Here is a 112,693-nt window from a genome sequence, read left to right as displayed (position 1 = left end):
TACCGCGGTGAGGTCAATCAGGATCTGCTCGTCGTCACCGTCACCTTCGCCGGTGCGGTTGTCACCCAGGTGCTTGACGGAGCCGTCCTTGGCTTCGAGCTGGTTGTAAAAGATGAAGTCGTCATTGGAGCGGACTTTGCCGTTGTGCCCAATCAGCAGGGCAGAGGCGTCCAGGTCAAACGCCTCACCGCTGGTGGTGCGGGGATCCCAACCAAGCCCCACCACAGCCTTGGTCAAGCCGGGATCCGCCTTGGTCAACGAAAGGTTGTTGCCCTTGGAAAGTGTCAAAGATGCCATTGAAACTGAACTCCTTAATGCGAAGTTGGTGAACTAAACGAACCGTTGGCGAAACCCTACAGGGTTGCTGCTGCAGGCTGTACCAGGTCCATGACGGTGCGGCCATTGGCGCGTTCGCCCAAGGCTGTGAACTTCCAGCCGGCATCTTCGCGGGAAACCTTGGCCATGATCATGGCAGTGTGGGTGCCGGCGTCGGTGAGCTGGAAGCGGGCCACTTCGGGGGAGCCGGGAGTTGAATCATCCACGAGGCGGCAGAAGGCGTTGGCAACGGTGTCGAAGGTCTGTCGGCTGTAGCTGCTGATGACAAAGACTATCTGGGCCACGGCGGGGGAAACCTTGGAGAGGTCCACGAGAATGACCTCATCATCACCGTCACCCTCGCCAGTAAGGTTGTCACCGGTGTGCTGGGTGGAGCCGTCCTTGCTTTTCAACTGGTTAAAGAACACATTGTCCAGGGCCTTGCCGGAGGCATCAAAGAAGATTGCCGAAGCGTCGAGATCCACTTCGGCTTCCTTCTTCAAGCCGCCAAAGAAACCACGCTTGGTGGGGGCTGCCGAATCCCAGCCCAGTCCCATGCGCACCCGGGTCAGGGCAGCGCCGTCGTTTTTCTTCAATGAAAGGGCCTGGCCCTTTTGCAAACTAAGTCCCATAGCGTTCTTCTCCTTTGAGGTTGTGCGGGTTTAAGTGGATGGGTTTGCTGGTTGGGGAATTGCGCCGCCCAAGCCCAGCTTTAGCGGGTGGAAGTCTGGAATTCGCGGGAAGGCCGTGAGGGCCTGCAATCCGCGCAGTAAATGGGCAACCGTCAGCGCCAGTGCGTTGATCCCCGGGGACCAATCAAATGTCTTCATGAACACGCGCTGACAAGCTCCTCATGAGGCCCCCGGTGCTTGGCGCCCGGATGGCATGGACGATGGTACTGCGGCCGCACGCGGCCCGTCGGCTCACGCGTGGATCGAACAATCCCAATTATCTCTGGTGAGCCTACATATTCCTAATGGTTGACGGGCCCAACAAGTTCCCGCAGCTTGGCCTGAGCTGTATCAGGGGTACGTGATTGTTACGGGCAAAAGCCCGATATAACACCGGCTTCAGGCACAGGCAGTAAGGTCATGCCCATTGCTGTCCATGCCGCTGGGGTGCCTGCCTGGATTCCTCGGACCGAAGTTGTTGAAAGTTTGGCTGAACTAAGGAGTTGGGGACTTGAGTGCTATTTTGCTGGACGCCAAAGGGCAGCGGCGGCTGAACATTTTGCTGCAGTGGGCGGAAGCAACTGCCCTTGCTGGACACCAGGTGCCTGAAGAAAACCATTTGGTGATGATTGCCCATACCAAGGTGGTCTCCGTTGACGGGGACGGGGAAACAGTGGTCCAAATGTGGGCGCCCACCATTGAATGGATGTTGAAGCAGGCAGCTTTTGGGGTTGTTGAACCATTTTTGCAGTTGCCTGATGAATTGCAGCTGCCCGTGGGCTACGTGCCCGTGCCGGTTGAAATGGGTGCCATGGAGGAACCGGTGCCGCCGGCGGCAGCCCCTGGGGCGGAGTTGGCTGCGGAAGAGGTCATTCTGCCCGATCCTCCCCTGAAAATATCTCCCAAGGCCGCCGTTTCCAGAACCCCCAAGTGGGAAACCGCCGCCATGGAGCAAGTGCAGGGAACCATCAAACGGTGCATTAAGCCCTTGGAGTCTTTGCGGGCCCGGGACGCCAATGAGGGCGACACCCGTATGGTGGTGACGGATCTGTTGTGTGAAGGCTTGGACTATGACAAGTTCAAGGATCTCACCACCGAGTACATGGTGAAGCAGGACTTTGCGGACTACGGGGTGCGCATTGACAAGCAGATGGTGGCCTTTATTGAGGTCAAGCGCATCAGCCAAAAACTCAATGAACGTCACTTGCGCCAAGTCCTCATGTATGCGGTCAATGAGGGTGTGGAGTGGATGGTTTTGACCAATGGTGCCGTCTGGCAGGCCTACCACCTCACCGGCGGGCTTCCCGTGGTGGTGGATCTTGCCTTTGAAGTCGACCTCTTGGGGCCAGCCAGCCTGGCTGAAAAGACCGAGCTGATGTTCCTGTTGCACAAGGAAGCTCTCAAACGCCGAAGGATTGACGACGTCTGGCGCCATCGCGCGGCCACGGAACCGGGAGCGCTGCTGGATGTAATCCTCTCCGAACCGGTCCTCGACCAGCTCCGCAGGGAGGTGCGGCGTCGAACCGGCATTGCCACCACCGCGGAATCCCTGAGCGAGGTGATCCGCACCGAAATTGTGGACCCCAAATTGATAGCCAGGCTGTTCAAGGTCTCCGAGGCTGCCAAACGCTGAGCAGCGGAGCGCCAACTTACCGGACAGGAATGCAAAAAAGCAGCACAAATGGACAAGTTAGGGTGTGGTCAGTCCACAGCTGGACATTTTTGTCCTACAGTGAGATTCATGAAAATCGCGATCTTTGCCACCTGCATTGTGGATGCCATGTATCCGCGCACCGCACGCGCCACTGTCACGCTGCTGGAACGCCTGGGGCACGAGGTGGTTTTCCCTGCTGGGCAGGCGTGCTGCGGACAAATGCACGTCAATTCCGGTTACTTCAAGGAAGCCCACGCAGTGGTGGCAAACCACGTACGCGCCTTTGACACCGACGATTACGATGTGGCCGTGGCACCCTCCGGCTCCTGCGTTGCCAGCGTGAAGCACCAGCATGAGCTCGTGGCCCGGCGCTGCGGCGATGCGGCGCTCGAGGCCAGGGCCGCCGTGGTGGGCGCCAAGACATACGAACTTTCGCAGCTGCTGACGGACGTCCTGGGCGTGACCAACGCGGCTGAACAGCTGGGCTCATATTTTCCGCACAAGGTCACCTACCATCCAAGCTGCCACGGCATGAGGTTGCTGAAATTGCAGGACCGGCAGTTGAATCTGCTCAAAAGTGTGGACGGCATTGAGATGGTGGAGCTGCCCGAAGCGGATCAATGCTGCGGTTTTGGTGGAACCTTTTCCATGAAGAACGCCGATGTGTCCAGTGCCATGAATGCTGACAAGGCAGCCAACATTTGTGGCACGGGGGCGCAGTTGTGTGCTGGTGGTGACGCCAGTTGCCTCCTGCACATTGGTGGCGGGCTTTCACGCCAAGGCAGCAATGTGGGCACGCTGCACTTTGCAGAAATTTTGGCCAGCACGCTGGAGAACCCCGTCACGGTCACCGGCGGGATCAAATTGGCAGGGAGCAAGCGATGAGCAACACTTTTCTGGGCATGCCCGCATTGCCTGTTTATGGTCATGGCAACCTCAACGCCACCGAAGCCTTTCCCAAGGCCGCGCACCGCGAGCTCGGCAATGCGCAGTTGCGGGCCAATCTGGGGCACGCCACCCACACCATCCGCGACAAGCGCCTGAAAGTGGTGGCCGAACTTCCCGACTGGGAGGACATGCGGGATGCCGGCAGCGCCATCAAGGATGCCACAATGGCCAATTTGCCGGCCTTGTTGGAGCAGTTTGAGGCGAACTTCACTGCCCGCGGCGGCATCATCCACTGGGCCCGGGATGCACAGGAAGCCAATGAGATTGTCACGGCGTTGATTCGTGAAACCGGGGAGACCGAGGTGGTCAAGGTCAAATCCATGGCCACCCAGGAAATTGGTTTGAACGAATATCTTCAAGAGCAGGGCATTGCTGCCTACGAGACCGACCTGGCAGAACTGATTGTGCAGCTTGACCATGACAAGCCAAGCCACATCCTGGTCCCGGCCATTCACAAAAACCGCAGCCAGGTCCGGGAGATCTTCCTGCGGGAGATGCCCGTGGTGGACCCGGACTTGACGGACGAACCCGCCCGCCTGGCTGAAGCCGCCAGGACTCATCTGCGCAAAAAGTTCCTCACGGCCAAGGTGGCTGTTTCGGGGGCCAATTTCGGTCTGGCGGACACGGGCACGCTGACAGTGGTGGAATCCGAGGGAAACGGCCGGATGTGCCTGACCCTGCCGGAAACCCTGATCACTGTCATGGGCATTGAAAAGTTGTTGCCCTCCTGGAGTGATTTGGAGGTATTCATGCAGCTGCTGCCACGATCCTCCACGGGCGAGCGCATGAACCCCTACACCTCGCTGTGGACAGGGGTGACCCCCGGAGACGGGCCGCAGCAAGTGCACTTGGTGCTGTTGGATAATGGCCGCACGGCGGCGCTCTCGGACCAATATGGCCGCACCGCGCTGAATTGCATTCGCTGCTCGGCATGCATGAACGTTTGCCCCGTCTATGAACGCACCGGCGGGCACGCCTACGGTTCCACCTATCCCGGGCCCATTGGCGCCATCCTCTCGCCCCTCATGACAGGCATCAAGAGTGAAGAAAACAATTCCCTGCCGTACGCATCCTCACTGTGCGGGGCGTGTTTTGACGCCTGCCCGGTGAAGATCAACATTCCTGAAATCCTGGTGCACCTGCGCGGGGAGGACGTGGATTCCAAACGGGCGAAGCTGAAGGTGCCCAGCCAAATGGATTTGATGATGAAAGCGGCCGAGTGGGCGTTTTCCAGCGGCACCACCTTGGGGCTGCTGGAGAAGGGCTTGCCCCTGGGGACACTGGCTGCAGGACGGGACAAGATCATTAAGAAACTCCCCGGTATTGCCGGTGGCTGGACGCAAAGCCGTGACATTCCGGCCCCGCCCACGCAGTCCTTTAGACATTGGTGGGACAAGGAGCATGGGAAAGGCGCCGGCGCCGTCGCTGAAAAGGCCGCCCGTGGCGGGGAAGGGGAGCAGGCATGAGCGCGCGCGAGGACATCATGAACAGGATTAAATCCGCCTTGAGTGACGCACCCCAGGCGCCCATGGTGCCGCGGGCATACCGGCGCAGCTCCACCATGACGGCGCAGCAACGCCTCGAGCAACTGGTGGACCGCCTGGTGGATTACAAGGCCAATGTGTTCCTCACGCCCACGGCGGAGGCGGGCGCGCGGGTGGCGCAGCTGCTGGCGGGAAGTTCGGCCGTGGTGGTCCCGCACGGTCTGCCCCAGGAATGGCTCAACGCCCTACACGACGCCGGCACCCCCGCCGTGCACGTCGACTCACCCGAACGGCCCCTGTCAGTCGCCGAGCTCGACGCCGTGGATGCCGTAGTGACGGGGGCGGCCACGGCGGTCTCGGAAACCGGCACCATCATGTTGGACGGCAGTGCCGGCCAAGGGCGGCGGGTCATCTCGCTCGTACCGGACAGGCATATTTGCCTTTTGCGGGCCGCAGACATTGTGGAGGTCCTGCCCGAGGCCATTGCCCGTCTGGAGCCCACGCGCCCGCAAACATGGATCAGTGGGCCCAGTGCAACCAGCGACATTGAACTGGAACGTGTTGAAGGGGTGCATGGTCCGCGGACCTTGGACGTCATCATTCTTCTCTGAGGCCGCTGCGCGCCGGTAATCGGGCAGGTAATCGGGCCGGCGCGGAGGCGGGCCTCGACAGCTTCGTTTTCCGGTGGCAGCATGGCCGTCATGGAAACTTGGGAAGTGCTCAGTGATGCCTTTGGCCGGATCGAGACAGTGGTTTCGGGGGTATTGGAAGGTTTGGAGCTGGACAAGGTGAATTGGCGCCCCGGCGGGGAGGGCAACTCCATTGCCTGGCTGCTGTGGCACCTGGCCAGGATCCAGGATGAACAAATTGCGGAAGTTGCCGGCATAGACGGCATTTGGAGCGCGGCCGGTTACGCGCCGAGGTTTGCCTTTGCCTTGGATGAGAAAGATACCGGTTACGGGCACTCCCCGCAGCAGGTGGACGCGGTTCAGCTGAAGGGTCTGGACCTGCTGCGCCAATATCACGAAGCAGTGCTGGCGCAGAGTCTTGGCTTTCTTCGGGGCCTGGACAATGTGGAACTCGACAAAATTGTTGATGACCACTGGGACCCGCCCGTGACCTTGGGGGTGCGGCTGGTCAGCATTGTGGATGATTGCCTGCAGCATGCCGGGCAGGCCGCCTACATCAAGGGGCTCGCTGACGGGCTGTGGCGCAAATAAGGGCGTCTTTCCCACGTGTGCCGGTGCCCTTACAAATTCCGGCGATACTCCCTAGACTGACTGGAATCCGTCGCCGCCAGGCAAGTTTGCATCAGCTTGTTCGATTTCCAACCATGGCAGGGCAGGCATCGGCGTCGAATTGATTTCTCGTTGCACCGGAAGGCCTCATCGGATGCCTTTCAAACTAACTTAGAGAAAGAGCGCACTCCATGTCAGGAAACAAAGCTGTTGCCTACAAGAGCCCCGGGGTTGTCGAAGTCATTGACATCGACTACCCCACCTTTGAACTGAAGGACGGGCCGGGGGTCCACCCCTCCAATGTGGGGCGGAAGGTGCCCCACGGTGTCATCCTTAAGACTGTTGCGACCAACATTTGCGGGTCCGACCAGCACATGGTGCGCGGACGCACCACCGCGCCGTCGGATCTGGTCCTGGGGCATGAGATCACCGGCGAGGTGGTGGAGGTGGGACCTGACGTTGAATTCATCAAGGTGGGGGACATCTGCTCGGTCCCCTTCAACATCTCCTGTGGACGCTGCCGCAACTGCAAGGAACGCAAAACGGGCATTTGCCTGAACGTGAACCCGGCCGGCTATGGCAGCGCCTACGGCTATGTGGACATGGGCGGTTGGGTGGGTGGCCAGGCCGAGTATGTGCTGGTGCCCTACGCCGACTGGAACCTGCTGAAGTTTCCGGACCGGGACCAGGCGCTGGAAAAGATCATGGACCTGACCATGCTCTCTGACATCTTCCCCACCGGATTCCATGGCGCCGTCTCCGCCGGGGTCACCGTGGGCTCCACCGTGTACATTGCCGGGGCAGGTCCGGTGGGCCTGGCAGCGGCGACGTCGGCCCAATTGCTTGGCGCCGCCGTGGTCATTGTCGGTGACATGAACGCGGAGCGGCTCGTGCAGGCACGCAGCTTTGGTTGTGAAACCATTGATTTGACCCAGGGCGGCCCGGGCGAACAAATTGAGCAGATTCTTGGCTCCCCCACCGTGGACAGTGCTGTGGATGCCGTTGGTTTTGAAGCCCGCGGGCATGGTTCGGACGCCGGAGAAGCGCCGGCGACGGTGTTGAACTCCCTGATGGACGTCACGAATGCCGGTGGTTCCCTGGGAATCATTGGCCTCTATGTGACAGGCGATCCCGGCGCGTCCGATGAAGCGGCCAAGAAGGGGGCGCTCTCGCTGAGCCTGGGCACCGGTTGGGCGAAGTCGCTGGCGTTCACCACCGGCCAGTGCCCCGTCATGAAGTACCACCGGGGCTTGATGATGTCGATCCTGCATGACAAGGTCTCCATCGCCAAGAATGTCAACGCCCAGGCCATCTCCCTGGTCGACGCGCCCCGCGGCTATGCCGAGTTCGACGCCGGTGCGGCCACCAAGTATGTCCTGAACCCCAACGGTTATTTGAACTAGCCACAGATGCCGCGGGCGCCTGCGCCCTTGCTGGAGGAGTCCTTCGTTTCTCGCGAGGGGCTCCTCTGTGCTGTGCGGTGCTGTGCTGCCTTGCCCGCTGTTGTGCAAGTCCTGATCCACCCGCCAGTGCCGGCGCTGCTGCCGAGAAACCATCGGACCTGTCCAAAGGACTCGTATCAGTAGTACCCAAGGTCACGATTAGATAACGGTACTATCGGGGCTGACCGCGCGGGTGTGCACTTTAGAGGTCAGGAGAAGCTCCCAGCCCGGGAGCTTACCAAAGGAGATATCATGCAAGGAAGAACATTGCTGGTAGCTGGAACCATGGTCGCGGCCATGCTGGTTCCGGTGACGGCGGCGTCTGCCGTCGATGACATCAACACCGACAGCTTGCGCAAGGCAGTCACCGTCGGCGGCATCATGTCGCATGAGCGCGTGCTGCAGCGCATTGCCAACAACAATGACGGAACGCGTGCGTCGGGAACACCGGGTGACGCGGCATCCGCCGACTATGTCAAGAAAACCCTGAAGAAGGCCGGCTACAAGGTCACGGAACAAAAGTTTGACTTTCCTTTCTATCAGGAAGTCACCCCGGCGACCCTAAGCCAAGTATCACCCACACCCACCCCCTATGAAGTGGCCTCCCTGGAGTACTCCGGCAGCGGAAGCGTGACTGGCCAGGTGGTCCCCACCACGAACGTTGTGATTCCAGCAACGCCGGAGCCGAGCTCGGCGTCGGGCTGTGCAGTCACGGACTTCGTTCCCGCCTCCGCAAGCGAGCCGCAGGTGGCTTTGATCCAGCGTGGCACGTGCACTTTCGAAATCAAGGTGGCCAATGCCATTGCGGCCGGGTATGACGCGGCAGTGGTCTTCAATGAAGGTAACCCGGGGCGGACGGAGCTGCTCACCTCGGTCACCCTTGGTACCCCGGTATCCATTCCCGTGGTGGGTGTCAGCTATGCCGATGGCGTTGCACTTTACGAGGCCTCCCAGCTGGGTTCCGTCACCGTCGCGGTCAGCACCGACATCATTGTTGAAACACGCACCACCACGAACGTCATTGCGGATTCCCCGAAGGGCAACCGCGACAAGACAGTTGTTGTTGGCGCGCATTTGGACTCGGTGCTTGACGGGGCCGGAATCAACGACAACGGCAGTGGCACGAGCGTGATCCTGGAGACCGCCGTCCAAATGTCAAAGTTGAAGGCCAAGCCGCGGCAGATGGTGCGCTTTGCCTTCTGGGGTGCTGAAGAGTCAGGGCTCCTGGGATCAACGCACTACGTGAATAGCCTCAGCGACCAGAAGCTGGCAGCCATCTACGCGAACTTGAACTTCGACATGTTGGGTTCAACGAACTACGTGAGGTTCGTGTATGACGGCGACGGCTCGGCTGATCCCGACGGCCTGACAGGGCCTCCCGGGTCTGCCCAGATCGAATCGGTGTTCAATGACTACTTCGCCGGTAAGGGCCTGGCAAGCGCACCGACTGCCTTTGACGGCCGTTCCGATTATGGGCCGTTCATTGCCGCCGGCATCCCGGCGGGCGGGTTGTTCAGTGGTGCCGAAGGCGTCAAGACCGCTGAGGAAGCGGCCCTTTTTGGCGGGATAGCCGGGGCGCCGTATGATCCGTGCTACCACCAAGGCTGTGACACGGTGAACAATTTGAGCACGGCGGCCCTGAATGAGTTGGGGGATGCCGCAGCCCATGCGGTGATGACCATGGCCATGAGCAAGTCCGGGTTCTTCGAAGACGGCAGCAGGAGGGCACCACAGCCTGAACTTTCCGTCGAGGACTTCCCCTACTGGGGCAGCCACCAGGTCCGCTAGAGGACCACAGGGATCCGGTCCGCCAATGGCACAGCGGACCGGATTCCTGCTTCTGCTATTTTTCCCAGGGCGCCTTGAAGGGGTAGTACTTCTCCAAAAAATCCGTCACTTGCTCGCGGCGTTGCTCGGCCGTGGCGTCGCCCGTGCTGCCGTCATTGAGGCAAATGAAATCAGCGTTGCGCAGGGCCAAAATCCGCGGCAGGTCAGCCAGGCCGGAGGTGGCGGCAGTGTCCACATAGATGCCCCTGCCGTCCTTGTGGGCGACGGCCCGGCCCGTCAACAGCGCGTAATAGTGGTACAGGGAGTTGGTGACGGAAATGTTCTCCGCGGCCCGGAAGGTGCTCGCTGCGGTGGCTGCAAATTCGGCGGGAAATTCCTGGTTCAGCTCCGCCAGCACCGATCTGCGAAGCGGAGCCGCATTGTGCTCCAAATGGTGGGTTGTGAAGGCGCCAAAGCGTTCCCAGAGCAGCCGCCGGTTGACCCTGGCCGAGTTCTCAAAGCCGCTGCGGGCGGCCTCGCTTTCACCCAGGCCAATGCGGGTGGGGGACAGCACGAAGCGGGTGATGCCACCGGCTGTGAAGAACAGGTCGGGGGAGACGGGCCGGCCAAAAAACATGTCGTCATTGGAATACAGGAAGTATTCCGACAATCCCTCAATATGATGCAGCTGGGATTCCACGGCCATGGAGTTGTGGGTGGGCAAAACCGCGGGATCGGCAAAATGATCCTTGCTGCGAACCAGCGTCACCTTGGGGTGTTCGGCGAGCCACGCCGGCGCCGGGGAATCGGTGGCAATGAAGATCCGCCTTACCCAGGGGGCGAACATGTGCACCGAGCGCAGCGCGTATTTAAGCTCCTCAATCTGGCGGTAGCGCGCTTCATGCCTGTCACCTTCACCTAGCACGGCCCCGGCCTCCAAGGCGCTGCGCGCCTCCTGGTAGCCGGCAGTGCTGCCATCAACCCAGGAGAAGACCATGTCAATGTCGAATCGGACGTCGAAGACGTGGTCAATGAACATGTTTTCAATGGTGGGCCAGCTGGCTCCATACAGGTCAATGGAGCTGCGGGTGGCATCGCGGTATTCCATGGTGCGCCGCGTCAGGGAGTTTTCCACCGGGAGGCGGATGTGGGCGGGGGTGAACTCCCAAAATTCCAGCTGCACCCCCCAATTTGAACCGTAGAACAGGCCGCCCACGGGCTCGACGCGGGGCCGGAACAAACGCACGATCCGGGTCGCGGCAGAGGCGGCCAGGACGCCGTCGGCCACCAGCACCGTTGACTTCTTCGTGTCAACACTGCGTGCATAGAAGGGCTCATTGGCGCAGGCCGTGGCCAAAGCCGCTTCCAAGCTTGGGCGCAGGGAAAGGTCAAGGGCCAGCACCGGGCGCTGGTCATTGCCGCGCACCAAAAGAAATTCAATGCCATGTTCATCAAGGACCTGGCGGACAAAAAGAAGATCAGCCACCATGGCTTCATGGGGTGTGAGGCCGTTTCCGCCGGCCGCGCCATTGAGCAGGGCCAGCCGGCCCCGGCGCACGGCCACATCCCCCCGTGTGGCAATGCGGTCGGCCGGGTCGTTGACGGTGGGGTCGGCGGCGAAGGATGAGGTGATCATGGCAGGCTCCTAAGAATGGCGGTGAAACCAGTCCCGAGCCTACAGCGCTAGGGGCGTTCGACCCCGACATTGCCCTTGGGCGCGCGCCTGCGGTGAAAAATCAATGCCACGGCAATGCCGGCAAGCCAAAAGTCCTTGGCTAGGGCAGTCCCATCGGCAGTGGGGCGGATGCCGTCAGGCTCCGTCATGCCGGGAGTCTTCAGGTAGGTGGCAATGAGACCCCCTGAGAAGGCGGCCAGGGCCAGGCCGGCAAGTCTGCTTGACACCACCGGCGTCAACAGTGCGGCACCAATTCCCATTTCGGCGAAGCTCAGGTACTTCCCAAACTGCTGCGGCGTCAGGGTGCCCACCGGCGGAATGGCGCCGCTGGCCATGCCCTGCAGCCCCGAAGCCTGTTCAACGGGCAGGGAAAGCTTGTTGATTCCGGAATTGAGAATGAAGGCTCCGGACACGAGGCGAAGTGCGGCATTGCTGATGCTAAATCCCATGGCGTGCTCCTGTGAGGGTTGGCGGCTCTGTTGCAGCCAGCCTAGACGCCGCCACCACCTCTTTGCCAGGCCCCCGTGGCACAACCGCGGCCATGCCGGACACCAGCGCCCGCAGTCCCAGATCAAAAGCGGCGTCGGCATCACTGCGCGCCACGGCAGTGCCGTCCCGGGGGCGGGTCCCCGCGGCCGGTCCTTGCCGGGCGGCTCCGCGCCGGGCCACGGCGGCAGAAAAGTGCGGAGATTCCAAGGCCATGGATCCGGCGTCGAATATGTCCGCCGGGGCATTGACGTCGTAGGCGGAACCGTAAATGAAGGACTCCAGGGCAACCACGGCATCAATGATGGACTCCGGTGGCCAGCCGGCATCCTGAAATCCCTGTGTGACTGCCTCGTACATGGTGATGGTGGCCGGCGCGTTGGTGACAGGCAACAGCGCGATGACGGGGATCAGGGGCACATGCGCGGCAAAAACATTCCGGTACGAGTATGCCCAGTCAACCACCGCCTCCGCCCATGGCTTGCTGGCAAAGCCTGAAACGTCCACGCGCCCCATCAAATGGTCCTCCACCAGCAGCAGGACATCCTGTTTGGAGCGCACGTGGTTGTACAGCGCCGACGGCGCAACGTTCAATGATTTGGCCAGGGCCGCCATGGTCAACCCCTGATATCCCTGGGCGCCGACAAGCTTTAAGGCAGCCTTGGTGATGCCGCTTGAACTGAGCACTGCGCGCACGGGGCGTCCTGCCCGGCGTCGTCCCCGCGTCTCCTGCGATGACGGTTCTTCCACAGCCGCTGCTCCTTCCGGCATTGACGGGCACAAAACTTCTTGGGCATCCATCTTTACGATTCTAGTGACATGGATTACCCTCTAGTATAAATGAATGACATTCATTTAGTGATGTTTGTAACCCCGTATTGCAGGAGAAAAGACCATGACAGTTGACGCAGCCTCCACACTTGAACGTGATGTGGTCATTATTGGGGCAGGCCCCTCAGGACTGAGCGCCGCGCGTGAATTAAAAAAGGCCGGGTTGAGCGTAGCCGTGGTGGAAGCACGCGGCAGGGTGGGTGGCCGCACCTGGTCCGACACCATTGATGGCGCCTGGCTGGAAATTGGCGGCCAATGGGTTTCCCCCGACCAAACCGCACTCATTGCCTTGCTGGCGGAGTTGGGCATTGACACCTACCCGCGCTACCGCGAAGGGGACAGCGTCTACATTGCTCCGGACGGCACCCGGACCCGCTATACCGGCGAAATGTTCCCCGTCAGTGCTGAAACTGAGGCGGCCATGAACAAGCTCATCGCCGTTTTGGACGAACTGGCCGCACTCATGGACCCCGCCAAACCTTGGGATCATCCGCAGGCCCGCGAACTGGACATTATCTCCTTTCACCACTGGCTGCGGGCGCAAAGCGACAATGAAGAGGCCTGCAACAACATTGGATTGTTTATTGCCGGCGGCATGCTGACCAAACCCGCCCACGCGTTCTCGGCCCTTCAGGCAGTGTTTATGGCCTCCTCCGCCGGATCGTTCAGCAACCTGGTGGATGACAACTTCATCCTCGACAAGCGCGTCAAGGGAGGCATGCAGGGCGTGTCCCTGGCCATGGCTGCTGAACTGGGCGGGGACGTGATCCTCAATTCACCGGCGCGCACTGTGCGCTGGCAGGACAACGGTGACGGCTACCTTGCCACGGTGGTTTCCGACGCCGCAACGGTGACGGCAAAGCGCGTGGTGATGGCGGTTCCCCCCAATCTGTACAGCCGCGTCTCCTTCGATCCGCCCCTGCCCCGCCGCCAACACCAGATGCATCAACATCAGTCGCTGGGTCTGGTCATCAAGGTGCATGCCGTGTATGAGACGCCGTTCTGGCGCGGGGAAGGTTTGTCCGGAACAGGCTTCAGTGCCGCGTCGTTGGTCCAGGAGGTCTATGACAACACCAACTTTGGTGATGACCGCGGCACCTTGGTGGCCTTTATCTCCGACGAAAAGGCCGATTACGCCTTTTCGCTTTCCCCCGAGCAACGCCAGCGGGAAGTCACCGCGTCCCTGGCGGAGTTCCTGGGCGAGGCCGCCAAGGAGCCCGTGGTCTATTACGAGTCTGACTGGGGCTCGGAGGAATGGACCCGCGGTGCCTACGCGGCCAGCTATGACCTGGGCGGCCTGCACCGCTACGGCCCCGATCAGCTCACGCCGGTGGGACCCATTCACTGGTCCTGTTCCGACCTGGCGGCCGAGGGCTACCAGCATGTCGATGGGGCGGTGCGCATGGGGCAAAGCACTGCCAAGCAGCTCATTGCCGAGCTGCTGCCGGGCCACCCGTAGAGCTTTCAGCAACAGCACAGTGAAGTCCTGAAGGAGGACCCATGCGGTACGTAGTTGGATACGCGGCCACGGCACGTGGCGTTGATGCCGTCCATTTGGCAGTGGCATTGGCCCGCAGGCAGGGTGCCACCTTGGATTTGGTCATGGTGATGCCGGAGGATTCGCCCTATAACGGGGTCTATCCGCCCGTATCCGGCTTTGGTGACATTCTGACCCAGCAGGTCTCGCAGTGGCTTGATGAGGGGCTGGCGCTTATTCCCGGCGATGTGCAGGCGCAGGCGCACATCAGGCGCGGCGAATCCGAGGCGGAGGCGCTGATGCAGGCTGTGCAGGAGCTGGGTGCTGAATTGCTGGTCATTGGTGCCAGCAGTACAGGACTGTTCAAGCGGTTCTCCGTCGGCTCGGTGGCCAGCTCCCTGCTGCATGCCGCGCCGGTCCCCGTGGTGCTGGCCCCGGCCGGATACAGCCGCACGGAGCCGATCGTCCGCATTACCTGCGCGCTGGGCACGCGGGAAGGGGCGGTGGATGTCCTGGACTTCGCCCTGGGCATGGTCCAGGTGCGCGATGTGCCACTGCGTCTGTTGTCCCTGGTGGCTCTGGGTTCCGGGGATTCCACAGCCGACGTCGAACAGGCGCGGGTACATCTGAATGCAATTGCGGAGTCCATTCCAGGGCACCGCACCCAGGAACTGGAGCATTCGGATGTAGAGGTTCTGGTGGGGCATGGCCGCAGCATTGAAGACGCCGTGGACGAGCTCGACTGGGACAACGGCGAAATCCTGCTTATTGGATCCAGCCGCCTGGCGCAAAACAAGTCAATCTTCCTAGGTGCCACTGCGAACCGCATATTGCGGGCGCTGCCGGTTCCCATGATCGTGGTGCCGCGCAACCATCCATCAGGAACCCCGGTGTCTGCACCCACCGTCCATCAGTCTGACAATCCGGAGACAGCGAAATGAGCACAACAAAAGCCGCCAGCAATGGCTTAAGCGAAAAGGGCCTGAAGGCTGGCTCCGTGGGACTCATTGGCGCGGTGGTCATTGGCGTCTCCTGCATTGCACCCGCGTACACCCTGACCGCAGCACTGGGACCTACGGTTTCCGAGGTGGGGGTGCACCTGCCGGCCATTTTTCTCGTGGGATTCATCCCAATGCTCCTGGTGGCCTTGGGTTACCGGGAACTGAACAACGCCATGCCCGACGCCGGCACCTCCTTCACCTGGGCAACGCGCGCCTTCGGTCCCTGGCTGGGTTGGATGGGCGGGTGGGGGCTCATTGCGGCCACCATCATTGTGCTGTCCAACCTGGCTGCCGTGGCAGTGGACTTCTTTTACCTCATGCTGGCCCAGGTTTTTTCCAATGATTCCCTGGCGGATTTGACCACTGTGCTGCCGTTGAACATTGCCACGACCCTGGTCTTCATTGCCGGCGCGTGCTGGATTTCCTACCGGGGAATGGAAACCACCAAGTCCTTCCAGTACATCCTGGTGGCCTTCCAGCTGTTGGTCCTGGGCTGGTTCGCCGTGGCGGCCTTTGCCCATGTGGCCAACGGCACAGCCTTTGACGCCACCACCATTTCCCCCGACTGGTTCAATCCTTTCGCGGTGGAATCCTTCTCACAGTTTGCCGCAGGCGTTTCCCTCTCCATCTTTATTTTTTGGGGCTGGGACGTGACGCTGACCATGAACGAGGAGACAAAAAATCCGGAGAAGACCCCGGGCCGCGCGGCCACCGTCACGGTGGTGGTGATCATGGTCATTTACATGACAGTCTCGCTGGCGACGCTGGCCTTCGCAGGCATTGGCACCGAGGGCCTGGGTGCCGGCAACCCGGAGAACCAGGGCAGCATTTTTGCCGTCTTGGCCGGCCCGGTCATGGGGCCGTTCGCCATTTTGATGTCCCTGGCCATACTCAGCTCATCGGCGGCATCACTGCAGTCAACCTTCGTCTCTCCGGCACGGACCCTGCTGTCCATGGGCCACTATCGGGCCTTGCCGAAGAGTTTTGGAAAAATCAGTCCTGCGCACAAATCGCCCGGGTACGCCACTGTTGCAGCAGCAATTGCCGCCGCCGCCTTCTATGTCATCACACGCGTACTGTCCGAGAATGCCTTGTGGGACACCATTACGGCGCTGGGTCTGATGATTTGCTTCTACTACGGAGTCACGGCCCTGGCATGCGTCTGGTATTTCCGGGCCGAGGCTTTTAGGGGCGCACGGAGCTTCTTCTTCAAATTCCTGGCACCCCTCCTTGGCGGGGTGATCCTGCTGGTCATGTTCTTCAAAACGGCCTACGACTCCATGGACCCCGAGTATGGTTCCGGTTCCAGCATTGGCGGGCTGGGCCTGGTGTTCATTCTGGGTTGCGGCGTCCTTGCCCTGGGTTTGGTGCTGATGTTGGTCATGTACAAGCTGCGCCCGGAATTTTTCAAGGGTGAAGTCCTGGGCCGCGGCAGCCAGGCATACAACCCTTAAGAAAAAAACCCCCAAACTCAATCAGCGATTGAGTTTGGGGGTTTGTGCTGCGCCGGAAGAAGGATCAACTCTTGGGGCGGCGGGCAGCCTCACGCTCCTTGGCCAGCTTGGCTTCGGCACGGGCCTTGGCATGGACTGCGCGCTCCTCCACCAGCCAGGCAGGGGGAGCCTGCAGCAGTGCCGTGATGTCCGCCGTCGTCAGGGCCTGACTAATGTTGGAGCGGTTGAGGCCGCCAATGGAAATGTTCAGTTTTTGGGCAACGACCTGGCGGGGGTGCGGGCCATTGCGGCGAAGTTCGGACAACCATTCCGGCGGGTTGTCCTGCAGAACCTTAAACTCTTCCCGGCTGATGGCGTTGTCTTGAAATTCCGCAGGGGCTGCCGGCAGGTGAATGCCCAGCTTCTTCGCCGCGGTGGCGGGCTTCATGGCTTGGGGGGAAGGAACAATGTTCATGTATCCAGAGTACCGGTGGTGAAGCGGTAGTTTAGTTGAAAACCTTGCGTTAGGGTTGGCAAGTGCTTGAATCCCGCGAACTTAAAGTGACCTTTGTGCCGGGCGTTACCCCCGGAAAGTGGATCCACCGCTGGCAGGAGCGCATGCCGGACGTGCCGCTTGAGGCCAAGCCGGTTTCCGTGGACCATCAGCTCGACGCCGTTCGTGCGGGTGAGGCCGATATGGCGTTCGTGCGGCTGCCCGTGGACAAAACCGGTTTGCACGTCATTGAGCTCTACAGGGAACTCTCCGTTGTGGTGGCCCCCAAGGACCACCCCATTGCTGCCTTTGACGAACTCGATGTCAGTGATTTGGCAGATGAATACCTGCTCGCGGACCCCGAGGAGTTCCCGCAGTGGCGCGATGTTTCCACTGAAATAGCCGCCGGCAACCGCAAGCCCTTGCCGCCCATGGCCTCCTTGGACGAGGCGCTGGACCTGGTGGAGGCCGGGCTGGGAATTTTGATCCTGCCCATGTCAGTGGCGCGCCTGCTGAGCCGGAAGACCCTGCGCTCGCGGTTGCTGCACGGCGTGCCCGAGAGCAGTGTGGGCCTGGCCTGGGTGGATCATCTGCAGCCGCTGGCACTAAGTGACGAGGCTGTGATTCAGGAATTCATTGGCGTGGTGCGTGGCCGCAGTGCCCAATCCTCCCGCCAGCCCTCCGTCCAGGCAAAGCAGGATGCGGCACCAAAGAAAGGCGCTAAAACGTCCAAGGGTGCGGCGACGGCCAACGGCAAGGCTGCAAAAGGCAAGCCTGCGGGACCGAACCTTCGTGGCGGTGGCCGTCCCGGTGGCAAGGCCCGGGCGCAAAAGCGCGGACGGCGCTAACGGCCCGTCAGGCTGCCTGAAGATCCCGAAGCGGCAGCGGTCCCGGACGCAAAAACCGACCCGCAGCGGCGGCCCAAGGCCTGTGCTGCGGGTCGGTCCAGGGGCTTTGGGGCCCATGCCGCCGGGGGAATTATGCGGAGGCGTTTTCCTGCTGGGTCTTCTGGCGGGTGACGAGCACCTTGACGTCGTTCAAGTCAGCGACCACGCGGTTGAGCTGCTGCTTGGACTGCGGCCACTGTGAACCCTTGAAACGCTTGGCGTCGGGGCCTTCCCAGCGGACGGACTGAGCCTTGGAGTCCAGGGTGCCCATGGCCGACTGGATCTGGTCGATTGCCGTGGCAATCTTTGAAATCAGTTCTGCCATGTCCTGGGGATCGCTGCCGAGCATTGCCATGGTGCACTTCCTTTACTAAGAGGTTGGTTGCGGCCTGCGCCGCGGTGGTGTTGCGCCTGTGCCGGGGATGTCCGGTTCAGCGATTACTAAGAATCTATCCCAGCACGGCAATTGACGTCGATGGGCTGCGCTCCCCATGCAGCCCTCCCCATGCGCAGCCCGGCCACTGTCAAGTCATTGACACCCCATGGGTGCCATGCCATATTGGCTGAAAATGGCTTGGTGCGTCCGGGCTGGACGCGAACTCGAGGGGGAGGCCCGCGTGAAAGCAACAATGTGGGAAGTTGAGGCGTTTGATTACCACACGGCCGGGGAGCCATTCCGGATAGTTCCGGCGCTTCCCATCCTTATTGCAGGCCAAACCGTCAGGGAGCGCCGTGCACAGGCCATGACCGGGGACGCTGACACGATCCGGAAGCTGCTGGTCAACGAACCGCGCGGACACGCTGACATGTATGGCGGCTTTGTGGTGCCACCTGATGACGCCGGAGCCCACTTTGGTGCCTTGTTTTGGCACCGTGAAGGATTTTCCACGGTATGCGGCCACGGCACCATGGCTCTTGGCGCCTGGGCAGTACGCAGTGGATTGGTGAGGGCGCCGGATGATGGTGAAACCGACATTGTCATTGACATCCCTTCGGGCCGGGTCACCGCGCGGGTCACCATGGCCCAGGGAAAAGTGCACCAGGTGGCGTTCCACAGCGTCCCCTCCCACGTGGTGGCGCGGGACGTCAAAGTAAAGACAGCGGATTTTGGAACATTACGGGTGGATCTGGCCTGGAGCGGGGCCCTGTACGCCTCCTTGCCAGCATCAGCTGCAGGACTGGAGGTGACGCCGTCGAACTTGGCCAAGGTGGTGGCGGCGGGGCATCAGGTCTCCGCCGCCCTCAACGGCCATCCGGCAGCCATTGATCCGTCAGGAACCGGCTTGGAAAGCGTCTTTGGCACCATTTTTCATGAACCGGTCGATGCTCCCGGCGTTGGCCTGGTGCAGCGCAATGTCAGCGTTTTTGCTGATGGTCAAGTGGCCAGGTCACCCAGCGGTTCTGGTACGGCGGCTCGGGTGGCACTGCTCCGCGAGGCGGGGGAACTGGCCGACGGCGAGGTGCTGGAAAACTATTCCATCATTGATTCGCGTTTTACCGCACGTGTGGTGGAAACAACGGATGCCACCCCGGGCGGCGTCATTGTGGAAGTCAGCGGACAATCATTTCCCGTGGGGGAGGGCAAATTCACGCTTGATTTAGAGGACGAAATGGGGGTGGGATTCGTGTTGCGGTGACACAATGGCCCTGATTTAAAGGAAAAGCTGGGATTATAACTATATGAAGAAATCCAAAACCGCATTTGCCTCGGTACTCGGGGGCAATCAATTGGCGGACCGGATTTCTGTTTTGAAGTTGGGGCCTTCGCCCTTTCCCCTGTGGATCTCCATACTCATTGCAGTATTTATCACTGTCTCTGCCGTGGACGATGTGCGGCTGTTTACTACCCCGGACAGAGCCCAATACTGGCTGGCCATAAGCTGCACCGTGGCGTATTGGCTGCTTTGGTTGGCGCTGGCCTTCCGGCCAAAACTGGCAGCTCCCATGTTCATTGTCATGTTGGCGACCATGCTGCCGCAGGAGGAGCTGGGCGGACCCATCATATTTTCCTATGGAGCGATAGCTGTCAGCGCCTATCGCGTCTCGACCCGCAACCTGGCAGTCATGGTGGGTGGGTTCCTGATTTGGCAGCTTATGTGGATTCCCTTGGTGTCCGGACTGGGCTCGGCCCAGCTGTGGGCATACTTTCCCCTGACCCTGCTGATCACCACGCCGGGTCTGGCCATTAAGGTACTGCATGATCGCGCTGTCAGGGTGGAGGAAATACAACGGCTGGTGGAGCGGAACGCGGCCCAGGCAGCCGCCGAACAACGCGCTGAACTGGCCCGGGAACTGCATGACGTGGTCACCCACGGCCTGACGATGATTGCCGTGCAGGCCAACGTGGGAAGGATTACCGCCGACAGCGGCGCGCAGGACCACGCCTTGGCAGAAATTGGGGCCATGGCGCGCAGTTCGCTGGATGATTTGCGGCGCTTGCTCAAGACCATGCGGGCAGAGGAAGTCGCGGCGTATGCGGCCCCGGCATTGGCAGGCAGCGTCCAGCCCAGCCCCGCCACCATTGATCTGGCGCAGAGTGTGGCGAACACCCAGCGCCGGCTCAGCGGCTTGGGATGCCCCACCACTGTCTCCACCTCAGGCAACCTCGACGCCACACCTAATGGACTCCGGTCCACCTTGCAGCGCCTGTTGCAGGAGGGTTCCACCAATGTGGTGAAGCATTCAGGGGCGAACACGCAGTGTGAGATCTCACTGGACGTCTCCGGGCACAACATTGAACTTGTCATCAAGAACCTCATGACCCCGGGCAAGCCCCGTCTGCCTGTCTCAGGAACGGGTCTGGCGGGATTGAGGGAACGCGTGTCCCGGTTGGGGGGCACGCTGGACGCCGGCCCCAGGAATGGCTGGTGGTGCGTGCGCGCTGTGCTGCCCTTCAAGGAGAGGGAACGCCTGCCCTGAACTGTCCTTAGGGACAGACCTTGGAGGAAATGCCCTGAAATCGCTGTCCCTTTGACTAGACCCTGCCCCCGTGCATTGAATGAAAACCAGTGGATGCGTAGCGTCATAAGTGCCGGAAAAGTCTCCTGCCGCTGTATCAGCGGGAACTTACGGCCCCATTCCTAACTACGGAGAACGCCATGAACGCCAAAAACCCTTCTGCACTAAGCTGCAGGGCAGCTGCGCGCCGCCCAGCGGGCATTTGGCCTTCCGGATCCGCCGCCGCTACTGGAAAGTAATTGGCAGACGGACAGTCAAGGCGTTTGCCGTGGCCCAGGGACTTTTAAATTCCTCCTGCTCGCCTCAATACGTAGACTAGCCGCATGGCCTTAAGTGTGACGGATACCGAACAAATCAATGTGGTGATCGTGGACGATGAGAAGTTCGTCCGCGGGGCACTGCGGACATATCTGTCGCAAACCCAAGACGTGGTGGTGATTGCCGAGGGGGAAAACGGCCAAGAGGCCATTGACCTGGTGCGGCAACACCGGCCGGATGTACTGATCATTGATGTGCAAATGCCTGTCATGGATGGTGTGGCCGCCATTCGGCATATTGTGGCTGAATTCCCCGAAACACGGATTTTAGTTGTCACCGGGCACATATCCGATGTGTACTTAAAGGCTGCCCTGATTGCCGGGGCCAGCGGCTACGTGGTCAAGGACGCAGAGCCTGGACGCATAGTGACGGCGGTACGTGAGGTCAATGCCGGCGACTGTCCCATTGACCCTGCCGTGGCACACCTGCTGGTGGCAGACATTCGAGGCAGCCGCCCGGCGGCTGGCCCGGACACCACCACGGAACTCTCCGAGCGGGAGGAAAACGTGCTGAAGCTGCTGTGCGAGGGGCTCAGCAACAGTGAAATAGCCGCAGCCTTATTCCTGTCCGAATCCACTGTGAAATATCATTTGGTGCGTCTGGGCCGAAAATTCAATACCCGGGACCGCCTGCAGCTGGTGGTTACCGCGTTGCGCTCGGGTCTTGTATAAGCCATTGGGCAGCCAAACATGGCCCAAAGTTCATGTATCCGGTGCATTTGTTGGCCTGGGCACCCTAAACTGGGCAGTAACCAAATCTTGGTTATCCTTACCATTTTCTCGAAAGGAACAAACATGAAGTTCCCCCTCGCGTCCACAGGTGCAGCAGCGGTGCTGGCAGCAGGTCTTATTCTGGCTCCGGGACTTTCCCCGGCCCAAGCCAGCGACGGCATTGCCCCCGCAACCAGCAGTAGTGCAAACAGCTTGATGGGCTCCGGGTCCGTGGCCACCACCTATGGAATATTCCACCTGCCGTGCACCATTTTTGGCATCCGTTTCTGCTGAAAATTTTAGCTTCAAATTATAATTGGGGATTGTAATGCTTCGGGTGCCTGCAATGCTGCAGGCACCCGAAGGCTTTAAGCCCCTAGAATCCCTGCGCCTTGCGGTAGCGCTGCATTTGCTGGTGCCGCCGGATCAAGCTGTCGCGTCGGGGGGTCTGCTCCGCCCCCGGTTCTTCAGCCGTAACGTCTATGTGGCGCTCGCCAAACTGCCAGAGTAATAAATCGTCCAGCAGGCGGTCAGGCCCAGGGGAGTACCTGTGATCCAAGGCTTTGCGAACATTGGAAATGATCTCCGGTTGCAGCAGCGCCGCCAAATCCACTGTTTTCCCCAAATTGTGGGCCGCCACCAGCTCAGCCGCCCAGCCCCAATCGTCGTCGGACTTTCTGTCCACATGCGGCAACAGTGTCTGCCAGACTGCCTTGATGCGGTTGGGCGTGAGGGAAACATTGCCCTCGCCGTCAATGTCCCAATAGCTGGTGACTGTCTCATAACGGTCATGAAGTTCCGAGAACGCCGATTCCACCGTCTCCAACATGGCCGCCGTGGCGGTGAACTGCCTGTCAAAGTAGGGGCTCCAAGCGCGGGGGTCTTGTGACTTAAAGCGGATGTCGTGCTCAATCTCGCTCCACGCATGGGCAAAAATGGTCCGGATCTGGCATTCAAAAAAGTAACTGCCATTGTGGCGCGACTCCGGGTCCAGCGTTTCCTGATAATTGCGGACCACGTCATTTTGAATGGCCCGCAAAATCAAGTGCCGGCTTGAATACCCATAGGTGCCGGACTCGATGGAACCTATGTCCTTCTCAGTGTCGCCACGGCAGTCAAAGATGCTCCGCTGGCGCTTGATGAGGTTGGCCGCCTGCGCATTTTCACCGGGCAAGGTGGTGATGACACGGACACCCACCATATCTGTCAGATTTTTCATGGGTTCGGGAAACTGCAGACTGACGGTGCCGTCAGGTTCCGGTGCCATGCGGGAAGCCTTTTCCCGGAATGAATCCACTGATTTGGTGCGGCTGGTGACAAAGAGGGGAACGTCGTCCGCAGTGGAGAGGACGTCGCGGATCAGCGCCTCCATTTCCGCCGTCACCTTTTCCAGGGCCGGCCGTGCCCGCTCGTATTCCGCCACCGAGGCGTTGACGGCCGGCCGCAGCGAATCCTCGAGACGTTCCCAATTGCTACTCATGTCTTGAGCTTAAACGTCCGGCTGGCACCCAGGCGAACCACTTCGCTCCAGGGAGAAAATTTCTTCACGGGGTGTTGGGGCGGCTGCAACTGACTGGCCACGTAGGCTGGTGCCATGTTGACAGTTATTGGTGAAGCCCTGGTGGATGAAGTGGTGCGCGCAGGCCAAAATCCCGTGCCGCATGTAGGTGGCAGTCCCTTGAACGTGGCAGTCGGTTTGGCCAGGCTGGGGCACCCGGTGCAGTTTCTGGGCCGTTATGGCCACGATGCCTACGGGGAGCTGGTGGCTGAACATTTGCGCAGCAACTCCGTGATGGTTCCGCTTGCGGCCGATGAAATGCCCACCTCCGTGGCACGGGCAAATCTGCAAAGCGACGGTTCCGCCCGCTATGAATTTTCCCTTGACTGGGAACTGCCGCAACTTCACAGCCCTCTGGAGTCCAGCTTTGCGCCGCTGGCTGCAAGCACCTTGTTGCACACCGGGTCCATTGCCGCCATGTTGGACCCTGGTGCGGAGCAGGTCTTGGCAACGGTCACGGCCGCGCACCCCCGGGCCACCATTTCCTATGACCCCAATTGCCGCCCAAGCATTATTGCCGACGCCACTTATGCCCGCGCGCAGGCCGAGAAATTTGTGCGCCTGGCCGACGTCGTCAAGGCTTCCGATGAGGACTTGAGCTGGCTGTACCCAGGGGTGGACCCACAGGATTCGGCCCGCCGCTGGCTGGGGTTGGCCGGTGCCTCGGGGCCAGCCCTGGTGGTGGTGACCATGGGAGGGTCAGGTGCATGGGCGGTGTGCGCCGCCGGCGAGGTTTCCTGCAAGGTGCCCCCGGTTGCCGTTGTGGACACCGTGGGTGCGGGGGACTCCTTCATGGCAGCCCTGTTGTCAGCCATTGTGGACCGCGAACTTGATGGCGCTCAACGCCGCCCCCAGTTGCGGGCCATCGGCACCCAGGAGCTCTCCCGGGTCCTTGCCCATGCGGCCCAGGCTGCGGCCGTTACGGTCTCCCGCGCCGGTGCCAACCCGCCGAGCCGGGCCGAACTGCAGGACTGACCGCCGGGCAGCGCCGCCCGGAAGGCCCGGGCGGTCAAAGTGCATTCCAGCCCCTCATGAAAGGACGCGCATGTTCAACTACGATCCCTACTCCTTCCTGACCCCGGTTCCAGCTTTTACGGTGACCAGTGAATCCTTCGCGGACGGTGCCGTTTTGGCGCCGGCGCAGGTGCATGCGGGTGTGCACCCCGACGGCAGGGACCTGTCCCCGCAACTGTCGTGGACTGGATTCCCGGCGGCGACACGCAGTTTTGCCGTGACCATGTTTGACCCCGATGCCCCCACTGCCAGTGGTTTTTGGCATTGGGCAGTGGCGGACCTTTCAGTGGACGTCACTTCCCTCCCGGAAGGGGCCGGATCCGGCGATTCCCCCAAGCTTCCGGCCGGTGCCTTGGCACTAAAGAACGACGGCGGGTCCCCGGCGTACTCGGGCTCCGCGCCGCCCGAGGGGCATGGGCCGCACCGCTACATGGTGGTGGTGCATGCCGTGGACGTGGCGAAGCTTGATTTGGGCGACGACGCGACGCCGGCCACCTTGGGCTTCAATCTCCACTTCCACACACTGGCCCGTGCCCGACTCACCGGGCTCTACCAGGTGTAACCGAGGTGCAGGAAGTTGGATAGCCTTGGGTATGCGTCTAATTGCCAGCGATATTGACGGAACCATTTTAGGTCACGACGGAAAAATCAGTGCCCGCACCGTGAGGGCCTTTGCAGCAGCCGCCGAGGCCGGCATCGACATAGTTTTTGTCACAGGCCGGCCGCCGCGGTGGTTGGCGCCCATCAGGGAACAAATTGGGCACTTGGGCACCGTTATCTGTTCCAACGGTGCCCTCACCTATGATTTGGCCGAGGAAAAGGTCATTGATTCCCAGGTCCTTGGCTGGGACACCGTAAACAGCGTGCGCAGCATCATCATGGGCATTGCGCAGGAACCGTACTTTGCGCTGGAGTCATTGACGGGCTTTCATGTGGAGGAGGGTTTTCTCCGCGGCCAGGTGGTGGCCCGGGGGGTGGTCCCCGTCGATGCGTTGACCCCGGACATGGCCCAGGCCGGCATAGTCAAAATGCTTGCGGTGCTTCATGCCGGAACCGCCGACGAGTTCATGAAGCTGGTGGCACCGGCGGTTTCATCCCTCATCACAGTCACGCACTCCGCTCCCGAGCTGGCCCTGCTGGAAATGGGTCCGCTGGGCGTTAACAAGGCGGTGACCTTGGCCAGGTACGCTGCAGCACGGGGAATTGACGCGGCAGACGTGGTGGCTTTCGGTGACATGCCCAATGACATTGAAATGCTCGGCTGGGCTGGTGCCGGATACGCCATGGCCAGCGGGCATCCCGGTGCCATTGCCGCCGCCGCGCTTCAGGCGCCGCGCTTCGAGGATGACGGCGTGGCGCAGGTCATTGAAGCCCGACTCGGCGCCGCTGGGTAGAGCAAGTTGCGGCCCTACTTGGATGCCGGCGCCCCGCTGGCAATTGCGCATCGCGGGTTTTCCCGGCATGGATTGGAAAATTCCCTTGCAGCCTTTCAGGCGGCGCTGGATTTGGGCTTCAGCTACCTGGAAACCGATCTCACCACCACCGCCGACGGCGTCACCTTGGCATTTCACGACCCCACCCTGGACAGGACCACCGACCAAACAGGTGTCATAGCCCAGCTGCCCTATGCCAAGGTCAGGCTGGCACGCATTGGTGGCCGGACGCCCATAGCGACTTTGCAGGAACTGCTCACGGCACTGCCAGGCACGCACTTCAATCTCGATGTCAAGGATGCAGCGTCCGTGGGACCGCTGGTGGAACTGGTCGAAAAACTCCAATTGCACGATCGAATCTGCGTGACCTCCTTCTCGGAACGCCGCCGTCGTCAGGTATTGGCCCTGCTGAGCCGCCCCGTCAGCAGCTCGCCGGGAAGAGTGCTGCTGATGGCATACTTTCTGACCTCGCCCTGGTTGCCGCGGTTCCTGATGCGGGCCCTGATGCGCAGCGTTGATGTGTTGCAAACCCCGCCCAGTTACCTGGGACTGCGGCTGGCAACTGCAAAAAACGTTGACCGGGCGCACTCGTTGGGCCTGCACGTGCACGTCTGGACCATTGACGACCCTGCCCACATGCATGCCTTGTTCGACATGGGTGTGGACGGAATCATGAGCGACCGCGCGGATCTTTTGGCGGACGTCATGATGCAACGTGGATACTGGGATGGCCAATAGTGTGGGCGGACAATGGCAGGATGGATCCATGCGCATCTTGATTGCTCCAGATAAGTTCAAGGGAACCCTGAGCGGTTCCGAAGCCGCCGCTGCCATGGCCGAGGGCGCCCTGCGGGTCTATCCCGATGCCGTGGTGACGGCAGTGCCCATAGCCGACGGCGGTGAGGGCACCGTCGAGGCGGCCGTGGCGGCGGGCTTCGAGGAACATTTCAGCTCCGTGGTGGGCCCCATTCTGCAGCCCGCAGGGGCCGTCTGGGCCTTTGCTGAAAAGAGCCGCACGGCAGTCATTGAATCGGCCCAGGCGAGCGGCACGCTCCTTTGCCCAGCCACCGTGGAAAACGCCCTGCGGGCGCATTCCTATGGCACCGGCCAGCTCGTCGCTGCAGCCCTGGATGCCGGGGCGCGGGAAATCATCATTGGCCTGGGGGGATCGGCCATGACCGACGCCGGAACCGGGGCCCTGCGCGCCCTGGGTTTGAAATTGCTGGACGCCGCCGGAAACCTGGTCCCCTTGGGCGGAGGGTCGCTGATTGACGTGGTGGCCGTGGACGCCACCGGCCTGGATCCGCGGCTGGCAACTGTCAAGATCCGCCTGGCCCTGGATGTGGACAACCCCCTTTACGGTTACAACGGGGCTGCGCACATCTTTGCTGCACAGAAGGGCGCCGATGCGGACGCCATTGAACTTTTGGATGCGGGCCTGCGCAATTATTCCTCGGTGGTGCGTGAGGCCACTGGCGTGGACCCGGACGTGCCGGGCGCGGGCGCTGCCGGCGGTTTCCCGGCATCCTTTTTGGCCTTTGCGCAGGCCACCACTGAGAGGGGCTTTGACTTGGTGGCCGGACTCGTTGGTTTGGACGCGCAGCTGGAACACAGTGACCTTGTCATCACCGGTGAGGGTTCCATGGACGCCCAGTCCCTGTCCGGGAAGGGGCCCATTGGCGTGGCGGATGCGGCGCACGCGAAGGGGATTCCCGTGGTGGTGGTTGCCGGCCGGATTTCAGTAACGCCCGAGCAGTTGGCCGCCCATGGCGTGGTGGCGGCTGTAAGCCTCTTGGAGCTGGCCGGATCCGTCGAGGCGGCCACGGCGGAGGCAGCCCTGCACCTCACCCGGGCCACCTCGGAGGCCTTGAACGGCTTTTGATTCCGCGCTATTTGGCCAAGGTTGCCGTGGCCGGATCGGTGTCGGGCGTCAGCGGATCCTCGGCCGTGCCGCGCCACCGGGCAAGGGCGCTCATGCCGTGGTAGGTAATCAGGGCCGCAGCGGTGCCCAGTGCGATGCCTTCAAAGGTGAGGCTGCCAAGGGTCCAGGTGAAGTTCGCGATGCCCACAATGAGGGCCACGGCGGCGGTGGTGAGGTTGATGTTGTTGGAGAAGCTGACCTTGTTCTGGACCCAGATCCGCACCCCCAAGATCCCTATCATGCCGTAAAGCAGGGTGGCCGCACCGCCCAAAACGCCCGCCGGAACCGTGGCAATCAATTCGCCAAATTTGGGGGAGAAGCTCAATAGCAGGGCTGCAATGCCGGCAACCCAGTAGGCGGCCGTGGAATACACCTTGGTGGCGGCCATGACACCAATGTTTTCCGCATAGGTGGTGGTTCCCGAACCGCCACCAAAACCGGCCAAGGTGGTGGCAACGCCGTCGGCCATGATGGCACGGCCTGCGTAGGAGTCAAGATTCTCACCCGTCATCAATGCCACTGATTTCACGTGGCCAATGTTTTCGGCAAGCAGCACCAGGACCACGGGAATGAACAATCCCAGCACGGCCAAATGAAATGTTGGTGTTTGGAACTGGGGCAGCCCAAGCCAGGGTGCGGCGTCGATCTTGGAGAAGTCCACCTCATTGCTCACCACAGCCACGCCGTATCCCACCAGGACGCCCACCAAAATGGCCAGGCGGCCCAGAATGCCGCGGAAGAGCACGCTCACCAGGATGATTGTCAGCAAGGTGATGAGGGCAGTCACGGGTGCCAGTTCAAAGTTGCTCCGTGCCGAGGGTGCCAGGTTCAGCCCGATCAGGGCCACAATGGTTCCGGTGACCGGGGCTGGCATCAGGCGGTTGATCCAGGAGGAGCCAAATTTTTGCACAATCAGGCCCAGGATTGCCAGCGTCAAACCCGCAATCACCACCCCACCCAATGCGCCGCTGACGCCGTACTGCTGCTGGGAGGCCATGATGGGGGCAATGAAGGCGAAGCTGGATCCCAGGTAGCTGGGGACGCGGCCCCGGGTCAGAATTAAAAAGAAGAGGGTGCCAATGCCGGAAAAGAACAAGGTGGTGGCCGGGGGCATGCCCGTAATGAGGGGAACCAGAAAGGTTGCCCCAAACATGGCCACCACATGCTGGAGTCCAATGCCAATGGTGCGCGGCCAGCTCAACCGTTCATCGGGAGTGACCACCTGCCCCGGCGCAACTGACCTTCCATCGCCATGGAGCCGCCATGTAGTGCCCAACAAATTCATTTGCTTCTCCCGTGCTCGTGCCGCACCTGTGCGCGGCCCGCAGAACAGAATATCCCAGTGTGGCCGCAGGCGGGATTTGGGCCGTCCTAAGGGTGGTGCAGGTGCCCTTCATTGGCTAGCAGCACCACGCCCAGCAGGTCATTGAGCGCATGGGCCAGGGCCGGGTGTGCCAGTTCATACCGGGAACGCCTGCCCTCCTGCACTGCCACTGCAAGTCCGCAGTCACGCAGGCAGCTTAGGTGGTTGGAGATGCTTTGGCGTGAAACGCCCAGCTGACCGGCCAGCTCGGCAGGATAGTTCGGCTCCCGGGCCAAACTCATGAGGATTCCGGCGCGGGTGGGATCGGAAAGGGCATAGCCAAATCTTGCCAGGACCGCTGCGTTGCCAATGCGTTTCATTCTCAATACAATACATCATTGGATGTATTCAGTTATGGCTGTACCATGGGGGAATGTCCGGCCACCACCACACCCATGCCCCCGCGGATCCCTCCGCCAAGAGCCACAAGGGCCGCATAGCCATTGCCCTGGGCATCACCCTGGCGGTTTTTGTCTTTCAAATCATTGGATCCGTGATAACCGGTTCGCTGGCCCTGTTGTTTGATTCCGCGCACGTCCTGACCGACGCCGGCGGCCTGGCCATGGCCCTGTTGGCCGCGCGGCTCGTGGAACGGCCAGCCAGCAGCAGACGTACCTGGGGCTTTGCCCGTGCCGAAGTTCTCGCCGCCACGGCCCAGGCCGCCGTGTTGCTCGCCGTGGGGCTGGTGGTTCTGGTGGAAGGACTTCAAAGGCTGTTTGAACCCAGTTACATTGCCTCCCAGGAAATGATCGTCTTTGGCGCCATTGGGCTCTTGGGCAACCTTGTTTCCATGGCGGTGCTCCTGGGCGGACGGCACATGAACTTCAATATGCGCGCCGCATTCCTGGAAGTGGTCAATGATGCGCTGGGCTCGGTGGCCGTCATTGCAGCAGCGGTGATCATTGCACTCACAGGCTGGATGCAGGCCGATGCGCTGGTGGCACTGCTGATTGGGGCCTTGATCCTGCCCCGTGCCTTGAAGCTGTTGCTGGAAACCATCAACGTGCTCCTGGAGTCAACGCCCTCCGGACTGGACCTGGACAAGGTGCGCGAGCATATACTCCGTCTCGATCACGTCCAGGGTGTCCATGACCTCCACGCAAGCCAAATCGCCACTGGCCTGCCCATCCTGTCCGCCCACGTGGTGCTGGACGAGGAGTGCTTCCATGACGGTCATGTGCCCCAAATCCTCGATGCCCTGCAAAGCTGTGTGGCAGGACACTTTGACGTCAGTGTGGAGCACTCCACCTTCCAGCTGGAAACCGCGGTGCACGCCGAGCACGAACTCGGCGCGCACCACTGACCCCTAGCTGATCACACCGTCCACCAGTGCTTTGGCCTCGGCTTGAACCTGTGCCAGGTGCTCCTGTCCCTTGAAGGACTCGGCATAGATTTTGTACACGTCCTCAGTGCCGGAGGGGCGGGCGGCAAACCAGGCGCTTTCCGTGGTGACCTTCAAGCCACCAATGGCAGCACCGTTGCCCGGGGCCTCCGTGAGCTTGGCGGTGATGGGTTCGCCGGCCAGCGTGGTGGCCGTGACGTCGGCTGCCGAGAGCCTGCCCAGGGCCGCCTTCTGCTCACGGGTGGCGGCGGCGTCAATCCGGGCATAGGCCGGTGCGCCAAAACGGTCGGTCAATTCGCCGTAAAGAATTGACGGGGACTTGCCGGTCACTGCAGTGATTTCCGAGGCCAGCAGGGCCAACAAAATGCCGTCCTTGTCGGTGGTCCACACCGAACCGTCCTTCTTGACAAAGGAGGCCCCGGCGGATTCCTCCCCGCCAAACACGCCCTCGCCGGAGAGCAGGCCCGGGACAAACCACTTGAAGCCAACAGGCACCTCCACCAATTTACGGCCCAGATCAGCAGCCACACGATCAATGATGGAGGACGAAACCAAGGTTTTGCCGACCCCGGCCGTGGTGGGCCACTGGGTGCGGTGCGTGTAGAGATACTGGATGGCCACCGCCAAATAGTGGTTGGGATTCATCAACCCAGCATCGGGGGTGACAATGCCGTGCCTGTCCGCGTCGGCGTCGTTTCCGGTGGCAATGTCAAAAGGGGCGCCCGCGGCGAGCTTGTTGATGAGCGAGGCCATGGCTGACGGCGACGAGCAGTCCATGCGGATTTTCTCGTCCCAATCCAAGGTCATGAAAGCCCATTGCGGATCGACCGTGGGATTGACCACCGTCAGATCCAAATGGTGGCGCTCGCCAATTTCACCCCAGTAATCCACCGCTGCCCCGCCCATGGGGTCCGCACCAATGCGCACCCCTGCGGCACGGATGGCATCAAGGTCAAGCACCGAGGGCAGGTCATCGACGTAGCCGGAGAGGAAGTCATGTTTGCCTGTGGTGGCGGCGGCCATGGCTTCGGTCAGGGGCACGCGCCGGACTCCCCGCAGGCCGTCCGCCAGAAGGTCATTGGCGCGGTTGGCAATCCAGGCCGTGGCATCGGAATCGGCCGGGCCTCCGTGCGGGGGGTTGTATTTAAAGCCCCCGTCGCCGGGAGGGTTGTGTGAGGGGGTGACCACAATGCCATCGGCAAGGCCCTCCGTGCGGCCCCTGTTGTGGCGCAATATGGCGTGCGAGAGCGCGGGGGTCGGCGTGTAGCCGTGGCGTGCGTCAATGCGGACCTCAACACCGTTGCCGGCCAAGACTTCCAAGGCAGTGTTTTGGGCCGGCTCGCTCAGGGCATGCGTGTCCTTGCCCATGAAGAGGGGACCTGTGAACCCCTGCCCTGTGCGGTATTCCACAATGGCTTGGGTGATCGCGGCAATATGTCCCTCATTGAAGGAGGCCTGCAAGGAACTGCCGCGGTGCCCGGAGGTGCCAAAGGCCACGCGCTGGGCAGGGTCACTAAGGTCGGGAACCAGATCATAGTACGCATCCAGCAATGCGGAGAGGTCAACAAGGTCTTGGGGAAGGGCAGTTGTGCCCGCGCGGCTAGCCATGTCTCCAGCATGCCAGAGCCAGCCCCTCTTGGCATCAAGTGACCATCCTGTGGTCCGGGTCGGAAGCTGCGCCGGGCAGGCCCGTGCCCCACTGCAGGGATCGGCCCTGGACTACCATGGAGACCAAGATCAGCTCCCATCCCCGCCCTGGGCGGGGCAGCAAATCAAGCAGGAGAAACAGTGTCAAATCAACCGAACCACCAGCCCTCCTCCAGCGGTGGGGATCCGGATCAAATTCCCGCCGGTTACTACGCCCCGCCCGTGCCGCCGTATCAGGCTCCAGTTGCCCCCGCGACCTATCCGGAAACGCAGGCGCAGCAGCCTGCACCCTATGAGCAATACCCGCCCGCCCATGGCCAACAGCAATTTCAAAACTCCCAGACCCAGCAATACCCTGCCGGCATGCCCTACCCCAGTGGACAGTCCCACTCCGGCCCCGCGCCGCGCGGATTGAGCCTGAGCAGCATGATCATTGGCTTGGCCTCCCTGGTGCTGGGCTTCGGGTTCTTCATTGTTCCGCAGATAGTGGGCATTGTGCTGGGACACATGGGCCTGGGCAGGGAACAGCCGCAGGGCAAGGGCTTTGCCATCACCGGCCTTGTGACCAACTACGCGGCACTGCTCCTTTGCGGTGGGCTGTACCTGCTCTTGTTCATCGGGATCTTTGTCCGCTGACACTGCAAAACGGCACCCCAGCCGAGGCTCAAAGCCTTGGCTGGGGTGCCGTCGTCGTCCGGGAAGCTGTTACATGACTCCGGCCATGAGCTTCTTGATGGGCGCCTTGCACACGAACAAGGCCACACCGAACACGATTGAGACCAGGCCAATGACCAAAAAGTACGGGGTTTCATTGCTGGGGTCGTACCACTGGGCGAGGACACCCGACATGGCGGTTCCCAGTGAAACGGACAGGAAGAACAACGCCACCATTTGAGTCTGGAAGGCCGCCGGAGCCAATTTGGTGGCCAGGGACAGGCCCACGGGGGAGAGCATGAGCTCAGCGACCGTGAACAGCAGCAGGATGAACACGATCGCCAACAGGGGAACCATGGCCATGCCGGCGAACGGGATGAACGTCAGGTACGCCAGGCCCATGACCACCAGTGCCACGGAGAACTTCACGGGAGTTCCAGGCTGGCGGCTTCCCCACTTGGTCCACAGCGCGGCAAAGACGCCGGCGAGCACAATGATGAACACCGGGTTGATGGAGGTCACCCAGCTCGGGGGCATCTCCCAGCCAAAGATGCTGCGGTCCAGGCGGGTATCCGCATACAGGGCAATCACCGTGAACTGCTGCTGGAACAGCGACCAGAAAACCGCGCTGGCCAAAAACAGCGGCATGAAGGAGTAGACGCGGCTGCGTTCGGGAACGGTCAGGGTCTTGTTGCGCAAAATGACTGCAAAATAGCCCACCGTGGCAACAATGACCACGGCAACAATGATCCACTTGAGGTTCTCGGCCGTAATCAGCTTCAAAACCACGGCAGCGACGATCAAAACCACGGCGCCAACGGCCACACCGCCAAAGCGGCCGTACTGGGCCTTGGGCAGGGGGTTGGGAATTGCATGCGCGGAAGCCGGCAGGTTTTTGCGGGTCAGTCCGTACTGCACCAAACCCAGCCCCATGCCCACGGCAGCGGCGGCAAAGCCAATATGGAAACCCCAGGTGACCTGCAGCCAGCCGGTCACCAGCGGTCCAATCAGTCCACCAATGTTGATGCCCATGTAAAAGATGGAGAAACCGGCGTCGCGGCGGTTGTCATCCGTGGCGTACAAGGTGCCCACCAGGGAGGTGGCATTGGCCTTCAGCCCGCCTGAACCAACACCAATGAGGATCAGGCCCGTGGCCAAACCAGCGGACCCGGGAAGCAGTGCCAGGGACAAATGGCCGGCCATGATCAGGATGGCACTGTAGAAGAGCACCTTCTCCGAACCCATGAGACGGTCGGCAACCCAGGCGCCCAGGATCGTGGACAGGTAGACGCCACCGCCGTACGCGCCCACAATGCCCAGAGCCGTGCCTTGGTCAATGCCAAGCCCACCATCCGTGACCGTGTAGTACATGTAGTAGGCAAGGATCCCCTGCATGCCGTAAAAGGAGAACCTCTCCCACAGCTCAACGCTGAAGAGGTTCAGCAGCATCTTGGGCTGTCCAAAGAATGAAGTGTCGCGGGCGCTGGGGGGAGCCGTGGCCGGGCTGGCGGGGCTGTTTTGTGAACTCACACGAATAATTTTGTCACTTGCTTCACAGATCGTCACATTTGGCTGTTTTCTGCCCACAATTTGGAACTCCGGCTTTGGCATGGTTGCTCCACCCGTCCGTCCGCCCGGGCCGCCCGCCGGATAGGCTTGCCTGCGTACCGCTTTCATTGTTCCAAGGAGAAAAACATGTCAGACATCATGAACGTCACGGTGGATCAACTCGGCGCCGATGCCGTGATTTTGGACGTCAGGGAAGACTACGAATGGGAAGCGGGGCATGTGGATGGGGCCGTGCACATTCCCTTGGACCAGTTGCCGGCCCGCTTGGAGGAGCTGGACCCTGACACGGACCTGCATGTCATCTGCCGCACCGGGGGCCGTTCCTTCCGCGCCACCACCTGGTTGAACGAAAACGGATACAGTGCCTTCAATGTCATTGGTGGCATGGGTGCGTGGTTTGAGGCGGGCAAAAGCATGGTTTCAACCACTCAAGAGACCCCCCGCGTGCTATAGCTCCCTCCCGCCCAGCTCAAGCAAACCAGAAAGCCCCCCCATGACTTCCGTGCCCCAAACGCCCACCTTGCCGCTGACCTTTCTCGGCCCGGAGGGCACCTTCACTGAATCGGCGTTGCTGCAGGTGCCAAATGCCCGCAACATGCCGCGCATACCGGCCACCAATACGGCTGCGGCATTGCACATGGTGCGCTCGGGGGAGGCAGCCGCCGCCATGCTGCCCATAGAAAATTCCATTGAAGGTGGCGTCCCGGCAACCCTGGATGCCATCTCCAATGGCATTGAACTGCGGATCCTGCATGAGGTGGTGGTGCCTGTGAGTTTTGTGCTGCTGGCGCCGGCGGGAACCTCTTTGGCCGACGTTACGGCTGTGGGGACGCATCCGCACGCCTGGGCGCAGACGCGGGACTGGTTCGGCAGCCGACTGCCCCACGCCACCCATGTCCCGGCGCACTCCACGGCGGCGGCTGCACATCAATTGCTCGAGGGCACCGACGCGTTTCAAGCGGCCGTGTGTGCGCCGCTGGTGGCCGAACAGACGGGCCTGAACATACTGGCGGCAGGCATTGAGGACAACATTGGGGCGGTGACCCGCTTTGTTCTGGTGGGACTGCCAGGAACCCTGCCGGAGCCCACGGGGGCGGACAAAACCACCCTGGCCATCCCGTTGCCGGAGGACCACCCCGGCGCGTTGATGGCCATCCTGGAGCAGTTCGCCAGCCGGGGGGTGAACTTGAGCCGCATTGAATCACGCCCCACGGGCCAATTTTTGGGCCACTACATATTCAACGTGGACGTTGACGGGCATGTGCGGGACGCGCGGGTGGCTGATGCGCTGCGGGGACTCCACCGGGTCAGCCCCGGGATGAAGTTCCTTGGCTCCTACCCCCGCGCCGACGGCCAGCCGCCGCTGATCCAGCCTTACAACTCAGATGCTGCCTTTGGTGCTGCGGCGGCCTGGGTGGACTCGCTTAACTAAGCGGCCGCTGCCACCTGGGGCGGGAACAAATGCCTGCTGCGGAACATGCCCACGAGCAGCAGGATGATGGTGGGGACGCCGGCAACCAGGGGCAGCACCACTCCGGATGCGGTGCCGGTCATCACCAGGGAGCCAGCCAAATCCAGCGCCAGCAGCGCGGCAGTGCCAAAAAGGCCCACCCGCGGACTGAGCTGCTCCGGCACCGCGTATTTGAACAACATGACGACGCCGGCGCCCGTGACAGCAGCCGTGGTGATGAACTGCAGCATCGAGATCACCACGCTGAGCCAAGAGTTGACGTAGAAAATGTAGGACAGCAGCTGGCCAAAGGCCACAAGCAGGCCGAGGGCGCCCAAGAGAATCAAGAGCATGCCCGCGGGTGCTTTGTAGCGCAACGGATTCGCGGAGCGCTGCTCCTGCATGTGAAAAATGTTGCTCACGGGGCGCCTTTTGCTTAATTTTTTTTCAAGGGTTCAATACCTCAATTAAGGCTGCTGAAGCTGGGATATACAAGCCCAACCGCTGCCTCGTGACCAAGATCCCAATGCCCCTGGGAGCTTGCGCCGGAGTGCGGCGCTTTCCCCGAGGCAGGGGCAAGCCTATGCTTGGCGTAGCTCCCCGTGCACGGTGGAGTGAAACATCGGGACCAGCAGGAAAGAGGCGATTTATCGTGGATCATCAGGTGGATGAAAACAGCAGCCAGGCCGGCAAAATTGTCAATCCCGGCGCAGATACGGGCCCGGACGTCTCAGTGGGGGACGAGGGCGACTACGCCAACGAGTTGCGCTTCAATGAGGAGCAGCGCTTGATTAAGGAGCAGTCCCAGCAGGCTGAAACCGACTGATTTCACGCTCTGCGCCAGGGGCGCGGGCCACGTGGCCGCGGTTTGCGCCCCTGGCCGGCTCCGGCCCCCAGCGCTGGTGCCGGCTAGACCGGGTTGCCGGGTGCGGCCACCCGGACCAAAACAGCCTTGGGTTCAACACTGACCTTCACGCAGGTGGCCGGCCCGGTGGGATCGCCGTCTATTTGGGTCTCCACCGGCAGCACCGTGCGAATGATGAGTTTGCGGGAACGGTAAAAGTCAATGACGGGAACATGGTTCTTGTGCCGCAGCACCACCTTGCCGGCCATGGCCATCCAGCCAAAGGCGCTGCGCGGGCTTACCACCACCACGTCCAGGACGCCGTCGTCAATGACCGCGTCGGGCACAAAGTTAATGCCACCGGGAAGCCGCCCGCAATTGGCAAACAACACGGACCGGACTTTTCGCTGCTGGGCCGGTTCGTCATCGAGGGCTATGCTGACCTTTTTCCGGTGCCCGGCCAGATGGCGCAGCCCGGCCTCGCTGTAGGCGAGCCACCCCACATATTCCTTGAGCTTGGAGTTGGTGTCATTCATGACGTCCGCATCCATGCCCAGACCGGCAATGACCATGAAGGAATGTTTGGACGCGGCGCCCGTCACCCCGTCCTCCAGCTCCATTAAACCGGCATCAATGTGGCGTTGGTGCCCAAAAAGCGCTATCTGCACGCTGCCGGCAATGTCCGCGACGTCCAGATCCAAATTACGGGCCAGCAAATTCCCCGTCCCCAAGGGGATGATGGCCATGGGCACCTCCGTGTGCCGCAGGGTCTGCGCCACCGCGCGGACGGTGCCGTCGCCGCCGCCCACCAGCACCACGTCCGCCTTGGCATCCAGCGCGGACCGGGCCATGGAATAGCCGGGATCCTCGGCGGTGGTCTCAAGGAACAGGGGCTCCGGCCAGCCGGCCTTGGACACCGAGCGTGAAATCAAGGTCTTGGCATCCCGGGCGCCGCTTTTGGTGGGGTTGTAGATGAAAACCACCTGCTGCCGGGCCTGATGGATCTTGTGCGGGGAATCGGCCACTGCGCTGCGTGTGTTTTTTTGCGCCAGTTTCCGCACACTCAGCCAGCTGATGGCTGTGGCGAGGGCAATGATGGCCACAATGACGACGACGAGGATTTCAGTTGGCATGGTTTACCCACCATATCCCGTGAACTTGTTTTGATTGGATAGGCTTAGCGGGTGATCGATGTACGAGACCTCTGCGAAAATCCCGAAAGCTACCGTGCGAGCCAGCGTGCCCGTGGCGCCGAACCGTCCGTGGTGGACGCCATCATTGCCGCCGACGCCGCACGCAAGACGGCGATCACCTCCTTTGAAGCCCTGCGTGCGGAGCAAAATGCCTTCGGCAAAAAGGTGGCCAAGGCCCAGGGCGGCGAAAAGCAGGCGCTGCTGGCCGAGGTCAAGGAACTGGCCGCGGCAGTGAAGGCGGCGTCCGCCGCAGCCGACGCCGCCAACGCCGAACAGGACGCCCTGGTCCGGGCCATGCCCAACCTGGTCTCCGACGGCGTCCCGGAAGGCGGCGAAGACGACTTTGTGGTGCTCAAGACAGTCGGCACGCCACGCGAATTCCCCGACTTTGAACCCAGGGACCACTTGGAAATTGGTGAACTGATTGGCGCCATCGATATGGAACGCGGCGCCAAGGTTTCCGGTTCGCGGTTTTACTTCCTGAAGGGCGTGGGGGCGCGGCTGGAAATGGCGCTGCAGCAGATGGCCATGGACCAGGCCATCGCCGCCGGCTTCACCCCCATGATCACCCCCACCCTGGTGTTGCCCGAAACCATGGCCGGCACAGGCTTTGATGTGGCACATGACGCCGAGATCTACCGCCTTGCCGACGACGAGCTGTACCTGGTGGGCACCTCGGAGGTGGCATTGGCCGGCTACCACGGCAATGAGATCATCAACGTTGACGAACCCGTCCGCTACGCCGGCTGGTCCTCCTGCTACCGCCGCGAGGCCGGTTCCCACGGCAAGGACACCCGCGGCATCATCCGCGTGCACCAGTTCAACAAGGTGGAAATGTTTGTCTACACCACGGTTGAGAAGGCCGCGGAGGAACATGACCGCCTGCTGGGGTGGGAAGAGGAAATGCTGGCCAAGGTGGAACTGCCGTACCGCGTGATCGACACGGCCGCCGGCGATTTGGGCATGTCCGCCGCCCGCAAGTTCGACTGCGAGGCGTGGGTCCCCACCCAGAACGCCTACCGCGAACTCACCTCCACCTCCAACTGCACCGCCTTCCAGGCCCGCCGGCTCAACATCCGCGAGCGCCTGACAGCGGCCGACGGCGGCAAGGGCGGCACCCGCGCCGTGGCCACGCTCAACGGCACGCTGGCCACGACGCGTTGGATCGTGGCCATTTTGGAACACCACCAAAACGCCGACGGCTCCGTCAATGTCCCCGTTGCCCTGCGCAAGTACTTAGGCGGCATGGAAGTCTTCCCGGTCCTGTAAAGCAGGACGTTCACCTTGGGTGAGCACAAACACAGCTGTCTTTTTCGGGCGCATCTGCTTCACTGGTTATATGACCATGACAGTTGACAGTGCGGTTTCCGGCATCGATGACCGGAACAATGACGCACCCAAGTACCTTGTTGCCCTTGATGTTGACGGCACCCTTGTGGACCATGACGGTGTCATGAGCGAAGGCGTGCGTGAGGCTGCCCGCGCCGTGGTGGATGCCGGGCACCACGTCATCATTGCCACCGGCCGCTCCCTGGGTGCCTTGCTTCCGATTGTGGAAATGATCGGGCTGCGCAGCGGTTACGGGGTGTGCTCCAACGGCGGCGTCACCATTCGTTTGGATCCCGCATTGCCGTTGGGGTACGAGGTGGTTGACCGGGTCACCTTTGACCCGGCGCCGGCACTGAATGCCTTGCGGGAACGGATCCCCGGTGCGCTCTTTGCGCTGGAGGATTCGGAAGGGAACTTCCTGGCCACCTCACGGTTCCAGGATGCGAGTTTTGGCATTGAGGCCCGTGGCGTGGATTTCCAGGATTTGCTGGATACCGAGGCGGTCCGCGTGGTGGTGAACAGCGCCGAGGCCAGCACCCAGGAATTTGCCGACGCCATTGCCGCAGCAGGCCTGCAGGGCGTCACCTACGCCATTGGCTGGAGTGCGTGGCTTGATATTGCCGCCGCAGGAGTGACCAAGGCATCGGCGCTGGAAATCCTGCGCGGCACGCTGCAAATTGACCCGTCCCTGACAGTGGCTGTGGGGGATGGTTCCAATGACATTGAAATGCTCCGCTGGGCCGGGCGTGGGGTGGCCATGGGGCAGGCGGACGAGGAAATCAAGGCTGTTGCCGATGAGACCGCCGCCTCCGTGTACGACGACGGCGCCGCCACCGTACTGCGCAGCCTGCTCTAAGCCGCACGGTTGACCCGCCGGGCCAGCGGCCCGGCGGCTCGGATTGCTTGTGCGGCGGCGCCCCCAAGGCCAGGGGGCGCCGCCGTCGTGCCTGCTTCGGGGCAGCCGGGCTGCGGGCGGGATTAGTGCTTGGTGTCTTCGAAACGCTTGATGGAGGCGGTGAGTTCCGCCTCGGCGGCGGCACGGTCGGCCCAGCCCTCGGCCTTGACCCATTTGCCGGGCTCCAGGTCCTTGTAACGGGTGAAGAAGTGCTCGATTTCCTTCACCAGGAAGTCATCCACGTCGGAAAGTTCCTGAATGTGGTCAAAGCGCTTGTCATCGACCACGCACAGGACCTTGGCGTCGCCGCCGCCGTCGTCGGTCATGTTGAATACGGCAATGGGGCGGGCGTCCACCACAACGCCGGGGTGGAGATCAAAGTCCTGCAGCATCACGAGCGCATCCAGGGGATCGCCGTCCTCGCCCAAGGTGTTGTCAAAGAAGCCATAGTGGGTGGGGTAGGCCATGGAGGTAAACAGCACCCGGTCCAGGCGGACGCGGCCGCTCTCATGGTCAACTTCATACTTCACGCGTGATCCGCGGGGGATCTCGATGGTGACGTCGTGCTTCATCGTCAGGCTCCTCAGGGTGGGTAATGCACGGCCGCAACGCGGCCACGGGCGGAAATTCGGACTAGTATGAGGATATAGGCGCTTTCCCCGCCCTAAAAACCCGCCCCGTCTTCCGGGCACCCCTGTGCCGTCCAGGGGAATGGCTTAGCCGCACCAAACCACCAGTTGTGAAGGAACCGCCTGCTTCATGGGACGCACCTCAAAGATCCTGACAAGTGGTTTGCTCCTGTGTGCAGTGGCGGCCGTGACGGTCCCTGCCGGCCTGCACCTTGCCCCCGCGTTCCTGCCGCAGAACCCCGCCGCAGTGGCAGTGGTTCCTGCGGCCCAACAACCGCCCACCGCCCTGGCCGGCATCTCACTGCTGACGCCGTTGGTGGACACCGCACCGCTGCCGGAGACCGGCAGACTTGCCGCTGATTTGAAAAAGGCCCTGGCGTACGACGGCGCCGGCAGCTTTGGCATGCACGTCACCGACGCCCTCACCGGCCAGGAACTCTTTTCCCAAAACGGCGCAGCCCCGCTCACGCCGGCCTCAAACCTGAAACTGTTGACAGCTGCCGCGGCGCTGCACACTTTGGGCACCGAAACCCGTTTTCCCACCCGCGTTGTGGCCGGAGCGGCAGCCAATGAAGTGGTGGTCGTGGCAGGCGGAGATGCCATGCTCACCGATGGTGCCGGCAAGACCGGCCAGATTATGGGCCACGCCGGGCTGATGGAGCTGGCACAGGAGGTGGCTGCACAAATTGCCGCCGCCAACGTGGCCGGCCCCGTCACCGTCTCCATCGATGACACCGTCTTTTCGGGCCCGGCCCTGAATCCCCACTGGGCCGAGGGTGACGTGGCGGCAGGGGAAATTGCACCAATTTTTCCCATGGCCCTCAATGCCGGACGTTTGGCGCCGGAAGTGCTCAGCGGTGCGCGGCCGCAGGACTCCGCCGTGGCCGTGGCGGAGGCCTTTGCCCAGGCCTTGGAAGCGGCAGGCGTGGCCACCTCCGGCACCATCACACGCGGGGCAGCCCCCACAAAAGTTGCGGTTGAAGGCGCGGATGCCCCGCCGGCACGCGCCTTGCCGGCGGGAACAGTGCTGGGGGAGGTGCTTTCGGCAACGGTGGCAGAGCAAACCCAGTACATGCTCGCCGAGTCCGATAATTACGTGGCCGAGGTTTTGGCCCGCATGACAGCTGCCAAACTTGGCAGCGAGGCAAGCAACACCGGAGCGGTGGCGGCAGTGCGGGAAGTTCTCACCGGGTTGGGCCTGCCCCTGGATGATGTCACCACCACGGATAACTGCGGACTTGCCGTGGGCAACTTGATCAGCCCGGCCCGCTTGTCGCAGCTGTTGCAGCTCATGGTGTCAGATCCGGGCTCCGACATGGGGCACGCGCTGCCCGGATTGCCCATTGCAGGATTAAATGGCTCCCTGGCTACGCGTTTCAACGGGGCCGCGGATCTGGCCGGGGCAGGTGTGGTGCGCGCCAAAACGGGGTCATTGAACAGTGTCACCTCCCTTTCCGGCTACGTCATCAACTCCCACGGCAGGCTTTTGCTGTTCTCCATCATTGGCAATGGGCTCAGCGGCGGAGCGGCAGCTGCCCGCCCCGTGGTGGATGGTGCAGCCGCCGTTCTGGCGCAAAGCTAGGGAGCCGGCGATCCCCTGAGCGGGCCAGCAGTCAGGAAAAAATTTACCTGGTTTAGCGCATGCCGGGCGCCCCGCCGGAGGTGTATTCGCCCGCTGTTGTGGTGCCCACCATCGTGGCTCCTGTGGTGGTGCCGGAGCCAAGGCCCGCAGCAACGTCGGCTGTGCCGCCGGTGTAGACGGAATATTCCGAGCCATCCGTGATCTGCGGTGTGGAGAGAACCAGGGACTGCGTCTGCTTTGTGGGGACAAAGGTGCCCACCACGGCCCCGGAGGCATCGGTGATGTGCAGGGCAGTGCCGGCCTGCACTGCGGAGTCCAGGGTGATCTGCACGCTGGACTGGCTCGAGGTATCGCCGGGGGTGACCACCATGCCAACGCTCCCGGCTGCGGCGAGCGTGCCCCCGGTGACTGTCAACTCGCCATTGACGTCAAGAGCACCATTGCCACTGTTGGTGGGGCCGTTGACCACCACGGTGCCGCCACTGATGGTGGCGTTGCCATTGGAGTCCAGTCCATCGCCCTCGGCGTTGACAGTCACCGTTCCGCCGGAAATATCGACGCTGAAGTCACCTACCGTGTCCATGCCGCCGCCGTCCATGCCGCCACCCATGCCGCCACCGGCCGGGCGCTCGCCGCCGGCACCGGGGGCGGCATCACCGTCCGGCCGGCCGCCGCCGGCAGGGGGTTCACCGCCGGCACCGGCATCGCCTGTCGGGCGTTCGCCGCCCATGTCCGCTGGCATCTCGGCCGGGGCCTGATCGGATGTTGTTCCATCCGCGCTGGTGGTTCCTCCTGCGGCATTGATGCCGTCATCATTGGAGGTGACGTTGATGGTGCCGCCGGATATGACGATATGGGCGGCTTCCAGGCCTTCTTCGGACTTGGAAACAGTGGCGTTGCCGGCGCTGATGGTCAGGGTCGTCTCGGCCTTGATGCCGTCATCTCCTGCGGCCACATCCAAGGTGCCACCGGCCATCAACAACCAGCCGCGGTCGCTTTCACTGTCATTGTTGGCTTTTACGCCGTCTCCTTTGGCGGTAACAGCGTAAATGCCATCGAGCAACACGGTGTAATCCTTGCCTTTGATGCCGTCATCGGCAGCTTCAACAGTGACGTTGCCGGCAGCAAGCACCAGGCCGTCCTTGCTGACAATGCCGTCCTGGTAGTTGCCCTTGACCGTGAGGGAACCCGTGCCGGCAATGGTGAGGTCCGCCTTGGAATAGACGGCAGCATTGGGGGCATCGCTTCCTGGGTCGGCATAGGTGGAGGCGTCACTGAGGGTGTTGGCGGTGCCGTCCGCAAGGAAAATGAGCACTTCGTTGGCGCTTTGGATGTCAACGGCGGAACCCGTGGAACCGTCAATGGTGGCATTGTCCAAGATGAGGCGGACCACCTCGTCCCCGGCGGCAACCACCAGCTGCCCGGCGGTCAGTTTCCCGGATATCCGGTAGCTTCCGCCGGCGGTGATTTTCACAGTGTCGCCGTCAATGGAAACACCATCTGCATCGGTGCCCGACGCCACACTTGCACCATCGGCCAGGGTAATGGTGGTTTCCTTGGCGGCATCCCAGAGAAGGTCATCAGCGTCATAGTGGGTGGCATCAGCAATGCTGCTGGCCAGCTCCGCCTCGGTCCCGGAGGTGTTGATGTTGGGCGCTGCGGCAGCCGAATCGGAGGAGGTGGCCGCCGCCGTCGGATTTGCCGGCTGAGCGGAACATCCCGCCAGGGCCAGGGCCAAGGCAAGGGCTGCAACGGAGGTGGCGCGTTGTGTTTTTGCAAAGAAGTTCATGGTGCTCCTTGGAGGTCCAGGGGTTGCGGCATGTTGCGCAACAGTGTGCGGTGCCAGCGATTGGCAGGAAGATGTGGCATGAGAGCGGCCAGGCCGGTCGCAAATTTTGAGATTCGTGCGGGGCGGATGCCGTGTCTCCAGAGGTATTTATCCAGTTGTCCAGGCGCGGATCCTGATTTCGTTTCCACCACCAGCTGGTCGTTCATCACCAGTGGATCCTGTCCGGGCAATGCCCAGGCAACGTTGAGGTCGATCGTGGCCCTGCTGTTCGACCCCGGCAGATACAGGGTGATCCGTCCGTAGACGGTTTCCAGGACGGGCGCCAAGTCAATGGGCGGCACATGGCCTGAAGCCTGAAGGGTCTGGGCAATGTAGCTTGCACCCTCAGCGGTGATGGTGGCGCGATCGGCAAGGTTGTACGGGATACGTTCCTTGACGGTGGTGCTGCGTGCGCCTTCCGTTTTAACTTCCAAAAAGCTGATCCCACTGTCAAGGTAGCTGCGGGTGCGGATTTTGTAACGCTGGCGCCGGCCATAGGCGGCCAGGTGGTAACTGTCCAGGCCGGGGGTGTCAAAGTACACGGAATCGTAAGGAAAAATCTGCAGGCCGTTATTGTCCAGGACCTGCATTTGGGCCTCAAAACCGTTGAACAGCCCGGTGAATATGGTGGCAGGTATGAGGTATTTTCTATCGATGCGGGTCTGCAATGCCGCGGCGGCGTTGAGGTCCTCAAGATTGATGGTGGGCAAGGTGCCAAGCCGGGGTTGCAGGGAGGTCTGATACTGCGGGCCCACTAGGCACCCACTTGATCGAAGCGTCGGTCCCCGGCTGCAGAGAGCTGCTCTTGAAGCGGCCCGGGCCCCGCCGAAACAGTGGTGCTGTGCACGTGTACCTCGAAACGCACATCCACATGGGTTTTGTCATTGACCAGGTCAAGGCACTGGACAATGACCGTGTGGACGGTGCCGCCCAGGAGCTCTTCAAGTCTGGTTTTCAGTGCTGCCGGATCGGCGATGGCCTGGTCCAGGATGACGCTTTGCTGGCGGTAGGCAGGGAGCACGCGGGGGTTGTCACCAATGAACATGACAATAAGGATCAAGGCCATGAGTGAGAGTGAAAGCCAGAGCGGCTCAACGCCGAGCCCGGAAATCAGGCCCAGGGCCAGCGCCGAGAAATAGTAGGCCACTTCGTGTTGGGAAAGCTCCGTGGAGCGTAGGCGAATGATGGAGAGAACGCCGAACAGGCCCAAGCCAAGGCCAACACCGGCGCCCGAGCTGGAGAGTGCCGTGGCGACGGCCAGCACGCCAACGTTGATTCCCAGGTAGGAGACCACCAAGTCCCGTCGCCGGTGCCGGCGCAGGTACATGCCAAACGTCATGACAGTAATTGCCATGAGATCGGCGGCCACGAATATCCATGCGTTCATAATTGTCTCCAAAATCAAGGTTGCGAAGGGGTGCTGTAACTAGATTTCCGCGTGAAGCTGTGCTGAATCTGTGCTGGTGGGAAGCTGGGCTTGTGAATACTTGTTTGCTGCCGAAGTCTTTTGGGCGCCGGCGGCCGGTCCGCGGAAAAGGCAGCGTTTTTGCACGGCAAAACTGAGCAGGAACAGCATCAACTCGGTGAGCAGCTTTGCCGCCAGCGTGGGCACGCCGGCCGCCGTGAAGCTGAGCAGGAGCCCATAGTTGGCACCCAGCAGGAAGGTTGCCAGGGCCAGGTAGCCGGTGACAGCCCGTTTGAGCGGCAGCGGCCGTCCTGCGGGGAAGACAAGCTGCCGGTTGAGGCCAAAATTGGTGCCCGCGCTGATGATTCTGGCGCCCACGGTGGCCTGCCACAGGGAACCCGTGGCGGCCATGAGTATCAGGAAGACAGCCGTGTCCACCAGGAAACCCACCAATGAGGACAGGGAGAATTTTAATAAGGGGGCGTAAATCCGCAGGGAGTCGCGCAGCGGACGGAAATGGGATGATTCATTACCGGCAAGGTAGATGGTGGCAATGCTGACATTTGTCAGGACGTAACCCTGGGCGCTGGCCTCCAACAACACATTGAGTTCGTATTCATAGCGGTTGCCGCGCACCGACAGCAGCCAGGGGAGCAACTGCGCAGGGTAGCCGCGCAGCCCCGTTTGGGTGTCACGCAGCCGGGTGCCTGTTGCCAGTGCAAAGAAAAACCCGGTGGCGGCGTTGCCAAAGCGGCTGCGTAGTGGCACCTGCCCGCTAAAGTGCCGCTCACCTAAAACAATGGCATCATGTGCCCGCATTTCCCCCGCCACGCGCAGGATGTCAGTTACACAATGCTGGCCGTCGCTGTCGGCACACACCACATCGTGGCCAGGCAAATTTGCAGCTATATAGCTAAAACCCGTTTTGAGGGCCTGGCCTTTGCCGTGGTTGTTCGGATAAGCCAGGACGGTGGCACCCAGAGCCTTCACCTGCTGGAATACTGCGTCGAAACGGGGCCCGCTGCCGTCGTTGACCACCAAAATTGCCGCACCGGTGCCGGAGTTGGTGAGTTCCTGGATCAGTTCGGGAAGTTTATGGTCTGGTTCGAAGGAGGGTATCAAAATGATCATGGCCGGCTACCTTGCAAGGTAAAGGATGTCGGAAGTGCCGCGTTCCTTGTTTTTGCCCAGTGGATTGTTCACCACAGAGCCATTGAAGTACATGGTGGAGGATCCCCCGCCATCAATGTTGTACGCCGTGGTGGCTCCCTGATCCAGCATGATTTGGGCCAACTCCGGGAGGGTGACGCCTGTGCTGTAGCCGGTGGAGCGGCCATCCACCACCACGAAAACGAGCTGGTTGGGGCTGATGACGCCCACGGCCGTCCGTGGCTGGAGCCCCTGGATGGAGTGGTTGCCAAAGTTGGTGTCCACCTCAACGCTGTCAATGCCGGCTTTGACGGCGTTGTTCTCAATCAGTGACGGACCGAAAGAGAGCGTGTTCCACACGCCGTTGGCCACCAGGGTTGCGGCGTTGGTGGCGCGCTCGTCATAAACTTCAACTGTCCCGTCGCGGTGGAAGGCAAGCCCTTCCCGGGTGCCGGTGTCGCGGTAGGAGACACCATTGCGGATCACAATGCCGGTATCGCGGAAGCCGTAGTAGTCGCCGTTGATGGCAAAAATTGCGTCCTTGTCCTGCGCGATGGCTGACGTGGTTTCGGTGATGTTTTCGCCAAAACTGTTCTGTGCAAACGCCGATCTCAAGGCTGTGGCATCCGTGAGATCGACCTTCGCCGTAAAGTAATTCAGTGTCGTCCCGCCGCTTCCGGTCGTGACTTGATTGATGGCCAGCGTGGCGGTTTGGGAGGTGAAGCCGTTCTCGCTGACGACGGCGGCAGCGGATGCCCCTGCCTCGGCAGCGCTCGCCGTGCCTCCGCTTTGTGACGAGGCAGCGCCGGCCTCGTAGGCATCGACGTCGGTTATTTCAACATGCTCGACAACGAAACTGTCCAGGGCCCAAGCTGCGGCGCCACCAGCGGAGAGGAGCAGCCCCAGGGCCCCACCAATGACGACGCGTCGACTGGGGGATTTGGTGGCGCCCGGGGCCATGGCGTTTTTTTCAGTGGGTGGTGATGAAGTGTTCATGCTTCTTTTTTACGCACGCACCCTGTGCCACATGCGTCCACTATCTTGTGCTGAAGCTGTGAGCGCCGAATGCCTAGACGGTGGGCAGCTGCAGCATGAAGCATGTCCGTCCGGGAATGCTTGTCACCTTGATGGTGCCGTGGTTTGCCTGGGCCAAGGCGTCAACGATCGCCAGTCCGAGCCCGGAACTGTTGCCCCCATTGCTGGTGCGGGCAGCGTCGGCCCTGCTGAATCGAGTGAAGATCTGGCGCAGGAACTCCTGCGGTATCCCTGCGCCATTATCTTCAACGGACAGTGTGGCAAGCCCCTGCGCCGCTGCCAAGCCCACTTGAATGTGGGTGCCGGCTGCCGTGTGCTTGGCGGCATTGGAGAGCAGATTGATGATGATTTGCCGCAGCTCCGATTCCACGGCCATCACCAGCACCGGTTCCTGTGGCAGTTGCAAAGACCAGCCGTGGTCCTGCGCGGCAACTTTGCTGTCCTGCGTGGTTTCCATGAGCAGGTCGGTCAGGTCAACGGATGTTGCTTCGCCCCGCTGGCCCTCATCGAGACGGGCCAGCAGCAGGAGGTCCTCAACCAGGGCAGACATGCGCCGGGATTCGCTGTCCACCCGATGCAGCGCTGCGGATCCGGAGGGGGTCAAGGTTTCGCTCAGCAGCACAAGTTCCGTGTAGCCACGGATGGAGGTCAAGGGAGTGCGGAGTTCATGGCTGGCATCGGCTACAAACTGACGAACCTTGACTTCGCTGGCGTGCCGGGCCGCAAACGCCCGGGTCAAGTGGTCCAGCATGTTGTTGAAGGCGACGCCCACCTCGCCTATCTCGGTCCCGGGCTCGGACGCCATGGGCGGTATTCGGACATGGATGGCCGCCTCACCGGACTCCAACGGCAGCGTTGAGACGGTGGTGGCCACGGCTGAAAGTTCATCCAGCGGCCGCAGGGAACGGCGGATCATGATGGTGCCAATGAGCCCAATAAGCCCTAGGCCAGCCAGCGACACGCTTGTGGTGGCCAGGAGCAGGGAGTCCAAAATGGAGTCACGTTCCGTGGTGGACAGCCCTGTCACCAACACTTCACCGTCCCGGGTGATGGCAGTGGAAGCCTGGAGGCGGTAGTGCCCGCTGGAGAGCTCCAGCTCCTTGGGGCCGCCGGCAGGGTCCACCTGCCCCACCAACAGCAGATCCGCCGTGGACAGGGCAACGGCCGTGCCGTCGGTCTGCACGACCGCCGACGCGATGTCGGCGTCGTCGGAAAAGAGGGCTACCAAGGTACCGGGCCGTTGACCACGTGTGTCAAGGGGGTCGGGTTGGCTGCCGGTCAACGGCTCGGAAGGTGAAGCGGAGGCATTGGGTGGCGGACCCTTCGGACCGAACGACCGCGCGGCGGCTTCCTGCAGACCGGAATCAAGTTGCGCGCTGAGGTAGTTGTTCATCGCCAAATGGCTGACTATGCCCACAGTTGCACAAATGGATGCCAACAGGATGAGCATGGCAACTATCAACTTGGTACGCAGCCTGTGCCGGCGCCTGCCCCCTTGGACCGTTCCAGCCGCCCTGCCGGCAGCCGCTGCCGAAGACCTCATGAAACCGCGGGCTTGAGCACGTATCCCACACCGCGGACCGTGTGGATCATGGGGGCCCGGCCGGCGTCGATCTTTTTTCGCAGATAGGAAATGTACAGCTCCACAATGTTCGCTTGGCCGCCAAAATCGTAGTGCCACACTTGATCCAGTATTTGGGGTTTGCTCACCACCCGGCGCGCATTCTCCATCAAATAACGCAGCAGTTCCCACTGCGTGGCAGTGAGGTCAATGTCCACTCCGCCGCGCTTCACTTCCCGGGTGTCATAGTTCAGCATTAAATCGCCCACCACCAGTTGCGCGTTGTCTGAGGATGCAATGCCTGAACGCTGCACCAGACGGTGCAGGCGCAGCACCAATTCCTCCATGCTGAAGGGTTTGGTCACGTAGTCATCGCCACCAGCGGCCAAACCGGCAATCCTGTCATGAACCCCGTCCCGCGCCGTCAGAAACAGGGCCGGAATGGTGGGTATGAATTCCCGGATTTTGGCCAGCGCCTCAATGCCGTCCATGCCAGGCATCATGACATCAAGCACCAAAACGTCGGGGCGGAAGGTGCGGGCGGCGCGGATGGCATCTGCGCCGTTCGCTGCCGTGGCAACGTCCCAAGCCGTCATACGCAGGCCCATGCTGATGAGTTCCGTCAAGCTGAGCTCATCATCAACCACCAGAGCGCGAATCGGGCTGCCGTCCGGATGGGACAACGGAGGAAGGTCGGTGAAGGAGTTCCGCGGTGGGGTGCTCATGGATGCAACTCTCGTAGGGGACATTGACTGGCGGGCCGCGCCCGGTTTTCATCCGGTTGCGGCGCTGCGCCGGCGGCAGTGTTGATGGACGTTCAATCCAGTGTCGCCGCACATTCCATGCCTTGGCCAGTTTCCTCCTGTGCCGCAGCTGTGAAAAGCCCATTGTGCCTGCCACCACCACTTTCAGCAGGCGCACAAACATTTGTGATCTGATGGGTCAATGACCCCGCACAGCACACCCCCGGCCACACCCCAGCTGATCAATTGGGAACTTGCAGCAAAAACGGCAGCCGGACTGGCACCGGCAGGACCGGTGCTCAATGGTTCGGAAATTGCTGCCGCGGTGGATAATTTGCGTCTCATGGCTGAAAAATCCGTACCGCACGTCCATGAGATCAGCCGCTTGGAAGCAGCCCGTGACCTGCATGACTCCCAGGTCCTGGTGGTGGACAGGGCATCCTGGGCCAAAGCCAACACCCAAAGTTTTGCCGTCATGCTCGACCCGGTGCTGCGCGCGCTCGCGGAGAAAAACGCCAACCCGGGCACGGCAGCCAAAGCTGCCGTGCCCGGGCGCCCGGGTGCCGCGGTGAGTTCCACCGTCACCGGAGCCCAGCTGGGTGCTGCCTTGGCGTTCCTTTCCAGCAAGGTTCTGGGCCAATACGACCCCTTCGCCGCACTGGCACCCACAGCGAGCGTGGCGAACCAGGCCTCGGGCGGGCGCTTGCTCCTGGTGGCGCCAAACATCATCACGGTGGAACGTGAGCTTCGGGTGGATCCGGCGGACTTCCGGCTGTGGGTCTGCCTGCACGAGCAAACCCACAGGGTGCAGTTTGCGGCCGCCCCGTGGCTGCGGCACCACATGCTCGCTGAAATTGAAAAGCTTGGTTCCCTGCTGGTGGGGGATTCGGAAAACTTTGGGAACCGCATCTTGGAAAGCGCCAAGGCACTGGGCGGCAGGCGCGGCAAAGCGGGCCAGGAGGCGGACCCGAACCGCGGCAGCGTGCTCGACCTGCTGCAGAACCCCGAGCAAAAAGCCGCCTTGTCGCACTTGACGGCCGTCATGAGCCTGCTCGAAGGTCATGCCAATGTGGTGATGGACGGGGTGGACAGCAAAATTGTGCCCACCGTGCGCACCATCCGCCAGCGTTTCAACCAGCGGGGCAAGGACCGCGGGGTGGTTGAAAGGTTTGTTCGGAACCTCATGGGCCTGGACGCCAAAATGCGTCAGTACAGCGACGGGGCCAAATTTGTCCGCGAAACCGTCGCCCTGGTGGGCCTGGACGGCTTCAACGTGGTCTGGCTGCGCCCGCAAAACCTCCCTACGGAAGCTGAAATACACAATGCCCGACTCTGGGTGAACCGGATGGGGTTGTAGCCGATGGCCGCCACACTGGGTGCGGTGCCCCGCCCGCCGCGTCCGCGCGGACGCCTCGATCCCACGGTGGGCAAGGCCAGGGCCATGGTGGGTGGGCTGCTGGGCCTGAAAACCACGGGCAAAAAGCTGCAGGTGGAGGAGCCGCCGTTGATCCTTGTGGGCTGCAGCGGAGGCCCCGACTCCCTGGCCCTGGCAGCCGTTTGCGCCTTTTTTGCCCACCGTGGCGAGGTGCGGGTGGGTGCGGTGGTGGTGGATCACCAAATGCAGGCAGGCAGCGCGGCGGTGGCCCAACGCACCGCAGCCCAGCTGGAAACCATGGGGCTGGATCCTGTTGTGGTGCGTGTTGTCCACCTCAAGGACGACGGCGCCGGTCCCGAGGGTGCCGCCCGTGCAGCCCGTTTTGCCGCCCTTGACGCGGCAGCGCAGGAACTGGGGGCCAAGCACGTGCTGCTGGGCCACACCATGGATGACCAGGCGGAGTCGGTGCTGCTGGGCCTGGCCCGTGGATCCGGGACGCGTTCCCTCGCTGGCATGCGTGAACGCCGCGGCATTTATCTGCGCCCCTTCCTGGGGCTGCGGCGGGATGAGACCTTGGCCATATGCGCAGCCCTGGATCTGGACCCCTGGCACGATCCGGCCAACCAGGACCCCGCCTACCTGCGGGTCCGGGTGCGCCACAATGTGATTCCACAGCTTGCTGCCGGGCTGGGCCCGGGGGTGGCGGAATCGCTGGCCCGTTCGGCAACCATTCTGGGCCACGACGCCGACCTTCTGGATGACTTGGCAGCGGCAAAATACCACCAACTCGCCCAGGTCAGCGCCGAAAACGGCACCCTGGACAGCATCTGCCTGCCGGAGGAGGAACTCCGGCAGCTGCCGCCGGCACTGCGCACCCGCGTGTTGGCCTTGGCCGCCGTCGAACTGGGCGGAGTGCAGCCAAGCCTTGAACGTCTGGCTGCCGTGCAAACCCTGCTGTTGCGAAAAGGCTCCGCCGGGCCCGTCCAGTTGGCCGGAAAAGTCAGCGCCTGGCGGATTTCACGTGCACAAGGCGTTCCCCAAGAGGGCCGCGGCTATGGGAAGCTTGTTCTTAAGCGCAGCAGTTAGGCGCATTTTCTGCAGCAGTGCAGCACCGAGCCAGTTACAAACCTTTACAACCAGGAGCCATGGGTGGATTCACAAGACGTCCAAGCTGATCTCAAGCACGTTCTTTACACCAAGGAACAAATTCAAACGCGTGTAGCCGAGTTGGCTGCCCAAATTGATGCTGACTACGAGGGCCGCGACGTCCTCCTGGTGGGCGTCCTCAAGGGTGCTGTCATGGTCATGGCCGACCTGTCGCGGGCCCTGCACAGCCACGTCACCATGGATTGGATGGCTGTCTCCTCCTATGGCTCCGGTACCCAGTCCTCAGGTGTTGTCCGGATCCTCAAGGACTTGGAAACGGACCTGATGGGCAAGCACGTGCTCATTGTCGAGGACATCATCGACTCCGGACTGACCCTGTCGTGGCTGCGCGCCAACCTGATGTCCCGTGGCCCGGCCTCCGTTGAGATTTGCACCCTTTTGCGCAAACCGGACGCCGCCAAGGTCGAAATCGACGTCAAGTATGTGGGCTACGAAATCCCCAACGAATTCGTGGTTGGCTACGGCCTGGACTTTGCTGAGAAGTACCGCAACCTGGACTTTATTGGCACGCTGGCCCCGCACGTTTACGAGTAGCCAGTAATTTTGCACCCCGGGCCCCCAATGGCGGCCGCCGTCCCCGGCAGTTGCCGCCATTGGGGGTCTTCTTGTGCCTGTAACCGCCTTTTCGTTATGCCCTCAGGGAACTAAGTGCGATTCCCGTACGTGTAGCAGGGCGAACGGTGCAAAGCTGTTATCCGAAGGCTGTGTCGCAGTCAGCCTTGAATGTACGTATTGGTTGAGCGGGAGGGACGAGGCCTGGCCTCGAACACATGAAAGTCAAGAAACTCTTCAAGGGTCCATTTGTGTGGATTGTTGTGGCGGTCGTGCTCATCAGCGCCGGCCTGTTCACACTGACCGGAACGGGTCAAAGCCGCATCACCACTTCAGAGGCCCTGAACCTGCTCAATGACGACAAAGTCGCCTCGGCCAAGGTCTTTGGATCTGAAGGTCGGGTGGACTTGGTCTTGAAGGATGACTTCACCACGGCCGAAGACCGCAAGGTCGGGAAAAACGTGCAGTTTTACTACGGCGGATACCGTGCCACCACCATGGTTGAGGCCATTGACAATGCCGGCCTGGAAAAGTTCGACGACCAACCGGCGTCGAACAACTTCTGGTCCAGCATGCTCTCACTGCTCATCCCCTTCATTCTCATTGGCTTGATTTTTTGGTTCCTGTTCTCCCGCATGCAGGGTGGCAGCTCCAAGGTCATGCAGTTTGGCAAGTCCAAGGCCAAGCTGCTGACCAAGGACCACCCGCAGGTGACCTTCTCCGATGTGGCCGGCGCCGACGAAGCCGTCGAAGAGCTCCATGAAATCAAGGACTTTCTGCAAAGCCCTGACAAGTTCACCGCCGTGGGGGCCAAGATCCCCAAGGGCGTGCTGCTGTACGGCCCTCCCGGAACCGGCAAGACCCTCCTGGCCCGCGCCGTTGCCGGCGAGGCCGGAGTACCGTTTTACTCCATCTCAGGTTCTGACTTTGTGGAAATGTTCGTGGGTGTGGGTGCCTCCCGCGTCCGTGACCTGTTCGAGCAGGCCAAGAACAACGCCCCGGCCATCATCTTCGTGGATGAAATTGACGCCGTGGGCCGCCACCGCGGTGCCGGCATTGGCGGCGGCAATGACGAACGCGAGCAGACCCTCAACCAGCTGCTGGTGGAAATGGATGGTTTTGACGTCAAAACCAACGTGATCCTGATTGCTGCCACCAACCGCCCCGATGTGCTGGACCCCGCACTGCTGCGCCCGGGCCGCTTTGACCGGCAGATTCCCGTGGAGGCCCCGGACCGCCAGGGCCGTGAGCAGATCCTGCGCGTCCACGCCAAGGGCAAGCCCATGGCCCCCGGTGTGGACTTGAACGCCGTCGCCAAGAAGACCCCCGGCTACACCGGTGCCGACCTCGCCAATGTGTTGAACGAGGCGGCCCTGTTGACCGCGCGCTCCAATGCCCAGCTGATTGATGACCGCGCCCTGGATGAATCCATTGACCGCGTCATGGCCGGGCCCCAGAAGCGCACCCGCGTCATGAAGGAACTGGAACGGAAAATCACCGCCTACCACGAGGGTGGGCACGCCCTGGTTGCCGCCGCCATGCACAACACGGCCCCGGTCACCAAGATCACCATCCTGCCCCGTGGCCGTGCCTTGGGCTACACCATGGTGGTGCCCGAGGATGACAAGTACTCGGTGACCCGCAATGAGCTGCTGGACCAAATGGCCTACGCCATGGGTGGGCGCGTTGCGGAGGAGATCGTGTTCCACGATCCTTCCACCGGCGCCTCCAATGACATTGAAAAGGCCACCGCCACGGCCCGTGCCATGGTCACCCAGTACGGCATGAGCGAGCGCATTGGCGCCGTCAAGCTGGGCTCCGGCAACAGCGAGCCGTTCCTGGGCGCCAGCGCCGGCCATGACCGCGACTATTCCGAATCAGTGGCCGCCATCATTGACGCCGAAGTCCGCAAACTCATCGACCAGGCCCATGACGATGCCTACGAGGCGCTCATTGCCAACCGCGACATCCTGGACCGTCTGGCCCTGGAGCTGCTGGAGCGCGAAACCCTCAACCAGGCTGAGATCGCCGAAATCTTCGCCGGTCTGCGCAAACCTGCCGAACGCCGGGTGTGGCTTTCCAAGGACAGCCGCCCGGTTTCCAACGTCCCTCCCGTGGTCACTGACAAGGAACGCCGGGAGGCGGCCGAGGCAGGCGGGCCCAGTCCTGACACCGTATCCCCCCAGGACCAATTGGCTTCCGCCAAGCTGGCGGGCAGCGTCGATGCCCCGCAGGGCCACCCAGGCAGCAATGCGGGCACAGGCGAGGCCCCGCAGCTGCCAGGCGAAGCGTAAGTGAAAGCAATGGAAGGCGAACTCATGGACCTTGACGGCGATCAGGCTGCAGTGGCTGGTGACGCGCCGGCGTCGACGGTGGATTTACCCCGCATTGAGGCTGCCGTGCGGGAAATCCTGCTGGCCATTGGGGAGGACCCCGACCGCAGCGGCCTGCTGGACACCCCCAAACGGGTGGCGAAGGCCTATGCGGAGGTTTTCGCCGGAATCCACCAGGATCCGGCCGGGGTTTTGGGCACCACCTTTGACATTGCGCATCAGGAGATGGTGCTGGTCAAGGACATTCCGTTCTACTCCACCTGCGAACACCACCTGGTGCCTTTTCACGGCAGTGCCCACGTAGGCTACATCCCCGCCGCGGACGGACGTGTCACAGGTCTGAGCAAGCTGGCCCGCCTGGTGGACATTTACGCCAAACGTCCGCAGGTGCAGGAGCGGCTCACCTCCCAAATTGCCGATGCCTTGGTGGAACACCTCAAGCCGGAGGGCGCCATAGTCGTCATTGAGTGCGAACACATGTGCATGTCCATGCGGGGTGTGCGCAAACCCGGCGCCAAGACCGTCACCAGTGCCGTTCGCGGCATGCTTCACGAGCCCGCCACCCGGGCCGAAGCCATGAGCCTGATTCTCGGAAGGTAGAAAGACCACAGCATGGATTCACTCGCAGCTGCCCCAGGAACGGGCCCGGCCACGTCCCCACTGCCCGTCTTGCGCGCCAGGCGCGCGGTGGCAAGCTTTGCGTCCCTGCCCGCCGACCGCACGGTGGTCATGGGGATTTTGAACTGCACGCCCGACTCCTTCAGCGACGGCGGCGAGTACAACTCCACCGACACCGCCATAGCCCACGGTTTGCGGATGTTTTACGGGGGCGCGGACATCATTGATGTGGGCGGCGAATCCACCCGGCCAGGCTCCCACGCCGTGGCGGAGGACGAAGAGCAGCGCCGCATCCTGCCTGTTGTTTCCGCGTTGGCCAAGGCTGGTGCCCTCATCAGCATTGACACCCGCCACGCTTCCACGGCAGCCCGGGCCCTCGACGCCGGCGCCGCGCTGATCAATGACGTGTCCGGCGCCAATGTGCATGAGGACATGATTGCCTTGATAGCTGAACGTCAAGTGCCCTACGTGCTCATGCACAGCCGCGGTGATTCCCGTTCCATGGACTCCCTGACCCAGTACAGCGATGTGGTGGAGGAAGTGGTGGGTGAATTGTCGGTGCTGCGCGAACGCTTTTACGCCGCCGGGGTCAAAGCTGAAATGCTGATAGTGGATCCCGGGGTGGGCTTTTCCAAAAATGCCGAGCAGAACTGGGAACTGCTGGCCAACCTGGACCGGGTGGCTGCCATGGGCAACAAGGTTTTGGTGGGCACCTCACGCAAACGCTTCCTGGGGTCCCTTTTGAGCAGCGCCGGCAAGGCGGCGGCTCCGAAGGAACGTGATGATGCCACCTCCGCCACCACCGCCCTCGCCGGGGCGCAGGGCGTATGGGGGGTGCGCGTGCATGATGTCGGTGCCAGCCTCGATGCCGCCAAGGTGGCGGCACGCCTGCGCTTGGCCCAGGAAAACCGTGCGGCCCGTAGGACGCCGCACGGCACCGGGGGAACGGCATGATGGGGGTGGACACCATCCGCCTGAGCAGTGTGACTGCCATTGGTTATCATGGCGTGTTTGACCATGAGAAGCGTGACGGGCAGCCCTTCATCACCGACGCCGTGTTGTTCATGGATGTGAACCCGGCCGCGGCCACGGATGACCTGCGCAAAACCGCCGATTATGGCGCCGTGGCCGAGACCATTGTGGCCATGGTGACGGGACAGTCCTATGATCTCATTGAGACATTGACGGTGCGCATGGCCGAGCGCCTACTCACGGACTTCCCCCTGCTGCAGGCAGTGGAGGTCACTGTGCACAAACCCAAGGCCCCCATCCAAGTGCCGTTCGGAGACGTCAGCATCACTGTCCACCGGACCCGCGGACAGGTGGACGGGTGAGCGGCGAACGTTCACTGACCCGCGCCATCCTGGCCCTGGGCAGCAATTTGGGCGAACGCGCAGGAACCCTCCAGGATGCGGTGGCCGATTTGGTTGACCGGCCTGAGGTGCGGCTGGACAACGTCTCCCCGGTCATCACCACCAAGGCCGTGGGAGGCCCTGCCGGGCAACCTGATTTTTTAAACATGGTCATTGCCGTCTACACCAGCCTCACGGCGATGGAGCTCCTGGCGCATTGCCAGGGAGTTGAACTGGCCCACCACCGGACCCGTGAAGTGCGCTGGGGTGCGCGGACCCTTGACGTGGACATCATCACCTACGGCGAGATGCGTTCAACAGACCCGGTCCTGACGCTGCCCCACCCACGCGCCGCGGAACGGGCCTTCGTGTTGTACCCGTGGTCGCTCATGGAGCCACACGCCACGCTGCAGGGGCAGCCGGTGGCAGAGTTGGCCGCAGCGGCGGCAGACATGCCCGGGATTTCCCACGCACCCGAGGCCCAGGCGTGACTTTACGCCGGGGCTGAATGTCCCCGGTGAGCCGCCGCCGGTGCCCCGTCCGCAGGGCCCGCGGTCATCGTTTGCCGGCTTCGGCGCAGCCGTTCATTGGTGGAGTACGGTTAATCGTGATGTCCCTGACGAACTTATGAGGCAAAGATGAAAGGCACGATGCGCACCATCAGGCCTGCGTGGTTGATAGGCATTGGCGTGGCGGTGGCTGTTTTGGGCTTGATTGCCACGGAACTTTGCTCGCGCGCCAGTTTGGCGCTGCCGGTGCTGCCGTTAAGTTCCCTTGCCACCATGGGGCTGATAGTGGTGGTCTGCATTTTCCTGGGGCTGAAGGTCCGCCGCTGGCGTGACGGCAGACGGGATAAGGCCTTGGATGCGCTCATGGCGGCCCGAACAGTGGTGCTGGCCCAGGCCTGTGCCTATGCCGGGGCGGTTTTATTGGGCTGGCATGCCGGAATCATGCTGGATCAATTGCCCACAGTGTCCCTGCGCGCCGAGCTGGGTGTCATTTGGCAGCTGCTTACGCTCATGGCAGGCGGCCTGGTCATGGTGGTTGTGGGAATTGCCGTGGAACGCTTTTGCAAGGTGCCCCCGGATGACAATGAACCACCGGATAATCCGCGCATCAAGCGCGACAGCCACGGGGAGGAAGAATTTGCCTAGCCCCCGCGCCCACCCCATAGATCCGCAAGGGGTGGATTTTCTGCCCGTTTCCGCGAAGCTGGCCACGGCCCGCTTCATTTCCGCCGGAATTGGTTCGTTGATTTTTCTGGCCATCACCCTGACGCCGCTGCTGCTCAAAACCACAGGGGTATGGCCCGGGTACCCAGCCTGGCTGGCCTGGACGGCTCCGGCGCTGGTGGTGCTTGTCCTGGTCTGGGAACTGCTGCTGATTCCGCGTCAGGTGCGTGCGATCGGCTACGCCGAACAGGATGAGGACCTCTTGATCCGTGACGGCATCTTGTTCCGCCGCATCATGGTGGTCCCCTATGGGCGGATGCAATACGTGGACGTGACCATGGGTCCCTTGGAACGCATGCTGGGGCTGAGCACCATCCACCTTCACACGGCCTCTCCCGGCACGAATGCTGTCATTAACGGCCTGCCGGCTGCGGAAGCCGCCCGGCTGCGTGAGCAGCTTTCGGCCCGCGGCGAGGCGAAACTGGCCGGATTGTGAGCGTCGCAGGGCCCAGCGCCCCGGCCTTCACCACGGATGCCGCCGGCACCTGGCACCGGGTCCACCCCGTCTCGCCGCTTGTGCGTGGTTGGGTGGCGGTGGTTGCGGTGGCATACATTTTTGGCCGCAACGCCTTCGACTCATTCGTGGCCGGCGACTGGGAGGACGAGGGGGGCGTCTCCGCAGGCGCTCCGCTGCCCATCATTGGTGCCATCATTGGCGCCGCCGTGGTGGTTTTTGGCCTGGTATTTTTTCTCTCGTGGCGGTTCACCCGCTACCAGGTCACTGACACCTCAGTGCATATCAATTCCGGCGTGGTGTTCAGACAGCAACGCCAGGCGCGTATTGACCGGGTGCAGGCCATTGACGTGGTGCAGCCGTTGGTGGCCCGTGCCTTTGGGCTGGCGGAACTGAAGTTTGAAGTGGCCGACGGCGGCAAGTCCGTCATGCGCCTGGCGTTCCTGAAGCTGGGGGAGGCCAAGCGGCTGCGGGCAGCCATCCTGGCACGCGCGGCCGGCGTGGACATGGATCCCCTGGCCCCTGGCGAGGTCCAGGAAGCGCCGGAAACCCCGGTGCTGGCCTTGCGGCCTGGCCGGATCGTGGGGGCGGCCTTTTTGAGCGGGACCACCGCCGGTGCGTTGATTGTGGCTGCAGGCCTTGGTGTGGCAGTGGGGATCAGCGGGGAACCAGCCATTTTGTTCGGCGCCTTTCCCATTATTTTGGGTTTTGCGGCCGGCTATTGGAAGACCATCACCACTGATTATAATTTCCGGCTTGCGGTCTCGGTCGATGGTGTCCGGCTGCATTACGGGATGTTGGAAACACGTTCCCAAACCATCCCCCCTGGCCGGGTTCAGGCCGTTGGCATCTCCCAGGGACCCATTTGGCGAATGGCCGGCTGGTACCGGGTGCAGGTCAATGTGGCCGGTTATGGGGCAGACACCACGGATTCCGGTTCCCGCAGCGTGATCCTGCCCGTTGGCACCCTGGACGAGGTCATGACTGTGCTGGGCCTGGTCTTTCCCGACCCCGGGGTCGACGATCCCTTTGCGGTCTTTACCGCAGGTCTGCGCGGCCGCGGCACCGGCCATGGATTTGTGCCCGCACCGCGCCAGGCGCGGTGGCTGGACCCGCTGGCCTGGCGCCGAAATGCCTACCGTGCCACTGACACCGCCCTGCTGTGCCGCCGTGGCGCGGTGGTCCGGCTGCTGCAGCTTGTTCCGCACGAACGCACGCAGTCCCTGGGACTGCGGCAAGGGCCCCTCATGGCACGGCTGGGGCTGGCCAGTTTTGCCCTGCATTCCACCCCGGGTCCGATCCGGCCCCTGGTCAAGCACATGTCGGTGGCCAATGCCCTGGCGCTCTTTGCTGAGCAGGCCAAGCGCGCAGCCACGGCCCGCCGCATGCACGCCCGGGAACAATGGTTGGAGCCGGCGCAGGCTGCACAACAAAATGAAGAGGTGAAGCGTGGCGATTAAACCGGGACGGCTGGGAATTGGCATCATTGGGGCCGGCAAGGTGGGAGCCGTTTTAGGGGCGGCGCTGCGCGGTGCCGGGCACGCCATTGTGGGGGTGGCGGCCGTCTCGGAGGCCTCCCTGGAGCGGGCCGAGCTGCTGCTGCCGGGGGTCCCCGTGCTGGAGGCGGCTGACATTGTGGAGCGCTCCGAGCTGGTGCTGCTGGCCGTGCCCGACGACGTCCTGCCGCATCTGGTCACCGGTCTGGCAGCCACAGGGGCCTGGCAGGCCGGACAGCTGGTGGCACACACCTCGGGCCGCTTCGGCACCGGTGTGCTGGGGCCGGTGAAGGAAGCCGGAGGCATTGCGTTGGCGTTGCACCCGGCCATGACCTTTACGGGCATGAGCCTTGATCTGAGCCGTCTGGTGGACTGCACCTTCGGCATCAGCGCCGATCCGGCCATGCTGCCCATTGCCCAGGCGCTGGTGGTGGAAATGGGGGCCGAGCCGGTGGTCATTGCCGAGGCGGACCGGGTTTTGTACCATGCAGCCTTGGCCCATGCGGCAAATCACATGGTCACCCTGGTGGCGCAATCGGCCCAAATCCTCGGGGACATCGGAGTTGAGGCACCGCAGCATCTCATGGGTCCGCTGTTGCGGGCGGCCTTGGAGAATGCCCTGGCCTCGGGGGAATCGGCGCTGACCGGACCCGTGGCGCGTGGTGATTCCGGCACCGTGGCGGCCCACACGGCGGCGCTGCAGGAACATGCCTTGGATACTGGGGCCAATGACATCCGTGACGCCTATTTGGCCATGGCCGAAGCCACCGCAGCCCGCGCCGCCAAGCGCAGGCTGCTTTCAGCGGAGGCCTTCCTCGGGGTGCAGGCAGCCTTGCGGGGGGACGACGCCGGCCCCGCCACAGGTGCCGGCTAAGGGGCAGGTGCACCAACAGGAACCATGACAGTGGTTCACAAGTGCCGGGAAGAATGGAAAGAGTACAAAGATGAGCATTGTCCGGGTGGAAACCATAGCCGAACTCCAGAATGCAGCGGGGGAACTGCTGCTGGCCAGAGCCAAGGAATCCGGTGGTGCCGGGGGCGGCGCGCAGCCGGGAACCCTTGGCCTGGTTCCCACCATGGGTGCCCTGCATCATGGCCACGCCAGTTTGGCGCGTGCGGCGGCGGCGGAAAATTCAGTGGTGGTGGCCAGCGTGTTCATTAATCCGCTGCAGTTCGGTGACCCGGCTGACTTGGCGCGGTACCCCCGCACAGCGGAAGCGGATGCGCTGCTGCTGGAAGAGGCGGGAGTGGACATCATGTTTGCCCCCACGGTGGCCGAAATGTACCCCGGCGGCGAACCCATGGTGCGCATCACGGCCGGCAGGATCGGTGAACTGTATGAGGGTGCCGCGCGTCCCGGGCACTTTGACGGCGCCTTGACGGTGGTGGCCAAACTGCTTCATGCGGCCCTGCCCGGCAGCGGCCTGGCCGGCGCCGGAGTGCATTCTGCGGCGCCAGAGGGCGCCGCGGGGCGCCGGCGGCCGGCCTACCGGGCCTATTTTGGCCAAAAGGACGCCCAGCAGTTGACCCTGGTGCGCGCGATGGTGGCGGACTTGAACTTTCCCGTGGAAATCGTGGCAGTGCCCATTGTCCGGGACGAGGACGGGCTGGCAGCTTCAAGCCGCAACCGTTTTTTGTCTCCCCAGGAACGCAGCAGCGCACTGGTTTTGCCCCGGGCGTTGCAGCTGCTCAAGGCCCGTGCCGATGCCCACGAGCCACTGGATATTGCCTCGGCGGAAGAGCTGGTGCGCAGCGCCCCGGGGGTGGACTTGGATTATCTGGAGGTGGTGGACGTGGAAAGTCTGCTGGTACGGGCGGAAAATTGCCAGGACACCCCTTTTACCGGACAGGCGCTGGCGCTCATTGCCGCCCAGGTGGGGCCGGTGCGGCTCATTGACAACATGCTTTTGGGCTAGGGCCGCACCGGCGTCCAAAAGCACCGCCGCGGACGCGGCCCAGCATGCCCGCACAGGGTTGAGGGCGTGCCGGGCCGCATCCGTGGTAGCGGGTCAGGCGCCGGCCAGCGCGGCCGCCACCTCACCGGCGGTGGGGTAGGCGCCCTGGGCGCCCCTTTTAGTGGTGGCCAAAGCTGCCGCCACCGAGGCGTAGCGGGCGGCGTCGGCCAGCGGGCCCCCCGCCGCCAGTTGGGCGGCGACGGCGCCGGTGAAGGCATCGCCGGCTCCCGTGGTGTCCACGGCCGGGACCACTGTGGGGGCAATGCGCACCACGGGCTCCGCCGGGTTTTTCGAGTCCAAAACCACTGACCCTGCAGCGCCCAGGGTCACCAGGACCCTCTCCAGCCCACGCCCGGCAAAGGCTGCCAGCGCCCCTTGCCACTGATCGGCGGCGGCGTGGGGCCCCGGCATGGCATAGCCGTTTAAAAACTGCGAGGCCTCGTGGGTATTGACCAGCAGCACATCCGTCAGCTTCGCCAACCCGGCGGTAATGGGAGCATACGGGGAGAGGTTCAGGAGCACTGTTGCCCCGGCGTCGTGCCCGGCCTGGGCTGCCGCCTCAACGGTGGCCAGGGGAACCTCCAGACACAGGCAGACCACACCGGCGCCGCGAAAAATTTCGCCGTCCACGTCCGCAGGAGAGAAGGTGCCATTGGCCCCTGCATTGATGATGATGGAGTTTTCACCGCTGCGCTCAACGGAAATGACTGCAACACCTGTGGGTTCGTCCACGCGGCGCACTGGATCAACGTCCACGCCGGCTCCGGCGGTGGAAGCCAGCAGCATCTCGCCGTGGGCGTCGCGGCCCACGGCGCCCAAAAGCGTCACGGCACCGCCCAGCCTAGCCGCGGAGACGGCCTGGTTGGCGCTTTTCCCGCCAGGGTTCACGGCAAAGCCGTTGCCGTGCAGGGTTTCCCCCGGGGCAGGCAGGCGTTCGCAATATATGGTCAGATCGGCATTAAGTGATCCTGCAACAATGATTCGTTGGGATTTCATGGGGCAACCTCCGCATCGACGGGCTTGGGGACCAGCAGGGAAGCGGCAAAGGCGGCCACTGCAATGCCCAGCGCCACCATCACCACTGTGGCATAAGAACCCTGCACACCCAAGGGGGCGGTGGCGACCAGAATGGCCGGCAGCACCAGAAAGCTCAGGCCCGCACCGAGGTTGAACGCCCCGGCATTCATCCCCGGCAGAAAGCCCGGGTTGCCCTGGGGTGAGAGCACCACGCCCAGGCCGTTGAGCATGATGTTCACGGTACCCGCATACATGATGCCCAACAGCACCGTTCCAGCAATCATCAGCGGCAGGCTGTTCAGGCCAAGGAAGGCAATGATGGCCAGCGCCGCAATGCTGCCGAGCAAGCCCACACGCAACATCTTGGTGTAGCCAAACACCGGTGCCAAACGGCCCGTGATGGGCCCGAAAAGCCAGCCCAGCAAAGCGTAGGGGGTGAGGATGATCAGGCTCATCTCAGTGGCGCCGAGTCCAAAGCCGGGATCCGCCGCCTGCACGAAGGCCGGAACGATGCCGTTGATGACGGCAAAGATTCCCGTCATGGTCAGCACGGTGGTCAGCAGCGGTGCCCAGGTGGAGCGCTGGCGCAGGTGCACAATTTCCACCATGGGGTGGGCGGAACGCTTTTCCACGGTCCAAAAAGCTGCAAAGGCCGTCAGGGAAATGACCGCCAAAAGCAATGCCAGCAGCAAGGTGCCCGTGTTGAAGGCGCCCACCAGCGCCGTCGCCTCATTAAGTGCGGTCAACAAGCCACCAACTGCTATGACAATGAAGAACACGCCCAGCCAGTCCATCTTGGTTCCGGCGCCTGGTTTGCTTTCCCCGGCCAACATCATGATCAGGACCACGGCGACGGCGGCAATGGCCACCATGAGCCAGAAAATGCTGCGGAAGCCATAGTTTTCGGCAAAGTAGCCGCCCACAAAGGAATCAATGCCGGCAATTCCGCCATTGACGGCAGTGACCAGGCCCATGAGGGCGCCATACTTCTTCGGGTCCTTCACTGCCGAGCGCAGCATGATCAGGCACAGCGGAACCGTGGGCCCGCTGATTCCCTGGATGATGCGGCCAATGAACAGCCAGGTGATGTCCGGGGCCAGGGCGGAGATGACCGAACCAATGCCCATCAGCGCCATCATGGACAGGAGGACCTTTTTGCGGCCAATGATGTCGCTCAGGCGCGGCAGGAACAGTGAGAAGACGGCTGCGGCGGTGAAGAACCAGGTTTGGGACAGACCAATGGAGGCCTGGCTGGCATTGAGTTCCGCACCCATGGTCACCAGGGCCGGGCTGAGCATGGAGGCGTTGAGCTGGAAGGCCACGCAGGCGGTCAGCAACGCCACCATGAGCGCTGTGACATTTCCGGGCTTGCTGCTCACTTTCGTGGCGATGGCGCTCATGCGTCAACCTCGCCAATGCGAACCAGGGCGTCGGTGACCAGCTGCCAGAACTTGGTGTGGTCCAGGTCCACGGCAACCGAGGTTTTGCAGTCCGCGGGGGCCGGGGCGCGGAAGTCAGCCACCGTCATGCCCAGGGTCAGGGTGCCGGTGAGTTCAATGTCAACAGGAACCTTTTGGGTGGACATGACAGTGGGGTCGATGACGTAGGCCACGGCGCAGGGATCATGCACGGGCGGGTGGTCAAAACCCTGGTTGTCCTTGTACGCCTTGGCAAAGAAATCCATGAGTTCGTGGACAAAGCGGGCGGGTTTGGTCCCCACGGCGTCAATGGCCGCAACCACTTCCGGGGTGGCCAGTGCCTGGTGGGTCAGGTCAAGGCCAACCATGACCACTTCCCAGCCGGCGTTGAACACAATGTGCGCCGCTTCGGGATCAATCTTGATGTTGAATTCGGCCACAGCGCTCCAATTGCCCACATGGTAGCCGCCGCCCATGAGGACTACTTCCCGCACGCGCTCCACAATGCGCGGTTCCTTCCGGGCAGCCATGGCAATGTTGGTCAACCCGCCGGTGGGTACCAGGGTAATGGTGCCCGGCTCATGCGTCATGATCAGTTCAATGATGAGGTCCACGGCGTGGCGGGGGTCAAGTTCAATGGTGGAAACAGGCTGCGCGGGGCCGTCCATGCCACTTTCGCCATGAATGTCAGGGGCCGTTTCAATGCTGCGCACCAGCGGCCTGTCACAACCGGCGGCAAAGGGCACGCCCTCAATGCCGGCAATGGTGCCCACCGACAGCGCGTTGCGGGTGACCTTGGCCAAGGTCTGGTTTCCCACCACTGTGGTCACTGCCAGCAACTCAATGGCAGGACTGCCATGGGCCAGCAGCAGGGCTACGGCATCATCATGTCCCGGATCGCAGTCCAGGATGATTTTTCGGGGTCCGGCCGGCAGGGCCGGGGCCGGCTGCTGGTCCGGATGGTGTTCGGGGTTCACTTTTTCTCCACGTCGTTGGGGGCGGCGCCTTGGGTGTTGCACCGGGCAGATTTCAGTGTGCCAGCCGGGCAACTTCACGTCAAGCGCTTAACGTGCTGATTTCAAGGCACCGGTCCTAGCTTGCCGCCAGATGGCGGGCAGGGCGGGGAGGGGCCTTTGCGCCGGCCCGGATACTATCAATCCATGCCTTCCCCGCCCATGCCTGAATCCCCGCAATCCCCCCCTGCGGCCCGGGGGCGCGTGACGGCGGCCATGGTGGCTGCCCGGGCGGGCGTCTCCACCGCCACTGTCTCATTGGTGAACAGCGGCAAGACCGCAGGCCGGGTCTCCCCGGAAATCACTGCCAGGGTGCAGGCGGCCGTGGCGGAGCTTGGCTATGTGGTCAACGTCCTGGGCAGTTCCCTGGCCAAGGGCCGCAGCAATATGGTGATTCTGGTGGCCCCGGATGTCTCCAATCCTTTTTATGCCAAAGTCATTGCCGGCGTGCGCGAAGGCATTGGCCCGGACTTTCACCTGCTGTTGTCGGTCACCGAGGCCGGGGAAACGCCCCAAGCCGCGGATGTGCAGCGGCTGTTGGGGCTCAGGCCCGCGGGGTTGCTCATTGACGCCCCCAGCGCCAGCTTCCTGGCGGCGCTTGAAGGCCCCGACCCGGTGGTCCTGTTGGATGCGGCGGGCATTGCCAGCAACGCCCCGTCAGTGAATTTTGATGTCGCTGGAGGTGCGCGCGCCTTGGCCACGCATTTGGCTGGATTGGGCCACAAAGTCATCGCCTACCTGGACAGCACCACCGGCACCGAAACGTTCCGGGTCCGCCGCGACGCCTTCAGGGACCAGGCCCGGCGCCTGGGCATGGTGGTGGCCGGGGAGGCCGCGGCCACCATCGACGTCGGCATGGCCGCGCGGGCCTTCACCCGCGCCTGGGACCAGTGGGGGCGGCAGGGGGTGAGCGCCGTCGTCTGTGCCACCGACACCCACGCCTATGGGGTGTTGCAGGAGGCGCGCGTGGCAGGGCTTGCAGTGCCCCAAGACCTTGCCGTGACGGGTTTTGATGACCTGCCCTATTCCCAAACGTCCAATCCGGGCCTGACCACGGTGCAGCTGCCCGCCTCGGAAATGGGCAAAATTGCCGGCCAGGAACTCCGCCGGCTCATGGAGGGGCAGGCCCCGGCCGCCAAGGAGCTGAGCTTGGATGCGGTGCTGGTGGTTCGCGGGTCCACGGTGGCACGCCGCTAGGGAAAGTGCCCACGGAGGGTTCACCCAGATTCAACCACTAAACTAGTGAACCGTGAGTGCAGACAAAACCCCCAGCCTTGAGCCCAGCGACGTTTCCGAGCAGATGCTTGTCCGTATGGACAAGCGCGCCAAGTTGCTGGAGCGGGGTGAACAGGCCTATCCCGTAGGCGTGGCACGGACGCACACCATTGAACAAATCCGCACCCAGTACCCCGACCTCGAGGCGGATACGGCGACGGGGCAGCTGGTGGGCATCACCGGACGCGTGGTCTACGTCCGCAACAAGGGCAAGCTGTGTTTTGCCACCCTCCAGTCCGGAGCGGGCGCACGGCTGCAAATCATGCTGTCCCTGGCGAACATTGGCGAGGAAGCCCTGGGCCAGTGGAAATCAGTGGTGGATCTTGGCGACCACGTCTTCATCAAGGGAGAGGTGATCAGTTCCCGCACCGGCGAGCTCTCCATCATGACCTCAGAGTGGGCCATGGCGTCCAAAGCCCTGCGGCCGCTGCCCGTGCTGCACGCGGAACTTTCCGAAGAAATGCGTGTGCGCCAGCGCTACGTCGACCTCATTGTCCGCGATGACGCGCGCCGGCAGGTCCGCACCCGCTCGGCCATTATCAAGGCCATCCGGGACGCCCTCCACGGCGAGGAGTACATTGAGCTGGAAACCCCCATTTTGCAGCTCATTCACGGCGGCGCCTCGGCGCGGCCCTTCCATACCCACCTCAATGCCTTCGATCAGCCCATGACCTTGCGCATTGCCATTGAGTTGTACCTCAAGCGCGCGGTGGTGGGCGGCATGGACAAGGTTTTTGAACTCGGCCGCATTTTCCGCAACGAGGGTGTGGACTCCACCCACAGCCCGGAATTCACCATGCTGGAAGCTTATGAAGCATATGGCGATCAATTCACCATGGCAAAAACCATGCAGCGCATAATTCTCGCCGCCGCGGACGCCGTTGGTTCCAGGGTTATTGAAACTGAACGCGGCCACGTCAATCTTGATGGTGAATGGCCCTGGCTTCCCGTTTACCAGGGGCTGTCGGACGCTGTCGGGGTGGAAATTACGCCGGCAACCACCGCCGTTGAATTACGCGAAATTGCCGCCAAACACGGGATAAAGGTTGATTCGGCATGGGATGCTGAGAAACTCGTCACCGAACTATTTGGCGAAATCGTTGAACCCACAATTATTCAGCCCACCTTTGTTTGTGATTATCCGCCGTCGGCCCAGCCGCTGGCCCGTCCCCACCGGGACAATCCCGACCTTATTGAGGCGTGGGATCTGATAATTGACGGACGTGAAACCGGAACCGCCTTTTCCGAGTTGATTGATCCGGTCATTCAGCGCGAGCGGTTGACGCGGCAGTCCCTGGCTGCCGCGGCAGGCGATCCTGAAGCCATGCAGCTTGACGAGGACTTCCTTCGTGCGCTGGAATACGGCGCCCCGCCCATGGGTGGGTTGGGGTTGGGAATTGACCGTTTGGTCATGCTCTTTACCGGCGTAGGCATTCGTGAAGCCATTCTTTTCCCCTTGATGAAGCCAGAGTAGGAGCCATAAGGTTATGGAATATATTGCAGTCATCCTGCCTTCAATAGGTGTGGGAGCGCTTTTCTACTTCGCCATGAAGGCAATATTCAATGCCGATAAATCAGAGCGGGAAGCCTTGGCGCAGGCGGAGCATGATGCCGAGACTCCCGGCGAGCCCACACAATAAGTTATTAGCACCGCTGGTTTTTGACGTACCGGTGTTTTCGCCACATAATTAATGACAAGTATTCATCAATCTATGTGAGGCGATTACTCCCCATGGCACAGAAAATTCACGTCACACTTGTTGACGACATTGATCAGAGCCCGGCAGATGAAAATTTGAATTTTGGTCTTGACGGAATCAATTATGAGATTGACCTTTCCGCCAAGAATGCCCAGGAACTGCGGGATGCGCTGGGCAAGTATATTGACGCAGCACGCAGGGTCGGCGGGCGTGCGGTCCGCGGCCGCGGACCGGCCGCTGCCAGCAAGGGCAGCGGCGATGTTGCGCAGATCCGTGCCTGGGCACGTGAAAACGGCTATACGGTCCACGAGCGTGGCCGCATCCAGGCTGAAATTCGGGACGCCTACCACGCAGCCCAGGGCGACTAGGGCCGCACGCGTGCCTGCCCCGGCGCTTTAGTGCCCCGCACCGGCGGCGGGAACACCACACCAGGTGTTCCCGCCGCCGCTGTTTAAGGGCCGTTCCGCGGCCATGAACGGGGCGGCGGAAGGCGGCACGCAGTGGGGGCGGAAAAAAGTTCTGTTTCCCCTGTGGCGAACAAGCCACCATTGTGTGCGGCTACTGCGTAGCATCAAAGTACGCAGTAAAAGGAGTGTGGCGAAATGTTTGAGCGATTTACCGACCGAGCCCGACGTGTTGTTGTGCTGGCCCAAGAAGAGGCCCGCATGCTCAACCACAACTACATTGGCACCGAGCACATTCTGCTTGGCCTCATCCACGAAGGTGAGGGAGTTGCCGCCAAGGCACTTGAGTCCTTGAACATCTCCTTGGACGGGGTGCGTGAGCAGGTTCAGGAAATTATTGGCCAGGGGCAGCAGGCCCCCAGCGGGCACATTCCCTTCACCCCGCGCGCCAAAAAAGTTCTGGAACTCTCGCTTCGCGAGGCGCTGCAGCTGGGCCACAACTACATTGGCACCGAGCACATCCTGCTGGGCCTGATCCGTGAAGGTGAAGGCGTGGCCGCGCAGGTGCTGGTCAAGCTCGGCGCCGATCTGGGCCGGGTCCGCCAGCAGGTCATCCAGCTGCTGTCCGGGTACCAGGGCAAGGAGCCGGTCGCCAGTGGCGGGCAGCAGCCCGAAGGTGCCCCGGCAGGGTCGGTGGTGCTGGACCAGTTTGGCCGCAACCTGACCCAGGCTGCGCGTGAGAACAAGCTGGACCCCGTCATTGGGCGTGCGCATGAGATGGAACGCGTCATGCAGGTCCTCTCCCGCCGCACCAAGAACAACCCCGTGCTCATTGGTGAGCCCGGGGTGGGCAAGACTGCCGTCGTCGAAGGCCTGGCGCAGGCGATTGTCCGCGGCGACGTCCCTGAGACCATCAAGGACAAGCAGCTCTACACCCTCGATCTGGGTTCGCTGGTGGCAGGTTCACGCTACCGCGGCGACTTTGAGGAACGCCTGAAGAAGGTGCTCAAGGAAATCCGCACCCGCGGGGACATCATCTTGTTCATTGACGAGATTCACACCCTTGTCGGTGCCGGTGCCGCCGAGGGCGCCATTGACGCAGCCTCCATCCTGAAGCCCATGCTGGCCCGCGGCGAGCTGCAGACCATTGGTGCCACCACGCTCGATGAGTACCGCAAGCACATTGAGAAGGACGCCGCTCTTGAGCGCCGCTTCCAGCCCATTCAAGTGCAGGAGCCTTCAGTTCCGCACACCATTGAAATTCTCAAGGGCCTGCGTGACCGCTACGAGGCACACCACCGCGTCTCCATCACGGACAGCGCACTGTCTGCTGCGGCAACATTGGCAGACAGGTACGTCTCCGACCGTTTCCTGCCGGACAAGGCCATTGACCTTATTGACGAGGCCGGTGCACGGCTGCGCATCCGCCGCATGACGGCACCGCCGGAGCTCAAGGCCATGGACGGTGAAATTGCGGCTGTTAAAAAGCGCAAGGAAGACGCCATTGACGCCCAGGACTTCGAAGGCGCCGCGTCCCTGCGCGATGATGAGCAAAAGCTGATCACTGCCCGTGCCGACAAGGAACGCAAGTGGAAGTCCGGCGGTCTGGATGAAATTTCAGAAGTCGATGAGGAACTCATTGCCGAGGTTCTGGCCAACTCCACGGGCATCCCCGTGTTCAAGCTGACCGAGGCCGAGTCCACCCGCCTGCTGAAGATGGAAGAGGAACTGCACCGCCGCGTGGTGGGTCAGAACGAGGCCATCAAGTCCATTTCCCAGGCCATCCGCCGCACCCGTTCGGGGTTGAAGGATCCCAAGCGTCCGGGTGGTTCGTTCATCTTTGCCGGCCCCACCGGCGTCGGCAAGACCGAGCTGGCCAAGGCGCTGGCGGAGTTCCTCTTTGGTGACGAGGATGCCCTCATCACGCTGGACATGTCCGAGTACTCCGAAAAGCACACCGTCTCACGTCTCTTTGGTGCCCCTCCCGGCTACGTGGGCTACGAAGAGGGCGGGCAGCTGACGGAGAAGGTCCGGCGCCGTCCGTTCTCGGTGGTGCTCTTTGACGAGGTGGAAAAGGCGCACGCCGACCTCTTCAACTCGCTGCTGCAGATCCTGGAGGACGGCCGCCTCACCGACAGCCAGGGACGGGTGGTGGACTTTAAGAACACCATCATCATCATGACCACCAACCTGGGCACCCGTGACATTTCCAAGTCAATTGCCACTGGTTTCCAGTCCGGAACCGATACGCAGACCGGTTACAACCGGATGCGTGCCCGGGTCACGGAAGAGCTCAAGCAGCACTTCCGCCCCGAGTTCCTCAACCGCGTCGACGACGTTGTGGTGTTCCCGCAGCTGACCCAGGCGGAGATCATTGAGATTGTTGATCTCATGGTGGCCCGGCTGGAAACGCGCCTGGCGGACAAGGGAATGGGCATTGAGCTCACCCCGGCGGCGAAGATCCTGCTGGCCACCCGCGGTTACGACCCCGCCATGGGTGCCCGCCCGCTGCGTCGGACCATTCAGCGGGAAATTGAAGATCACCTCTCGGAGAAGATCCTCTTTGGCGAGCTGAACACCGGCGACATCATCACGGTGGACGTGGAGGGCGAGGGGGACGAGGCCAAGTTCACCTTCGTCGGCGCCACCAAGGAGACCATCCCGGACGCCATCACGGCATCCGCCTAGGATCCTTGCCGTCAACAGCACGCCCATGGCGGCCCCTCCCATAGGGAGGGGCCGCCATGGGCGTCTGTGGTGGTCCGGATGGTTCCGCGGCCGCTGCCTGCCCGGCAGCAGGTGAAACCATCACGGCCGTGGGGGTCATAGACTGAAAAACGTGACTATTGAAACCACCATTGTTCTCCGGCCTGCCCGCACCTCGGATGTCCATGCCATCAAGGACCTGGTGGCACCCCTGGCGGAGCGCCGAATCCTCATTTCCAAGGAATCGGTGACGTACTTTGAGGCCATCCAGGAATTTGTGATTGCTGAAATTGACGGGCAGGTGGTGGGCTGCGGCGCCCTGCACGTCATGTGGGAAGACCTGGCCGAGATCCGCACCCTGGCAACAGCACAGCAATGGCACGGCCACGGCGTGGGCAGGGCGGTGGTGGCGCAGCTGCTGGCGAATGCACGCCGCGTTGGTGTTTCCCGCGTATTTTGCCTGACTTTTGAGGTGGAGTTCTTCACGAGGCAGGGTTTTACAGTCATGGCTGACCAAAGCGCCGTGGATCCGGCTGTCTACTCCGAACTCCTCCGCTCCGCCGACGAGGGCATTGCCGAATTCCTGGACCTGGCCAGGGTCAAACCCAATACCTTGGGCAATACCCGCATGATCTGCCAGCTGTAGCTGCAACTGTGGGGACAGGGCTTTAGCGCCCCTCCCTACCGCAGGCGGGTTCCCGCAGGTAGTGTTCAAGCAGTGGCCGCATGCTGCCTGGCCGCCCACACCAGCGTTGCCTGCCATGGAGGTCCCGTCATGAAAAAGCTCATTAATGATCCGAAAAACGTTGTCAGCGAGGCCATGGAGGGTTTCAGCCAGGCCCATGCCGACCACGTGCGCCTGAATCCCAACCCGCTGTTCCTAAGCCGTGCGGATGCTCCACGCCCGGGCAAGGTGGGCCTCGTGTCAGGAGGCGGCAGCGGACATGAACCGCTGCATGCAGGCTATGTGGGCGTGGGCATGCTCGACGCCGCGGTGCCCGGCCCCATGTTCACCTCGCCCACACCCGAGGCCATCATTCCAGCCACGCTGGCAGCCAATGCAGGTGCCGGGGTGGTCCACATTGTCAAAAACTACACCGGTGATGTGCTGAATTTTGAAACTGCCGCCGAAATGGCGCAGGCCGAGGGTGTGGAAGTGCGCACGGTGCTGGTCAATGACGACGTCGCGGTGGAGGATTCGCTGTACACCGCAGGGCGCCGCGGCGTGGCAGGCACTGTGCTGGTGGAGAAGATAGCCGGGGCGGCGGCCGAACGTGGCGATGACCTGGAAACCGTGGCGGCCATTGGCAAGCGGGTCAACGACAATGTCCGCAGCATGGGGGTGGCCCTGTCTGCCTGCACGGTTCCGCACGCAGGCGTGCCCAGTTTTGAGCTGGGCGAAGACGAAATGGAAATTGGCATTGGCATACACGGCGAACCCGGCCGGCACAAGGTGCCCATGGAGGATGCCAATGGCATTGCCGCGCGGTTGCTGGAACCCGTGCTGGCCGACCTGGCGCCGCAGGCCGGGGACAAGGTGCTGTTGTTTGTCAACGGCATGGGCGGCACCCCCGCCAGCGAGCTGTACATTGTGTACCGCCAGGCAGCAAAGCTTTTGGCGCAGGCGGATTTGGTGGTGGCGCGGTCCCTGGTGGGCAATTACATTACGGCGCTGGACATGCAGGGCTGTTCCATTTCCGTGCTGCGGCTGGATCCTGAAATGACCGAACTGTGGGACGCGCCGGTCAACACGCCGGCACTGCGATGGGGGATGTAAATGAATCAGCCTCTAAACGTGGACTGGGCCGCCGACTGGCTGCGGAGATCAGCAGCAGTCATCGCCGAACAACGCGTGGCCTTAAGCGAACTGGACCGGGCCATTGGCGACGGCGACCACGGCGAGAACATGGATCGCGGCTTCAACGCCATCTTAGGGAAGCTCGACGCCGCCCCTCCCGATTCACCGGGCGGGGCCTTCAAGCTGGCGGCGATGACACTGATGTCCAAAGTGGGCGGCGCCGCCGGACCGTTGTATGGTACGGCGTTTTTACGTGCCGCCACGGCTGTAGGGGATGCCGCCGAGCTCAACGCGGAACTGTTGGTGGCAGCGCTTGCCGCGGCCCGCGACGGGGTGGTGGCGCGCGGCAAGGCCGAACCGGGGGACAAAACCATGATTGATGCGTGGACTCCAGCCGTGGACGCCGCCAGGGCCGCCGCGGAATCCGGCGCGGAGCCTGCCGCCGTGCTTGCGGCTGCGGCCACCGCGGCTGAAGCCGGTGCTGCTGCCACTGATCCGCTGGTGGCCCGCAAGGGTCGGGCCAGCTACCTGGGTGAGCGGGCCGTGGGGCATCGCGACCCCGGTGCTGCCTCCTCCGCGCTGATGCTGCGCGCTGCGGCCCAGGCGGCACTGGCATGAGCGTGGGGCTGGTGATTGTCTCGCACAGCGCCCAGTTGGCTGCCGGTGTGGTGGAACTGGCGGCACAAATGGCGCCCGATGTGGTGCTGGCCGCTGCCGGTGGAATGGACGACGGCGGCCTGGGGACTTCGTTGGAGAAGGTCATGGCTGCAATCGGGCAGGCAGACACCGGGGCCGGTGCAGTGGTTTTGACTGACCTTGGTTCGGCCGTGATGACGGCCGAGTCCGCCCTTGAGTTCCTGGGCGGCGGGGATCAGGTCCGTCTGGCCGATGCACCCCTGGTGGAAGGTGCCGTGGCCGCAGCCGTGGCAGCCCAGTCGGGGGCCTCACTTGCTGCCGTGTGCCGGGCCGCCCAAAGCGCCCTGCAGCCCGGCGGGGCGCAAGCAGGGACCGTGCAGCCTGGCACCGGGGCCGCCGGCGCACCCGGCGCGGCAACTGCCACCGTGGCCTTGATCAACCCCCTGGGGCTGCACGCCCGTCCGGCAGCCATGCTCGCTGGGGTGCTGGGCGCCATGGACGTTGACATTGACATCAACGGGGTGGATGGCCAGTCGGTCATGATGCTCATGACTCTGGGAGCCGGGGCGGGCACGGAACTGTCCCTGTCCGCCACGGGTCCGGAAGCGCAACAGGCAGTGGATTTTGTGCGCAGCGAGGTGGAGCGGGGATTTGGGGAGATCTAGCATCACCTTCGCCGGCGGCGGGAACCCTCAACGGGGGAGCTGGTATCCGGCGTCCGTGTGCTGCGCTAAACCATCCGTGACGAGCCCGGCAAGGGCCCGTTCCAGCTGCGGAGCATGGGTGTTGAGCTCATGGAGTTTGTCCAGTTCGGCGGCAAGTTCCCCGTGATTCGACGCCGCAGCGGGGTCCCAGAACAGATCCGCGTGGACAGGCAGGCTTGCTGCCCGCAGCACGGCCATGACTGCGCCTCGGACCTGCCTGTCGGTACCGGCCCAGGGTTGCCCTTTGGGAATGTAGCTGGGCTCGGGCTGGCCTGCGGCAATCCAGGCGCATTGCGCAAACACCGGACATTGATTGCACCGTGGACTGCGTGCGGTGCAAACCACGGCGCCGAGTTCCATGGTCCCGGCATTCCACAACACTGATTCCTCCGTGTCCTGCGGGAGCAGCTGCGCAGCCAAGGTCATTTCCGCCGCCGTCAAGGCAGGTGCGGGGAGTGCCTGGCCCACCACAAGCCGGGCATGAACGCGACGGATGTTGGTGTCAACCACTGTGGTGCGGCGCCCGTAGGCAAAGGCTGCCACGGCCGCTGCCGTGTAGCTCCCCACGCCGGGCAATTCCAAAAGTTCAGCGTACGTGGTGGGGACCCGGCCCCCGTGATGGGCCACAATTTGTGCCGCGGCGGCATGCAAACGCAAGGCACGGCGCGGATAACCCAGACGGCCCCACGCCCGCAGCACATCCGCGGGCGCGGCTGCGGCGAAGGCCTCCGGGGTGGGCCAACGTTCCAGCCACTGCTCCCATACCGGTTGTACGCGCACCACGGGGGTTTGCTGGAGCATGATTTCACTGACCAAAACGCCCCAGGGCGAACAGTCCCCGCGCCATGGCAAATCGCGGGCCTCCTGCTGAAACCAGCTGATGATGCGGCTGTGCAGCAGCGGTGGTGGCACCTGGTCCGGCACCGAACGTGCGGCACCGCCGGGCAAGGCTGCGGGGGGCATGGGACTCCTTCTTCTGCAACGGTGACTACCGGTGTTTCGCGGCACTTTGAACTGCTGTGCCAGTGGCACGCAAAAGCCGCCCTGCCACTATCTCATTTTTACCGGCAGCAAAGCCTCCGGGGCCCAGCTCACAGCCTGGACGGCGGCGTGGTGGGACCGGGGCGCCCCGCCCCTTCGATACCCTGAGGTTATGGGAACTACAGGGAATTCAGGACAGGGGCGTCCCGCGCCTGCTCCGCGCCCCAGGGTTTCCGCGAAGGTCTACCGCAGGCGCCGCCTCGTGGCAGCCATTCTGGCCTTGCTGGTGCTGGCGGCCCTGGTGGCCGGCGGCATCTTTTTCGCGGGTCTCCTGGGAGTGGGGCCTGGCGGCGCTGACAAGGGCACCGGGGGCAGTGAAGCTGCGGAGGAGGTTCAGCCCGCAGTGAAACCGGGCACGCCGCCGTCGGCGGTTTGTGATGAATCCGGCATCAAGGTCACAGCTGCCGTGGACAAGCCAAGCTATGGCCCCACCGAGCAGCCCGTGCTGAGCTTGAAGGTGACCAACGCAGGCAAGGGCCCGTGTGACATCAATGTGGGCACCAGCCAAATGCAGTATGAAATCACCAGCGGCAATGACGTCATCTTCAACTCAAAAAACTGCCAGCTTGATCCTGAGGATCTGGTGCGCAACCTTGCCCCGGGCGCTTCGGAAACGGCAAATTTAGTGTGGAAAGTGAACCGCAATGCCCCGGGCTGCGAAAAAGTCGCCACGGCGCCGGGCCGGGGCGGGGCCACTTATGCCCTGGTGGCGACCTTGGGAAAATGGTCCAGTGAGAAGGTCACCTTCACGCTGCAATGAAGCGGCGCGGCGGCAGCATTTGGCCGGCGGCTCAAAGGAAACGGTCCAGCAGGCTGGCCTCGGCGATGCGGGACAAGCCTTCACGGACATTGCGCGCCCGCAGCTCGCCAATGCCGTCAACAATCATGAGGTCGTCAATGGTGGCGGCCATGAGGTTCTGCAGCCCGCCAAAGTGGTCCACCAGCCTCCCCGCCACCGCGCCCGGCACGGCCTTCAGTCCCGACACCAGGCGGTAACCGCGGGGCTGAATGATGGCATCGAGGGAGTCGTTGCCGCTGGCCAGGCCCACCCTGCCGGCGATGAGGGACAAATCAATGAGATCTGCCTGGTCAATTCCCTGCAGCGCCGCCACGGCGGCGTCCACATCCATGGTGTCCGGGTTGATGTAATCGCGGATGACCATGTCCGCTCCGGATCCGCGTGTGGTGGAAAGTTCCTCCAACTGCAGCGACAACAGGCGTCCATCCACGCCCAGCTCCAAGACGTAGGCGGCAATTTCCTCGGAAATGCGGCGCACCATTTCGTGGCGCTGCAAAGTCACCGCGACGTCCCGGATGGTCACCATGGCTTCTATTTCCAGTGCCGAGAGCGAGCTGGTGACCTGGTCCAGGCGGGCGCGGTAACGCTCCAGCGTGGCCAGCGCCTGGTTGGCCCTGGCCAAAACCTTTTCCGAGCCTTCGAGCACGTAGCGCAGTCCATCCACATACAGGGCAATGATCTGCATGGACTGGCTGACGGAGACCACCGGAACGCCAGTCTGAATGGCAACACGTTCGGCCGTGCGGTGTCGGGTGCCGGATTCCTGGGTTTCAATGCTGGGGTCGGGCACCAGCTGGACCGCCGCCCGCATGATTTTAGTGGCGTCCTTGTCACAGACAATGGCGCCATCCATCTTGGCCAATTCACGCAGGCTGGTGGCGGCAAAGTCAATCCCAATTTCAAAACCGCCCGAACACAAATTCAAGATGCTCTTATCAGCGCCCAGGACAATCAATGCCCCCGTGCGTCCACGAAGAATGCGTTCCAGCCCGTCGCGCAAGGGCGTTCCCGGCGCAACACGGGCAAGTGTGGCCTTGAGGGCATCTTCGGGGCTGCGGAGCATGGGCAGTTCCTTCTTTTCAAGCACGGGAATCCGCACAAGTCACTATGCCAATGATAATGGGAACGATGCCATGGTGCCGCGCCCCGCCCCGGGCGGTTACAGTTGGCCGAAGGTGGGTTCAGGGCTGCCGCCCAAGACGATTTCAGTGGCTTCGGCAATGTGCTCAATTTCGCGCACCGTGAAATCCGGCGGGATGACGCCAACCCCGGTGGGGCTTTTAGGCACCAAAGCGTAGGAATAACCCAAACGTGCCGCTTCCTGGATGCGCTGGTTGATGCCCGGGACTGGACGGACCTCACCGGCCAGGCCCACTTCACCGAACGCCACCATGCGGCCATGGACGGGACGGGCGGACTTGGCAGAGACAATGGACAGCGCCACCGCCAGATCCATGGCCGGTTCGCTCAGGCGGGCGCCGCCCACCGTGGCCACATAACTGTCGTCGGCATCAAGGCGCAATCCGGCCCGCTGCTGCAGCACGGCCAGCAGCATGCCCACCCGGGTGGAGTCCAACCCGGAAACCGTGCGGCGCGGCGAGGAGCCCAGCGCCGGGGTCAACAGTGCCTGCACCTCCGCCAAAAGCGGACGGCGCCCCTCCATGGTCACCGTGATGCAGGTGCCCGAAACCGGGTGTGAGGTGCGTGAGGTGAAGAGTCCGCTGGGGTCCGCCAGGCCCTCAATGCCGTCATCGGTCAGGTCAAAGCAGCCCACTTCATCGGTTTGCCCATACCTGTTTTTCACAGCACGCAACAGACGCAGGCGCGAATGCCGCTCGCCGTCGAACTGGCACACCACGTCCACCAGGTGCTCCAACAGCCGGGGACCGGCAATGGAGCCATCCTTGGTGACATGCCCCACCAGCAGGGTGGTCATGTTCAGGCGTTTGGCGGCGGCAATCAGGGATGCTGCCACCTCCCGCACCTGGGAAACGCCGCCGGCGGCACCGTCCACCATGCCGCTGCTGAACGTCTGCACGGAGTCCACAATGAGCAGGGTGGGCTGCACCGCCTCCACCTGTCCCAACGCCGTGCCCAGATCGGTTTCCGCACCCAAATACAGGGTGTCAGCAACGGCACCAATGCGTTCGGCCCGCAATTTCACCTGCGCAGCGGATTCCTCGGCGGTTAAATACAGCACTTTTTGCGGGGCTGCGCCATGTTCATTGCGGGCAAACTTGGCTGCCACATCCAGCAACAAGGTTGATTTTCCCACGCCGGGTTCCCCGGCCAGCAAAATAACGGCGCCCGGCACCATGCCACCGCCCAAAACGCGGTCCAATTCCGGAACGCCGGTGAGGTTGTGGGCGGCCTTGGAGGCATCAACTTCGCCAATGAGCTGCGCCGGGCGCACCACCGAGGTGGCGGCCGTGGTGCGCACCACCACGGTGCCAATTTCCTCCAAGGTGCCCCACGCCTGGCACTCGCCGCAGCGGCCCACCCACTTAACGGCCGTCCACCCGCATTCCGTGCAGCGGAAATTCTGCCCGGTGTTTGTCTTTGTGCTCTTTGCTGCCATGTCTTAACCCTAGTGCCGGGGTCTGACACTGTTGCAGCTAGAGGCGGGGCAGCAGGGCCCGGGCTTCTGCAGGTTCCATGCCGGCAGCCTCCAGCAAATCCACCATCAGGGTGCGAAAAAGCAGCACCAGGGTTTCGCCCTCCATTTGGGTGATCTCCAACAGTGCCGGATGCAGGCCCATGGCAATGTCAGCCAGGGAATCCCGGGCGCCGGCCAAGGTTCCCGGGTGATGTTCCCCGGACACGGCGGCACCGAGTTCATCCACAGCCGCCGCGCTTTGGCTCAGGACCTCTGCAAGGTGCACGGTCCCGGCGTCGGTCAGGGAGGCATTATTAATGACGCTGGCCAGACGGCGGGACAGGATGCGGCTCGAGCGCATGGCGTAGTCCACCCGGAGCATCAGCTGCGCCATGCCCTCCACCTCCTGCAGGTGCCGGCGGTAACGGGGTGCCAGTGTGGCAATTTCCACCGAGCCACGCAGGCCCTGGCGCATCTGGTCAATGCGCTGCTGCTGGCCGCGGGCGCGGGAGAGCGCGTGCCAGGCCGTGGTGGCATCGTTATAGGACAGCGCCGAAGCGCATTCGCGCAGCACCAGAGCCAGCTCGCCCAGGATCTCCTTTAAATTGTCCTTCGGCTCGCGGCGCGGGTCCCGCGGAATCAGGAAGGTAAGCAGCAGGGCAAAACTGCCGCCAACCACCGCATCAATGCTGCGGGAGAAGGGCCCGCCGGTGGGAATGGGCAGCAGCACCACCAGCAATGACTGCAGGGCCAGCTGGGTGGTGAAAATGGCGCCGCTGTCCAGGAAGCGGGCCAGTAGCAGGGACAGAAAAACAACCAGCGCGGCCTGCCAGATCCCGGAACCCAGCCAGTGCAGCAGGAAATCCCCCAAGGCGATGCCTATGGTGCAGCCAATGCCCACCTCCAAGACCCGGCGCAGGCGCGGATCACGGGTGAATCCCAGGGCAACGATGGCGCTGGTGGCGGCAAACAACGGCCCCTGATGTCCCAACACCAATTCGGAGAAATAGTAGGCACCCACCGCGCAAAAGGTGATGGTCAGCGCCTGCACCACTGAATTGCGGCTGCGCCGCAGGCCCAGGCGGACCCGGCGCTTGACAAACGTCACGGTGGCTGCCGCCCGGCTGGGGGCAACTGGTGCAAATTCCTGCATCAAACAAGTCTATGCGCGCACGAATGCCCCCTTCGCTTCTGACGCGGCGAAGGAGGCATTGAGCTTCATCAGTGGTGGCTTTCGGAAATTATTGAGCCTAGATGGGATCTTCGTTAAGACGTGACAAAAGTTCGGCAAAACGACGGACTTCCGCAACATCCCACTGGGAGAGCCGGTCCACGAGCAGTTGGTGGGCCACCGACATGGACACCTCGTAACGTTGCTGTCCCTGCGCTGACAGGGAGACAAGCTGGGCCCTGGCGTCGTCGGGGTCAACCATGCGGAACACCAGCCCCAGGCCCTCCAATTGCTTGATCAAACGGCTGACGGTTGCCTTGTCGGTATCCAATAGTTCAGGCAGGGACGCTTGGTGCAATGTGCCGCCACGCGAGAGCAGCAGCAGAGCTGAATAACCCATGGGTTGGAGCTCGGGATGGATTTCCGCGGCCCGGGCCCGAAAGCTTTTGCGGGCCCGGACCAGCATGGCACCAAGCTGGTGTTGGGTGTCCTTGATGGCAATGTGCATGTCATCCTCAACAAGGTCCGGTGTGGGGGCGCCTGGCCCAGTGGTCTGCGGCATGTCAGGGCCGGACCGTTGGCTGCTCTGCGGCCGGGGTGATTCCAACGCTTGCTTCACTGACGTCCATGAGAATGTGTTCGGCCTCTTCCACAGCGGTGTCCTTGTTCCCTTGTGCCGCATCCGACTCGGCCCGTTCCTGCCGTGTCTGGTTGCTCAGCGGCAGGTTCGGCACAAATGCGATGGCCAGGATCGTGAGAATGCTCAAAGGTGCGGCGATAAGGAATATGTGTGCCACTGCATCACCATAGCTTGATTCAATGATGGTCCTGACCGAATCGGGCAAACCGTGGACAGCCGGGATGCTCCCGTTGGATATTGCGGCCCCAAGTGCCTTGCCCTGTTCCCCCAAAGCTGCGATTGCGCTCTGCAGCTCAGCTGACCTGTTCTGCAGCAGTTCGGTTACCTTGGTCGCCATGAGGGCACCCAGGACCGAAACACCAACCGTTCCGCCAAGGGAACGGAAAAACGCGATTCCGGAACTGGCCACGCCAATTTCCGCCGGGGTGACAGCGTTTTGAACAATAAGGACCAGGTTTTGCATGACCATGCCAAGCCCGGCGCCAAGAATGAACATGTAGACGGAGACCAACACGAAATCCGTGTCGTAGTGGATGGTGCTCAGCAGGTAGAGGCCGGCCAGCTGGAGGATGGAACCTGCCACCATAATTGCCTTCCACTTGCCGTGCTTGGAGATCATGGCACCAGCAATGGTGGAGATGATGAGCAGGCCGGCCATCATGGGGATGGTCATGAGTCCGGACTGGGTTGCGTTTGCGCCCCGGGCGAGCTGCATGTACTGGGCCAGGAAAACCGAGGTGCCGAACATGGACACGCCCACAGAGATCGAGGCAACGACTGACAGCGTGAAGGTGCGGTTTTTAAACATGCTCAGCGGAATGATCGGTTCCGTTGCCTTCAGTTCCACAAACACGAAGGCAATCAAGGCGATGATGGATCCGCCCACCATGAGGTACGTTTCCCTGCTGGCCCAGTCAAATTGGCTGCCGGCCAAGGACACCCAGATCAAAAGCAGGGAAACGCCGGCTGAAAGCAGGACAATGCCGGCGTAGTCAATGCTGACCTTGCGTTTGGCCTGGACAGGAAGCCGCAGGGTCTTTTGGATCAAGATCACGGCCAGCAGGGCGAACGGCAGGGCGATGAAGAAGTTCCAGCGCCAGTTGATGGTGTCGGTGATGAATCCGCCAATGAGCGGCCCGCCCACAGTGCCCAGGGCCATGACGGCGCCAAACAGGCCCATGTATTTGCCGCGTTCGCGCGGGGAAATGATGTCCGCCATGACAATCTGCGTCAGGGCTGTCAAACCACCCGCACCCAGACCCTGGAAGACGCGCATGGTGATCAGCATCGAGGTGTCTTGCGAGAAGCCCGCAATGGCTGAGGCAAGTACAAACACAATCAGCGAGAGCTGCAGCAGCAGCTTGCGGTTGCTTAGATCGGCCAGCTTGCCCCAGATGGGGGTGGAGATGGTGGTGGCCAGCAGGGTGGCTGTCACCACCCAGGTGTAGGCGGTTTGGCTGCCCTCAAGATCGGAGATGATGACCGGCAGCGACGTCGAAACCACTGTTCCGGCGAGGATTGACACGAACATGCCCATGAGCAGGCCGGTCAGTGACTGCATCACCTGCCGGTGGGTCATGCCTGATTCGGTGGCCCCGGGGGCTTCCGAAGCTGTAATGGTTTTTTGCGGCAAAGGTACTCCAAATGTCTCTATAGTTGATTAATTTCAACTATAGAGAATTGGTTGTGATTTTACAACTACTTTTCCTATGACTTGGGTCATGGCCACCTTCGGATCCGGGACCGCCGGTGGGAGCCGGCCGCGGCCTGCCGGACTGTGACCCGGATCCCATGGGACGGCCAAGAATGCGCCCGGCGTTAACCTTCCGTTCACCTGCTCCAGGGTGTTGCGTTACCTCCCCCTCCTACGCTCAAGGAGTAAAGCAGCTAAACAACCCATCGAAGAGGTAAAAAGCGTGAAGTCACTTCACATTGGTCGCGTGGCAGCAGTGCTCACCGTCGGCGCACTGGCACTTACTGCATGCGGCACCGACAACGTGGTCTCCACCGGCGCCAACGGAACCACGGAAGCCAACTCGGGAAGCTCCGTGACCGGAACACTGACCGGAACCGGCGCCAGCTCAATCTCCGCCGCCATGGATGCGTGGAAGGCCGGCTTTGAAGCGGCGAACACCGGGGCCAAAATCCAGTACTCGCCCGAAGGTTCCGGCGCCGGACGCAAGGCCCTCATTGCCGGCGCGGTCCAGTTCGCCGGCTCGGACGCCTACATGAAGGACGAAGAGCTTGCCTCCGCGCAGGAAAAGTGCGGTCCCGATGGAGCCATAAACGTTCCCTGGTACATTTCCCCGATTGCCGTGGCCTTCAACGTGGAGGGTGTCAAGGAGCTCAAGCTCGACGCCGACACCATCGCCAAGATCTTCCGGGGCGAGATTAAAAACTGGAACGACGCTGCCATCGCCGCCAACAACCCCGATGCCGCGCTGCCGGATTTGGCCATCACCCCCGTGCACCGTTCAGACAACTCCGGCACCACTGAGAACTTCACCGACTACCTGGCTGCTGCAGCCTCCGGTGTGTGGACCGATGCCAAGTCCGGCGACTGGCCCGCCAGCCTGCCCGGGGAAAACGCCAAGGGCACCTCCGGTGTAGTCAAGACGGTGACTGAAACGGCAGGCGCCATTACCTACGCCGACGACTCGGCAGTCACCGAAGCCCTGGGCAAGGCCGAGCTGAAGGTGGGCGAGGAATTCGTTGCCGTCACGGCCGAGGCCGCGGCGACAGCCGTTGACGCCGCCAGCGTCGTCGAAGGCCGCTCCGCCAATGACCTGTCCCTGAAGCTGGACCGCAAGACCACCGAAGCCGGAGCCTACCCCGCGGTCCTGGTTTCCTACGCAGTGTTCTGCGCAAGCTACCCGGACCAGGCCGCCGCGGATCTGGTCAAGGCCTTTGGCAGCTTTGTCTTAAGTGATGAGGGTCAGCAGCAGGCCGCGGAGGCCGCCAAGAGCGCACCGCTTTCGGCAGAACTTGCCACCAAGGCCCAAAAGGCAATTGACTCCATCTCCGTTGCCGCCAAGTAACTGTCAATAGAAAAGAACTAGATTGTCCACCACAGAGCTCGAACCAAAAAAAGTGGGAGCTGGGCAAGTCGGAACCGGCCGCATCGGAGACAAGGTTTTCTCCGGTGCGGCTTTGGCCGCCGGTGCGCTGATAGTTGTAGTGCTGTTTGCTGTGGCACTGTTTCTAATTATTCAGGCCCTGCCCACCTTTGGCGCACCGGCGTCCGACATCACCGGGGGAGACGGGTTCTTCTCCTACATCTTCCCCATTGTCATTGGCACGCTCATCGCAGCAACCATTGCCCTGCTTATTGCCACCCCCATTGGTGTGGCGGTGGCCCTGTTCATCTCCCACTACGCCCCCAGGGGGCTGGCCCGCGGGCTGGGATATGTGGTGGATTTGTTGGCGGCCATTCCCTCGGTCATCTATGGAGCGTGGGGGGCAAGCTTTCTGGCCTCGCAACTAAAAACCCCCTACGCCTGGCTGGCCGAGCACGCTGGCTGGATACCTGTTTTTGCCGGTCCTGCCTCGGGCACCGGAAAAACCATCCTGACCGCCGGCATTGTGCTGGCGGTCATGGTGCTGCCCATCATTGCCTCTTTGACGAGGGAGATTTTCCTGCAGGCCCCCATGCTGCACCAGGAAGCGGCGCTGGCACTGGGTGCCACACGCTGGGAAATGGTCCGCATGGCGGTGCTGCCCTTCGCCCGCGGCGGCATCATCAGCGCTGTCATGCTGGGTTTGGGCCGGGCCCTGGGCGAAACCATGGCCGTGGCCCTGGTCCTCTCATCCGGACCCTTGATTGCTTCCTTGATCCGTTCCGGAAACCAAACCATTGCCGCTGAAATTGCCCTGAACTTCCCGGAAGCCTTCGGTCTGCGCATGCATGAACTGATAGCCGCCGGCCTGGTCCTGTTCGTCATCACCTTGCTGGTGAACATGGTGGCCCGCTGGATCATCAACCGCCACAAAGAATTCTCGGGAGCCAACTAATGGCAACGCTCATGACTGAACGCAAGCGCTCGGCGCTGACACGCGGGCGGCTGCCACGCTACACTTCCTACGCCATTGCGGGGGCTGCCGTGGTGGTGGCTGCCGCATTGATGTCCTTGATTGGATTCCATGTTTTTGGGTGGGCACTGCTCTCGGCAGTGTTGTTTGCCGCCGCGAACGTCATCACCAGCGCCCTCGTGGAGGGCCGGCGCAAAGCCATTGACAAGCTTGCCACTTCACTGGTGGTGGGGGCCTTCCTCATTGCCTTGCTGCCGCTGGTCTCAGTCATTTGGACTGTGCTGGTCAACGGTGTCCCCGGCCTGCTGACGCCCGGCTTCCTCACCACCTCCATGAATGGTGTGACGGGGGCCGTGGACAACTCGGCCGCGGCCAATGGCACCCCGGTCCTTGGCGGTGTGTACCACGCTCTGGTGGGTTCGGTGCTGATCACCCTGTGGTCCACCCTCATTTCAGTTCCCGTGGGCCTGCTCACCGCCATTTACCTGGTGGAATACAGCGCCGGAAACAAGTTCTCCAAGGTCATCACTTTTTTGGTGGACGTCATGACAGGCATCCCTTCCATTGTTGCCGGCCTTTTCGCCGCAGCATTCTTCGCCATGATCTTGGGTCCGGGGACAAAGACCGGCTTCGTCGCTGCCGTGGCCCTGTCGGTGCTGATGATTCCGGTGGTGGTGCGCTCCAGTGAGGAAATGCTCAAGATCGTGCCCAATGAACTGCGTGAGGCCGCGTACGCCCTGGGCGTGCGGAAGTGGCGCACCATTGCCAAGGTGGTCGTCCCCACGGCCATCTCCGGGATTGCCTCCGGCGTCACCTTGGCCATTGCCCGGGTCATTGGGGAGACCGCCCCGCTTTTGGTGACTGCCGGCTTTGCCTCCACCATCAACATGAACGTCTTTTCCGGCTGGATGTCCTCCCTGCCCACCTTTATTTACACGCAGATCATGACCCCCACCTCGCCGTCAAACGCCGACCCCTCCACCCAGCGGGCCTGGGCTGCGGCGCTGCTGTTGATCATTTTGGTCATGCTGCTGAACCTTGGTGCCCGTCTTGTGGCCCAGCTTTTCGCGCCGAAAACCGGCCGCTAAACAACTTCTGATTGGAACCTCCCGTTATGTCCAAGCGAATTGATGTCAGTGACTTGAACGTCTATTACGGTGATTTCCGTGCCGTGGAGGACGTGAACATCACCATTGACGCCAAGTCCGTCACAGCCTTCATTGGGCCGTCAGGCTGCGGCAAGTCCACCTTCCTGCGCACCTTGAACCGTATGCACGAGGTCATTCCCGGCGCGCGGGTCGAGGGCAAGGTGCTGCTGGATGGGGACAACCTGTACGGCGACGGCGTCGACCCGGTCACGGTGCGCAGCCAAATTGGCATGGTCTTCCAGCGCCCCAACCCATTCCCCACCATGAGCATCCGCGACAATGTGCTCGCTGGCGTCAAGCTCAACAGCCGCCGCATGCCCAAGTCCGACGCCGAGGCGCTGGTGGAGAAGTCCCTGCGCGGCGCCAACCTGTGGAATGAGGTCAAGGACCGCCTGGACAAGCCCGGTTCCGGCCTGTCCGGCGGCCAGCAACAGCGCCTGTGCATTGCCCGCGCCATCGCCGTCTCGCCGCAGGTGATCCTCATGGATGAGCCCTGTTCGGCACTGGACCCCATTTCCACCATTGCCATTGAGGACCTCATCAACGAGCTCAAGGATGAATACACGGTGGTGATTGTGACACACAACATGCAGCAGGCGGCCCGCGTCTCGGACAAGACGGCATTTTTCAACATTGCCGGCACCGGCAAGCCCGGCAAGCTCATTGAATTCGCCGAGACCGCCACCATCTTCAACAACCCGGCACAAAAGTCCACTGAGGACTACGTGTCCGGACGCTTCGGATAACACCGGGCACCGCCGGCGCCCGCCGGCCTGTCCCCGCTGCCTTGTCCTTGCTAGCTCAGCGGGGACAGGGCCAGGAAGAACACGGCGCCAAGGAGCACGCACGCCACCGGCGTCGCCACCCAGGCTCCGGCAATGCGGGCCATCACCCGTCCGTTGATGGCAGCAAAACGTTGATTGGAACCGGCACCCACCACGGCGGCCGTGACGGTGTGGGTGGTGGACAGCGGCATGTGCAGCCCGATGGCGCCCACGAACAAGAGGCCGGCGGCTGCCATTTGCGCCACGAACCCCCGCATGGGGTCCAGCCGCACCAGCCTGTTGCCCAGGGTGTAGGAAATGCGCCAGCCGCCCACCACCGTGCCCGCGGTCAGGAACACTGCAGTGAACAGCACCACCCACAGTGGGATGTCACCTGCGCCCAGGACGCCGGCAGCCACCAGCGCGAACAGGACAACCGCCGTCGTGCGCTGGCCATCCTGAAGGCCATGGCCAAAGGCCACGGCGGCACCGCCCACGCTCTGCAGCTGCCGCATGCGCCGGTTGACTTTGCTGGGTGCCGTGTTCCGCGCAGCCCACGAGGTGGGAACGACGCCGAGGAAGCCCAGGACAACGGCCACCACGGGCGACACCAGCAGCGGCAGCAGGACCAATGAAAGCATGGTGGCGTTGATGTCCTCCAGGGCTGGCCTGCCCAGCAGGGCCGAACCCAGCGAGGCGCCCACCAAGGCACTGATGAGGGCATGGGTGGAGGAGGAGGGGTAGCCGCGCCACCATAAATACAGCCCCCACAGGGATGCGGCGGTGAGGGCTGAGAGCAGCAGCACCAAACCTTGCCTGCCGGGGGGAACCACGAACAGCCGCTCGGCAAATGCCGCCGTCAGGACCACGCTGGACAGTGTCCCCAGGCAGTTGAACACGGCTGCCAGCAACACGGCCAGGGAGGGCGTCAGGGCCCGGGTGCGCACCGGCAGCGCCACCGCGGCGGACGCATCACGGAAACCGTTGAGGAAGGCAAAGAACGCTGCAAAGGCAATGACAAGGCACAGCAGGAAAACCATCAAACTCAGGATTCCTTGACGATGATGCTGCCCACCTGGGTGGCCACGGTGCGCAGTTGGCGGCTCGCGGCGGCAAGCTGCCCGGCCAAAGTGCTGTATTTGGCAAAGGTGCTGGGACTGTGCGCGGCCAAAAGTTCGGCGACGAGCACGCGGTGGGTGTGGTCGGCGCGTTTGGACAGGCGCAGCACCTCCAGCCAGTAGTCCTCCAGACCGTCAAGGTCATTGAGGGATTTCATGGCAGTGGCCGTCAGCTCCGCTTGGCGGGACAAGATCTCCAATTGATCGCTGACGCGGGTGGGGATCCGGTCCAGGACATAGAGTTCAATGACCTCACCTGCGCCGGTGAGTATTTCATTGGTTTCATTTAAAAGCTGCCCCAGCGCAAAAAGGTCTTCCCGCGGCAGGGGATTGATGAAGCTGGTGCGCATATTGGTGAGCAGCGTGGCAAAGTCCGCCGTGGACTCCGCCTCATGGCGCCGCAGCGTCTGCGTGAGCTCGGGAAAATCCGCCCGGGCGGCCCCCAGCAGTTCCGCCAGGGTCTGGGTGCTGGCCAGGATGTGCTCGGACATGCGGGCCAGTGCCTGCAGTCCGGCCGTCTCCTGTGGAAAAAGTCGCAGCTTCACCATTGGCCTCTGTGTCAGCGGGTGCCCCGTGGATCCGTGGCGGACGCTGGGCAAAAAAGTGGTGCCGAACCGGGAGCGCCTCTCGGCACTGGGCCGCTCAAAGCGGCTATAAAATGGAGCCCGGGGGTTCCACGGTTCGACACCGCTTTCAGTCTTGTACGTCTGGGGCCAGCTGTCAACTGGAGCGCCGTGGAGTGGCGTGGAACTAGTCCAGGGTGCCGCTGCGCCACATTTTCGCTGCGCCTTCCAGGTCCTCGGCCGTGCGCACCAGCTGATGAGCCTTCCTGGTCAATGCACTGGCATGTTCGGCATGGGCAACCTCGCGTTCCTGCGCCAGCGTGGCCTGACCCAGGGCAACCACGCGGCAAAAGGCCGCGGAGCGTTCCAAAGCCACATCGAAGTCTCCGTCAAAGGCGCCGGAGAGGATGGCGTTGGCCATGACGGTGATTTCCTGGGCACCCGGAGGTTCGGCCACACCTGCGACCGCGTTGGAGACCTGTGCCGTGTGCTGCCCGGCTCGGAAGAACACGCTGATGCCCTCGGGGTCCTGCAAGGTGGCAGCCCGCAAGGCATAGAGCCGCCACAGGGCTCCGGGCAGGGAGCGGGCCGGACTGGCGGCCCAAATTTCGGCAATGGCTTCAAGGCCCTGCCGGTCCGCGAGCTTGACCAGACGTTTGGTGATTTCCGGGTCATTGCTGGCACGGCCGCTGTGCACAAGAGCCTGGGCGGCCAGATGGGCCGCCTCGGAAACGCGTGCCGGATCGGTGCCACCGGCATACGCTTCAAAGTCGGCAGGTGCGAACGGCACCGGCTTGTGCGGTCGGGGGGCGGAAGCGGCTTCTCGATCGTTCATGACACGACACTACTCCCGCTGTCCTGTCCGGTCGAGAACGTCCGCCAGCGGAACCACGGAACCGTCTGCGGTTCCGTTGCGGCGCCGGGGCCGGCAATTACGTTCTGGTCCGTGCTGTGCGGTAGTCTAATAGGCGTCAACTTTTGATCGGTGGAAACGCCCTTGAAAAGTGCTGACAGGCCGGGCCTTTAGCTCAGTTGGTAGAGCATCGGACTTTTAATCCGTGGGTCGCGGGTTCGAGCCCCGCAGGGCCCACCGGCACGAGCCGCGGACCGGAAACACATCATGGTTTCCGGTCCGCGGCTCTTTTTTGTTCCGTCACAGTAACACTGGACTCCGCGGTGTTGCCCAAATGGCAAAATAGTGCCATGACAACCTCTGCCCCTGCACTTGCCCTGACCATTGCCGGCTCCGAAGCGACCGGCGGTGCCGGTGCCCAAGCGGACCTGAAGACCTTCCAGGAGCTGGGCGTTTTCGGCATTGTGAACCTGACCTGCATTGTGTCCTTTGACCCCAAAGACAACTGGAACCACCGCTTTGTGCCCGTGGACCAGCAGGTCATTGCCGACCAGCTCGAAGCCACCACTGCGGCGTATGGGCCAGCTTCCGGTGCCCCCGTCACGCTGGAGGCCGTGAAGATTGGCATGTTGGGCAGCCCGGCCACCATCACCACCGTGGAGGCCGCCCTCAAATCAGCCGCCTTCCGGCACGTGGTGCTGGATCCGGTGTTGATCTGCAAGGGCCAGGAGCCCGGACATGCCCTGGACACGGACCAGGCGCTCAAGGCTCAGATCCTGCCACTGGCCACCTTCGTCACCCCCAACCACTTTGAAGCGGAATCACTCTCGGGCTTGACCATCAACAATGTTGCGGACCTGGAGGCCGCCGCCCGGAGGATTCATGAAATTTCCGGCGCTGCGGTGCTGGCCAAGGGTGGGGTGCGGTTGGAAGGCGACGACGCCGTGGACGTCTTCTTTGACGGCCAGACCCTGGAAATCCTTGCCGCGCCGAAAATTGGTGAAGTTGCCGTCTCCGGGGCGGGCTGCACCTTGGCCGCTGCCGTCACCGCCGAACTGGCGAAGGGCGCCTCGCCCCTGGAAGCGGCCCGCACCGCCAAAGCCTTTGTCACGGCCGGAATCAAGCACCGGGTGGCTTCGGGGGCACCGTTTACGGCCCTGTGGCAGGGCGGTGCCGGCGCGTAAACGGCAGCTGGCAGGCCCGGGCCCGGGCCCACTGAACAATACGGGGGCAAGCGGCCCGGTTCCCGGCTAAATCGTTATTGCCAGTGCCTGTCCGGTGTGCCAAGCTCGCTGTATGAGCGCGACAGCAGCCCCGGAATCTGAGCCCTACAACGCCTCGGTTCGCATGGGCCGCAATGATGCCAAACACCGTTATGAATTGTTTGTGGTGGATGAACTGGCTGTGATCATCACCTTCCGGGACCGCCCCGGCCACCTTGACCTGATCCATACCGAGGCACAGTCCGCCTTTGAAGGGCAGGGACTGGCCACGGTCCTGGTCCGCTATGCCCTCGATGACCTTGTTGCCGCGGGCAAACGCGTCATTCCGCACTGTGCTTTCGTGGCCGACTTCATCAAGGAGCATCCGGATGCCTACCTGCAGCACACGGATTTTCCTGAAAGCGGCTGAATGAGCGCCCCCATTGCGCTGGTCACCGGTGCCAGTTCCGGTTTGGGTGCGGAGTTTGCCCGGCAGCTGGCGCAGGCAGACCATGATCTGGTTTTGGTGGCCCGGGACGAATCCAGGCTGCGGGAGCTGGCAGCGCGGCTGCACAGCGAGTTTGGCGCGGCCGTGGAGGTTTTGCCCGCCGATCTCATAACCGACGACGGCGTGGCCCGCGTCAGCGCGCGGCTGGCGGCCCCGGGTGCGCCAATTTCGCTGCTGGTGAACAATGCCGGCTTTGGGGTGGCGGAGTCCTTTGAAAGGAGCGCCGCAGCCCAGGAAATTGCGCAGCTGCGCCTGCTGGCCCAGACACCCCTGGAGCTGTGCCACGCGGTGCTGCCCGGCATGCTGGCACGCGGCACCGGACGCATCATCAACGTCTCCAGCGTGGCGGCCTTCATTCCCCGGGGCAGCTATGGCGCCGCAAAGGCGTGGAGCGTGAGTTTCAGCCGCCATGCAAAGCTGCAGTATGGTCCACGCGGGATCAAGGTCACCGCGCTGTGTCCGGGCCTGGTCCATACGGAGTTCCACGCACGCAGGGGAGGGCGGCTGGGCCGTGTGCGGCCTTGGATGTGGCTCAAGGCCGAGCAGGTGGTGGGCTCGGCGCTGGCGGACAATGCCGCGAACAAGGCCGTTTCCATTCCCTCCCTGCGGTACAAGGTTCTCATTGGCGCCAGCCGCTGGATTCCGGACCGCTGGGTGGCAGCTGCGGCCAACAGCTGAACTGGAACGCTGCAGGGCCTGCGGCACGGACTTTTTGGGTCCGGGCCGCAGGCCCTGCAGCCGCGGCTGTCGTGGACTGCGGGCGTGCTGTGGATTTCACCGCCCGTGGTGCTTATTCCGCGTGTTCGGGCTTGCCGACGGTGGTGACAATTCCGGTTCCTGCCGGCGGCGGCTCATAGGAGTCGTCAAAGGGCAGGTAGTCCATGTCCAGCAGGGGGTTCTCATCCTGGGTTGCCACCAGTTCCCGTGCTTCCTCCACCGAATCCACGCTGGGCATGGAGCCGGGGAGGTGCTTTTGCGCGGATTCCCGCAGGAAGTAGATGCCCACGGCGCCCACAGCCGAGGTCAGCATCAAGTAGTAGGCGGGCATCAGGTCATTGCCCGTAAGTTCAATCAGTCCGGCACAAATGAACGGTGCCGTACCGCCAAAGATTGCCACGGCAAAGTTGTAGGAGATGCCCATTCCGCCGTAGCGGCTGGAGGTGGGGAACAAAGCCGGCAGGGCCGACGCCAGATTTGCCACATAGAAAGTGACAGGGAAGGCAATCAAGGCAAGGCCCAGCAGTGTGCTCCAAATGGGGCCCATTGCTATCAGCGTGAATGCCGGAACCGCCAACACCACGGTGCTGATGGCACCCACCCAGAGCACCGGGCGGCGGCCCACCCTGTCGGAAAGTCGACCGGTCAACGGAATGCACAGTGCCATGATCACCAGGACGGGAATGGTCAAAATGGTGCCGTCGAGCGTGCTGTAACCCATCGAATCCGTCAGGTAGGTGGGCATGTAGGAGGTCAGCGCATAGCCGGCGGTATTGGCGGCCGCCACGAGGATCATGGCCAGCAACACTTGGCGCCAGTAAACCTTGACCAAATGGACCGGGCCGCTGGAGGTGTCTTCATCCGCGGCGGCCGCCGACTTGGATTTCTCCTCGTTGGCGTCCAGGGTTGCTTGGAACTGGGGCGACTCCTCAATTTTCATTCTGAAGTAGATGGCGATCAGGCCCAGTGGTCCGGCAATGAGGAACGGCAGGCGCCAGCCCCACTGCTCCATGGTCTCCTGCCCCAGTGTCAGCTGCAGCACTGAGACCAGCGCGGCACCAATGGCGAAGCCCAGGTAACTGCCAAGGTCCAAAATGCTGGCGAAGAAGCCGCGGCGTTTGTCGGGGGCGTATTCACTGACAAAGGTGGTGGCGCCGGCGTATTCGCCGCCGGTGGAGAACCCTTGGACCAGCTTCAGGACCACCAGCAAAACCGCTGCCCAAATGCCAATTTGGGTGTAGCCGGGCAAAAGCCCCACCGCAAAGGTGGAGGCGGCCATGACCATAAGTGTTGCGGCGAGAACCTTTTGCCGGCCAATCTTGTCACCGAGCCAGCCAAAGAACACGCCTCCGAGCGGGCGGGCCAGGAACGTGGCGGCAAAGGTGCCAAGCAGGAACAGGGTCTGCACGCTGGGGTCCGACTCGGGCAGAAACACCGGCCCCATGGTGCCGATCAAGTATCCGAAGACGCCGACGTCGTACCATTCCATGGTGTTGCCGACCACTGTGCCGCCCAACGCCTTTTTGAGCATTGGCTTGTCAACAACATTGACGTCGTCGACGGCCAGCCGGCGTTTTTTTAATGGCGGCAGGCGGGGCTTTTTTAGTCTGGTCTGGACTCGGTCCGAGGTGTCCTTGGCACCTTGTCCCGGCTGGGTCACGCTTCGGTCTATGGGCATTTGTCTATCCCCTTAAGGAGGTCATTTGCTTGCGACTTTCTGCTGCATCGCTGTGGGCAGACCTAAAATTCTAGCATGCGGGGTATTTTGGGCTCGGAAGTGATGTTCGTCAAGCGCTGCCTTCGGTGTGTCGCGGCGGATTGATCCGGCAGCCGCACCGGCGTCGGGAATGCCTGCCTCAGGCGTCGTGGTTGGTCTCCAAAATGCGGGCCAATGCCTCCAAATCCGCGGCGGCGGAGTCATCGGCGGTGCGCAGCACCACCACCTCCCCGTACTCCACGCCCAGGCTCATCAGGGCAAGCATGCTGTCGGCATCAACGGCATCCTCCAGGGGTTCCCCCACCCGGGCAATGGTGACCTCGGCATCCAGGGCGCCGGCCGCCTCGGCAAAAATGGAGGCTGGCCGGGCATGCAATCCCACGGTGCTGGCAATGGTGGCTGAACGTTCAATCATGAAGTGCTCCTTAGGGTTGGGGGTGGTGGCCGGGATGGCCTGTGTTTTTAAAGTCCGAGTTCTGCCAACGCCGGCAGATCCGCCCTGACCAGTTCGCGGGCTTCGGCGGCTGATGCTGCCGCCACGGCCCGGTGTGCCAGTGCCTGCGCCTGGGCCAAGGTCACTGTGCGCAGGACGGCCGCCACGGCCGGCAGCGCACGCGGTGTCATGGACAAGGAGGAGACACCCAAACCCACCAGCACGACGGCGAGGGCCGGATCGGCGGCCGCTTCACCACAGACGCCCACAGCTTTGACAGGTGCACTGTCCAAACCAAGGGAAGGGGAATGCCTCGCCTGTGACATGGCGCCGGCAACGGTGGCTTGGACCAATGCCAAAACCGCCGGCTGCCACGGGTCGTTCAAGGCGGCCAGGGGGCCCAGCTGCCGGTCCGCGGCCATGGCGTACTGGGTCAAATCGTTCGTGCCCAGGCTGACAAATTCCACCTGGTCCAGAATATGGCGTGAGGTCAAGGCGGCCGAGGGGACTTCCACCATCACACCGGGGGTGCGCAGTCCCGCCGCCACGCACAGCGCGGCAAAGTCAGCTGCCTCCGCAGCGGTGGAAACCATGGGGGCCATGACCCAAACATCGGCCTGCGCGGCTTTGCCCGCGTCGGCAATGGCGGCCAGCTGCCGGGCGAGCACCCCCGGCGTCGTCAGCTCGGTGCGGTAGCCCCGCACACCCAACGCGGGGTTGGGCTCGGTGCTGTCCGTGAGAAAGGGCAGCGGTTTGTCAGCGCCGGCATCCAGGGTGCGGACCACCACCTTTTTGCCGGCAAAGGCATCAAAGACGCCCCTGTAGGCGGCCACTTGTTCCTCATGGCTGGGCTCGGCGCTGTTGCCGAGGAAGCAAAATTCCGTGCGCAACAGGCCCACGCCCTGGGCGTTGGCAGCGGCAGCTTCCTGGGCATCCTTGGCGCCGCCAACGTTGGCCAGCAGCGGCAGCAGGGTGCCGTCAGCCAATTGCCCCGAGCCGTCAAAGACCTCCAGCCAGGAGGCCTTTTCCTGCCACTGGGCCACGGCAGCGTGCTCGGGGGCGCCGGGTTCGGTGCTGACGGTTCCCGCGGAACCATCAACATAGACCAGCTCTCCTTCGGCCACGATCTGCACCCCCACCGCAGCCACAACGGCCGGCAGCCCAAGGCTGCGGGCAATGATGGCTGTGTGGGACTGGGGCCCGCCGCCGGATGTGACCAGCGCAATGACCTTCTTCGGATCGAGCGTGGCGGTGTCCGCCGGGGCCAGGTCCTCGGCAATGAGAATGAACGGTTCAGGAGAATCCGGGATTTCCGGGACCGGGACCCCGCGCAGTGCCGCCACGATCCTTGAACGGATGTCCAAGACGTCCCGGGACCGTTCAGCCATGTATCCGCCCAACTTCACCAGGGTCAGGGCAACGGATTCCCCCGCCTCCCAGATGGCCCGTTCAGGTGATGTGCCGGCATTAATCAATTTCACCGCAGCCTTGATCAACATGGGATCGGCAGCCATTGCCGCGGTGGCCTCCAGGACCTCCCTGCCCGCACCTTCGGCACGGACGGCACGTTCCAAAAGATCGGATTTCACGGCTGCAGCAGCAGACTTCAGGGCGGCTGCGGCAGCCTCGGGCGTCGTCGACGGTTGCAGTTGCTCTCCGGGCTGGGGTTCAGCCAAAGCAGCCGGCATATGCTGTGCCGGGCCAATCACGCGGCCCCGGAAAACACCGACTCCAACAAAATTCTGCACGCTGGCTCCTTTGTAAGTAAACGCCAAGGTCTTAGGCAACCTGGCTGGCAGGCTGCGTTGTTGCAAGGGTATCGGTGGGCCGGCGAACAGCCCAGCGTTTCAGTGCCACTACAGCAAATGCGGCAACAATGGTGCCCACCACGATGGCCAAAGCAAACATGCCCAGGTTGCCGATTGCGAAGAAGACAAAGAACCCGCCATGAGGGGCCTGCGAGGTGACCTGGAAGGCCATGGTCAGCGCGCCGGTGATGGCGCCACCGAGCATGGAAGCCGGAATGACACGCAGGGGATCAGCTGCTGCGAAGGGAATGGCACCTTCGGAAATGAAGGACGCGCCCAACAGCCAGGCGGCTTTGCCGTTCTCACGTTCTGCAAGGGAGAAGCGCTTCTTATCCAGCACGGTGGCCAAGGCCATGGCCAGGGGAGGGACCATGCCGGCGGCCATGACGGTGGCCATGATTTCCCACGGCGCCTGGTTGGCGATGCTGCCGGCACCCAGTCCGGCAACGGCGAAGGCATAGGCGGTTTTATTGACGGGGCCGCCCAAATCAAAGCACATCATCAGACCCAAAATGATGCCGAGCAGCACTGCCGACGCTCCTGTCATTCCCGTGAGCCAGCTGTTGAGGCCGGTGGACAGGGCAGCGATGGGGGCGCCAAGGATCAAGAGCATGGCACCGGAGGCAATCAGGGAACCCAGCAGTGGAATGATGACCACGGGCATCAGGCCCCGCAACCAGCGCGGGACCCGCCAGCTGCCGATCCAGTACGCTGCAAGGCCGGCCAGGATGCCGCCCACCAGGCCGCCGAGGAAGCCTGCGTCCATCAGCACGGCAATGGCTCCGGCCGTGAAGCCGGGGGCAATGCCGGGCCGGTCGGCAATGCCGAAGGCAATGTAGCCGGCCAGGGCCGGGACCAGGAAGCTCATGGACAAATTGCCGATGGTGAATGCCACGGCTCCGAGGTAAATGCGCAAGCCGCCATCGGGCAAATTCCAGAGGCTGCTGTTGAGGACCACGTCGGTGGCGTTGTCGGTGATGTCGTAGCCGCCCAGCAGGAAGCCCAGGGCAATGAGCAGGCCGCCGCCGGCGACGAAGGGGATCATGTAGCTGACGCCTGTGAGCAGGACCTTTTTGATCTTGGCGCCCAGGCTGTCCCCGGCGCTGCCGGTCTTTTGGTCCGCGGTCTCCTCGGCGCCAAAATGCGGCACACGGCGGGCGTTGGGGTCATCTGCCGCCGTGAGGGCTTCCTGCACCATCTTGGCCGGTTCGTCGATGCCGCGCTTGACGGGGGAGCTGACCAGGGGTTTTCCGGCAAAGCGTTCCTTGCCGCGCACATCCACGTCGACGGCAAAAATCACCGCGTCCGCCGCTGCAATCACGGCTGGATCCAATGGGGTCACGGCGCCGGAGCCCTGTGTCTCAACCTGCAGCTCCACGCCGGCCTCCTGTGCCGCGGCAACGAGGGAATCGGCGGCCATGTACGTGTGGGCGATGCCTGTGGGGCATGCCGTGACGGCCACTATCCGCTTTTGACGGGCCGGTTCAGGGGTGCCGGAGGCGGTGGGGACCGGTGCGGCCGCAGTGGTGGCAGCTGCATCCGGTTTCGGTTTGTCTGCCAGGGCCCCGGCGACGAGGGCTACGATCTCCGCTGCAGTCCCGGCGGACCGCAAAGCGGCTGTGAAGTCTTTCTTAATCAGCGAACGGGCCAATTTGGAGAGCAGCTTGAGGTGTTCATTGTCAGCGCCCACCGGTGCTGCGATGAAGAAGACAATGTCAGCCGGGCCGTCCTTGGCCCCGAAATTGACGGCAGGACTGAGCCGGGCCATGGCCAGGGTTGGCTCCAGCACGGCTGCGGAGCGGCAATGCGGGATGGCAATGCCGCCAGGGACGCCCGTGGCTGTTTTTTGCTCCCGGGCGAGGGCGTCTGCGAACAACCCTTCAACCTCGGAGGCACGGCCGGAGTGGGCAACAAGTTCGGCTAGGCGCCGGATGACTGCAGTGGTGTCGGCGCCAAGATTTGCGTCAAGGAGCACCAGATCGTCATTGATGAGGGTTGTCATGTTAGTTCTCTTTGGCTGGGGCCAGAACCGTCACTACGACGGCGGCGGGGTGGGTTTGCGCGAGGGAGGGAACGCTGGTTCCTGGGAGGGAAGCGGCAGCCGCACCATGGGCCACTGCTTGCTGCAGGCACGCCACGGGGGAATCCCCGCGGTCTGTTGCCAGCAGATAACCGGAAAGGGCTGAATCGCCTGCGCCGACGGTGCTCCTGGCCCGGATGGCGGGTCCGCGGCCATGCCAGCTGCCCTGCGCCGTGACGAGCACTGCGCCGTTGGAGCCCAGTGTGGCCAACACGGCACCAGCGCCTTGTTGGACCAGCGTGGCGGCGGCACGGGCAGCCAGTTCCGGGTCCGCTTCCAGGGCCGGGCCGGTGGAGTGGCCGGTTAGTTCCGCAAGCTCTTCACCATTTGGTTTGAGCAGTTCCGGAGCGGCACGCAGACACGCGCGCAGTGGTGCGCCGGAGGAATCCACGGCAATGCGGGGCGCCTTCGTGCCGTGGGCGGCACGGACAGCCTCGATGGCCGTTGCATAAAAGTCCTCAGGAACCCCTGGCGGGAGGGAACCGGCAAGGACCAACCAGCTGGCCCCGGCGGACCTTTCCACTGTCATGGCCAACAGCTCGGCGAGTTGGGCCGGGGGGATGGCGGGGCCGGGCTCGTTGACCTTGGTGGTGGTGCCGTCGGGCTCTGTAATGGTGACATTGCTGCGCAGGGACGAACCAATGGGAAGCGCCGCGTGGGGGATCTTCTCCAGCGCCAGGGCAAGCACGACGGCGTCGGACGCGTCCCCCGGAAGCAGTGCCAGGGCCGCAGCCCCGGAGGCGGAGAGGGCCCGGACAATGTTCACGCCCTTTCCACCGGGATGCTGGGAAGCTGCGGTGGCGCGCTGGACCTCGCCGCGTTCCAGTGGCGCCGTGAGTTCAATGGTGCGGTCCAGGCTGGGGTTCGGGGTCAGGGTGACGATCATGCCAGCACCACTTCCACACCTGCAGTTGACAAGGCCTCCGCCAGATCCTGATCCGGGGTGGAAGAGGTGATGAGGACGTCAATTTCCTCCAGGACGGCGAAACGCACCAGTGTTTCAGTGCCCAGCTTTGACGCATCGGCCAGGACCACCACTTGCCGGGCCGCTTTGACCATCGCGGCTTTTGTGGCGGCTTCCACGGGGTCGGGGGTGCTCAGCCCGAAGTCGGCATGGATGCCATTGGCGCCAATGAAGGCAATGTCGGGACGGAGTGCGCCAAGCTGCTCAGTTGCGCGGGCACCCACCACGGCGCTGGTCAATCCGCGCACCCTCCCGCCCACAATATCCAGGAGCAAGTGTGTATTGGTGCTTAGGGACGTTGCCGTGGGGAGCGAGTTGGTGATCACGAGCAGTTCGTCGCCGTCGTTCGCCGGTTTCCAGCCGCTGAGGAGTTTGGCCAGGGCGGCGGTTGTGGTGCCCGAGTCCAACAGCACCGAGGCGGTGCGTGCCTGGGGAACAAGGCCCAGGGCGGCCTTGGCGATCCGCTCCTTCTGGTCGAGGCGCTGGGTTTGGCGTTCACCCAGGCTCAATTCCGTGCGGGTCAACTGATTCGGACCCACGGCCCCGCCGTGGACGCGGCGCAGCAAGCCGGCACCTTCCAAGGCGACCAAGTCGCGGCGCACCGTTTCCTGGGTGATGGAAAACAGCTCGGCCAGTTCGTTTACGCTGGCCCTGCCTTGGGCGCCCACCAGTTCAGCGGTCCTGCGATGCCGTTCTTCCGCAAACATTCCGGTTCCTCTCGATGGAACAACGTGACGGAGGCCACGCATGCAATTGCAGAAAGGCTATCTGTGTTTATCTTTGTTTGTCAACTGATTCCCACAAAAACAAAGATTGAGCCTTTGCTGCACGGTTCCCTGCCGCCATGGGATTCACCGTGGGCACCGAAAATCAGCCCTCCTGATGCTCTTGGCAATGATGCTGCGCCGCCCCGCGCCGCCCCCCGCTCCGCGAACCGCGCGAATCCGCAGATAATGTCCCTATGGACCGCTGAAAGGGACGTTATCTGCGGGTTCGCGTCCTGCGCCGTGGCGGGCTGCGATGGGTAGTCTGGCTTTATGGAAACGCTGTGGTCGCGGCCGGCCGGGGAGCGCGCAGGGACGCCCCTGCTGTTGATGCTGCACGGATACGGTTCCGATGAATCCAAAATGTCCGCCTTGTTCAAGAGCATGCCAGCGGGCTTTAGCTGCGCGGCCCTGCGGGGGCCCCATGACATTGCCGGGGACCGGGGCTGGTTCCTGTTGGACTATTTCCTGAACAATGACTTCGCCCAAGTGATGCAGTCCGCGGCGGCTGTCCTGGGATGGCTGGATGCCGCCATGGCGGAGCAGAGTTTCAGCAGTGTCTGCGTCTTGGGATATTCCCAAGGCATGGCCATGGCCACGACCCTCATGCGGCTCCGCCCGGAACTGTTCACCGCCGCGGTGGGGCTTTCCGGATTTGTCCTGCAAAACGAACTCCTGGCCACCATGGATCCACTGCCACGGCGCATCCCTTTTCTCTGGGCCAGGGATCCCCATGATCTGGTGATCAATCCGGAGGCTACAGCTTTTACGCAGGCTTGGCTGGAAAACAATGTGGAGCTCTTCCACGCCCGTTATGAAGGGCTTGGACACAATATTGGTGCAACGGAGCTGACTGACGTGTCGGCTTTTCTTACCGGGTGGGTGCCCGGGTCCTTCACGCCCAGTGCTTAGCGGTGCCGCAAAACAATTTTTCCCAGAGTGAACCCGGAATCCGCGGCCAAGGAGTGCCGGTAGCCTTGAGCTACACCAAGGCAGGGGAGAAGATGAAACGCAAGAATCCCAACCACGTGGCAATACCAATGGCGCCTGGCTTCGCAGCCGTCCCGGGTCCAGTGAATCCGGCGGTAAAGGTTGCCGCCGGGGCCGCCTTTGACGCCCAGGGCAAACCCGTTCCGGCCCTTCAAAACATGTTGCTCAAGGCAGTGGAAGTGCAGCGGCCACTGGTTTTGGGCAACTTGAGGCGGTTGCGCGCACGCCACCCCCACGCCACCGCCCACGAACTCAGCCGACGCCTGGAGAAGGAATTTCTCGCCGGCATGGGGACAGGCGGTGCCGCCATTGGTGCCACCGCCATTATTCCGGGCGTGGGCACACTTGCCGCGCTGGGCATTTCAGCCGCCGCCACAGGGGTGTTCCTCGAGGCCACGGCCCTGTACGCCCAGTCGGTGGCCGAGCTTCACGGGGTCCGTCTGCAGGACCCGGAAAGCGCCCAGCTCATGGTGATGGCCATCATTTTGGGCGATGAAGGCCTGTCCATGCTCCAGGGTTTGACCGGCCAGGCGCTGGGAAAGGGTAAAACGCCCATGCATGCGTGGGGCCGGAACGCCACGAAGAGCATGCCGATGACGGCCGCCAAGGGCGTCATGGCCCCCATGCGGAAAATGTTCCTAAAGAAGATGGCGGCCAGGAGCGGTGCCTCCATGGTGGGCAAGGCAATGCCCTTTGGAATTGGGGCCGCCATTGGTGGCGTAGGCAATTACATGATGGGCAAAGCCGTCATAGCCTCAGCCCAGCATGCCTTCGGTCCAGCCCCCTTGGAAATTCCGCCGCTGCTGCTGGCTGAATTGGAATCAGGACGCCGGCTGCCTAAAGCGCCCAGGATCCCCAAAGCCAAACCCCCCAAGATCAAGGCCGCCAAGAAACCAGGCCGCGGCGGGCACTAGGGCCAGCTACCCGAAAACGAGGGTTGCAACGGTGAAGATGGCCACCCCTGCCAGTGAACCCACCACGGTGCCGTTGATTCGGATGAACTGCAGATCCTTGCCCACCTGCAGCTCAATTTTTTCACTGGTCTCCTGCGCGTCCCAGTTCTGCACGGTGTCAGAGATGAGCGAGGTGATCTCATGTTTATAGGTGCCCACAAGGTAGGCGGCTGCATCTGAAATCCATTTATTGGTCTTTGCCGCAAGTTCCTCGTCGGAAACCAGGCGCTCGCCGAAGGCGCCCACCGCTTTGACAAATTTCACCCGAAGCTCCGAGTTGGGATCTTCCACAGCGTCGCTGAGGGCTGCCTTGAGCGTCTCCCAGGTGCGGCCGGCAAGTTCACGAACCTCCGGGTCGCCAAGGACCTGGGATTTGATGGCTTCGGCCTTGGCAATCATGGCCGGATCATGTTGGAGTTCCTGGGCCAGATCCTTCAGGTAATTATCCAGTTGCTGGCGAACCTCATGGTCGGGGTTGCTCTGCACGGCGCGGGCGAACTTGTACAGCTCGTTGTAGATTTTGTCCCCCACCATGCCGTCCAAAAACTGCGGCACCCAGCTGGGGGAGCGGTCCACCACCAGATCGGAAATGGTGGCATGGTTGGCCCGGATCCAAGTGGTGGAGCGGTCCACCAGCAAATCCACCAGGGAGTGGTGGTGGCCGTCGGCGAAGATGCGCTCGGCCAGCTTGCCCACCGGCGGACCCCACGGTGGTTCCAGCACATGCTTGCGCACCATGGACTCAATGACGTCTTGAATGTCGTCATCCTTAAGCACCGTCATGGCCCCACGGATTGCCGCCGCACCCTCGCTGGCCACCCGTTCGGCGCTTTCGGCCTTGGCCAGCCAGCCACCCAATTTCTGGGCAATCTGCATGGACGCCAGTTTCTCGCCCACAACGGTCTCCGAAAGGAAATTGGTCTCCACAAACTCGGCCAGTGAGTTGCCGATCTCATCCTTGCGGTTGGGGATGATGGCCGTGTGGGGAATTTTTATGCCCATGGGATGCCTAAACAACGCTGTTACAGCGAACCAGTCTGCCAGTGCTCCCACCATGCCGCCTTCGGCCGCGGCCCGGACGTAGCTTAGCCAGGGATACTTTTCCTGCAGCGCAAATGCCACACAAAACACCACGGCCATGAAAACCAGCAGGCCCAGGGCTATGTTTTTCATGCGCCGCAGGGCCGCTGCCTTGTCGGCGTCGGAACGGGAGGCAGCACCACGCAGTGCTGGATTCAGCTGTTCGGTTTGGGCCATGATGCAAGCGTAGCGCGGTACCCTGACAGTTTTGGGCGTGGTGCCGGGCCCAATGACTGCACGGTTCGCTGCTTGGACCGTCTAACCACTCCGTGGTGCCATGTGGAACCATGGAGCCATGGCATCGAGAATTGAAGACTATGCACTCCTTTCCGATCTACACACGGGCGCCCTCATTGGCCGTGACGGGAGCATTGACTGGCTTTGTTTCCCCCGCTTCGATTCGGCGGCGGTTTTCACGGCACTTTTGGGCACAGCGGATCACGGCCTGTGGCGGATCGCCCCGGCGCATCCTGACGCCGTGGTGGAAAGCCGGTCCTATGTGGGGCGCACCTTCATCCTGGAAACCGTGTGGCGCACGCCGGAGGGATCGGCACGCGTCACTGACTTCATGCCCGTGGGGGATCGCCGGGCTTCCATTGTGCGGCGCTTTGAGGGCCTGACAGGCACCGTGGAGTTCGATCAGCAAATAACGGTGCGTCCGGGGTACGGGAAAATTCTGCCCTGGGTGCGGCGCGTGCCGGACGTCGGTGGTGGGGACGCCATTGTGGCAGTGGCAGGACCGGATGCGCTCGTGCTGCGTGGCAATGATCTGCCCGTGGCTGCGGGCCGACAACACTGCGGCAGCTTTACTGTCGCGGCGGGGGAGCGTGTGGAGCAGGAACTCATTTGGTACCCGTCCCACCGCGCCGTCCCACCACCCATTGACATTGAGGAGGCGTTGGAGTGCACCGGAAAATACTGGGAGCAGTGGGCCGCGGGCTTTAATCAAGACGGAAAATATGCAGCCATTGTGGAGCGTTCGCTGCTGGTGCTGCGCGCTTTGACGCATGAAGACACCGGTGGGATCGTTGCAGCCCCCACCAGTTCCCTGCCCGAGGACTTTGGCGGCGGACGGAACTGGGATTACAGGTATTGCTGGTTGCGTGATGCCGCACTGACCCTTGAAGCCATGATGACGCACGGTTTTGAGGCCGAGGCGATGGAGTGGCGGAACTGGTTGCTGCGTGCCGTCGCGGGGGATCCGGACGATCTGCAGATCATGTACGGGCTGGCGGGTGAACGTGATCTGGCTGAAGGGGAACTCCACCACCTGCCTGGTTATGAAGGTGCCCTGCCCGTCCGCGTTGGTAATGGGGCGGTGGGACAGTACCAGGCGGATGTTGTGGGCGAGGTGCTGGTGGCGCTGGAGAAGCTTCGGGTCAACGGTGGAACCGAGGATGACTTTTCCTGGCCCCTGCAGCATGCAATGTTGGGTTTTGTGGAGAAGAATTTCAATGCCAGGGACCACGGAATTTGGGAAATGCGGGGGGATTTGCTGCACTTCACCCATTCCCGCGTCATGATGTGGGCCGCCTTTGAATGCGGTGTGCGGGCCGTGCGTGACCATGGCTTGTCAGGGCCCGTGGAGCGGTGGGAGGGTCTGCGCGACCAGCTCCAGGCTGAAATCATGGAGCACGGCTTCAATGCGGAGCTGAACACCTTCACGCAGACCTATGGCGGCACCACCACCGACGCGTCCTTGCTGGTGCTTCCGCAGGTGGGTTTTGTGGCCTATGACTCCCCGGAAATGCTCGGAACGGTGCAGGCCTTGGAAGCCGAACTGTTGGATCCGCACGGCTTGATCATGCGTTACCGCACCGACCACGGTGTGGACGGGCTCGCCCCAGGCGAGCATCCCTTTCTAGCCTGCTCCTTTTGGCTGGTGGAACAGTATGCCCACTCGGGCCGCCGCGAGGAGGCTGTGGCCCTCATGGACAAGCTGGTGGGACTGGCGAATGAGGTGGGACTGCTCAGTGAAGAGTACGACCTTGCGGGCGGACGGATGGTGGGAAACTTTCCGCAGGCCTTCTCCCACTTGGCGCTGGTGCGCGCAGCCGACGCCCTCGCAGGTTCCGGGCAGCTCAGTTCGCCGTGGGAGCCTCCGGAAACCCACAAACTGCCCGTGCTGTCCAATAAAGGCTAGGGAAGGTTGGTGGGCCCGGGCTGAAGCGGGTACCCAGTGGGCTGCGGCGGTTGGGGCTGCCCGCCATACGCCTGGCCGTAATGCTGGAGGTACTGCTTTTGCTCGGGGGAGATATAGGCAGGCCCCCGGTAGCGGGCTTGGCCGTAGGAGAGGATGGAGGCAAACACCACCGGCACAAACAGCAGACCCACGGTGTAGGCAGTGTCCTTGCCGAACGACTTGGCCACGTCGTTTACTGAGAGAATGGCCCAGTAGATCCCGGCGTAGGGGATGAACTGCAACCAAAAGTGCGACTCCGGGCGGCCGGCGATTTTTACCATGATCCAAGTGTTGTAAAACGGCACAAAGGCCCCCCATTGGGGGTGGCCGGCCTTGGCGAACAGCCCTGCCCAGGCGAAACCATTGGCGAGCCAGATCACCAGGAAGACCAGCGCGTAAATGCCCATAATGGCCATGATGACCAGCAGCACCGAAGCCCCGTCGGCGGAGCTGTCACTGTAGCCGTAACTGTTGTAGGAGTCGTAGCTGTCATATTTAAAAGGGCGCACTAAGGCAAGGATGGATGCAACCATGGCAGCCATGCTATGTCAGTTGCGCGGCGTCCCCCATGGGGCGAAGTGCCCATAGGAAAAAGCTGGCGCACCTGCGGTCCAGTATTGAGGAGAAAATCATGATTGTGGCATTTTCAGTAGCACCCAGCGGCACAGCACTGGATGCACCCGCCGGAACATCCGACGCCGCCTCCGTCCACACGGCGGTGGCCGCGGCCGTGAAGGTGGTGCGTGATTCGGGGCTGCCCAATCACACCGGTTCCATGTTCACTGAAATCGAGGGTGAGTGGGATGAGGTCATGGATGTGGTTAAGCGGGCCACCGAGGCCGTGGCCCCTTACGGTTCCCGGGTGTCCCTGGTGCTCAAGGCGGATATCCGTCCCGGGCACAGCGGCGAACTCAGCGGCAAGGTGGCCCGGCTGGAAAAGGCCCTGGACGCGCTTGAAAATTCCTGATGGGGCGCAAACGGACGCCTAATAACGGTGCCGGGGAGGCTGCGGGCACCGTCAGGGATGCCGCAGCCCGCGGTCCCGTGGCTGGCAGGCATGTCACGGACACCGGCGTGGCGGAGCTAATTCCCGACGGCGACAACCCGAACGGCTGGCTGCTGCTGCTCAACGGCGTGCAGAGCTCACATGTGGACCTGGCCGACCCGCTGCGCCTGGATTTTGAGTACATGCGCTGGATCATGGCGCTGGTGGCGGACCGCTGGGCATCCGGAGCCAAACTTCGCAGCCTCAACCTGGGTGGGGCGGCGTGTGCCATGCCCCGGTATCTGGTCGCGGCGTACCCCCAGTCCCGGAATGTGGTGGTGGAAATTGACGGCGTCCTGGCCAACCATGTCCGTGACTGGTTTGATCTGCCGCGGGCACCGCTGTTGAGGATCCGTGTGGGTGAAGCACGGCAGGTGACGGAATCCCTGACCGGGGCGAGCCGGGATCTGATCATCCGCGACGTCTTTGCGGGAGCCAAAACACCCCACGGCCTCACCACCGTGGAATTCACCGCCGCAGCCAAAAGGGTGCTTATGCCTGATGGCGTATATATTGTCAATTGCGGTGACGCCCCGGCCCTGACGACCGCGCGCCGGGAAGCGGCGACCATAGCGGCGGGTTTCGCCCACACGGTGATCATTGCCGATCCGCCCATGTTGAAGGGACGGCGCTCGGGCAACATCATCATTGCCGGCAGTGACGCGCCACTGGGAAACGGCTCAAGCCTGCAGCGGACCCTGCTGGGCGGAGCCATGCCCGCACAGCTTTGGGATGATTCAAAAGTGCGCCTTTTCGGCCACAGCGCCCCGCTCCTTTACGACGCGGCACCATAGGCCGGGCAGGCGCGGGCCCGCACTCAGCGTACCGCGGCTGCGGCCGCGGCGGGGGTTTCGTCCACAAGGTCGGGACGGCGTCGCCCGTTGCCGCGGACCCAAGCAGCAAAGGCAAGCGTCAGCAGGACCAGCCAAGCGGCGCCAACGTACAACGCCATCCGGGTCCCGGGATGGATGCCCAGCAACACAATGACCCCCAGCATGAACAGCACAGTCAGAATTGAAGCCAGGGGCCAAAGCGGCACCGGGAACGCCGAGGGGGCAAGGTGCTTGCGGGCAATTTGGCGCTTCATGGCAATGTGGGCCGCAAGGATCATGATCCACACCCATACCGTGGCAAAGGTGGCAATGGAGGCTATGAGCAGAAAAACATCTTCCGGGATGGTGGCATTGAGGACCACTCCCACCAAGAGCACCCCCGTCATCAGCAGCACTGTCATCCATGGCACGCCGGCCCGGGAGATCTTCCCAAAAACCGCGGGGGCATGGCCTTGCTGGGACAAGCCGAACAGGATCCGCCCGGCCCCGAAGATGTCGCTGTTAATGGCTGACAGGGCAGCTGTAATGACCACTGCATTGAGGATATGTGCGGCCAGGGGAATGCCCAGGGAATCAAAAATTTGCACAAAGGGGCTGCTCTGGCCCGTAATGTCCTGCCAGGGAATCAAGCTCATCAGCACGCCCAAGGTCAGCACGTAAAACAGTAAAATGCGCACCGGCACCGTGTTGACGGCGGCCGGAATGGATTTTCCGGGATCCTGCGCCTCACCCGCGGTGACACCGATGGTTTCAATGCCGCCAAAGGCAAACATGACCACGGCAAAGGCCGCCAGCAGCCCAAGCCAGCCATTGGGCAGCAGGCCGCCATTGTTGACCAGGTTTCCCAAACCGGACACGGTCCCGCCGCCGTCGAGCTGGAAACCGAAAATAATGATGGCGGCACCGCCTGCAATCATAGCAATGATGGCGGCGACCTTGATCATGGAAAACCAGAATTCAAGTTCACCAAAGACCTTCACGGTGAGCATGTTAATGGCTGCGAGGAAAAAGATGATGGCCAGCACCCAAATCCAGCGCGGCACCTCGGGGAACCAGAAGCCCATGTATATGCTGAAGGCCGTGACATCGGCAATGGCAACTATCGCCATTTCAAAGACGTAGGTCCAGCCCGTGATGAAGCCCGCCAGGGGACCCAGGTAACGCCCGGCGTACTGCCCGAAGGAGCCGGAGACGGGGTGCCGCACTGCCAGCTCGCCCAAGGCCCGCATCACCATGAACACTGCGGCACCGGCAACGATGTACGCGAACAGGACCGCCGGTCCAGCGGCCTGGATGGCACTGGAGGATCCATAGAACAGTCCCGTGCCAATGGCCGAACCCAAGGCCATGAAACGGATGTGCCGGGTCTTGAGGCCGCGCACAAGTACGGCTCCTGTGGGATTCATGGTGAACTTTCTAACACCGGGTGCCGCGGTGGACGGCCTCATTCTCCGGCCGAAAAGGTGGGCGGCACCACTCGGGTGCTGGTGGGGGTGGCAAAAGCGCCGCTGGGACGCCAAATTCCTTGATTTTCCAACTGCAACATTCTATCTTGCCGCAACTGCCCGCACGCCAAACACTGTGCCGGCCGGGTTTGCAGCCGCAATCATTAAGCTGAAAGTGTGCTGCGCCTCGACACATCAAGCGCCTCAGGTGTTTAATGTTTTGTACGTCACTATTCAGACGTATATTCGAATGGAAGCTCCGTGAAACTTCTGAGTTTGGCCATCAGCCATGCTAAACCCTATTGGGTCTGGATCACCGCCGTCCTGGTGCTCCAGCTCATTGCCACCATCGCCGCCTTGTATTTGCCGAGCTTGAATGCCCAAATCATTGACCAAGGCATCAGCCGCGGCGACACCGACTTCATTTGGGCAACCGGCGTGACCATGATCATGGTTTGTTTTGTGCAGGTCGCCGCGGCCATTGGCGGCATATACTTCGGTGCGCGCACGGCCATGGCGATAGGCCGGGACCTGCGCCGCGAGGTCTATTACCGCGTCAACGCCCTGGGTGCGTTGGACGTAAGCCGTTTCGGCACAGCCACCTTGATCACCCGCAACACCAATGATGTCCAGCAGGTGCAAATGCTGGTGCTGATGACCTTGAACTTCATGGTCTCCACCCCCATCATGTGCATTGGCGGCATCATCATGGCCCTCCGGGAGGATGTGGGCCTGTCCTGGTTGCTCTGGGTTTCAGTGCCGCTGCTTTTCGCCGTGGTGGGCCTCTTGGTGGTCAAGCTCTTGCCGCTTTTCCGTGAAATGCAGGACCGGATCGACGCCGTGAACGGCGTGTTGCGCGAGCAGATCGTGGGCATCAGGGTGATCCGCGCTTTTGTGCGGGAAGGCTTTGAAGCCGCGCGTTACCGTGACGCCAATCAGAAGCTGACGCGCGTGTCAGTGCGGGTGGGCAATTTGTTTGTCCTCATGTTCCCGGCCATCATGATGATCCTGCACCTCGCCACGGCGGCCGTGCTGTGGTTTGGTGGCCAAAGGGTCGACGCCGGCCAAATGCAGGTGGGTTCCCTCACGGCATTTTTGCAATACCTGCTGCAGATACTCGTCGCGGTCATGATGGGCGTCTTCATGGTCATGATGATTCCCAGGGCAGCCATTTCCGCCGAGCGCCTTGATGAGGTGTTGACCGCCAAACCAAGCCTGCGCGTGCCGGCAGGCAGGGAACTTCCCGTAACTCACGGTGTGAAGTTTTCCGGGGTGAGCTTTGGTTACCCAGGTGCGGAACGGCCGGTTTTGAACAATGTCTCCCTGACGGCGGAGGCCGGCAAAACCACGGCCATCGTGGGGTCCACGGGATCAGGAAAAACAACGCTGCTGAACTTGATTCCACGTCTCTTTGACCCACAGCAAGGAACAGTGCGCATTGGCGGTGTGGATGTCAGCGAACTGAGCCGCATCCAGCTGGCCCAGCTGGTGGGGCTGGTGCCGCAAAAACCCTACCTGTTCTCCGGCACCGTGGCCTCCAACCTGAGGTTCGGGCGCCCCGAGGCCAATGATGCGGAGCTGTGGGAGGCATTGCGGGTGGCCCAGGCAAGCGACTTTGTCACGGAGAAGCCCAAGCAGCTCGCCACGCCCATTGCCCAAGGTGGCACCAATGTCTCCGGGGGGCAGCGGCAACGTCTGTGCATTGCCCGCGCGCTTGCCGTGCACCCCAAGGTGTTCCTCTTTGACGATTCCTTTTCAGCCCTGGATGTCGCCACGGACCAGCGCCTGCGCCAATCACTGCACGAGGCCACGGAAGGGGCCACCGTAATCATTGTGGCCCAACGCATTTCCACCATTCGGGAGGCCGACCACATCATTGTGCTCGACGATGGCGCAGTGGTCGGCGCCGGCACCCATGAGCAACTGCTTGAGGGCAACAGCACCTACCGCGAGATTGTGCAGTCACAAATGAGCATTGAAGGGGTGGCCTGATGGCGCGCCGCAGCAAAGACGCCAAGTCCAAAGCCCCCGTGGAAAAGGACCAGGGCTCGGAAACCGGTGAGGAGCTGTATCCGGAATACCAGCCCACGGGTGCCGACGACATGTTTGGTGATGCGCCGGCCAAGAAGGCCGAACACTTTTGGCCCTCCGTGAAGCGTCTGGTGGGGCTGCTGCGCCCCGAACGGGTCATGTTCGCACTGGTCATTGCCCTGGTGGTGGGTTCCGTGGTGCTGACGGTCATTGCGCCCAAAATCCTGGGCCAGGCCATGGATGTCATCTTCAATGGGGTCATTGGTTCGCAGCTGCCGGCCAACGTGCCCCTTGAAGCGCAGATCCAGGGCCAGCGGGATGCGGGCAATGACCAGTTCGCCGACATGCTGGCCAAGGCGGAGATAATTCCTGGCGCCGGCATTGACTTTGTGGAGCTGAGCCGCCTGATTGTGATTGTGCTGGTGCTGTACATGGTGGCGTCAACGCTCATGTGGCTGCAGGGCTACCTGCTCAATGCACTGGTGATGCGTGTAGTGTTCAAGCTCCGCGAGGACATTGAACGCAAACTCAACAAGATTCCCCTGGGCTACTTTGACACCCGGCAGCGCGGGGACCTGATGTCGCGGGTGACCAACGACGTCGACAACATCCAGGCAGCCCTCCAACAGGCCTTCTCCCAACTGGTGCAATCAGCGCTGACAGTCATTGGCATTGGCGTAATGATGTTCATTGTTTCCTGGCAGCTGGCGTTGATCGCTTTAATAGCGCTGCCGTTGTCAGGGATCATTGCCGGGTTCATTGGCACGCGCTCGCAGAAGCTGTTTGCGGCGCAATGGAAGAACACCGGCGCTCTCAACGGGCACATTGAAGAGACATTTTCAGGCCTCGAACTGGTCCGGGCCTATGGCCGGGATGAGCAAATGCTGGCGGAGTTCGACGGCCGCAATGAGAAGCTCTTCAAAGCCTCCTTCGGCGCCCAGTTTGTATCTGGCATGATCATGCCCGCCATGCAGTTTGTCTCCTACCTCTCCTACGTTCTAGTGGCGGTGGGCGGCGGGCTGCGTGTAGCCACAGGTCAAATGACCTTGGGTGATGCCACTGCCTTTATCCAGTACTCGCGGGAGTTTTCCCAGCCCATCGCCGAGATCGCCGGCATTGCCAACATGATCCAATCCGGTGTTGCCTCCGCCGAACGGACCTTTGAGATCCTGGATGCGCAGGAGCAGGAGCCGGAGGAGGATTCGGCACTGTTGCCTGCGCGAACCGATGGTCATGTGCGCTTTGAGAATGTCAGTTTTGGCTATGCTCCGGCGACCCCGCTCATCCGGGACGTTTCCTTCACGGTGGAGCCTGGCCAGACAGTGGCCATTGTGGGACCCACCGGTGCGGGCAAGACCACCTTGGTGAACTTGATCATGCGTTTTTATGAAATCACCAGCGGGCGGATCATGCTCGACGGGGTGGATATCCGTGAGCTTTCCCGAAAGCAGGTGCGGGCCCAGGTGGGCATGGTGCTGCAGGATGCGTGGCTTTTTGAAGGAACCATTCGGGAGAACATCCGTTATGGTCGCCTGGATGCCAGCGATACGGAAATTGTTGCAGCTGCCGAGGCCACCATGGTGGACAGGTTTGTGCGCCAACTTCCAAACGGTTATGACACGGTCATTGACGCCGACGGCGGCACGGTCTCAGCCGGGGAACGTCAATTGTTGACCATTGCCCGGGCCTTCATTGCCCAACCCTCGCTGCTGATTCTGGACGAGGCCACTTCATCGGTGGACACCCGCACCGAATTGCTGGTCCAACATGCCATGGCGGCTCTGCGCTCGGACCGGACCTCATTTGTGATTGCCCACCGCCTCTCCACGATCCGCGACGCCCATACCATTTTGGTCATGGAAGACGGTGACATTGTGGAGCATGGCAATCATGAGCAGCTCTTGGAGAGCCGCGGCGCCTATTACAAGCTGTACATGACCCAGTTCCAGGCCGGGCATGAACTTGCCGGTGAAGTTGCGGCACCCGATGTGCACTGACCATAACAAAAAATGGCAGTTGTTGGACCCCCCCCCCCACAAATGGGGTGCGTCCCACAAAAGACATTGCGGGGAGGGAAACAGA

At 62.4% G+C, this 112,693-nt stretch carries 108 protein-coding genes and 1 tRNA gene (1 of these 109 cut by a window edge); 66 read left to right on the top strand and 43 right to left on the bottom strand.

Annotation, left to right across the window (positions count from 1 at the left end):
• Together ACFUCV_RS07500 and ACFUCV_RS07495 are read right to left on the bottom strand one after the other, a co-directional pair.
• Positions 1-297: the 5' portion of a TerD family protein gene (locus ACFUCV_RS07500; protein WP_380814089.1), read on the bottom strand. It extends 285 nt beyond the left edge of the window; the window shows 297 of its 582 coding nt (coding positions 1-297); the start codon lies at positions 295-297; its stop codon lies beyond the left edge, outside the window.
• A gap of 56 nt (positions 298-353) precedes the next feature.
• The gene (locus ACFUCV_RS07495) at positions 354-947 is read right to left on the bottom strand and encodes a TerD family protein (RefSeq protein WP_380814086.1); all 594 of its coding nucleotides are present in this window, start codon (positions 945-947) and stop codon (positions 354-356) included.
• A 550-nt stretch (positions 948-1,497) separates the two neighbouring features.
• Between ACFUCV_RS07495 and ACFUCV_RS07490 the strand changes: the two genes are divergently transcribed.
• The 7 genes from ACFUCV_RS07490 to ACFUCV_RS07460 all read left to right on the top strand — a co-directional run bounded on the left by ACFUCV_RS07490 (position 1,498) and on the right by ACFUCV_RS07460 (position 9,540).
• Positions 1,498-2,619 (top strand): hypothetical protein, encoded by a 1,122-nt coding sequence (locus tag ACFUCV_RS07490; protein ID WP_380814084.1) that lies wholly within the window; start codon positions 1,498-1,500, stop codon positions 2,617-2,619.
• A 108-nt stretch (positions 2,620-2,727) separates the two neighbouring features.
• On the top strand, positions 2,728-3,525 hold the full coding sequence (locus ACFUCV_RS07485; RefSeq protein ID WP_380814083.1) for a (Fe-S)-binding protein: 798 nt from the start codon (positions 2,728-2,730) through the stop codon (positions 3,523-3,525).
• Positions 3,522-5,054: a LutB/LldF family L-lactate oxidation iron-sulfur protein gene (locus tag ACFUCV_RS07480; RefSeq protein ID WP_380814082.1), complete on the top strand. Its 1,533-nt coding sequence runs from the start codon at positions 3,522-3,524 to the stop codon at positions 5,052-5,054. The genes ACFUCV_RS07485 and ACFUCV_RS07480 overlap by 4 nt, the downstream gene beginning before the upstream one ends.
• Positions 5,051-5,683: a lactate utilization protein C gene (locus ACFUCV_RS07475; RefSeq protein ID WP_380814080.1), complete on the top strand. Its 633-nt coding sequence runs from the start codon at positions 5,051-5,053 to the stop codon at positions 5,681-5,683. The genes ACFUCV_RS07480 and ACFUCV_RS07475 overlap by 4 nt, the downstream gene beginning before the upstream one ends.
• A 90-nt stretch (positions 5,684-5,773) precedes the next feature.
• Positions 5,774-6,292: a DinB family protein gene (locus tag ACFUCV_RS07470; RefSeq protein WP_380814078.1), complete on the top strand. Its 519-nt coding sequence runs from the start codon at positions 5,774-5,776 to the stop codon at positions 6,290-6,292.
• A 209-nt stretch (positions 6,293-6,501) separates the two neighbouring features.
• Positions 6,502-7,713 (top strand): formaldehyde dehydrogenase, glutathione-independent, encoded by a 1,212-nt coding sequence (fdhA, locus tag ACFUCV_RS07465; RefSeq protein ID WP_380814076.1) that lies wholly within the window; start codon positions 6,502-6,504, stop codon positions 7,711-7,713.
• A 291-nt stretch (positions 7,714-8,004) separates the two neighbouring features.
• The gene (locus ACFUCV_RS07460) at positions 8,005-9,540 is read left to right on the top strand and encodes a M20/M25/M40 family metallo-hydrolase (protein ID WP_380814075.1); all 1,536 of its coding nucleotides are present in this window, start codon (positions 8,005-8,007) and stop codon (positions 9,538-9,540) included.
• A 55-nt stretch (positions 9,541-9,595) separates the two neighbouring features.
• On the opposite strand, the gene ACFUCV_RS07455 is transcribed toward ACFUCV_RS07460, so the two are convergent.
• From ACFUCV_RS07455 to ACFUCV_RS07445, 3 genes are read right to left on the bottom strand one after another with little or no spacing between them, the layout of a single operon-like run.
• The gene (locus tag ACFUCV_RS07455) at positions 9,596-11,155 is read right to left on the bottom strand and encodes a stealth conserved region 3 domain-containing protein (protein WP_380814073.1); all 1,560 of its coding nucleotides are present in this window, start codon (positions 11,153-11,155) and stop codon (positions 9,596-9,598) included.
• 47 nt (positions 11,156-11,202) lie between these two features.
• Complete coding sequence (locus tag ACFUCV_RS07450) at positions 11,203-11,643, bottom strand: hypothetical protein (protein ID WP_380814070.1); 441 nt, start codon at positions 11,641-11,643, stop codon at positions 11,203-11,205.
• Positions 11,633-12,451, bottom strand: a complete 819-nt coding sequence (locus ACFUCV_RS07445) for a TetR/AcrR family transcriptional regulator (RefSeq protein WP_380814178.1) — start codon at positions 12,449-12,451, stop codon at positions 11,633-11,635. Before ACFUCV_RS07445 ends, ACFUCV_RS07450 begins: the two co-directional genes overlap by 11 nt.
• Positions 12,452-12,575: 124 nt before the next feature.
• Between ACFUCV_RS07445 and ACFUCV_RS07440 the strand changes: the two genes are divergently transcribed.
• The 3 genes from ACFUCV_RS07440 to ACFUCV_RS07430 are packed head-to-tail and all read left to right on the top strand — an operon-like array spanning position 12,576 to position 16,443.
• Positions 12,576-13,970 (top strand): flavin monoamine oxidase family protein, encoded by a 1,395-nt coding sequence (locus tag ACFUCV_RS07440; RefSeq protein ID WP_380814067.1) that lies wholly within the window; start codon positions 12,576-12,578, stop codon positions 13,968-13,970.
• A 41-nt stretch (positions 13,971-14,011) separates the two neighbouring features.
• Positions 14,012-14,929 carry a universal stress protein gene (locus tag ACFUCV_RS07435; protein ID WP_380814065.1) on the top strand — a complete coding sequence of 306 codons (918 nt, stop codon included), beginning with the start codon at positions 14,012-14,014 and terminating at the stop codon, positions 14,927-14,929.
• Positions 14,926-16,443: an APC family permease gene (locus tag ACFUCV_RS07430; RefSeq protein WP_380814064.1), complete on the top strand. Its 1,518-nt coding sequence runs from the start codon at positions 14,926-14,928 to the stop codon at positions 16,441-16,443. Before ACFUCV_RS07435 ends, ACFUCV_RS07430 begins: the two co-directional genes overlap by 4 nt.
• A gap of 64 nt (positions 16,444-16,507) precedes the next feature.
• Here the strand turns inward: ACFUCV_RS07430 and ACFUCV_RS07425 are convergent, their stop codons facing one another.
• The gene (locus ACFUCV_RS07425; RefSeq protein ID WP_380814176.1) at positions 16,508-16,870 is read right to left on the bottom strand and encodes a DUF5997 family protein; all 363 of its coding nucleotides are present in this window, start codon (positions 16,868-16,870) and stop codon (positions 16,508-16,510) included.
• Between the two features lie 89 nt (positions 16,871-16,959).
• Here ACFUCV_RS07425 and ACFUCV_RS07420 point away from each other — a divergent pair, with 89 nt between their 5' ends.
• On the top strand, positions 16,960-17,763 hold the full coding sequence (locus ACFUCV_RS07420; RefSeq protein ID WP_380814062.1) for a substrate-binding domain-containing protein: 804 nt from the start codon (positions 16,960-16,962) through the stop codon (positions 17,761-17,763).
• Between the two features lie 130 nt (positions 17,764-17,893).
• On the opposite strand, the gene ACFUCV_RS07415 is transcribed toward ACFUCV_RS07420, so the two are convergent.
• Positions 17,894-18,157, bottom strand: a complete 264-nt coding sequence (locus tag ACFUCV_RS07415) for a hypothetical protein (RefSeq protein ID WP_380814060.1) — start codon at positions 18,155-18,157, stop codon at positions 17,894-17,896.
• 262 nt (positions 18,158-18,419) lie between these two features.
• Here ACFUCV_RS07415 and ACFUCV_RS07410 point away from each other — a divergent pair, with 262 nt between their 5' ends.
• From ACFUCV_RS07410 to ACFUCV_RS07395, 4 genes are all read left to right on the top strand, one after another.
• Positions 18,420-19,439, top strand: a complete 1,020-nt coding sequence (locus ACFUCV_RS07410; RefSeq protein WP_380814058.1) for a proline racemase family protein — start codon at positions 18,420-18,422, stop codon at positions 19,437-19,439.
• Between the two features lie 43 nt (positions 19,440-19,482).
• Positions 19,483-20,721 (top strand): sensor histidine kinase, encoded by a 1,239-nt coding sequence (locus ACFUCV_RS07405; protein ID WP_380814056.1) that lies wholly within the window; start codon positions 19,483-19,485, stop codon positions 20,719-20,721.
• A 362-nt stretch (positions 20,722-21,083) separates the two neighbouring features.
• A complete protein-coding gene (locus tag ACFUCV_RS07400; RefSeq protein ID WP_380814053.1) occupies positions 21,084-21,749 on the top strand; it encodes a response regulator in 666 nt (221 codons plus the stop codon).
• A gap of 123 nt (positions 21,750-21,872) precedes the next feature.
• Positions 21,873-22,082 (top strand): hypothetical protein, encoded by a 210-nt coding sequence (locus ACFUCV_RS07395; protein ID WP_380814051.1) that lies wholly within the window; start codon positions 21,873-21,875, stop codon positions 22,080-22,082.
• 82 nt (positions 22,083-22,164) lie between these two features.
• On the opposite strand, the gene ACFUCV_RS07390 is transcribed toward ACFUCV_RS07395, so the two are convergent.
• Complete coding sequence (locus ACFUCV_RS07390; protein WP_380814049.1) at positions 22,165-23,268, bottom strand: GTP pyrophosphokinase family protein; 1,104 nt, start codon at positions 23,266-23,268, stop codon at positions 22,165-22,167.
• A 114-nt stretch (positions 23,269-23,382) separates the two neighbouring features.
• Here ACFUCV_RS07390 and ACFUCV_RS07385 point away from each other — a divergent pair, with 114 nt between their 5' ends.
• From ACFUCV_RS07385 to ACFUCV_RS07365, 5 genes are all read left to right on the top strand, one after another.
• Positions 23,383-24,321, top strand: a complete 939-nt coding sequence (locus ACFUCV_RS07385; RefSeq protein ID WP_380814047.1) for a carbohydrate kinase — start codon at positions 23,383-23,385, stop codon at positions 24,319-24,321.
• Positions 24,322-24,391: 70 nt separating this feature from the next.
• Positions 24,392-24,922, top strand: coding sequence for a YbhB/YbcL family Raf kinase inhibitor-like protein (locus ACFUCV_RS07380; protein ID WP_380814045.1), 531 nt, complete (start codon positions 24,392-24,394; stop codon positions 24,920-24,922).
• Positions 24,923-24,953: 31 nt separating this feature from the next.
• The gene (locus ACFUCV_RS07375) at positions 24,954-25,754 is read left to right on the top strand and encodes an HAD family hydrolase (RefSeq protein WP_380814043.1); all 801 of its coding nucleotides are present in this window, start codon (positions 24,954-24,956) and stop codon (positions 25,752-25,754) included.
• A 72-nt stretch (positions 25,755-25,826) separates the two neighbouring features.
• Positions 25,827-26,531, top strand: a complete 705-nt coding sequence (locus tag ACFUCV_RS07370; RefSeq protein ID WP_380814041.1) for a glycerophosphodiester phosphodiesterase family protein — start codon at positions 25,827-25,829, stop codon at positions 26,529-26,531.
• A 28-nt stretch (positions 26,532-26,559) separates the two neighbouring features.
• Complete coding sequence (locus tag ACFUCV_RS07365; RefSeq protein WP_380814039.1) at positions 26,560-27,675, top strand: glycerate kinase; 1,116 nt, start codon at positions 26,560-26,562, stop codon at positions 27,673-27,675.
• Positions 27,676-27,682: 7 nt separating this feature from the next.
• Here ACFUCV_RS07365 and ACFUCV_RS07360 read toward each other — a convergent pair whose 3' ends face one another.
• Both ACFUCV_RS07360 and ACFUCV_RS07355 read right to left on the bottom strand, forming a co-directional pair.
• Positions 27,683-28,999 carry a uracil-xanthine permease family protein gene (locus ACFUCV_RS07360; protein ID WP_380814037.1) on the bottom strand — a complete coding sequence of 439 codons (1,317 nt, stop codon included), beginning with the start codon at positions 28,997-28,999 and terminating at the stop codon, positions 27,683-27,685.
• Between the two features lie 86 nt (positions 29,000-29,085).
• Positions 29,086-29,397, bottom strand: a complete 312-nt coding sequence (locus ACFUCV_RS07355; protein ID WP_380814035.1) for an ArsR/SmtB family transcription factor — start codon at positions 29,395-29,397, stop codon at positions 29,086-29,088.
• Between the two features lie 53 nt (positions 29,398-29,450).
• Here ACFUCV_RS07355 and ACFUCV_RS07350 point away from each other — a divergent pair, with 53 nt between their 5' ends.
• The gene (locus tag ACFUCV_RS07350) at positions 29,451-30,380 is read left to right on the top strand and encodes a cation diffusion facilitator family transporter (protein WP_380814033.1); all 930 of its coding nucleotides are present in this window, start codon (positions 29,451-29,453) and stop codon (positions 30,378-30,380) included.
• 3 nt (positions 30,381-30,383) lie between these two features.
• Here ACFUCV_RS07350 and pgm read toward each other — a convergent pair whose 3' ends face one another.
• Complete coding sequence (gene pgm / locus ACFUCV_RS07345; protein WP_380814031.1) at positions 30,384-32,027, bottom strand: phosphoglucomutase (alpha-D-glucose-1,6-bisphosphate-dependent); 1,644 nt, start codon at positions 32,025-32,027, stop codon at positions 30,384-30,386.
• 180 nt (positions 32,028-32,207) lie between these two features.
• On the opposite strand from pgm, the gene ACFUCV_RS07340 reads away from it, so the two are divergent.
• Positions 32,208-32,702, top strand: a complete 495-nt coding sequence (locus tag ACFUCV_RS07340; protein WP_380814029.1) for a DUF4190 domain-containing protein — start codon at positions 32,208-32,210, stop codon at positions 32,700-32,702.
• Positions 32,703-32,771: 69 nt separating this feature from the next.
• Here ACFUCV_RS07340 and ACFUCV_RS07335 read toward each other — a convergent pair whose 3' ends face one another.
• Positions 32,772-34,169: a peptide MFS transporter gene (locus tag ACFUCV_RS07335; protein ID WP_380814174.1), complete on the bottom strand. Its 1,398-nt coding sequence runs from the start codon at positions 34,167-34,169 to the stop codon at positions 32,772-32,774.
• A 246-nt stretch (positions 34,170-34,415) separates the two neighbouring features.
• Here ACFUCV_RS07335 and ACFUCV_RS07330 point away from each other — a divergent pair, with 246 nt between their 5' ends.
• Entirely contained in the window at positions 34,416-34,742 is a 327-nt protein-coding gene (locus tag ACFUCV_RS07330) for a rhodanese-like domain-containing protein (RefSeq protein WP_380814027.1), read from the top strand.
• 40 nt (positions 34,743-34,782) lie between these two features.
• Positions 34,783-35,721 (top strand): prephenate dehydratase, encoded by a 939-nt coding sequence (pheA, locus tag ACFUCV_RS07325; protein WP_380814024.1) that lies wholly within the window; start codon positions 34,783-34,785, stop codon positions 35,719-35,721.
• On the opposite strand, the gene ACFUCV_RS07320 is transcribed toward pheA, so the two are convergent.
• Positions 35,718-36,161, bottom strand: a complete 444-nt coding sequence (locus ACFUCV_RS07320; RefSeq protein ID WP_380814021.1) for a hypothetical protein — start codon at positions 36,159-36,161, stop codon at positions 35,718-35,720. The two genes, pheA and ACFUCV_RS07320, sit on opposite strands and share 4 nt — an antisense overlap.
• Before the next feature lie 230 nt (positions 36,162-36,391).
• Between ACFUCV_RS07320 and ACFUCV_RS07315 the strand changes: the two genes are divergently transcribed.
• On the top strand, positions 36,392-36,565 hold the full coding sequence (locus ACFUCV_RS07315; protein WP_380814018.1) for a hypothetical protein: 174 nt from the start codon (positions 36,392-36,394) through the stop codon (positions 36,563-36,565).
• Positions 36,566-36,648: 83 nt separating this feature from the next.
• On the opposite strand, the gene ACFUCV_RS07310 is transcribed toward ACFUCV_RS07315, so the two are convergent.
• The gene (locus tag ACFUCV_RS07310) at positions 36,649-37,716 is read right to left on the bottom strand and encodes a diacylglycerol/lipid kinase family protein (RefSeq protein WP_380814016.1); all 1,068 of its coding nucleotides are present in this window, start codon (positions 37,714-37,716) and stop codon (positions 36,649-36,651) included.
• 51 nt (positions 37,717-37,767) lie between these two features.
• Between ACFUCV_RS07310 and serS the strand changes: the two genes are divergently transcribed.
• Both serS and ACFUCV_RS07300 read left to right on the top strand, forming a co-directional pair.
• Complete coding sequence (gene serS, locus ACFUCV_RS07305; protein WP_380814013.1) at positions 37,768-39,045, top strand: serine--tRNA ligase; 1,278 nt, start codon at positions 37,768-37,770, stop codon at positions 39,043-39,045.
• 70 nt (positions 39,046-39,115) lie between these two features.
• Positions 39,116-39,961: an HAD family hydrolase gene (locus tag ACFUCV_RS07300; RefSeq protein ID WP_380814010.1), complete on the top strand. Its 846-nt coding sequence runs from the start codon at positions 39,116-39,118 to the stop codon at positions 39,959-39,961.
• A gap of 122 nt (positions 39,962-40,083) precedes the next feature.
• Here ACFUCV_RS07300 and ACFUCV_RS07295 read toward each other — a convergent pair whose 3' ends face one another.
• Positions 40,084-40,572, bottom strand: a complete 489-nt coding sequence (locus ACFUCV_RS07295) for an inorganic diphosphatase (protein ID WP_380814007.1) — start codon at positions 40,570-40,572, stop codon at positions 40,084-40,086.
• A 187-nt stretch (positions 40,573-40,759) separates the two neighbouring features.
• Here ACFUCV_RS07295 and ACFUCV_RS07290 point away from each other — a divergent pair, with 187 nt between their 5' ends.
• A complete protein-coding gene (locus ACFUCV_RS07290; protein WP_380814003.1) occupies positions 40,760-42,211 on the top strand; it encodes a D-alanyl-D-alanine carboxypeptidase/D-alanyl-D-alanine-endopeptidase in 1,452 nt (483 codons plus the stop codon).
• A gap of 52 nt (positions 42,212-42,263) precedes the next feature.
• On the opposite strand, the gene ACFUCV_RS07285 is transcribed toward ACFUCV_RS07290, so the two are convergent.
• The 7 genes from ACFUCV_RS07285 to ACFUCV_RS07255 form a co-directional block, all read right to left on the bottom strand.
• The gene (locus ACFUCV_RS07285) at positions 42,264-44,000 is read right to left on the bottom strand and encodes a carbohydrate-binding domain-containing protein (RefSeq protein WP_380814001.1); all 1,737 of its coding nucleotides are present in this window, start codon (positions 43,998-44,000) and stop codon (positions 42,264-42,266) included.
• Entirely contained in the window at positions 43,997-44,794 is a 798-nt protein-coding gene (locus tag ACFUCV_RS07280) for a polyphosphate polymerase domain-containing protein (protein WP_380813999.1), read from the bottom strand. Before ACFUCV_RS07280 ends, ACFUCV_RS07285 begins: the two co-directional genes overlap by 4 nt.
• Positions 44,794-45,426: a DUF4956 domain-containing protein gene (locus tag ACFUCV_RS07275; RefSeq protein WP_380813997.1), complete on the bottom strand. Its 633-nt coding sequence runs from the start codon at positions 45,424-45,426 to the stop codon at positions 44,794-44,796. The genes ACFUCV_RS07280 and ACFUCV_RS07275 overlap by 1 nt, the downstream gene beginning before the upstream one ends.
• A 39-nt stretch (positions 45,427-45,465) precedes the next feature.
• On the bottom strand, positions 45,466-46,575 hold the full coding sequence (locus ACFUCV_RS07270) for a GtrA family protein (protein ID WP_380813995.1): 1,110 nt from the start codon (positions 46,573-46,575) through the stop codon (positions 45,466-45,468).
• 6 nt (positions 46,576-46,581) lie between these two features.
• The gene (locus ACFUCV_RS07265) at positions 46,582-47,589 is read right to left on the bottom strand and encodes a phosphodiester glycosidase family protein (RefSeq protein WP_380813992.1); all 1,008 of its coding nucleotides are present in this window, start codon (positions 47,587-47,589) and stop codon (positions 46,582-46,584) included.
• A 73-nt stretch (positions 47,590-47,662) separates the two neighbouring features.
• Positions 47,663-49,078, bottom strand: a complete 1,416-nt coding sequence (locus tag ACFUCV_RS07260) for a sensor histidine kinase (RefSeq protein ID WP_380813989.1) — start codon at positions 49,076-49,078, stop codon at positions 47,663-47,665.
• Between the two features lie 89 nt (positions 49,079-49,167).
• The gene (locus ACFUCV_RS07255) at positions 49,168-49,914 is read right to left on the bottom strand and encodes a response regulator transcription factor (protein WP_380813986.1); all 747 of its coding nucleotides are present in this window, start codon (positions 49,912-49,914) and stop codon (positions 49,168-49,170) included.
• Between the two features lie 220 nt (positions 49,915-50,134).
• On the opposite strand from ACFUCV_RS07255, the gene ACFUCV_RS07250 reads away from it, so the two are divergent.
• The 13 genes from ACFUCV_RS07250 to ACFUCV_RS07190 all read left to right on the top strand — a co-directional run bounded on the left by ACFUCV_RS07250 (position 50,135) and on the right by ACFUCV_RS07190 (position 62,427).
• Entirely contained in the window at positions 50,135-51,289 is a 1,155-nt protein-coding gene (locus ACFUCV_RS07250; RefSeq protein ID WP_380813983.1) for a zinc-dependent metalloprotease, read from the top strand.
• Between the two features lie 3 nt (positions 51,290-51,292).
• Complete coding sequence (tilS, locus tag ACFUCV_RS07245; RefSeq protein ID WP_380813981.1) at positions 51,293-52,393, top strand: tRNA lysidine(34) synthetase TilS; 1,101 nt, start codon at positions 51,293-51,295, stop codon at positions 52,391-52,393.
• Between the two features lie 63 nt (positions 52,394-52,456).
• Positions 52,457-53,008 carry a hypoxanthine phosphoribosyltransferase gene (hpt, locus tag ACFUCV_RS07240; RefSeq protein WP_380813979.1) on the top strand — a complete coding sequence of 184 codons (552 nt, stop codon included), beginning with the start codon at positions 52,457-52,459 and terminating at the stop codon, positions 53,006-53,008.
• 236 nt (positions 53,009-53,244) lie between these two features.
• A complete protein-coding gene (gene ftsH / locus ACFUCV_RS07235) occupies positions 53,245-55,320 on the top strand; it encodes an ATP-dependent zinc metalloprotease FtsH (protein WP_380813976.1) in 2,076 nt (691 codons plus the stop codon).
• Positions 55,321-55,344: 24 nt separating this feature from the next.
• On the top strand, positions 55,345-55,959 hold the full coding sequence (gene folE, locus ACFUCV_RS07230) for a GTP cyclohydrolase I FolE (protein ID WP_380814170.1): 615 nt from the start codon (positions 55,345-55,347) through the stop codon (positions 55,957-55,959).
• Positions 55,960-55,971: 12 nt separating this feature from the next.
• Complete coding sequence (gene folP, locus ACFUCV_RS07225) at positions 55,972-56,931, top strand: dihydropteroate synthase (protein WP_380813972.1); 960 nt, start codon at positions 55,972-55,974, stop codon at positions 56,929-56,931.
• Entirely contained in the window at positions 56,928-57,311 is a 384-nt protein-coding gene (folB, locus tag ACFUCV_RS07220) for a dihydroneopterin aldolase (protein WP_380813970.1), read from the top strand. The genes folP and folB overlap by 4 nt, the downstream gene beginning before the upstream one ends.
• A complete protein-coding gene (gene folK / locus ACFUCV_RS07215; protein WP_380813968.1) occupies positions 57,308-57,820 on the top strand; it encodes a 2-amino-4-hydroxy-6-hydroxymethyldihydropteridine diphosphokinase in 513 nt (170 codons plus the stop codon). The genes folB and folK overlap by 4 nt, the downstream gene beginning before the upstream one ends.
• Before the next feature lie 147 nt (positions 57,821-57,967).
• Positions 57,968-58,483, top strand: a complete 516-nt coding sequence (locus ACFUCV_RS07210; protein ID WP_380813966.1) for a DUF3180 domain-containing protein — start codon at positions 57,968-57,970, stop codon at positions 58,481-58,483.
• Positions 58,476-58,997 (top strand): PH domain-containing protein, encoded by a 522-nt coding sequence (locus tag ACFUCV_RS07205; protein ID WP_380813964.1) that lies wholly within the window; start codon positions 58,476-58,478, stop codon positions 58,995-58,997. Before ACFUCV_RS07210 ends, ACFUCV_RS07205 begins: the two co-directional genes overlap by 8 nt.
• Positions 58,994-60,475 (top strand): PH domain-containing protein, encoded by a 1,482-nt coding sequence (locus ACFUCV_RS07200; protein ID WP_380813961.1) that lies wholly within the window; start codon positions 58,994-58,996, stop codon positions 60,473-60,475. The genes ACFUCV_RS07205 and ACFUCV_RS07200 overlap by 4 nt, the downstream gene beginning before the upstream one ends.
• Positions 60,465-61,385, top strand: a complete 921-nt coding sequence (locus tag ACFUCV_RS07195; protein ID WP_380813959.1) for a Rossmann-like and DUF2520 domain-containing protein — start codon at positions 60,465-60,467, stop codon at positions 61,383-61,385. The genes ACFUCV_RS07200 and ACFUCV_RS07195 overlap by 11 nt, the downstream gene beginning before the upstream one ends.
• A 70-nt stretch (positions 61,386-61,455) precedes the next feature.
• Positions 61,456-62,427, top strand: a complete 972-nt coding sequence (locus ACFUCV_RS07190) for a 4-phosphopantoate--beta-alanine ligase (RefSeq protein ID WP_380813957.1) — start codon at positions 61,456-61,458, stop codon at positions 62,425-62,427.
• A gap of 93 nt (positions 62,428-62,520) precedes the next feature.
• Here ACFUCV_RS07190 and ACFUCV_RS07185 read toward each other — a convergent pair whose 3' ends face one another.
• The 3 genes from ACFUCV_RS07185 to ACFUCV_RS07175 are packed head-to-tail and all read right to left on the bottom strand — an operon-like array spanning position 62,521 to position 65,878.
• Positions 62,521-63,462 carry a ribokinase gene (locus tag ACFUCV_RS07185; RefSeq protein WP_380813955.1) on the bottom strand — a complete coding sequence of 314 codons (942 nt, stop codon included), beginning with the start codon at positions 63,460-63,462 and terminating at the stop codon, positions 62,521-62,523.
• The gene (locus ACFUCV_RS07180; RefSeq protein ID WP_380813952.1) at positions 63,459-64,883 is read right to left on the bottom strand and encodes an MFS transporter; all 1,425 of its coding nucleotides are present in this window, start codon (positions 64,881-64,883) and stop codon (positions 63,459-63,461) included. The genes ACFUCV_RS07185 and ACFUCV_RS07180 overlap by 4 nt, the downstream gene beginning before the upstream one ends.
• Positions 64,880-65,878 carry a nucleoside hydrolase gene (locus ACFUCV_RS07175; protein WP_380813950.1) on the bottom strand — a complete coding sequence of 333 codons (999 nt, stop codon included), beginning with the start codon at positions 65,876-65,878 and terminating at the stop codon, positions 64,880-64,882. Before ACFUCV_RS07175 ends, ACFUCV_RS07180 begins: the two co-directional genes overlap by 4 nt.
• A gap of 252 nt (positions 65,879-66,130) precedes the next feature.
• On the opposite strand from ACFUCV_RS07175, the gene ACFUCV_RS07170 reads away from it, so the two are divergent.
• The 9 genes from ACFUCV_RS07170 (at position 66,131) to dhaM (ending at position 75,098) form a co-directional block, all read left to right on the top strand.
• Positions 66,131-67,111, top strand: a complete 981-nt coding sequence (locus tag ACFUCV_RS07170; protein WP_380814168.1) for a LacI family DNA-binding transcriptional regulator — start codon at positions 66,131-66,133, stop codon at positions 67,109-67,111.
• A gap of 103 nt (positions 67,112-67,214) precedes the next feature.
• On the top strand, positions 67,215-68,663 hold the full coding sequence (lysS, locus tag ACFUCV_RS07165; protein WP_380814166.1) for a lysine--tRNA ligase: 1,449 nt from the start codon (positions 67,215-67,217) through the stop codon (positions 68,661-68,663).
• Positions 68,664-68,676: 13 nt separating this feature from the next.
• The gene (locus tag ACFUCV_RS07160) at positions 68,677-68,829 is read left to right on the top strand and encodes a hypothetical protein (RefSeq protein ID WP_380813948.1); all 153 of its coding nucleotides are present in this window, start codon (positions 68,677-68,679) and stop codon (positions 68,827-68,829) included.
• Between the two features lie 92 nt (positions 68,830-68,921).
• Complete coding sequence (locus ACFUCV_RS07155; RefSeq protein WP_380813946.1) at positions 68,922-69,257, top strand: Lsr2 family protein; 336 nt, start codon at positions 68,922-68,924, stop codon at positions 69,255-69,257.
• 234 nt (positions 69,258-69,491) lie between these two features.
• The gene (locus ACFUCV_RS07150; RefSeq protein WP_380813944.1) at positions 69,492-71,981 is read left to right on the top strand and encodes an ATP-dependent Clp protease ATP-binding subunit; all 2,490 of its coding nucleotides are present in this window, start codon (positions 69,492-69,494) and stop codon (positions 71,979-71,981) included.
• Positions 71,982-72,138: 157 nt separating this feature from the next.
• A complete protein-coding gene (locus tag ACFUCV_RS07145) occupies positions 72,139-72,645 on the top strand; it encodes an amino-acid N-acetyltransferase (protein WP_380814164.1) in 507 nt (168 codons plus the stop codon).
• A 129-nt stretch (positions 72,646-72,774) separates the two neighbouring features.
• Positions 72,775-73,776 (top strand): dihydroxyacetone kinase subunit DhaK, encoded by a 1,002-nt coding sequence (dhaK, locus tag ACFUCV_RS07140; RefSeq protein WP_380813942.1) that lies wholly within the window; start codon positions 72,775-72,777, stop codon positions 73,774-73,776.
• The gene (gene dhaL, locus ACFUCV_RS07135) at positions 73,777-74,415 is read left to right on the top strand and encodes a dihydroxyacetone kinase subunit DhaL (protein ID WP_380813940.1); all 639 of its coding nucleotides are present in this window, start codon (positions 73,777-73,779) and stop codon (positions 74,413-74,415) included. It begins immediately after the preceding gene.
• A complete protein-coding gene (gene dhaM / locus ACFUCV_RS07130) occupies positions 74,412-75,098 on the top strand; it encodes a dihydroxyacetone kinase phosphoryl donor subunit DhaM (protein ID WP_380813937.1) in 687 nt (228 codons plus the stop codon). The genes dhaL and dhaM overlap by 4 nt, the downstream gene beginning before the upstream one ends.
• Before the next feature lie 27 nt (positions 75,099-75,125).
• Here dhaM and ACFUCV_RS07125 read toward each other — a convergent pair whose 3' ends face one another.
• Positions 75,126-76,100 (bottom strand): A/G-specific adenine glycosylase, encoded by a 975-nt coding sequence (locus tag ACFUCV_RS07125; protein WP_380813934.1) that lies wholly within the window; start codon positions 76,098-76,100, stop codon positions 75,126-75,128.
• Positions 76,101-76,380: 280 nt separating this feature from the next.
• Here ACFUCV_RS07125 and ACFUCV_RS07120 point away from each other — a divergent pair, with 280 nt between their 5' ends.
• Entirely contained in the window at positions 76,381-76,938 is a 558-nt protein-coding gene (locus ACFUCV_RS07120; protein ID WP_380813931.1) for a hypothetical protein, read from the top strand.
• Positions 76,939-76,969: 31 nt separating this feature from the next.
• Here ACFUCV_RS07120 and disA read toward each other — a convergent pair whose 3' ends face one another.
• The 5 genes from disA to ACFUCV_RS07095 form a co-directional block, all read right to left on the bottom strand.
• Positions 76,970-78,040, bottom strand: a complete 1,071-nt coding sequence (gene disA, locus ACFUCV_RS07115) for a DNA integrity scanning diadenylate cyclase DisA (RefSeq protein ID WP_380813929.1) — start codon at positions 78,038-78,040, stop codon at positions 76,970-76,972.
• A gap of 96 nt (positions 78,041-78,136) precedes the next feature.
• Positions 78,137-79,555, bottom strand: coding sequence for a DNA repair protein RadA (gene radA / locus ACFUCV_RS07110; protein ID WP_380813927.1), 1,419 nt, complete (start codon positions 79,553-79,555; stop codon positions 78,137-78,139).
• Positions 79,556-79,592: 37 nt separating this feature from the next.
• Positions 79,593-80,726 carry an aromatic acid exporter family protein gene (locus ACFUCV_RS07105; protein ID WP_380813926.1) on the bottom strand — a complete coding sequence of 378 codons (1,134 nt, stop codon included), beginning with the start codon at positions 80,724-80,726 and terminating at the stop codon, positions 79,593-79,595.
• Between the two features lie 97 nt (positions 80,727-80,823).
• Positions 80,824-81,306, bottom strand: a complete 483-nt coding sequence (locus tag ACFUCV_RS07100; RefSeq protein WP_380813922.1) for a MarR family winged helix-turn-helix transcriptional regulator — start codon at positions 81,304-81,306, stop codon at positions 80,824-80,826.
• Between the two features lies 1 nt (position 81,307).
• Entirely contained in the window at positions 81,308-82,963 is a 1,656-nt protein-coding gene (locus ACFUCV_RS07095) for an MDR family MFS transporter (RefSeq protein ID WP_380814162.1), read from the bottom strand.
• 337 nt (positions 82,964-83,300) lie between these two features.
• Between ACFUCV_RS07095 and pstS the strand changes: the two genes are divergently transcribed.
• Genes pstS through pstB form a run of 4 tightly spaced genes read left to right on the top strand, consistent with a single transcriptional unit; the run spans position 83,301 to position 87,307 of the window.
• Positions 83,301-84,422 carry a phosphate ABC transporter substrate-binding protein PstS gene (gene pstS, locus ACFUCV_RS07090; RefSeq protein ID WP_380813919.1) on the top strand — a complete coding sequence of 374 codons (1,122 nt, stop codon included), beginning with the start codon at positions 83,301-83,303 and terminating at the stop codon, positions 84,420-84,422.
• A 52-nt stretch (positions 84,423-84,474) separates the two neighbouring features.
• The gene (gene pstC / locus ACFUCV_RS07085) at positions 84,475-85,395 is read left to right on the top strand and encodes a phosphate ABC transporter permease subunit PstC (RefSeq protein WP_380813917.1); all 921 of its coding nucleotides are present in this window, start codon (positions 84,475-84,477) and stop codon (positions 85,393-85,395) included.
• A gap of 11 nt (positions 85,396-85,406) precedes the next feature.
• The gene (gene pstA / locus ACFUCV_RS07080; protein WP_380813915.1) at positions 85,407-86,501 is read left to right on the top strand and encodes a phosphate ABC transporter permease PstA; all 1,095 of its coding nucleotides are present in this window, start codon (positions 85,407-85,409) and stop codon (positions 86,499-86,501) included.
• A 26-nt stretch (positions 86,502-86,527) separates the two neighbouring features.
• On the top strand, positions 86,528-87,307 hold the full coding sequence (gene pstB, locus ACFUCV_RS07075; RefSeq protein ID WP_380813914.1) for a phosphate ABC transporter ATP-binding protein PstB: 780 nt from the start codon (positions 86,528-86,530) through the stop codon (positions 87,305-87,307).
• Between the two features lie 50 nt (positions 87,308-87,357).
• Here the strand turns inward: pstB and ACFUCV_RS07070 are convergent, their stop codons facing one another.
• The 3 genes from ACFUCV_RS07070 to ACFUCV_RS07060 all read right to left on the bottom strand — a co-directional run bounded on the left by ACFUCV_RS07070 (position 87,358) and on the right by ACFUCV_RS07060 (position 89,841).
• Positions 87,358-88,365 carry an anion permease gene (locus ACFUCV_RS07070; RefSeq protein WP_380813911.1) on the bottom strand — a complete coding sequence of 336 codons (1,008 nt, stop codon included), beginning with the start codon at positions 88,363-88,365 and terminating at the stop codon, positions 87,358-87,360.
• Positions 88,366-88,370: 5 nt separating this feature from the next.
• Entirely contained in the window at positions 88,371-88,991 is a 621-nt protein-coding gene (locus ACFUCV_RS07065) for a DUF47 domain-containing protein (RefSeq protein ID WP_380813907.1), read from the bottom strand.
• Positions 88,992-89,193: 202 nt separating this feature from the next.
• Positions 89,194-89,841, bottom strand: a complete 648-nt coding sequence (locus ACFUCV_RS07060) for a hypothetical protein (protein WP_380813904.1) — start codon at positions 89,839-89,841, stop codon at positions 89,194-89,196.
• 182 nt (positions 89,842-90,023) lie between these two features.
• Here ACFUCV_RS07060 and ACFUCV_RS07055 point away from each other — a divergent pair.
• The 4 genes from ACFUCV_RS07055 (at position 90,024) to ACFUCV_RS07040 (ending at position 92,247) form a co-directional block, all read left to right on the top strand.
• Positions 90,024-90,096, top strand: a tRNA-Lys gene (locus ACFUCV_RS07055).
• Positions 90,097-90,209: 113 nt separating this feature from the next.
• Positions 90,210-91,043: a hydroxymethylpyrimidine/phosphomethylpyrimidine kinase gene (locus ACFUCV_RS07050; RefSeq protein ID WP_380813902.1), complete on the top strand. Its 834-nt coding sequence runs from the start codon at positions 90,210-90,212 to the stop codon at positions 91,041-91,043.
• Positions 91,044-91,155: 112 nt separating this feature from the next.
• Positions 91,156-91,491, top strand: coding sequence for a GNAT family N-acetyltransferase (locus ACFUCV_RS07045; protein ID WP_380813900.1), 336 nt, complete (start codon positions 91,156-91,158; stop codon positions 91,489-91,491).
• Positions 91,492-92,247, top strand: a complete 756-nt coding sequence (locus ACFUCV_RS07040; protein WP_380813898.1) for an SDR family NAD(P)-dependent oxidoreductase — start codon at positions 91,492-91,494, stop codon at positions 92,245-92,247.
• A 112-nt stretch (positions 92,248-92,359) separates the two neighbouring features.
• On the opposite strand, the gene ACFUCV_RS07035 is transcribed toward ACFUCV_RS07040, so the two are convergent.
• The 6 genes from ACFUCV_RS07035 to ACFUCV_RS07010 form a co-directional block, all read right to left on the bottom strand.
• Positions 92,360-93,964, bottom strand: a complete 1,605-nt coding sequence (locus ACFUCV_RS07035) for an MFS transporter (protein WP_380813894.1) — start codon at positions 93,962-93,964, stop codon at positions 92,360-92,362.
• A 178-nt stretch (positions 93,965-94,142) separates the two neighbouring features.
• A complete protein-coding gene (locus ACFUCV_RS07030) occupies positions 94,143-94,418 on the bottom strand; it encodes an HPr family phosphocarrier protein (protein ID WP_380813892.1) in 276 nt (91 codons plus the stop codon).
• A 47-nt stretch (positions 94,419-94,465) separates the two neighbouring features.
• Positions 94,466-96,184 (bottom strand): putative PEP-binding protein, encoded by a 1,719-nt coding sequence (locus tag ACFUCV_RS07025; protein ID WP_380813890.1) that lies wholly within the window; start codon positions 96,182-96,184, stop codon positions 94,466-94,468.
• A gap of 31 nt (positions 96,185-96,215) precedes the next feature.
• A complete protein-coding gene (locus tag ACFUCV_RS07020) occupies positions 96,216-98,246 on the bottom strand; it encodes a fructose-specific PTS transporter subunit EIIC (protein ID WP_380813889.1) in 2,031 nt (676 codons plus the stop codon).
• 1 nt (position 98,247) lies between these two features.
• Positions 98,248-99,210 carry a 1-phosphofructokinase family hexose kinase gene (locus ACFUCV_RS07015; RefSeq protein ID WP_380813887.1) on the bottom strand — a complete coding sequence of 321 codons (963 nt, stop codon included), beginning with the start codon at positions 99,208-99,210 and terminating at the stop codon, positions 98,248-98,250.
• The gene (locus ACFUCV_RS07010) at positions 99,207-99,995 is read right to left on the bottom strand and encodes a DeoR/GlpR family DNA-binding transcription regulator (protein WP_380813885.1); all 789 of its coding nucleotides are present in this window, start codon (positions 99,993-99,995) and stop codon (positions 99,207-99,209) included. The genes ACFUCV_RS07015 and ACFUCV_RS07010 overlap by 4 nt, the downstream gene beginning before the upstream one ends.
• Positions 99,996-100,325: 330 nt before the next feature.
• Between ACFUCV_RS07010 and ACFUCV_RS07005 the strand changes: the two genes are divergently transcribed.
• Both ACFUCV_RS07005 and ACFUCV_RS07000 read left to right on the top strand, forming a co-directional pair.
• A complete protein-coding gene (locus ACFUCV_RS07005) occupies positions 100,326-100,964 on the top strand; it encodes an alpha/beta hydrolase (RefSeq protein WP_380813883.1) in 639 nt (212 codons plus the stop codon).
• A gap of 65 nt (positions 100,965-101,029) precedes the next feature.
• Complete coding sequence (locus ACFUCV_RS07000; RefSeq protein ID WP_380813881.1) at positions 101,030-101,956, top strand: hypothetical protein; 927 nt, start codon at positions 101,030-101,032, stop codon at positions 101,954-101,956.
• 6 nt (positions 101,957-101,962) lie between these two features.
• Here ACFUCV_RS07000 and ACFUCV_RS06995 read toward each other — a convergent pair whose 3' ends face one another.
• Positions 101,963-103,252: a DUF445 domain-containing protein gene (locus ACFUCV_RS06995; protein ID WP_380813879.1), complete on the bottom strand. Its 1,290-nt coding sequence runs from the start codon at positions 103,250-103,252 to the stop codon at positions 101,963-101,965.
• A gap of 100 nt (positions 103,253-103,352) precedes the next feature.
• Here ACFUCV_RS06995 and ACFUCV_RS06990 point away from each other — a divergent pair, with 100 nt between their 5' ends.
• Positions 103,353-105,218, top strand: coding sequence for a glycoside hydrolase family 15 protein (locus ACFUCV_RS06990; RefSeq protein ID WP_380813876.1), 1,866 nt, complete (start codon positions 103,353-103,355; stop codon positions 105,216-105,218).
• Here the strand turns inward: ACFUCV_RS06990 and ACFUCV_RS06985 are convergent.
• Complete coding sequence (locus tag ACFUCV_RS06985) at positions 105,215-105,790, bottom strand: DUF5684 domain-containing protein (protein ID WP_380813873.1); 576 nt, start codon at positions 105,788-105,790, stop codon at positions 105,215-105,217. The genes ACFUCV_RS06990 and ACFUCV_RS06985 overlap by 4 nt on opposite strands.
• A 98-nt stretch (positions 105,791-105,888) precedes the next feature.
• Here ACFUCV_RS06985 and ACFUCV_RS06980 point away from each other — a divergent pair, with 98 nt between their 5' ends.
• Together ACFUCV_RS06980 and ACFUCV_RS06975 are read left to right on the top strand one after the other, a co-directional pair.
• Positions 105,889-106,224 (top strand): MTH1187 family thiamine-binding protein, encoded by a 336-nt coding sequence (locus tag ACFUCV_RS06980; protein WP_380813871.1) that lies wholly within the window; start codon positions 105,889-105,891, stop codon positions 106,222-106,224.
• On the top strand, positions 106,224-107,096 hold the full coding sequence (locus ACFUCV_RS06975; RefSeq protein WP_380813868.1) for a spermidine synthase: 873 nt from the start codon (positions 106,224-106,226) through the stop codon (positions 107,094-107,096). Before ACFUCV_RS06980 ends, ACFUCV_RS06975 begins: the two co-directional genes overlap by 1 nt.
• 23 nt (positions 107,097-107,119) lie before the next feature.
• On the opposite strand, the gene ACFUCV_RS06970 is transcribed toward ACFUCV_RS06975, so the two are convergent.
• Positions 107,120-108,541: an amino acid permease gene (locus tag ACFUCV_RS06970; RefSeq protein ID WP_380813865.1), complete on the bottom strand. Its 1,422-nt coding sequence runs from the start codon at positions 108,539-108,541 to the stop codon at positions 107,120-107,122.
• A gap of 300 nt (positions 108,542-108,841) precedes the next feature.
• Between ACFUCV_RS06970 and ACFUCV_RS06965 the strand changes: the two genes are divergently transcribed.
• Together ACFUCV_RS06965 and ACFUCV_RS06960 are read left to right on the top strand one after the other, a co-directional pair.
• Positions 108,842-110,572, top strand: a complete 1,731-nt coding sequence (locus ACFUCV_RS06965; RefSeq protein WP_380813863.1) for an ABC transporter ATP-binding protein — start codon at positions 108,842-108,844, stop codon at positions 110,570-110,572.
• Positions 110,572-112,608, top strand: a complete 2,037-nt coding sequence (locus tag ACFUCV_RS06960) for an ABC transporter ATP-binding protein (protein WP_380813861.1) — start codon at positions 110,572-110,574, stop codon at positions 112,606-112,608. Before ACFUCV_RS06965 ends, ACFUCV_RS06960 begins: the two co-directional genes overlap by 1 nt.
• Positions 112,609-112,693 lie beyond the last annotated feature (85 nt).

This window comes from Specibacter sp. NPDC057265, assembly GCF_042668835.1.
GTDB lineage: Bacteria > Actinomycetota > Actinomycetes > Actinomycetales > Micrococcaceae > Specibacter.
The sequence above is the reverse complement of the archived record's forward strand: the minus strand, read 5'-3'. Positions and strand labels throughout refer to the sequence as shown.

Excerpts from the sequence above, each read along its gene's own strand:
- ACFUCV_RS07125 (WP_380813934.1), bottom strand. The coding sequence starts at position 76,100 with ATGCCCCCCGCAGCCTTGCCCGGCGGTGCCGCACGTTCGGTGCCGGAC.
- ACFUCV_RS07040 (WP_380813898.1), top strand. The coding sequence starts at position 91,492 with ATGAGCGCCCCCATTGCGCTGGTCACCGGTGCCAGTTCCGGTTTGGGT.
- ACFUCV_RS07170 (WP_380814168.1), top strand. The coding sequence starts at position 66,131 with ATGGTGGCTGCCCGGGCGGGCGTCTCCACCGCCACTGTCTCATTGGTG.
- ACFUCV_RS06990 (WP_380813876.1), top strand. The coding sequence starts at position 103,353 with ATGTGGAACCATGGAGCCATGGCATCGAGAATTGAAGACTATGCACTC.
- ACFUCV_RS07270 (WP_380813995.1), bottom strand. The coding sequence starts at position 46,575 with ATGATCATTTTGATACCCTCCTTCGAACCAGACCATAAACTTCCCGAA.
- ACFUCV_RS06985 (WP_380813873.1), bottom strand. The coding sequence starts at position 105,790 with ATGGTTGCATCCATCCTTGCCTTAGTGCGCCCTTTTAAATATGACAGC.
- ACFUCV_RS06980 (WP_380813871.1), top strand. The coding sequence starts at position 105,889 with ATGATTGTGGCATTTTCAGTAGCACCCAGCGGCACAGCACTGGATGCA.
- ACFUCV_RS06970 (WP_380813865.1), bottom strand. The coding sequence starts at position 108,541 with ATGAATCCCACAGGAGCCGTACTTGTGCGCGGCCTCAAGACCCGGCAC.
- ACFUCV_RS07250 (WP_380813983.1), top strand. The coding sequence starts at position 50,135 with ATGACCCCGCACAGCACACCCCCGGCCACACCCCAGCTGATCAATTGG.
- ACFUCV_RS07095 (WP_380814162.1), bottom strand. The coding sequence starts at position 82,963 with ATGACCCACCGGCAGGTGATGCAGTCACTGACCGGCCTGCTCATGGGC.
- folP (WP_380813972.1), top strand. The coding sequence starts at position 55,972 with ATGGATTCACTCGCAGCTGCCCCAGGAACGGGCCCGGCCACGTCCCCA.
- ACFUCV_RS07015 (WP_380813887.1), bottom strand. The coding sequence starts at position 99,210 with ATGATCGTCACCCTGACCCCGAACCCCAGCCTGGACCGCACCATTGAA.
- ACFUCV_RS06995 (WP_380813879.1), bottom strand. The coding sequence starts at position 103,252 with ATGGCCCAAACCGAACAGCTGAATCCAGCACTGCGTGGTGCTGCCTCC.
- ACFUCV_RS07300 (WP_380814010.1), top strand. The coding sequence starts at position 39,116 with ATGACCATGACAGTTGACAGTGCGGTTTCCGGCATCGATGACCGGAAC.
- ACFUCV_RS07210 (WP_380813966.1), top strand. The coding sequence starts at position 57,968 with ATGAAAGGCACGATGCGCACCATCAGGCCTGCGTGGTTGATAGGCATT.
- ACFUCV_RS07285 (WP_380814001.1), bottom strand. The coding sequence starts at position 44,000 with ATGAACTTCTTTGCAAAAACACAACGCGCCACCTCCGTTGCAGCCCTT.
- pheA (WP_380814024.1), top strand. The coding sequence starts at position 34,783 with ATGACTTCCGTGCCCCAAACGCCCACCTTGCCGCTGACCTTTCTCGGC.
- ACFUCV_RS07310 (WP_380814016.1), bottom strand. The coding sequence starts at position 37,716 with ATGCCAACTGAAATCCTCGTCGTCGTCATTGTGGCCATCATTGCCCTC.
- lysS (WP_380814166.1), top strand. The coding sequence starts at position 67,215 with ATGCTTGTCCGTATGGACAAGCGCGCCAAGTTGCTGGAGCGGGGTGAA.
- ACFUCV_RS07415 (WP_380814060.1), bottom strand. The coding sequence starts at position 18,157 with ATGGCAATGCTCGGCAGCGATCCCCAGGACATGGCAGAACTGATTTCA.
- ACFUCV_RS07350 (WP_380814033.1), top strand. The coding sequence starts at position 29,451 with ATGTCCGGCCACCACCACACCCATGCCCCCGCGGATCCCTCCGCCAAG.
- ACFUCV_RS07005 (WP_380813883.1), top strand. The coding sequence starts at position 100,326 with ATGGAAACGCTGTGGTCGCGGCCGGCCGGGGAGCGCGCAGGGACGCCC.
- ACFUCV_RS07065 (WP_380813907.1), bottom strand. The coding sequence starts at position 88,991 with ATGGTGAAGCTGCGACTTTTTCCACAGGAGACGGCCGGACTGCAGGCA.
- ACFUCV_RS07155 (WP_380813946.1), top strand. The coding sequence starts at position 68,922 with ATGGCACAGAAAATTCACGTCACACTTGTTGACGACATTGATCAGAGC.
- ACFUCV_RS07020 (WP_380813889.1), bottom strand. The coding sequence starts at position 98,246 with ATGACAACCCTCATCAATGACGATCTGGTGCTCCTTGACGCAAATCTT.
- ACFUCV_RS07050 (WP_380813902.1), top strand. The coding sequence starts at position 90,210 with ATGACAACCTCTGCCCCTGCACTTGCCCTGACCATTGCCGGCTCCGAA.
- ACFUCV_RS07335 (WP_380814174.1), bottom strand. The coding sequence starts at position 34,169 with ATGCTGCTGAACCTCTTCAGCGTTGAGCTGTGGGAGAGGTTCTCCTTT.
- ACFUCV_RS07425 (WP_380814176.1), bottom strand. The coding sequence starts at position 16,870 with ATGAAGCCCGCCACCGCGGCGAAGAAGCTGGGCATTCACCTGCCGGCA.
- ACFUCV_RS06975 (WP_380813868.1), top strand. The coding sequence starts at position 106,224 with ATGGGGCGCAAACGGACGCCTAATAACGGTGCCGGGGAGGCTGCGGGC.
- ACFUCV_RS07375 (WP_380814043.1), top strand. The coding sequence starts at position 24,954 with ATGCGTCTAATTGCCAGCGATATTGACGGAACCATTTTAGGTCACGAC.
- fdhA (WP_380814076.1), top strand. The coding sequence starts at position 6,502 with ATGTCAGGAAACAAAGCTGTTGCCTACAAGAGCCCCGGGGTTGTCGAA.
- ACFUCV_RS07475 (WP_380814080.1), top strand. The coding sequence starts at position 5,051 with ATGAGCGCGCGCGAGGACATCATGAACAGGATTAAATCCGCCTTGAGT.
- ACFUCV_RS07295 (WP_380814007.1), bottom strand. The coding sequence starts at position 40,572 with ATGAAGCACGACGTCACCATCGAGATCCCCCGCGGATCACGCGTGAAG.
- ACFUCV_RS07105 (WP_380813926.1), bottom strand. The coding sequence starts at position 80,726 with ATGCAGGAATTTGCACCAGTTGCCCCCAGCCGGGCGGCAGCCACCGTG.
- ACFUCV_RS07150 (WP_380813944.1), top strand. The coding sequence starts at position 69,492 with ATGTTTGAGCGATTTACCGACCGAGCCCGACGTGTTGTTGTGCTGGCC.
- ACFUCV_RS07100 (WP_380813922.1), bottom strand. The coding sequence starts at position 81,306 with ATGCCGCAGACCACTGGGCCAGGCGCCCCCACACCGGACCTTGTTGAG.
- pgm (WP_380814031.1), bottom strand. The coding sequence starts at position 32,027 with ATGGCTAGCCGCGCGGGCACAACTGCCCTTCCCCAAGACCTTGTTGAC.
- ACFUCV_RS07180 (WP_380813952.1), bottom strand. The coding sequence starts at position 64,883 with ATGAGCGCCATCGCCACGAAAGTGAGCAGCAAGCCCGGAAATGTCACA.
- ACFUCV_RS07435 (WP_380814065.1), top strand. The coding sequence starts at position 14,012 with ATGCGGTACGTAGTTGGATACGCGGCCACGGCACGTGGCGTTGATGCC.
- ACFUCV_RS07360 (WP_380814037.1), bottom strand. The coding sequence starts at position 28,999 with ATGAATTTGTTGGGCACTACATGGCGGCTCCATGGCGATGGAAGGTCA.
- ACFUCV_RS07455 (WP_380814073.1), bottom strand. The coding sequence starts at position 11,155 with ATGATCACCTCATCCTTCGCCGCCGACCCCACCGTCAACGACCCGGCC.
- ACFUCV_RS07275 (WP_380813997.1), bottom strand. The coding sequence starts at position 45,426 with ATGAACGCATGGATATTCGTGGCCGCCGATCTCATGGCAATTACTGTC.
- ACFUCV_RS07355 (WP_380814035.1), bottom strand. The coding sequence starts at position 29,397 with ATGAAACGCATTGGCAACGCAGCGGTCCTGGCAAGATTTGGCTATGCC.
- ACFUCV_RS07450 (WP_380814070.1), bottom strand. The coding sequence starts at position 11,643 with ATGGGATTTAGCATCAGCAATGCCGCACTTCGCCTCGTGTCCGGAGCC.
- ACFUCV_RS07495 (WP_380814086.1), bottom strand. The coding sequence starts at position 947 with ATGGGACTTAGTTTGCAAAAGGGCCAGGCCCTTTCATTGAAGAAAAAC.
- ACFUCV_RS07185 (WP_380813955.1), bottom strand. The coding sequence starts at position 63,462 with ATGAAATCCCAACGAATCATTGTTGCAGGATCACTTAATGCCGATCTG.
- ACFUCV_RS07330 (WP_380814027.1), top strand. The coding sequence starts at position 34,416 with ATGTCAGACATCATGAACGTCACGGTGGATCAACTCGGCGCCGATGCC.
- dhaK (WP_380813942.1), top strand. The coding sequence starts at position 72,775 with ATGAAAAAGCTCATTAATGATCCGAAAAACGTTGTCAGCGAGGCCATG.
- ACFUCV_RS07460 (WP_380814075.1), top strand. The coding sequence starts at position 8,005 with ATGCAAGGAAGAACATTGCTGGTAGCTGGAACCATGGTCGCGGCCATG.
- disA (WP_380813929.1), bottom strand. The coding sequence starts at position 78,040 with ATGCTCCGCAGCCCCGAAGATGCCCTCAAGGCCACACTTGCCCGTGTT.
- ACFUCV_RS07045 (WP_380813900.1), top strand. The coding sequence starts at position 91,156 with ATGAGCGCGACAGCAGCCCCGGAATCTGAGCCCTACAACGCCTCGGTT.
- ACFUCV_RS07290 (WP_380814003.1), top strand. The coding sequence starts at position 40,760 with ATGGGACGCACCTCAAAGATCCTGACAAGTGGTTTGCTCCTGTGTGCA.
- dhaL (WP_380813940.1), top strand. The coding sequence starts at position 73,777 with ATGAATCAGCCTCTAAACGTGGACTGGGCCGCCGACTGGCTGCGGAGA.
- tilS (WP_380813981.1), top strand. The coding sequence starts at position 51,293 with ATGGCCGCCACACTGGGTGCGGTGCCCCGCCCGCCGCGTCCGCGCGGA.
- ACFUCV_RS06960 (WP_380813861.1), top strand. The coding sequence starts at position 110,572 with ATGGCGCGCCGCAGCAAAGACGCCAAGTCCAAAGCCCCCGTGGAAAAG.
- folE (WP_380814170.1), top strand. The coding sequence starts at position 55,345 with ATGGACCTTGACGGCGATCAGGCTGCAGTGGCTGGTGACGCGCCGGCG.
- ACFUCV_RS07445 (WP_380814178.1), bottom strand. The coding sequence starts at position 12,451 with ATGCCGGAAGGAGCAGCGGCTGTGGAAGAACCGTCATCGCAGGAGACG.
- ACFUCV_RS07190 (WP_380813957.1), top strand. The coding sequence starts at position 61,456 with ATGAGCATTGTCCGGGTGGAAACCATAGCCGAACTCCAGAATGCAGCG.
- ACFUCV_RS07260 (WP_380813989.1), bottom strand. The coding sequence starts at position 49,078 with ATGCTCATCCTGTTGGCATCCATTTGTGCAACTGTGGGCATAGTCAGC.
- ACFUCV_RS07255 (WP_380813986.1), bottom strand. The coding sequence starts at position 49,914 with ATGAGCACCCCACCGCGGAACTCCTTCACCGACCTTCCTCCGTTGTCC.
- ACFUCV_RS07390 (WP_380814049.1), bottom strand. The coding sequence starts at position 23,268 with ATGAGTAGCAATTGGGAACGTCTCGAGGATTCGCTGCGGCCGGCCGTC.
- ACFUCV_RS07380 (WP_380814045.1), top strand. The coding sequence starts at position 24,392 with ATGTTCAACTACGATCCCTACTCCTTCCTGACCCCGGTTCCAGCTTTT.
- ACFUCV_RS07400 (WP_380814053.1), top strand. The coding sequence starts at position 21,084 with ATGGCCTTAAGTGTGACGGATACCGAACAAATCAATGTGGTGATCGTG.
- ACFUCV_RS07470 (WP_380814078.1), top strand. The coding sequence starts at position 5,774 with ATGGAAACTTGGGAAGTGCTCAGTGATGCCTTTGGCCGGATCGAGACA.
- ACFUCV_RS07395 (WP_380814051.1), top strand. The coding sequence starts at position 21,873 with ATGAAGTTCCCCCTCGCGTCCACAGGTGCAGCAGCGGTGCTGGCAGCA.
- ftsH (WP_380813976.1), top strand. The coding sequence starts at position 53,245 with ATGAAAGTCAAGAAACTCTTCAAGGGTCCATTTGTGTGGATTGTTGTG.
- pstB (WP_380813914.1), top strand. The coding sequence starts at position 86,528 with ATGTCCAAGCGAATTGATGTCAGTGACTTGAACGTCTATTACGGTGAT.
- ACFUCV_RS07440 (WP_380814067.1), top strand. The coding sequence starts at position 12,576 with ATGACAGTTGACGCAGCCTCCACACTTGAACGTGATGTGGTCATTATT.
- ACFUCV_RS07035 (WP_380813894.1), bottom strand. The coding sequence starts at position 93,964 with ATGCCCATAGACCGAAGCGTGACCCAGCCGGGACAAGGTGCCAAGGAC.
- ACFUCV_RS07160 (WP_380813948.1), top strand. The coding sequence starts at position 68,677 with ATGGAATATATTGCAGTCATCCTGCCTTCAATAGGTGTGGGAGCGCTT.
- dhaM (WP_380813937.1), top strand. The coding sequence starts at position 74,412 with ATGAGCGTGGGGCTGGTGATTGTCTCGCACAGCGCCCAGTTGGCTGCC.
- ACFUCV_RS07070 (WP_380813911.1), bottom strand. The coding sequence starts at position 88,365 with ATGGTTTTCCTGCTGTGCCTTGTCATTGCCTTTGCAGCGTTCTTTGCC.
- radA (WP_380813927.1), bottom strand. The coding sequence starts at position 79,555 with ATGGCAGCAAAGAGCACAAAGACAAACACCGGGCAGAATTTCCGCTGC.
- ACFUCV_RS07265 (WP_380813992.1), bottom strand. The coding sequence starts at position 47,589 with ATGAACACTTCATCACCACCCACTGAAAAAAACGCCATGGCCCCGGGC.
- ACFUCV_RS07030 (WP_380813892.1), bottom strand. The coding sequence starts at position 94,418 with ATGATTGAACGTTCAGCCACCATTGCCAGCACCGTGGGATTGCATGCC.
- ACFUCV_RS07010 (WP_380813885.1), bottom strand. The coding sequence starts at position 99,995 with ATGTTTGCGGAAGAACGGCATCGCAGGACCGCTGAACTGGTGGGCGCC.
- ACFUCV_RS07405 (WP_380814056.1), top strand. The coding sequence starts at position 19,483 with ATGAAGAAATCCAAAACCGCATTTGCCTCGGTACTCGGGGGCAATCAA.
- pstA (WP_380813915.1), top strand. The coding sequence starts at position 85,407 with ATGACTGAACGCAAGCGCTCGGCGCTGACACGCGGGCGGCTGCCACGC.
- ACFUCV_RS07385 (WP_380814047.1), top strand. The coding sequence starts at position 23,383 with ATGTTGACAGTTATTGGTGAAGCCCTGGTGGATGAAGTGGTGCGCGCA.
- ACFUCV_RS07365 (WP_380814039.1), top strand. The coding sequence starts at position 26,560 with ATGCGCATCTTGATTGCTCCAGATAAGTTCAAGGGAACCCTGAGCGGT.
- ACFUCV_RS07430 (WP_380814064.1), top strand. The coding sequence starts at position 14,926 with ATGAGCACAACAAAAGCCGCCAGCAATGGCTTAAGCGAAAAGGGCCTG.
- ACFUCV_RS07060 (WP_380813904.1), bottom strand. The coding sequence starts at position 89,841 with ATGAACGATCGAGAAGCCGCTTCCGCCCCCCGACCGCACAAGCCGGTG.
- folB (WP_380813970.1), top strand. The coding sequence starts at position 56,928 with ATGATGGGGGTGGACACCATCCGCCTGAGCAGTGTGACTGCCATTGGT.
- ACFUCV_RS07485 (WP_380814083.1), top strand. The coding sequence starts at position 2,728 with ATGAAAATCGCGATCTTTGCCACCTGCATTGTGGATGCCATGTATCCG.
- ACFUCV_RS07480 (WP_380814082.1), top strand. The coding sequence starts at position 3,522 with ATGAGCAACACTTTTCTGGGCATGCCCGCATTGCCTGTTTATGGTCAT.